This window comes from Advenella sp. EE-W14 (genome assembly GCF_012923605.1).
Taxonomy (GTDB): domain Bacteria; phylum Pseudomonadota; class Gammaproteobacteria; order Burkholderiales; family Burkholderiaceae_B; genus Advenella; species Advenella alkanexedens.
Genome location: NZ_JAAVNG010000009.1, coordinates 343,892 through 440,948, shown reverse-complemented (window position 1 = coordinate 440,948; position 97,057 = coordinate 343,892). Strand labels below are relative to the sequence as shown.

Sequence of the window (97,057 nt, the reverse complement as noted above, 5' to 3'; positions counted from 1 at the left end):
GGAGCAACTTAAAGCAGAAAGAGGCCTGCCTAAAATGATTCGCGTGGATAATGGTAGTGAAATGACGTCGCTTGCTTTTAATTTGTTCTCATCGCTGGATCAGGTGCGAGACCTCAGTTGGGCCTGGATGTTAAGTTATAACGAGGAACGACCCCATGAGTCATTGGGTAACTTACCACCCAGTGAATTTAAACGACAGTTAGCAGCAGAAGTCTCTAGTTATGAACTGTGCGCTTGACGGTAAGCTTACGGATATTTTTTACATTTTTTTCATGTGAGTTTTTTTTTAATGCAACGAAAGAATTTTTTAGCTCAAGCAGAAGTGGCTGGCTTTATTGAATGGTTGGCAAGTAATTTACCCTTATTGCAATTTAACTTAAATTTTAGGCCTAGTAAATTTGTATTGGGTGGATTGCAAGTCAATGTTAACGGTTTTGAGCAGGTCTTGCAGCATTATCGGTGGTCTTCTTCATGGCGTGACAATAATGGTGCTATTGTGATATCAAGTACTTGGCTTGAGACAAAAGAATCATTGGGTAAACTGCGTGCCTGGCTTATTGAGGCTATTGATAATAATGACGAAACGCAAACCTTGGCCGCTTGCCTGCAAATTCTTAAATGGGGTGGGGTACGGGGTGCCATTCCTTTTTTACACAGGTTGGCAAACAACATGGAATTGATTGCTTACTTGCGTTCCGTTGAGCAACTGCTGGTTCTTGATAGTGATCAGACTGATTTGCGCGCGCTGAGTAGCAGCTCAATTTTACGGTTTGATTCTGGCCTGACAAAAATTCACTCACTGTTGGATAAAACAGGAAGTCCGATTTATGACAGCAGGGTGGGGGCGGCCATGGGAATGCTGTACTCTTTGTATCGCCAGCAAAATAACCATGGTCGGCCAATGTCTCAATTTCCCTCAGGTGCAGCCAGAGGGAATCAAATTCGTAATCCTGGAGATATGCCGAATGGTTTGTTATCACCACAATTTTCACGCATAACATACGAAGAGTGGGCTCGTTGGCAAGTACGTTTAGGCTGGATTATACGGGAGTTGCTTGAGCGTACCGACTGGTTTGCAAATCAGGGAGCGTTGCCTGCTCGCTGCCACGCTTTTGAGGCATGTTTGTTTGTTATTGGCTATGATTTGCGTTGTTTTGGTGCAGAATCAGAAGAAGATGCGGTATTGGTAACGCCCCGGTTTGATACACAGAGTGAAACGGAAGTCACTGAGGAAGGCGTTGGGGCAGAGGAAGTTGTTAAGACGGCCGCTAATAGAGTTGCAACCCGGGAGACAGCCGGAAGGAGCGGTAATTGGGTGCCAACAGGACATTCGTTTAGTAAAATAATTCAGTATTATCTGAATTTTCGTAAAGAAGAAAAAACGGATGGTAGAAGAGCTTTCATTGATTGGCTATTGAAAAATACAGATTGTCAATCAGCGACAGCAAATGCTTATTGTTTTCCTTTTTCTATTCGTGAATTTGATTTATTCGGACGGAGCATAAAGGATATAGAACGAATTGTTGCAGGGAAAAAAGACGGGTTATTGGCAGTGTTGTCAGTTGATGAGTTGGAACCTTTTACCTTGGGTGATGAGCGGGAAAAGGTTTGTTTGGTTGATGTGTTCATAACCGGTAAGGCATATGAGTTATTCGCAACAGACCAAGAGCGTCGGGCTTATATTATGCGGTCTGGCTACGCTGGCACGAGTAATGCTGCTGGAACATTAATGTCAGTAGGGCGTGATGTAGGCCGGCATTTTGATTTATTTGAAGCAAAATTTAAGCCAACGGCATTGTTCAAACAGTTTTTTAACGGGTTTTCATTAGAGGGTTAGTTTTTGTCTGATCAATGGGCTGTTGCATGCTTCATGCACTGCCCAGGTATCTGCATTAAATTTTGCGTCTTGTGTCATTGCTGTTTTTATTTATGAAAATGGCTTTCTCAGTGCCTATATATAGGCACTGAACTCACCAAATTAACTAATTTAGGAATGATTATGTACAAGGTTAAACTTGGGGGTGAGATCTTCGTAATGCTTGAGTTGTCAGATATCGTTAGTGTAACTTTGTTGTTACAAATGATGTGTGATTTCATTGGTAAAGAATACACGCATGTATTGGATGATGACAACTTGTTTTTTAACTATGTATGGTCTGCAGAAGAAGCTAAAGATTTGATCAACAAAACATTACAAGCAATATATGACCTGGAGACATCTGGCGAACGTGTTGGTTTTAAATTTTGGATGAGGCATTCAAGGTTTTTTAAAGATACAACAGATGTGGATGGTGTGTTAAATTTAATGTTTAAATCAACGAACATACAATAAATTAATTATTGAGGCTACATCATTGGTAACGCTCCGGTCAGTGCCGTCTTGAATTTCCTCGTAGAAAAACGACAATAGGTTCCAATCTATTTTTAGGTTGGAACTTATAAACAGCACTCACACCTCTACTGACTCGTATCGGCGTCTTTCTCGCCGTCATTTCACCAAGTCTTGTTTTTGGCTGATAAAACATGCAAATCAACCGATTGCGATGCTTTCCAAAGATCATAGTCGGCCTGTTGATGCAACCAGCTTTCCGGGCTGGGGCTGTCCTTGCCCAACCAGGCATGCAGTCGCAAGGCCATCTCGGCACTGATTGCCGCTTTGCCATTCAACAAATTGGATAAAGTAACCCGGTTAACGCCCAATTGTTTGGCGGCGACCGTCACACTCAAGCCCAACTCGGGCAATATATCCTCTTTAATCACTGAAGCAGGATGGGGTGGATTATGCATCCTCATAATATTTCCTTTAATGATAATCTTGATAATCAACTACTTCAGCATGTCCGCTTTCAAAAACGAAAGTGACACGTCAATTTTCATTCACCTTGACACTCCAGTGACTCAGCAAATTACCATGTAAAGAGTGCAGATCCCAGCCTGGAATGTTCATGTCATTAACAGCCTTTGAGCTGTCTAATCTAGCCAATATACGGGCCAGTTTTGCAGCATGCGCCGCCTGGATGCCAGACTTGCTGCCTGTCTTGAAAAAATGCTCAAGACCCTTGTGTTTGAAAGAAAGAATCATTTACTGGCTCTTTTTATGTATAAGTTATTGTAGTGCATAAGGCTACAGATAACAAGTTTTATACATTCTAATCCGTGATTGATTACTTCCCCCTTACAACCTGACGGTTGCCGAACTGGCCCGTCAGGAAGGCATTAGTGAAGCAACCCTTTATAATTGGCGCAAACACGCCAAATAAGTAGGACGCCCTGCGCCAGGATCTAAACCCAAATCAGAACAATGGTCAGCGGACGCTAAGGTGTAGACCAGTGGCGGGTTTGTTTTGTATGGAACAATGGCAATGTCAGTCATGTTGAAATTGTGGACTATCATTAAAGGAAAAAGACAATGGCACGCAGAGAAATCCCCCTTGTTCACCCCGGTGAAATTTTATTTGCTCCTGCGCGGGATGCATATAGATATTTAGCGTAGAAATACATATGGAGCCCAAGCACTGGTGCCAATCGCAGCCTCCAGCCTTAAGGCCATTTCAGGCGATATGTCAGTCGCACCATTCAGTATTCGGGAAAGTGCGGTTCGGGTTACCCAAGATGTTTGGCTGCTGCTGTTACGGTAAAGCATTCCAGATATTCTTTCAAGACTTCCCCTGGGTGCGGGGGATTGTGTATTTTCATAATGAATTCCACAAGTGATAAAACCATTGCATATTAAATAACGACCAGGAATAAGACTGACATAATTACACTTTTGATTTATGACTTGACGCACAATCTCATTGTGCATAAAATAAATTATAAGCATTTGTTAATCATGGCTGTTAAATTCAGGGACAAGTGGCTTGAAGCTTTTTATGAAGAAGATATAAGGCACAAAAAAATACCAAATTCCATTGAAAATGCACTTTATCGGAAGCTTCAGATTTTAGATGCTGCCACACATGAATTGGACTTGAGAATTCCTCCGGGCAATCATTTTGAGCATTTGCAGGGAAATTTTTCAGGGTGGTGTTCAATTAGGGTAAATAAACAATATCGGCTGATTTTTCGCTGGCATGACAGTTGTGCGCTGGAAACATATCTGGACCCGCATGTGTATTAGCCAATACAGGTAAGAATGATGAGATATACAAAGCGTCGCCCCATAACGGTTGGGCAAATGTTAATGACAGAGTTTCTTGATCCTATGAAAATAGAAATTCGCGAGTTGGCAGAGGCGATGGGGGTGCATAGAAATACCTTAAGCCGTATCGTGCATGATAAGGGTGTGCTGACAGCCCCTATGGCTATCAAGCTGGCTGCCGCGCTGGGTAATACACCCGAGTTTTGGTTAAATATCCAGCATGCGGTTGAAATCTGGGACGTGCGTCATAAGGCCTATGAGCATGCGTCAAAAAATGTCAGGTGTATTAAACCCTATAGCGCCCCTGTATCAGAATAATCGGGGGGCTTCAAGGTGGTTATTGAGCTTGATGTATTTTATTTTATATGATTTAATTAAGAAATAAATAACCATGAAGTTATAAAAATAACAAAAATTTGTTAATTTTAGGTTTTCATTATAAATAAATAGCAAGTTTAATTAAATTTTTTGCATTCAAGGTAAATCTATGTTGCGAAGACTGCGGATTAAGAATTTTTATTCAATAAAAGAAGAGCTGGAGGTTTCTTTGCTGCTGAATGCACAAACGCCTGCAGATTTTCGTTCCATTCCCACGCTGGATCAGAAAAAAGCAAGCAAGATCCTGGCATTTGTTGGCGCTAATGCAAGCGGTAAAACAAATATCCTGAAATCTTTGGCATTTTTAAACTGGTTTGTTGGTGACTCCTTTATGGGGTTGGCCCCAGATGCGGAAATTCCTGTTTCAACGCATTTTTCTAACTCTCATGAACCAGTAGAGTTGGGGGCCGAATTTGAAATAGATGGAAGTATTTGGGAGTATCGTTTGGTATTAACCAAGCATCAGGTTATGCATGAGTCTTTATATAAAAAAGGCTATCGTTTCGTTTATGTTTTTAAACGGGATTGGGATGCGGTTGCTCAAAAGTACCTAATCAAATTAAAAGAAGACTTTGATTTTGATAAAAAAGAAGCAGAAAAGGTAAGAAAGAACGCTTCGTTAATTGCGACAGCCGCACAATATAACCAACCTCTTGCCTTACGGCTTTCCCGGTTAAATATTGAAACTAACCTGACAATGTTGGGTAAATACAATTTTAATGCCTCAACGCAGTTAGTAAATGCGGCTGGTTTGTTTTATCAACAGGATCAAATTAAAGAGCAAATGAGTCGCTTGCTTTCCCAGTGGGATTTGGGTTTGTCAGGTGTGACGATTAAAGAACATAAGGTGACCGATGCCGATGGCAATAAAGAAACCATATATTTGCCATTTGGTGTGCATTATATAGATGGCAAGGACTATGAATTGATACTGTGGGAAGAGTCCGGTGGTACCAAGTCAGCTTTTGTGTTGCTAGGTAAAATTTTGCCAATTCTGCAAAACGGTGGCCTTGCAGTGATAGATGAGCTGGAAAGCGATCTGCATCCACATATGCTGGGCGCTATCCTGGATTTGTTCTTTTCACCTGTTACCAATCCATATAATGCCCAAATTATTTTTTCTACGCATAGTCATGAAATTTTAAATATGTTGCATAAAGAACAAATTATATTGGTTGAAAAAAATAAGGGTTTGAATACTGAAGCGTGGCGTTTGGATGATATTGAGGGCGTGCGCTCTGATGATAACTTTTATGCCAAGTATATGGCGGGTACTTATGGTGGCGTGCCGGAGATATAACAATGAGAAAAAAAATCCAGCAGAGAAAGACCTTGTTGATTGTAGGAGAGGGGGATACTGAATGGGCATTTTTAACTTATCTGAAACGAGTCTATTGCCAGGGTAAAAATACCGTTAAGGTGACTGTGAGAAATGCACATGGCAAAGGGCCGGAGCATGTTTTTGATTATGCGAAACGCTGTTGCAGAACTGCTGATTATGATAAGGTCGCTGTATTTATGGATACGGATATAGCTTGGACAAAAGCACTCTTGGCACAGGCAGAAAAACTGGGGATAGTTTTAATAGGAAATACTCCTTGCGTGGAAGGGTTGTTCCTGACGTTGTTGAATAAATCTGTTCCTGGTCTTTCAGCTGATTGTAAAACCAAAATCAAGCCTCTTTTAAAGAAGAACAATTTATTGAATCCTGATGATTATGGAAACTGGTGCACAGAATCATTGCTTGATGATCCAAAATTCAAGGGGCAGGCTTTTGGGGATTTGATAAAACTATATAAAGGTCAGTAATCAGTCAGATGATTTTGCAGCCAAGCGAACCGTACATGTTCTTGTTCAAAACGCAGGTTTTTTACTGATTGCCCGCTTGGGGTTTGCAACGTATTATCACGCAGTGCACTATACAGTTCTTGCTCGCTGTCGGTCAGCAGTGGCAGTTCGCTGGTGCAGCGTTTATCTTCCGGCTCTTGCCCCCACATTTCATGGTGATGCAGCAGGGTGGCTGTATCCATAAGCAGTGATTGGGTATGGGGCAGGTGGCTGCGCAGACGGTTAAGAATGGCAAAACCGTGGGTGTCAATATCGCCCCAGTAGTAAAGTGGTTGCCGGGCTAGCCAGGGGATCTGGCCCAGCGTATTCAGGGCATAACCCTGGCCGAATAGCAGGATGGCGCCAGGCTGGTCCGGGAAGGCCAGGGCGTTAATTTCATTTTCAGTAACAAATACCTTTTGCACCGGCAGGTGCAGACGGGCAAGTTGCGCTACCGGCAGTTCCAGGTCAGTCAGGCCGGCAATAGCCAGTTTGCTGTCCAGTATTCGCAAACGTACCCGTAGCGGTTTGTCTTGCAAGCCATAACGCCGGGTAAAACCATCGGCACCACGCCATTGTTCATCTATATGCCCGGCCGGTAATACCAAATCAAGCAGTTTGCTCAATAAGCCGCGACGCTGTTCAATGAATTTGGTGTCCACACCGCTAATATCCAGTTGGCGCAGGTACAGGCCACTGTGCGGATGTTTGCGAAACCAGCGCAGCACGGCAAGCACCTTGTGCCAGCTGGCTGCATGTTCCAGGGCAAGCAAGGGGTGTTTTTCCAGCCAGGGCAGCAGCTCGGGGAAATCGTCCAGCGTGTTTGCTACCAGCTGGTCAAACTGTTGTGCAGTACGTTGTTGGCCAAGCAGCCCCAGGGCATCTTCAGGCTGTTCAATCCAGACTTGATCAGGGATGTGATTGCGCCCCAGCTGGCGGTGGTTGATTTCTTTCCACGCCAGCCGGTATCGCTTATCCAGCTGCTGTAATTGGTTAATCCAGTGACGAACCTGCTCGAAGTTGTTGCCCATGTCCTGGCTATTTGGTTTTTTCAGGCGCAGCTGCAAGGGAAATAGTGCTGCGGCATGGGGCAGGCGGGTGCGCAACAACTCACCTTTCTCCCAAAAACGCAGCAGCTGGCTGTGCAAGTCAGTTTGTGTGGTCCAGTTCTGTTTGCTCATGATGCGGCTGTCTTACTGGCTTTTTGCTCGTGATACTCTTCAATGCCAAGGCAGCGCAGCATAGATTCCCGCCCCTGGTCGTTGTGTACAAAGCCGACACTGGCAACATAGGGTTCAATAATATGAATCTTTTGCAACGGGGTGACAATAAGCAGTTGCAGGTTAAGCTTGCGGAATAGTTCCAGACCGTAGCGGGCCGATTCATCCGAACCCCGCCCGAATGCTTCGTCAATCACCACAAAGCGGAATGAACGGGAACGGATGGCGCCCCATTCAAGGCCGAAGCGATAGGCCAGGCTGGCTGCCAGTACGGTATAGGCAAGTTTTTCTTTTTGTCCACCCGATTTGCCACCGGAATCACTATAATGCTCGTATTCACTATTGTCTTCGCGCCAGCGTTCAGAGGCGGAAAACACATACCAGTTGCGCACGTCACAAACCTTGCGTGTCCAGCGTTTGTCGGCTTCGCTCATGCCATCGCGGCCACGGAAACGTTCAATGATTTGGCGGACCTGTAAAAACTTGCTTTCTGCGTATTGCTCGTCCTGGCTGCCGGAAAGGCTGCCTTCAGTGCAAGCCTTAAGGTCGTTACGGAAAGCGTTGATTTCTCCATCACCGCTTGATTGTGCCTCTAGCTGGATGAATCGTCCCGGGGTATAGTCAATTTCGTGTAACGAACGGTTGATTTCGTCGATGCGTTCACGGATATCCTGCTCTTCACGGCGCAAGTGGGTCTGGAAATTGGCAATTTCGTTAATGATGTTTTCATTAAGCATGTCCTTGAAGCGCTGCTCAAATTGCGGCAGGCCATCTTCTTCCAGGCTGGAAAGCATGGCGCGATAGTCGTTGGCGGCATTGACGCTGACATCAACCTCTTGGGTGTCCATGGGGTAGGCGGTACGGTACTCGGTCATGGCCTGGACAATATTCTGGGTTAAGCGTTCCAGGCGCTTGTCTGCGGCATTGATCTTGCTTTGCAGCCAGCTGCGCAGTTCCTGTTCACGATTGTTGCAGGAATCCACTGTTAGGGTATGTTTGCCAAGTGCCTGTTCACGCAACGTTGCCAGCTCGCTGAAATGTGCCTGCAGTTCAGGTGTGGCGGCCTGGTGCTGGGTCCGGGCCTCGTTGGCTGCCTGTTGGGTATCTTCCTGCTTCTGTTCGGTTTTGGCCAGTTCGCGGTTTTTGTTGTCCAGTGCGTCACGCAGGGTATGCAACTCGTTTTCCAGTTGCCGCAGTTGTTCCTGCAAGGCTCGCAGGGTATCAGACTCGGCTTCCAGTTGTTGGCGCTCCTGTTCCAGCTTGTGAATATGCACTTGCAGTGGCTGCCAGTCCAGTTCCTGGAAATTGTCGAATACTGACAGTTGGGCAAGCTGCTCCAGCTGCGTATCAAGTTCGCGCTGGCGCTGTTGCAAGCCGGCCAATTGTGTGGCGTATTGCTGGATGCGTTGTTGCAGGTCGGCAGCCTGTTTTTCCAGTGCGGCAATTTTTTGTTCATTGCTCCAGCCAAGAACATATTGGGTGCGGTCATTCAGCCGGCGACGATCGTCTTTCTCATGGCGTTCCTGGCCGGACTTAACCTGACCGGCTTGTGTAACGGCCTTTTCTTCGCGCCGGAATTGTTCCAGCGAAACGCAGCAGGTATAGTCAAAGCGCCGTGCCAGTTCAGCTTCCAGCCAATTGTAGAAAGGGGTGTCTGGCTTGATTTGCAGCTTCCGTACCAATGAATTGTGTTGGGTTTCCACATTAAGCGGACTGCGACGCTCCCGGATTCTGAAGTACACCAGGCGGCCGCCTAAATGTGTTTGTTCGACCCATTGGGCGACCTGGCCGTAAAGCTCATCGGGCACCAGTAGCGACAAGCCGAAGTTATGCAGCAGGCGTTCTGCGACCCCTTCCCAGTCACGTTCATCTTCACGTACCTGTAATAATTCGCCAACAAAGGGTAATTTGCTTTCTTCAAGTACCAATTCGGTACACAGCCGGGTGCGAATATCCAATATTCGTGCGGGCAGGTTGGAACGCCGTTGGCGCAAAGAAGTCAATTCGGTATCAAGTTGCTCATGCTGCCGGCGCAGGTTGAGCAATGTGACAGCCGTTTCGGTTTGCTCATTCTGGGCTGTGTCGCGCTGTTCGCGACAGCGCTCGTTCAGGTCCGGTAAAGCCTGGCGGGTGGCCAGAAACGGTTCAGCGTTGCCGGCTAATGGCAGCCCCAGCTTTTGTGCCAGTTTGTTATAGCGTTCAACAGCACGCAGGCGACGCTGTTGTTCGTTTTGTACACGACTGATTTCTTCCTTGATGGCCGCCAGCCGGTCACCTCCGTTTTGGGCAATGGCACGGGTCAGTTCATCACGCTGTGACTGGCCCTGTTGTTGCTGTTCTTGCAAGCTGCGTTGTTGTTCTCGCAGGCGGGTAAGGTCCTGGGCCAGGTTGTCAAGGCGTTTTTCCAGCAACCCGGCTTTGAGCCCGGCAAACCAGGGGGCCAGTGCTTCCCGGCAGCCCACTTGTGTTTGACGCTCGGCAGATTCCTGTTGGTGACGTTCACAATTTTGTACCAGCGGCTGCAGCAAGGCAATTTGCTGTTTGGCCTTAAGCACCGCTTCGTGGGCGCGATGCAGGTCATCAAAATGCTGGATTAATGCCTGGATACGTTCTTCAACCGGAAATTCTTCCAGCATGTGCTCACGAACGAAATCGGTCAGGTTGCCCACCGATTTCATTGAGACTGTCTGGCTGAATAATTCCAGAGCCTGATCGTTGTTAATGCCAAAGCGCCGGCGGAAAGCGGCACTATAGGCATTAAAGCTGGTGTTCAGGGTAACATCCTGCATTGCCCGCAGGCGTTTGCGCAAGCTGTTAAGGTCATTGCCGAAGTGGGCAAAATGTTCGGTAATGGTTAAGTGCTTGTCGGCGACCACATAAAAGCGTTCCGGCTGTCCCCGGTTTTCGGTGATGTAAAATACCTGGGCCAGCGTGACGTGCTGGTCGTAACCCTCGTTGTAGAAGTGCCCCAGAATCACCGAATAGCTGTTGTGGTCACGCAGGGCAACCGGCTTGGCGTTTAATCCCGAGTCGCTGCGCTCGGATTTATAGTAGCCCAGCACATAAGAGCGCAGGGTTCGTTCTTTTGCCTCAGCACCGGCAGCCTTGTTGTAGGCAATTTTTTGCGCTGGCACCAGCAAGGTGGTAATGGCATCTACCAGGGTTGATTTGCCGGAACCAATATCACCCGTTAACAGTGCATTGTCGCCATTGGCAGGAAAGCACCACACACGTTGGTTGAATGTTCCCCAGTTGTACACTTCAATGTTGTGCAGGCGAAACCCGGCACGTTCGTCGCTGTCGGCAAAGTCAAGCATGGATGAATGGCTGGAATTTGTCATTGCTGCTCTCCTTCAGCGCCGTGCAATGTGGCATAGTCAGCCAGACGTTGGTCAAATTCATTCAGCCACTGGGCATCGACAAAGGCTTTCAGAATTCGGGGTACTTCGTAAAGTGGCTCTTGCTGGCCCTTTAGCTTGCGCAGAAAACCCAGCTCAACCACTTTGCTGATGTGACTGTCGATGCGGTCAATAAGCCGGGCTTCGTTACTGTTTTCGGGCAGGAACAGGCGTATCAGCTCTACCAGTTGGTCTCGTGAAAGAATAAGACGGGCATCGCTGCTGTTTGCGTCCGACTCGGCCAGACGCTTGCGTAGCAAAGCCAGCAGCAGGCTGACAGGGTAGCTTAATTGACGGCGTGGAATGAGGCGGGGGATGGCGCTTTTACCGTCTTCATCTTCTTGCCGGGATTGGCGCAGATAGGCATAACCTTCGGCTTCGTCAAGAATCAGTTCAAGGCCCAAAAGCTGGATATAGTCGCGTACGGCGGCCTGTTGTTCGATCAGGTTTTGCCAGCCCGGCTGGTCATCATCACGATAAAGTACGCCCTTGAACAGGTTGATTAAAAGGGTTGATAAACTGGTAGAAAAAATAGTGGTCATGGGCAGTTCAATGGCTGAAAATAATCAAAGGCACACTTGCGCGGCGTTGTACACCTTGCTCATTATGCCAGCTGATTAATTGGGTGTGGTGTTCATCAAGGACGCAGCGGCTATGGGTGGTGGCAAGCTCAAGCCAGGTAACCAGTTCGGCCAGACCCTGTTGCAGCGGATAGTGATGCAGCAGGTCGCCCAGGCTGATTTGCGGTTGCTGGCGCAGCGCCAGGCGCAGGTTTTCCTGCAGGCGGGATTTATCAACATGGATCTGGCCAAACAGCGCATCGGCATCGTTATCGCTTGTCCCTTCAAGCAAAAGTTGCGTATCTATGCGTGGTTTCAGCGGCGGGCAGTATAAGGGGCGATCCAGTGGCAGGTTCATTTCTACCCGCACGTCATCCAGGCTGATGATTTCTTTTTCTGGTGGTTGCTGGCGTAGACTTAATGCCTTGGCTTCAATGTCACGCAGCAAATTCATTATGCGCTTGTTTTCCAACCAGGCCTGGTCATCAAGATAGCGGCGTAACTGTTCGGACAGGCGTGCCACCGTGCGTTGGGCCGCTTCACCGGCTTTGAGCCATTCATAATGAATGCGCAGCAGGCGGCGATCCGGCTCCAGGCTTTGTACTGGTGGCATGTTAAAGATTTTTTGCAATAAGCCCGATAACTCATCCTGGCGTGAGGGTGACATCAGGAATTCCCAGAAAGCGCGAAAACTGCGTCCCTGATCTGAATCGGCAATGGCATCGCGTTCTCCAAAAAACTCCTCGAGCAGGGCACCCTTGCCACCTTCCCAGGTGGCTATGCGTTCACGTACTTGACGGTCCAGGTCGCGGAAGTTTTGTTCAATTTCACGGAAATCGGCCAGCAGGCTATCGGCGCTGTCGTTGATCGCCAGAAAACGTTCACGTACCCGGGTTGCATCCATCAGGTCTATCTGGCCGGCCTTGATTCTGGCAATCTCGGTATCAAGTGCCGCTTTGCGTTTTTCCAGTTCGGCAATCCGTGTGTCAGGATCGGTTTCACTGCCTTCCACCACCTGGCGCAGCAAATCAAAAATGCTCATCAAGCGGGACTCGGTTCCCACAAACTGGCGCTTGCCCAGGCTGCTTAGCCATTCAATGGTTTTTTCTGCGGCGGCAGTAAGTTCATAATGGGCCTCGTCGCTACCGGGCGGGTAGAACTTGCGCAACCAGCCATTGCTGTTGTCGGCCCAGTCATCCAAATAGGCATTGGCAGCGCGCGGGAACAGGGTTTGGCCAAGACTCTGTTGCAGATTGTAAATCAGGTCATCCAGTTTTGAGGCCAGGTTTGCTTGCTCAAGGCTGCGCTGGTTGGGGCCAACAAAAGCTTGTTGCAGAAAGCTGATAATCAAGGGGGCGTTGTCGGCCCGCAGCAACCGCCAGGCAGGGTGAAGCTGGCGTAATGAGACAAGTTGCTGGTAATCCATGGGAGCTGTTTATCCTGATGCTATAAAAAATATACTTTATTGTGAGGGATAATCTGGTTAATCAGGATGATTTACCGCAATATAGCATAAATCAGGGGGGGGGAAATACGTTCAATATTGGATGGAATGCAAGCTGGAACAGGTTATCAGGCTAAATGCCCCAGCAACAGTGGCACCGAAGAAACCAACAGTGAAACTCCTGAAGCGGTTAACAGGCCCGGCACGATTTTACCGTTCCCCAACAGAAAAAAAACACAATTTTAAAAAAATCCCTTAGTCTTCCCATTGACGCCTATCATATCACTCGTGAAATGCTGGAGCGTAGCAAAGAAACCGGTAATGCGGTGTTGATTGCCAACAACAGCCCATTATCACCACAGGCGACCAGTACAGCCGCAACACTAGCAATAAGTAAGCATTTTGAAAAATGCCCCATAAATATCCCCATCTCATTTCTCTTGTTAGTTCAAAAGAATCTGGTTTAATGCTTGGTTCACATAGTAATTGCTGCGTCCAACCTTGTGCTTTACCAGAAAACCATCCTGAGTAAGCGCATCCAAGTACCTGGTGGCGGTTATACGCGAAATACCAAGCTCATTTTGCAGGAATTCAATCTTGGTGTAGGGGTGAATAAACAAGTGATTGATTAGGTCTTGGCTGTAGAATTTGTGCGTCTCCCTAATTCGATGTTTGTAATCCATCAAAGCCGCTTTTATGGCCTGTACAGTATGGATTGTTTTTAGCGCTGTTTGTTCCACCGCCTCAAGCATGTACAGTACCCATTCTTCCCATGCATCATCATCGCGCACTGCCTGTAATAATCGATAGTAATCGGCTTTTGTTCGTACAATATGCTGACTCAGGTACAGCACAGGAATATCTAGCAGCCCCTCTTTGACTAGATAAAGTACGTTGACAATTCGACCGGTTCGTCCATTTCCGTCATAAAATGGGTGAATGCTTTCGAACTGGTGGTGGATAAGGGCCATTTTAATAAGCGGATCTACTGGCATCAGGTCAGGATCGTTCATGAAGCGTTCAAGCCCCGCCATCAATGTTACGACTTCCTGTGGGCTCTGGGGTGGCGTATACACAGTACATCCTCTATTATCCTTCAGCGAAGTACCTGGTAGCTTGCGTAAACCAGCATTATTCCGTTCCAGTTCGCACTGTATCTGCACAATGTGGTTAACCGTTAATAACCCTGTTTGCCTTACTTGCTCATAGCCCACACGCAGGGCTTGGCGATAGCGCATAACTTCTTTGGCTGCCGGATTGGCAAATCCGTCAGGGTCGGCGTCGTCCCGAAACAGCTCATCATGAGTGGTTACGATGTTTTCGATCTCGGAGCTGTCTTTTGCCTCTTGTAAACCCAGGGTGTTGATAAGAATGCCTTGGTTTGGGATAGAGGCGACCACGCCTTTCAGTTCAGCAAGATAACGGCTGCTACTTGTGAGCTTCTTTAGGATGAGAGGAGTATCGAATCGTTCTGCATTTAAATGTTCAAGGGGCGTAATCGGTGTCACTATGAACTCCACATATATAAAAAAATGGGTTTTTCTATATATGTTACAGATGATATGTATAGAAAAACGGTTTTTTTATACATGTTGCTGGTAATGTGTATAGAAAATCTGTTTTTTTATACATGTTGCAGGTAATATGTATAGAAAATAGATGCTTTCTATACGGATTTTCGCTCACGGATGAGTAGCTGGACAAAAAGAAACTGGAAGCGTTTGCTCGTGAAGCAGCCAAAGGCTTGAAGACCGAAAAGGACCTGAATGAATTCAGCCAGATACTGACCAAGATTACGATAGAGGCTGCACTCAATGCCGAGCTTGACGCTCACTTGGGCAACACTCTGGTTATTCGGCGGCATCATTTTTTAACGATCTGCGCTTTAAGGTCAGGACTGTAGGATGATATTGAAAAACTCTATCCGCTCCCTCAAATGGATAAAATGTAAAAATCAAAATATCGGACAACTAGTCTGACAGAGGGGGTCCAGGGTGATCCTGGAACCATCGACCGCCAGTACCCGCAAGTCCCAGAAGCGCAGGTAATCACCATCACCGTAATGCGTTTGCACGACGGCGGCCTGGTTAAGCTCGATAAAGGCGGTGTGTTTCAGTTTATACCGCGCCTGCGAATAAGCGCTGGCGGTCACGGGTGGCTGCTCCAACCCCGTCATCGCCTCATTGACGACGTTTTGTAACGATTTCACGCTATTCCTCATGATCAACACCACAACCAACGCGAAGGACAGGCGGCGCTCGCGTGTGAACGCTTTATCGCTCTGACGGTGACGGTGCTTGAAGCCATTCGCTTCAAGCCGCTCTTGGGTAACTTCAATTGCCTGCTTTTTTTAGCCATGTTCAACTGTCAATCAAATCCGCTTATTATCTCAAAAAATGCTTAACTTAATGGCAGTGACGCTGGAGCATGGGAGCCAGTTCCACGGTTGCTTACTTATCATCAGGAATGGGGTCGTTATCATGCACCATATGCAAGAAATGGCGATGACGTTCATATTGATTAATGATATCTACAATAATATCGTCTTTAGTCCATCCCATGATGTCGTAGTCTTGCCCGCCTTCGGCTAAATGCACCTCGGCCCGGTAGTATATTTCCTTATCAGGGCGTTCGGTGTCTACAGGAGTCAGCATAGGACGATTTTCAGCGACAGGAAAAACCTGGTAGCTGAAGTCCTGGTATTCACCGTGATGGGAAACGGTTAGCGCCCAACCTTTGGCATCGCTGTCAGGAAATGATTTTTGCATGACTTCTGCCTCAAAGCCCAGATCCTGCAGTTCTGCGCCAATTGCCTTCATTGCCGGTGCCACGGTAAGATTCATGAAGCGAACAACCTGGTTTTGTTCGGGTAAAGTGACTAAGTTACGTAAACGTTGTTGCCAGTCTTGTCCTTGGGCCAAAGGCGGTGTACGTGCCACTGTTTGGTAACGAATTTGCCGTTTGGTGGCCTCGGTTTTAAGGGCTTTAAATAAACCAAAAATAGCGGTTAATAAAATAATAGAGAAAGGCAAGGCGCTAGCAATAGTTGCCGTTTGCAGTGCTTGCAAGCCATCGGCCAAGAGCAAGGCAATGGCAACCACGCCAGTTAAGGCAGACCAGAATATACGTTGCCATACCGGAGAGTGCATGTTTTCTTTAGAGGCCAGCAAATCAATAACCAAAGCGCCAGAGTCTGCGGAGGTGACAAAGAAAACAACAATCATACATAGCGCTATCATGGAGGTGATGCTGGTTAAAGGCAGTTTTTCCAGGAAAACAAACAGGGCTTGGGCAACGTCATTTTGAACGGTCAGGCCAAAGTTGCTCATACCTTCAACTAAAATATAATAGATGGAGGTATCACCGAAAACGGTCATCCAAAATAAGGTAAAGCCCGATGGCACTAACAACACGCCCAGTACAAATTGGCGGATAGTGCGGCCTCGTGAAATACGGGCAATGAATAAACCGACAAAAGGTGACCAGGCTATCCACCAGCCCCAGTAAAAAAGGGTCCAACCACCAATCCAGTCATTGGGTTGGTAAGCATAGAGGTTAAAGGTCGCCGTCACTATATCTGATAAATAGGACCCCGTATTTTCTACAAAAGTTTGGAGCAGGAAAACAGTAGGGCCTAGTATGAGTACAAATAAAAGTAATAAAAGGGCAAAACCCAGGTTGATTTCTGAAAGAATCTTAATGCCCCGGTCCAGGCCACTGGCTACGGATAGGGTCGCTAAACCACAGGCAATAATAATCAGGACAATTTGTACCTGGAGGGTAACGGGCAGATTAAATAAATAGTTCAGGCCACTATTTATTTGCGCTACCCCAAAGCCCAGCGAGGTGGCCACGCCAAAGACGGTACCAAGAACGGCAAAGGTGTCAACTGCCTGACCGGTGCGGCCATAAATGCGGTCTCCAATAATAGGATAAAGCGCAGAGCTTAGTCTTAGCGGCAGGCCGTGTCTGTAGCAGAAAAATGCAAGAACCAAACCCACAATGGCATAAATAGCCCAGGCATGTAGCCCCCAGTGAAAAAAGGTAATGCTCATGGCGTTACGTGCCGCCAAGACGGTTCCCCCTTCGCCGGTAGGAGGACTAAGAAAATGCATGACCGGTTCGGCTACCCCAAAGAACATAAGACCAATGCCCATGCCAGTAGAAAAAAGCATGGCAAACCAAGTGAAGTTCTTGAAGTCGGGCGTAGAGTGATCTGGCCCCAATTTAATGTCGCCATATCGACTGATAGCTAAAAAGAAGGTGCTAAGTAAAATGATGGCGACAGTTAGAATATAAAACCAACTTACATGGCTGAGAATCCAGGCCTGGGTATCGCTAAATAGTTGTTGGGTAAAATCAGGCGCAAAAGCAGCAAGGCCAACCAGAAGTAGAATAAGAACGGCAGCCGAGAAAAAGACAGGGGGGTTAATGCTCGTTTGTTTAAAAGGCTTCATGGTCTGGCCTTGTTTATAGTTAAACATGGGAAAAGTGTAGCAGAATAGTGTGTCGCGGTCAGGATTTACTTACGGAATGATTGTGGCAAACGTGGCAATGCCTGCGCCCTTGAATAAAACGCGCACTCCCAAGCAGGAGCATGGGAGCGAGTCCAGAAAAAATGCTTAACTTAATGGCAGTGATGCTTCTAGTTCCCACGCTCCCGCGTGGGAATTCATACCAATTTTTTTGGGCTCCCACGCAGGAGCATGGGAGCGAGGATAATCACGTATTATTTATGTTATGTTTTACATCAGAACCGGGTTTGTAAACCCACCCCCACTAAAGATGTACTTAGCTTGGCCTTCGGATGAGCATTACTGTCATTAAATTTCAGTCGACCCGTACCCATAGAGGCGACTGCAAATAATAGGGAACGTTTTGACAGCCTATACTCATAACCAAGGCTGAAGATATGCAGGTTGCCTTTCACACCATCGAATTCGCGATCATTGTTTTTGGTATGGCTGCCTTGGTACGATGCCAGGACTTTACCCGTTTCCCCTGCCGGTATGGTTAAACCAACGGTCCATGCCTGTTGGCGGTAACCGTTGGTTTGTGAATACAGCAAGCCATCAGAACGCATGCCTTGCGTAAATGGGGTGAAAAGATTGTTCAAGCCAATACTGCTTGCTTCCATCTCAACGTTTGCCCTGTCCTTGTTGCCAATGGCACCACGCACTTGGCCATAACCCAAATCCAGTTTCACAATATCAAAGTCATAGGTGCCAAACAGGTTCCAAGTATGGACCGTGCCTTTATGAGTCTTGGCAGGAGTCCCTTTGCTGATGTCGGGGGCAGTTCTGGCATTGGTACGGTAACGGTCATAAGAAACACCGATTGCCAGGGGGCCATTATCGTAGCTGCCGCCAGTACTGATCCAGTTGGAGGCCTGTTTTGTTTCGATCTTATCGATTCCGTTCCATTCAAATTCACTTTTATTGTGATTGCCAGCGTGTGCAATACCGAATTGGAAACCGGAAAAATCCGGACTCATGTATTTAACCGAATTATTCATACGGCCATAAATAGTGCTGCCAAATGCACCAAAAAGTTGGCCTGCCTGAAAGTAGCCAGCATTAAATGGGCCTTTCGGTGCGATTTTTTGAGAGGCGATTGAGTATTGGCGACCCAGTGTTAGCGCACCCCAATTGTCATTACTTAAACCAAAATAAGCCTGGCGGCCAAACAGGCGGTTACCCTGAAGCGATTTGCCAGTACCAGGGTCAAACCCGCTTTCCAGCTGGAAAATGGCCTTGGATCCATTACCCAGGTCTTCACTGCCTTTGAAGCCCCAGCGGCTGCCATTGCGGGCGCCTGTGAATTTTTGCATGCCGAAAATACGGTTTTCGATCCGGTTATCGCCTTGCGTCACTTTGGTTTTATCATATGCAATACCAGCATCAACTAAACCATAAATGGTTACAGAGCTGTTAGCTTGGGCTGCACCGGTAAAACCGGCTACAACTGCAGTAGCAAGCAAAGTCTTTTTCATTTAAAACGTCTCCAGAAATATTGTTTTTAATTTAATATTAATTAGTGTGTTAATCGGAAAAACAACGATAGACAAAGCGCTTAAGAATCAAGCGGATAAAGCTCCAGCGTGCGGGCGTGCAGACGGCTTAGGCCCATCAGGGTTTCAATGTTGGGAACCGGAACATTCACTTGATGGGCGATATCAAGCATGGCGCCTACCAGGGCATCCAGTTCGATGCTTTTGCCGGCCTGAACGTCTTGCAACATGGATGTGCGAAAAGCGCCTAGTTGTTGGGTGACTTGGTGGCGATCCTCGGGGTCCTGGTTAATGTGAAGGCCAATTCGCGCGCCTACTTCAGCAGCCTCTAGCATGCAGCGTGACATAAAGTGACGTACATAATCATCGTCCAGAATACGATCGCCCGTTGCACCGGTGATAGCTGAAATGGGGTTGACCGTCATGTTGCCCCAAAGCTTGTACCAGATATCTGCCTGTATCTGTTGCGAGGGTTCGGTGTCAAAACCTGCCGATTGCAACATGTGCATGATGGTTTGGCTGCGGGCGGTGGCAGTTCCACCACCAGGCTCACCAATAATGATCCGGTTGCCAGCCACATGTCTTACGACGCCGGGGCCCATATTGGCTGCCGACAAATGGGTAACGGTACCCACCACCTGTGAAGACGGGAGCGCCGCAGCCAGTGTGCCATCAGGGTCCAGACTTTTCAGTTGAAGGTGTTCAGGGGTGCCGGGCAAGCCGTGAAAAAACCACCATGGGATCCCATTCATGGCAGACAGTAGGGTGGTGTCAGGACCCAGCAGCGGGGCAATGCGGGCGGCCACATCTGGCAGGGCTGTGGTCTTGACGGAAAGAATGACAACATCCTGCACGCCAAGATCGGCGGGATTGTCGCTGGCGTGCAGATCGTAGCGTTGTTGTTGGGCTTGATCGGGCGGTCCTTCAATAAAACTCAGACCGTGATCGCGTAGTGCCTGCAGGGTTGCTCCCCGTGCGATGGCACTAAGCTGTACTTCACCGCGTGCCGCCAGTCGGGCGGCCAGAAGGCCCCCGATGGCACCCAGACCATAAATACATACTTTCATAGCTGCCTTTAATTTTTGTAAGAAGGATCGCGCCGGTCAATCTGGCGTATCAGTGCTGTAAAAATGTCATCGCCTGCGCCATGGCGCGGATCGAATTGCAGGGCTTCAGCACTGCATTTTTGCTGAATCTGCCTGGAAATGATCCGGGTCGGCCCAAGGGCCGCACCCATGACCTGAATTTCACAGGCACGCTGCAAAGTCCAGAGTGTGGCGAAGGCCATGGGTAGGGTGATGCCCCAACTGAGCAAGCCATGGTTGCGCAGAATAACAGCCGGTTTATTGCCGATAGACTGACCCAGGCGGGGGGCTTCTTCGGCATGCAGCGTGATGCCCTCAAAATCATGGTAGGCCACACGATCATACAGCTGTGCTGAGTAAAAGTTGTCAGGCGACAAACCGCTATCGGCACAGGCAACCGCACAGCCTGCCGTTGTGTGGGTATGCATGATGCAATGCGCATCCGGTATTTGCTTGTGGATGGCCGAATGCAGGGTGAAGCCTGCCGGATTGATGGGGTATTCGCTATCCTGCAGGATATTCCCGTTGATATCAATCTTGACCAGATTTGAGGCAGTGACCTCGTTGAAATACAGGCCAAACGGATTGATCAGGAAATGCTGTTCTGGCCCCGGTATCCGCAGCGTAATGTGGTTATAGATCATTTCGGTCCAGCCCAGCATGTCGAAAATGCGGTAGCAGGCAGCGAGTTGGACACGAAGCGCTTGTTCGGTTTGTGCTTGTGCAGCCTTGGTCATTGTGAATCCGCTCCTTGGTAAGTCAGGCGATATGAGTGCAATGCTCAAAGAGTTTGCTTACCGGCTGGTTAGTGTCTAGCAACATCAATTTTTGGTAAAGCGCTTGCGTTGTTGGTGTGCCAAGTATTGGGTCTGCCAGACTCATGAATTTTTGCTGTACGGCTTCCTGCGTAGGCATATCATCGGGTTCGCCACGCGGTGCATATTGGAAATACCGCAGTGTTTCTCCCGAGTTCAGCTTAATCTCAACCACAGCAGAAAATGCGGTGGGGAAGTTGGCCTCACATTCGGCATCTTCAAACACTTCAATACGCTCCATGAGTTTGAAAATTTCTGGGTCAGCCAACGCCGGTTCATAGTCATCCCAACCCATGCGGCGGTGCTTAAGGGCAATCGCCATGCAAAGGTGGGTTGAAAACTGGCAGTCCACCACGTTTCGGGGTTTTCGGCGGCGTTCCTGAGGCTCGCCAACTACAAACACGCTGCGACGTGCCATGCCTACTCGCACGCTGGCCACATCGGCTGCCGTGAAAGCGTGTTGCTGCTGCAGGGCGGCCAGGGCATCCAGCGGCGCATGAATGCCACGGCAGCAAGGGTAGGGCTTGATACCGGACGCCATAATTTCCCATTTCTGGCCCAAATCCTGTACCGCCAGTGCGGGTTCCGGACGGGGCGAGTAGACATTGAAGAAACCTTCACGGCCTTCAAAGGCTTGTGTGGCACCGGTGTAACCCTGGCTGGCGAAGACGGCACTTGTCAGGCCGCCGGCAGCGGCATAGCCCACATGAAAGCGCTTGGTCCATGCCCCATTAACGGCAAACTGTCCGGTGCCCGCAGACTGGCTGAGTGCGGTACCGAAGGCATGGGCCATTTGGCTGGCATCAAGCCCCAGAATGTTGCCGCAGGCTGCTGCCGCGCCGAACACGCCAACGGTGGCAGAAGGATGAAAACCGCGTTCGGCGTGAGCCTGCGAAACGGCACCCAGAGCTACCCGGATCATTACCTCGTAACCGGCTACAATGCCGGTTAGCAATTTTTGCGTGGAGCAGCCGGCCATTTGTGCCGCAGCGAAAGCGGCCGCGATCACTGGGGCGCCAGGGTGGAGTTGGGCACGCGCATGGGTATCATCAAAGTCCATGCTGTGAGCAGTTGCGCCGGCCAGGTGGGCCGCTGCCTGGGGAGACCATTGTCCCTTGCTGCCCATGACATGGATCGAGCCGCGGTCACCCTCAAGGCAATGCAGGGCTTTTTTCATGCAGAGCGTAGAGTCAAAATCCTGTGAACGGATAATGATCCCGCTTAGGTCCAGCACCAGCACTTTGGTGCGTTCGACAACTTCGCTGGGCAGATCCTGAAACCTCAGGTTGGCCGCGAAGGCAGCAAGTGTATCGGTGACGGCAGGCAGGTTCAGTACGGTTTCAGGCTTATTCATACAGCGGCTCCAGCTAATGTTTCAGTGGTTTTTTCTTGGGCAGGAATGCCACGACGCACGAATTTTGCAAAATCCGGCGACAATTGCATACTGTCAGGCAGGTTGACCCACATACGCAGCAGGTAGCGTTTGCGACCGTCATCGTGGTCAATGTAGTTGGTGCGGGCGTGCAGGGTCATGTAGTTGTTGATGATTTGAATATCACCGGGTTCCAGCATCATGTCGATCCGCATGTCTTCGCGTATTGCCAGTTCGTGTACATATTCAATGGCAGCCTGTTGCAGCTCGGTCAGGGGAACACCGTGTTTGCGGGCACCCGTTTCAATGATTTTCTTGGCAAAGGCGCAGTTGACGCGGCCATTGTTATACTCAAATACAGGGATGCGTGTTTCAGTGACTTCATTAGGGTCACCGCTGGGGCCGTAGCCACGATAGTCATGGTAGAAGCCGTCGTAAAGCACTTCCAGGTATTCAGGATGATTCTCAAGAATTTCGTTATGAATGGCGACTGAACTGGACAGGCTGCTGATCCCGCCTTCCTTTGCTTTTTCAATGCACAGCAACATCACTACATCAGCCAGATCTGTATGGGGGTCCAGAATTTGATTGGTGGTGTTGTTGCGTCGGTTGGGATCGTCGCTTTTCAGGCCCAGGTCAGTGACCGGTGCCATCGTGTCGCCCTTCACGTTGTGTGAAATGATCTGGCCAAGATGGGCGCCCAAACCCCAATAAAGGGTTCGGGTCTGCTCGTCATCGTATTTATTCAAGGGCAAGCCGCGAATGACCACGAAGCCACGACCATGGCGGATCTGCTTGTCAATGTCAGCCAGTTTAGCCGACAAGCGGGGCAGGGGGAATTGTTCTTTGGTGAACTCACCCCAGCGCAGACCTTCACGTTTTACGTGTTCGCAGGCGTTCTGCAAGTCTTCCAGATCGGTGGCGTCCAGGTGGTAGATCCAGGATGTATCGTTTTGCAGGTCGGGGCCTTTCCAGGCAGTGGCATCAGTGACACGTTCACGCAGGATAAGTTTCTTCATTTTTCAACTCCATAATTGGGGTAGGTTGGGCAGGCATGTCAGGAACGACGACATCAACAAGCGGTGCAAATTGTTGGCCGCCAAACAGGTCGGTGTCTTCAGGGGACCCCGAAGTTACCGGACGGGGAATGGTAACTTTGATGGCATTGGCGGGGTCGTAATGAAACAGCTTGACGACCTCAGCGGGCACCTTAAAGGTGTGTGCCATCAATTCAACGGAAAGCACGCCGCTATTGGCGACATGACGGTAGGTTTCGGCATCGGGAAACATAATGTCAACGGTCAGCAGGAAGGGGCCGGCGTTTTTGGTGCGTATAAGTTTGGCGAAATCGCGTAATAGGGCCATGATCAGATCTCCTCGTAGCGGATGCGGTGTAGCTCAAGCGGGTGGTCCAGCTCCACCACATGATTGAGTACGAATTGGTAAGCGGGGTCTAAACTCCAGAAATGCGGGGCAATCGGAAAGGCCAGGTTTGACACCAGACCCTGCCATTCTGGGACAGTGTGGTGCAGTACCATGTGAGCCGCCTGACCCGCGATGGCATAAGCCACCTCCTGGGTTTCGGCCTGGCTGACCATCAACACACCGACCTCGGTGGGTGTCTTGCCCTGGGTGGGTTCACGTGGGCCCAGTACGCCGCTGTGGCCGTATAGTTTGAAATCAATGCGGTATTTGCCCGCCATTGATTCTCCATAAACCGCATCAATATTGTTGCGGATGGAGTCTTGCAAACCACCAAACCAACTGTCGAATTGACCCAGGATCATCGGGTCGCGTACGCCACCTAATACCATGGCGCGATAACCGGTTTTTTTTGCGCCTTCCAGTTTCACGGTATAAGGTTCAGGGTGAAAAGCACTACCCGAAACTCTGACAGTGCGTTCGCTTGATGCTTCGTAACGAGCATGGGTCAGATCCATTACACCGCCGGGTTCGCGCATCATGTAGGGGTCGCCGGTTTCGTACAGGGCGTGCGCGGCAACACTTAGTGGAGAGCAGCTTTGGGTGGGGCTCACCGGTTCAAGCTCAAAGTAATCGTCGGTGATCGTGCAAATCATGCCTTCGGGTTTCTCCATGCTGACCACGGCTGCACCCCCGCACTCCATGATCTTGGCCGCGTGCCAGCACAGTCCGGGCGGGAACCCTTGCGCGACTGGAATGGCGGCGAAAATAGCGGCATCCGTCGAGCGACCGGCCAGGATCACTTGCGCTCCATTGGTCAGGGCTTCCTGATAGGCTTCAGCACCCATCATCGCCACGATATGATCCGTGTCGCGCAGGGTGTCTTCGTCAATTTCCGGCGCTGGATCCAGTGCACGGAATTTTCCTTCCCGGTATTTTTGCAGGAGTAGTTCGCGATCAGGTTCAGATTCAATGATGGCGGTTTTGAAATTCAGGTTCTCCTCGCGTGCAATTTCCTGCACGATCTCCCAAACCCAGTTAAGGTTCCAGTCCCCTCCGCTGCCTCCGCAGGAGCCAATCATGAGTGGGATATCCACTTGGCGGGCGCCTTTGATCAGAATGCGCAAATCGCGTTTGACAGCGCCATGTGAGAAGAAGGGTTTGTTACCCCCCAGATTGGCTGGGCCACCGTCTGTTGAGCCGGCATCACATCCAATGAAAGCCAGATCTGGACTGAGTGCCGCCATGAAGTGGTCTTCTGAAAATCCCACGCCAAGTACACCGGTCGGGGATAGATATTTAATTTTTTTCGTCATGAATTAGGTATCCATTCAATATCTTTTGTTAATGAGAAAATAAAAAAAAGTGCTCACATTACCCGTGAAAGGAACGTGCGCAATCTGTCTGTTTTAGGGTCGGTCAGGGTGCTGCGCGCATCGCCTTGTTCAACGACACGACCGTTTTCCATGAAAATCACCCGGTCGGCCGCTTCGCGGGCAAAGCCGATTTCATGGGTAACTACCACCATTGTTTTCCCGGCTTTAGCCAGGTCGGTTACCACTTTCAGAACCTCACCAACCAGTTCAGGGTCAAGGGCGCTGGTGGGTTCGTCAAATAGCAATACTTTGGGGCGCATGGCCAACGCACGGGCAATTGCAACCCGCTGTTGCTGGCCACCCGATAGCTGGGGTGGGTAAGCATCCATTTTGTGAGATAATCCCACTCGCTCAAGCAGGTGTTCAGCCAGTTTCCGGGCATCAGCAACACTGTCGCCCAGTACCCTTGTAGGGCCTTCCATGATGTTCTCTGCAACGGTCATGTGCGGAAACAGTACGAATTGCTGGAAGACCATGCCCAACTCACGACGCTGGCGTGCCACCGCCTTTGCATTGAGCGCCAGCAGCTGGTTTTTATGACGACGAAAACCCAATAGCTCGTCGTCCAGATAAATGGCCCCGCCTTCAAGAGACTCAAGCTGATGCATGCACCGGATCAAAGTGGATTTTCCCGAACCGGACGGTCCGATGATGGCCACCACTTCGCCTTCGTGCACATCAAGGCTGACATTATCAAGGGCGACATAACGGCCGTAGTATTTCGTGACGTTTTCAGCCCTGAGTATTTTGCGTTTTGGGCTGTGTGAAGACGATACAGTCATGTTCAATGTTTCCTCAGGCAGTGGTTGTTTCGGCAGCGATGACTGCAGTTCGTTGGTGTCCTCTGGAGTAATACTTTTCCAGGCGGAACTGGATGAGGTACAGGCAGGAAATCACGACCAGATACCAGAAAACGGCAACCATGAGCAGCGGCACGATTTCGTAGGTACGGTTATAAATGGTCTGTACGGCAAAGAGTAAGTCGTTCATGGCAATGACGGATACCAGCGCGGTGGCCTTGGCCATGCTGATGACCTGGTTGCCGGTGGGGGGAATGATAAAACGCATGGCCTGAGGTACGATGATGCGAAAAAATGACTGGGCTGGTGTCATGCCGATAGCCTTGGCGGCATCGTGCTGACGTTGATCCACAGAGAGCAGGCCGGCACGCATGATTTCCGCCATATAAGCACCTTCCGCCAGACTTAAACCCAGGACGGCTGCGGTGAAAGGGTTGATCAAGTCAATGGTGCGCCATTCCACCCAGGGTTCGCCAAAGGGCAGGCCGATTGAAACGGTAGGTAGCAGATAGGCCAGGTTGTACCAGAACAGTAATTGGATCATGAGTGGTGTGGCACGAAAAGCCCAAAGATACACGTTGGCGGCTCGTCGACCAGGCCCGTAATCGCTCATGAGCAGTAAGGCGGCAATGGTTCCTACCAGTACGCCCCCCACCATACTGATCACCGTTAATGCCAGCGTAACACCCAGCCCTTCCAGAATGGCGGGCGCAAACAGGTAGTTCAAAACGACGGGCCATTCGAAGCGCGGGTTACTGATTAAAAACCAGATTAACCAGACTGCAATGAGGACTAAGGCGATTGTGCCCAGCCGCCGTGACAGACTGGCAGGGTAAATGGCTTTGGAAACATCATCCACGCAATTTTGTGGTGTGGAGGATGCAGGAGGCACAGTGGATACTGCGCCAGAGGTCATGGATAGGTTAGTCATGATTATGCCTGGCTCATCGTTTATTTGAGTTCGGATTCAACTGGATCACGTCAATACTGGCCGGCGCCAGACCCCAGTTATCAAGAATTTTTTGGTATTCACCGTTATCGACCAGATTTTGCATGGCAGTGACCATTACGGGTGATAGTGGGGAGTTGTTTTTAAGTATCATACCCAGTCGCAGTGTGGTCAGCGTATTGGTTTCGTCTGTTTGTGCCGTATATTCGCCTGGACGGGTTTTAAGCAAGTGGAGCGCTGCGGCATACTGCATGGAAAAGGCGTCGGCACGGCCGGACTGGGCGGCAAGCAGGGTGGAGTTCTGGTCTGGCATGACGATTTGTTGCGTTTTTTTAAGACCTGCTTTTTCGCACATACCATCCATGATTTCTACTTCACGAATGGCGGCAGACCCGGACATGACAGAAATACGACGACCACAGAGATCCAGGATTTTTTCTGTTTTCAATCCGTGTTGAGTGGGTAGAATGAAAGCGGGCTTGCTCAGGAGCCAGGGGATAACGTCATAGCGTTTTTCGCGTTCTGCTGTTGCGAGTGCTGGACCGAAGGAAATATCGTAGCGGCCGGTGTCAACACCTGTGAAAATAGCGGGTCCATTGGCAACAACGGTGGTTTCAAAGGGTACGCCCAGCTGTTTTTGCAGTGCCTGCATCAGTTCCACTTCAAGGCCTTTCATTGTGCGGCCATCTTCAGCGGTAATGCGGTAGGGGGGTAACTGGTCGCCAGCTACGTGTATTTTGCCGGCTTTTTTGACGGCTTCAGGCAGTTCCTTGTATAAAGGGGCTGATGAGTTTGCATGGGTAGTCAGTGCATAGCCAGCGGTTAGCAAGCTGGATGTTGCCAGTACCACTTGTCTTAGCAAGCGCTTTTTCATGAAGGAACGAAGCATGGTTTGTCTCCTGGATAAACAACGGATTGTTTGATATATATCATTTAAATTATTATCAATAACAATTATTATCGATATCTTTTGTTATTGATATAAGTAAAATCCCTAGATGTGAGAAAAGCCTATTTTTTCAGTTACTGGCATTAGCTTTCTCATCGTGATCATGTACTATATAAAATATATGCATATTACGGAGTTTGATTGGGGAGATTACCATGTTCAGATTACAAACAATCATCACCCAATTTTTATAAAAATATTATGGACCAAACCACTAAACTGTCGCACGCTTCGTCACAAATCCGGCCACGAGACGAAGATAAGGCTGTTTCCAAGGCACCTACCACCACTGTCTGGCGTCCTTCATTAACACCCGAAATGGTGGGTTTTCGTTTGCTTAAACTAACCAACCTGCTCACACGGCCGTTTTTCGGCAAGTTTGCCAAGCAGCATGCCCTGACGCTGACCGAGTGGCGAACCATCGTTGTACTGGCCAATCGTCCAGGTATTGCATCGCAAGATATCGCTGCACTGACGGGGCTGCATCCCATGAATATTAGTCGTGCCGTGACAGGTCTGCGTAATGCAGGTCGTGTGCGTGACGAGCGTGATCCCGACAATCATCGGCGATCCCTGCTTTGGTTAACTGATTTCGGGCAACAGACTTTTCGTGAAATTGCTCCTCATTCCGAGCAACAGGCTGCCTTTCTGCTTGAGCCATTCACCGAAGAAGAACTGCAACAACTGGCGACGATGGTTGACAAGCTCGTAAAACGGGCCGAGGAATTCACTGAGGGCGAGTGAGGTGGTAAGTCATTGGTCACATGTATTGATTCAATCACTTTTCGCATGCGTCACGACTGTTTTTAGATTCAATCAATAATTGCTGCTTTTCCATCATTGATTCAATTTTTGAGGAAATATCCTGAAGCGGTTGGATAAACTTTACTTCCGCTTCTTTTTTACTCATGGCTTTGGTCAGATAGACCACATTCAAACAACCCAACACGCGCGTTCTGTGAATAATGGGGACCGCAATGGCACTGATTTTTTGCTGATCGGACCAGTCTCCCCGATTCCACGCAAAACCGGCATTTCTTACGCTTCTTATTAAATTTTTTATATAAGCGCTGTCATTGGCAAGTGCGGCCTGTTCTTCTCCGGCACTTCCCGAACGTAATAGGCTTAAAATATTTTCTTGTTCTGAATCATTAATATTGGCAAAATACGCCCGCCCGGCAGAAGTCAGCAGCATGGGAAGGCGTCGGCCCACCATGGCCCGATGAAACGATAAAGGGCTGTAGCGGTGCGTGGTTTCGCGAATAATCATTTCACTGCCGTCCGAAGTGGTTAAGTCTGACGGCCACACGATGCGCTGCATCAGCTCGCCCATCAGCGGTGCGGCCATAGAGGAAATCCATTCATCATCAGTAAAACCTTCACTTAATTCACGTACTTTTATCGTTAAGCGGTAAGTGTCATCCGAATCGCTGCGCCTGACCAGTCCCTCGGTTATCAGGGTTTCCAGTAAACGCCTTACCGTTGTGCGATGCAGCCCGACCATCTGGCTAAGCTGTTGCGATGAGGCGTGGCCACTTTGCATCTGGTTCAATGCCTTCAGGATGGCAAGTCCGCGCGAAAGTCCACGTACATGGGCATAATTTGTTGTTTTGTCAGTCATTGTTAAATCTTCTTTTAAATACGTGTGTGCACTCCTTGCACATATTGGATATTTTTTTTCTGTAAAGTGGCAATTCCCTTAGACTTGATCCATATCAAACTTAAAACAAATAAGGAGCAAGTCATGACAATGGTCAATCATGTATCACCCGCTGGATATCAAAGTGTTTGGGCTGATTTGTGTGGTGTTTCATTTACGCAGGGCTGGTTGGATGCAAACGGTATTTCTACCCGTTTTTTGCATGCGGGACAAGAGGATAAACCCGCTCTTATCATGTTGCATGGTGTGGGCGGGCATGCCGAAGCCTATGTGCGCAACCTGAAGGCGCATGCTGAGCATTTTAATTTATGGGCCATCGATATGATTGGCCATGGCTGGACCGATAAACCGGAGGGTGCCCGTGAGATTTCACATTATGTGGATCATGTCCTGAAAGTCATGGATAAGCTGGGTATTGAAAAAGCGTCTTTTACGGGTGAATCGCTGGGCGGTTGGGTCGCTGCACGTTTGGCCATTGATTATCCTGAACGGGTGGAGCGCCTGGTGTTAAATACAGCGGGTGGTTCGCAGGCTGATCCGGTGGTGATGGAACGCCTGAGGTCTTTATCGATGCGTGCGGTTGAAGACCCGTCATGGGAATTTATTAAGGCCAGGCTTGAATGGTTAATGGCTGATAAAAGCAAAGTGAACGATGATCTTGTGGCCACACGTCAGGCCATTTACGCACAGCCCGGCATGATTGAGGCCCAGCGTGGCAATATGGCGCTTCAGGAAATGGAGATCCGCCAGCGCAATATTTTACGGGCCGAAGATTATGGCCGTATCAAAGCACCCACATTGGTGCTGTGGACATCAGACGACCCGACCGCGGACGTGACGGAAGGTCGTCGCATGGCCTCCATGATTCCGGGGGCTTTGTTTACCGTGATGGATGGGTGTGGACATTGGCCCCAGTTTGAAGATGCGCAAACCTTTAACCGTATTCATGTGGATTTTCTTTTAGGTAAAGAAGTTCCCGAGGCATCTACCGTCTGATTTAAACAAAAAAACCAAATACAAAAAAGTCTGGAGGAGATATGAATAATGTCATGGACCTGGCAGGGGGATCCGTGTATCCTGAACAATTATCGGCTGACGTTGCTATTATTGGTGCAGGCCCTGTAGGATTGATGATTGCCAATATTTTAGGCACTCAGGGCGTAAGCGTCATCCTTATCGAAAAGCTCGATACGATTATTGATTATCCACGCGCTATCGGTCTGGATGATGAGGCCTTGCGTGTGTTCCAGTCGGTGGGGCTGGCAGATGAACTCATGCCACATATTACCCCTTTTCACTGGATGCGTTTTATAACACCGCGTGGGCGCTGTTTTGCCTCTATTGAGCCTCGTACCGAAGAGTTTGGCTGGTCACGTCGAAATGCTTTTCACCAGCCTTTGGCAGATCGCATTTTATACCAGGGATTAAGCCGTTTTCCTGCTGTCAAGGTCATGTTTGGACAAACGGTTGGCAGTTTTACCCAGGATGAACAAGGCGTTACGCTTAATCTGGAAAGTAATGAAGGCGTAAAAAGTACGGTCAGGGCTTTTTATATGGTGGGCGCCGATGGCGGCAACAGTTTCGTTCGCCGTACCCTGAACCTGCCTTTCGAAGGCAGAACAAAGGCCAATCAATGGATTGTTCTTGATGTTCGTCATGATCCGGTAGGTACGCCAAATATTTATCTGTATTGTGATCCCGAGCGGCCTTATGTATCTGCCGCATTGCCGCATGGTGTGCGCCGTTTCGAGTTCATGGTGATGCCGGGTGAAACCGAAGAGTCCTTTAATGACCCGGTAAAACTGGCCGAGCTGGTTGGCAAAGTGGTTACTGATCCGACTGGCGTGGATTACATCCGTAAACGTGTTTATACGCATAATGCGCGTCTTGCCGCCCATTTCAGGGTGAACCGTATTTTACTGGCGGGTGATGCCGCCCATATTATGCCTGTCTGGCAGGGACAGGGGTATAACAGCGGTATTCGTGATGCCAGCAATTTGGGCTGGAAACTGGCGATGGTGATTAAAGGTACCGCCGCAGATTCATTACTGGATACCTATGGCACAGAGCGCCGCAATCACGCACGTTCAATGATTCATCTGTCTGAAGTGGCAGGTGATATTTTTGCACCTTCAAGTAAGTTTGGGGCCAATTTGCGTGATGGTCTGACGCTTTTGTTAAATGCCATTCCGCCGGTTAAACGCTATGTGGTTGAAATGCGATTTAAACCGATGCCCCGTTATGAATCAGGCGTGGTTTTGCTGCCTGAGCCCAAACCCCACGGTAAATTGGCCCGCTGGCTTGAACGCCGGGGTAACTCCGCGCTTGGAAGAATGCTGGGTTTGATGAGTGAGAAGCGTGACTCCCTAATGGGACGTCTGGTGCATGGCCGGGATCCTCTGGGTAATTCTCCGGTGGGACGCATGTTTATCCAGCCTTTTGTCCGTACTCGGGATGGTCAGCTTGTCCGGTTTGATGATGCTATCGGAAACCGTTTTGCCATTGTTTCCTGGGGTACCGATCCTACGTTTGGTTTGAGCGATGAGGCTCGGGCAGTATGGAAAAAACTGGGTGCCTGTTTTGTTGTGGTCAAGCCCGAGGCTCAAATGGCTTTTACGGATGATGTTACTGAAGACCTGATTGTGCTTGGTGACGCAACGGTGAAAATCAAGGAGTGGTTTGGCAGTCAGTCTGACTCTGTTTTGTTATTACGCCCCGACCGTTTTATTGCCGGTATGTGTTCACCACAGCAGGTATCTGCTTCTATTCTGGCTTTAGGTAAAAAACTGGCCTTGACCAAAATCGTTTGTTCGGCGCAGGAAATTAACAATATCAAGAGGAATGCAGCATAGATTGCGGCAGGAGTTTTATATGACAATTATTTTGGAGTGTTTATCTCACACCCCTTTGCAGGGCTATCATGATCCTGTACCCGAGATTCTGGCCGAGGTGGAAGCATTGCAGGCTGCCATGAAAAAAAGGGTGCAGGCTTTCGATCCCGAGTTGGTCGTTGTGTTTGCACCGGATCATTACAATGGTTTTTTCTATGATCTCATGCCACAGTTTTGTATTGGGGTCGAGGCAACCTCGATTGGTGATTATAAAAGCCTGGCGGGGCCGCTTGATGTCCCCAGAGATATTGCGCTGGCAATGAACGAGGCGGTACTTGCGGCGGATATTGATATTGCGTTGTCATACCGCATGCAGGTTGATCATGGGTTTGCCCAGGCACTTGAGGTCCTTTTGGGTGGTTTGGACAATTACCCGGTGATACCCGTATTCATTAACTCTGTGGCTCCTCCGATGGCGAGTTGTCGGCGTTCGCGCTTATTGGGGGATGCGATTGGCCGTTTCCTTTCCGGTTTGAATAAACGCGTGCTGCTTGTCGGTTCGGGCGGGATTTCTCATGAGCCCCCGGTTCCTGAAATCGCCAATGCTTGCGCCGAGGTTGCCGAGCGCCTGATAGCCGGACGCAATCCCACCCCCCAGGCCCGTGCCGCGCGACAGGAGCGCACGATTTCCGCCGCCAGACAGTTTACGTCTGGTGACAGCAGCCTGCGGCCTCTTAACCCTGAATGGGACAGGAATTTTTTAGATATTCTTGCCCGTGGAGACTGGATGGCCATTGATGACATGAGCAATGACTCAATTACCGAACAGGGTGGCAAGTCTGCCCATGAAATTCGTTCGTGGGTCGCTGCATTTGCCGCTTTAAATGCTCATGGCCCTTATAAAGCATCTCTTGATTATTACCGTCCTATTCCCGAGTGGATTGCCGGTTTTGCAACCATGCAGGCACAGTCTTTGAGATTGGTTGAAAGTGTCGCCGCATAAATCAAATACGAAGGATATTAAATGACTGATTTGAAAGTATTAAAAAATATTGCGGACTGTCTGCTTAACGCAGAAAAAACAGGGGTGGCGGTGAGCCCTGTCAGGGACTTGCTCACGCCGGGAAATGAGGACGATGCTTACGAAATTCAGAAAATCAATGTAGCGGCAGGGCGTGCGCAGGGACGCCGTGTGGTGGGTAGAAAAATAGGCTTGACCTCGCTTGCCGTACAGCATCAGCTTGGGGTGAGTCAACCTGATTTTGGTACCTTGTTTGCTGATATGGTATTTGGCAGTAATGAGCCCATTGCCTATGAAAGGACGATGCAGCCAAAAGTTGAAGCGGAAATTGCCCTGGTTCTTAAGCATGACCTGACGGCAGCAGACGCGACCTTGATTGATGTGATGGGGGCGATTGATTATGCCCTGCCCGCCATTGAAGTGGTGGGCAGTCGAATCAAAAACTGGGATATTTCCTACGTGGATACGGTTGCTGACAATGCTTCCAGTGGCTTGGTGGTGATTGGTGCCGTACCGGTTTCCTTAACGGGCCTGGATCTTGGAGCCGTAAAAATGGAGATGTTTCGGGATGGTACATCTGTCTCGGCAGGGCAGGGATCGGATTGTCTGGGGCATCCGCTCAATGCGGCGGTGTGGCTGGCCCGTAAATTAGTGTCACTGGGAGAACCGTTGCGTGCGGGTGACCTGATCTTAACCGGTGCATTAGGTCCGATGGTTGCGGTTGAACCCGGGCAACGGTATGAGGCAAGAATTAGCGGTGTGGGTACTGTGTGTGCCTGCTTTTCTGATAAATAAAAATACTTTAAGTTTTATTTATAAATAATACGGAGACAACGATGTTTTTTAAAAAACATACCTTACTTGGTGCGCTGTTTATTGCCTGTATGGCCGTTAGTACACCTTCAATAGCACAAACTTATCCTGAGCAACCGATTACCATGGTTCTGCCATTTCCAGCCGGTGGTGTGACCGATGTGGTTGCCCGTTTGGTTGCACAGGAAATGCAGGAAAGCATGAAACAGCCTGTTATTGTTGAAAACAGGCCGGGTGCAGGGGGGCAAATAGCCGCGCATAGGGTCAAAAACGGCAAAGCCGATGGCCATACGGTTTTTGTGGCTGCAACAGAAATGTTTGCCATTAATCCAACGCTTTACCAGGATTTTTCATTTGACCCAATTGCAGATTTCCACCCGGTCACAACGCTGGTAACGTCGCCTCTGGTTTTGGTGGTTCCGCAGGACAGTCCGATTAACTCGGTCAATGAGCTGATCGCCCATTCCAAAAAACAGGAAAAAGGGATTGACTATGCCTCACAGGGCATCGGTTCAATCGGGCATTTGCTGGGTGGATTATTCATAGAAAAAACCGGCGCAAAATTAGTGCATGTTCCCTATCGTGGGTCTTCTCCTGCTTTGCAGGATGTGATGAGTGGTCGTGTGGCCATGATGTTTGATCCCATTATTACGACATCGCCGCTTATAAAGGGAGGCAAGCTAAAACCATTGGCCATTGCATCCGAGAAGCGTTCTGCCTTGTTACCCGATGTGCCTACATTGGCTGAGTTGGGTATTGATGGTGTGGATGCCGGCGTGTGGTTTGGTGCTGTTGTAAAAAAAGGAACGCCTGAGCCTATTGTTGAGCGTTTGAATCAGGAAATTGTAAAAGCCATGGAATCGTCAAAAGTGAGTCAGCGTTTTACAGAGCAGGGGTTGGAGCCGATCCCAATGACATCCAAACAGTTTGGTAATTATCTTGAACGTGAAAATACACAATGGATTCCACTGGTTAAGGCCAGTGGCGCAAGAGTTGAATAAGGTATTTCATGGACCAGCAGTAAAAGGAGAAGCACAATGAGTAAAAAGCTGAAAGCCGCTATTATCGGTTCGGGTAATATCGGTACTGATTTGATGATTAAAATTTTGCGTCATGGCAAACATATAGAAATGGGGGCCATGGTGGGTATTGACAGCGCATCGGATGGTCTTGCCCGTGCGGGCCGTTTAGGTGTGGCTACAACCCATGAGGGCGTGGAGGGGCTGTCCCACCTTCCGGTGTTTGACAGTATTGATATTGTTTTTGATGCCACAAGTGCCGGGGCACACCTGAAAAATGACAAATTCTTACGTGAGTTGCGACCGGATTTAAGAATGATTGATTTGACCCCGGCCGCTATCGGACCCTATTGTGTGCCGGTGGTTAACGGCGAAGCACATCTTGATGCCTTGAATGTGAATATGGTGACATGCGGCGGGCAGGCCACGATTCCGATGGTGGCAGCCGTCTCTCGTATTGTTCCTGTCATGTATGCTGAAATTGTTGCCAGTATTTCAAGTAAAAGCGCCGGTCCGGGCACACGGGCCAATATTGATGAGTTTACCGAAACCACTTCTACCGCGATTAAGGCGGTAGGCGGGGCTCAGCAAGGAAAGGCCATTATTGTTTTAAATCCGGCTGAGCCACCGCTTATCATGAGAGACACCGTTTATTGTTTGAGCGAGCCGGGCGATGAGGACGCCATAGAGGAATCAATAGCTCAAATGGTTGGCGACGTACAGCAATATGTACCTGGCTATCGTTTAAAACAGAAGGTACAGTTTGAACGTATTTCTGAAAAACATCCGTTAAATATACCTGCTGTTGGTCGTGTGAGTGGCTTAAAAACGTCTATTTTCCTGGAGGTTGAGGGGGCGGCCCATTACCTTCCTGCCTACGCGGGAAATCTTGACATTATGACCAGTGCAGCCTTAATAACTGCCGAAAAGATGGCCGCACGGATTATTAATCAATCAGAAGTCAGTATTTGACTGCACGCGCTTAAAAGGAACACTGAGTAATGAAAGATAATAAAAAGCTTTATATTTCTGACGTGACTTTGCGTGACGGCAATCATGCTATCCGTCACCAATATTCGATAGGGCAGGTTAGGCAAATTGTTAAGGCGCTTGATGATGCCAGGGTAGATTCTATTGAGGTTGCACATGGTGACGGTTTGCAAGGATCGTCATTTAACTATGGTTTTGGCGCACATACCGATCTTGAATGGATTGCGGCTGCAGCCGAAACGGCCAAGCATGCAAAAATTGCCACTTTGCTTTTGCCCGGTATAGGGACCATACATGATTTGCGTGCTGCCTATGATGCCGGTGCGCGGGTGGTGCGCGTAGCGACACATTGTACCGAAGCTGATATTTCAAGGCAGCATATTGCCTATGCCCGTGAACTTGGCATGAATGCCGTTGGCTTTTTAATGATGAGTCATCTAACAAGCCCCGGGGAACTGGCTAAACAAGCCAAATTGATGGAATCGTACGGTGCCACTTGTATTTACGTTGTGGATTCAGGTGGCGCTTTGAGTATGGATGGGGTCAGGGACAGGTTTCGGGCCTTTAAGGATACGTTGGATCCAAACACTGAAACGGGTATTCATGCCCATCATAATCTTGGTTTGGGTGTTGCCAATAGTATTGTCGCGGTTGAAGAAGGGTGTGACCGGGTGGATGCCAGTTTAGCCGGTATGGGCGCGGGAGCGGGAAATGCACCACTGGAAGTTTTTATTGCTGCTGCCGATCGTCTGGGGTGGAATCATGGTTGTGATTTATACAAGCTGATGGATGCGGCAGATGATTTGGTTCGTCCTTTGCAGGATCGCCCGGTGCGTGTTGACCGGGAAACACTGGCCTTGGGTTATGCGGGGGTCTATTCCAGCTTTTTACGGCATGCTGAAGCAGCGGCACAACGCTATGGGTTGAAAACGGTTGATATTCTGGTTGAACTGGGTCGTCGTAGAATGGTGGGGGGGCAGGAAGACATGATTGTTGATGTTGCGCTGGATTTGCTGGCAGCTGAAAAGTAATTTTTTTCCTGTTTGATTATTGATTTTCTTCATTTGTTCGCTCCCACGCTCCGTGAACTGACCCTAAAAAGTTGGGTACCCATTTTTGCGCTCCCACGCAGGAGCATGGGAGCCAGAAAAGTATTGGAAATGGAAAACAGGACCAATAAGGCTTATTTGTGGTGAGCAGCGCGTTTCCGGGCGAAGTGAACTGAGCCTCCACCCTGTTCCCATGCTCCAGCGTGGGAAATCATAATTTATGCCGGATATTAATTTAAATTTTTACCATCTCACAAAACAGGATTTACTTGAAGTATAATCCTCTGCTTCGCAGGAGAGAGGGGCTGGCTAAAGCGTGGTTCCCGCCGAAGGCGCAAACTCCCATAATCGCTCAGGCATCGTAACTGCGAAACGTATTCGAATGGTGGCTGTTTTCTTGACAAGGACAACAGCACAATCGTAACGCCAGCTGGAGAGAGGTTGTTTGGCAACCCACCGAAGGGGCAAGCCGTTTATATAACTGCATAAACTCTCAGGTAAAAGGACAGGGGGAGAGGCAGCATAAAACAACAAGGATTCAAGTTTGCTTCTCTATATTTATATCGTGGCGATTACCGCCGAGGCCATGTCGGGTGCGCTTGCCGCCGGCCGACGCAATATGGACATGTTTGGTGTGGCTTTCGTTGCCTTTATTACCGCTTTGGGCGGTGGTACGGTGCGTGACATGTTGCTGGGCAATTACCCGGTTTCCTGGACCCAGCACCCCATGTATATCCACATCACGATTCTTGCCGGCCTTTTTACCATGGTGGTTGCCCGTTACATGCATCGACTGCATTCCATTTTCCTGGTGCTCGACGCAATGGGTTTGATCGCCTTTACCGTTATTGGCTGTAATGTGGCCCTGAAGCTGGAATACAGCACCACCGTTGTTATTATGGCGGGTATTACCACCGGTATCTTTGGGGGCATATTGCGTGACCTGTTGTGTAATCGCACGCCCATGGTGCTACGCAAGGAACTGTATGCCAGTGTTTCGCTGCTGGTTGCCATATTGTATTTATGCCTGCGGCACTGGGGTGTTAGCCATGACATTAATTTGCTGGCTTCATTCAGTTTTGGTCTGGCTTTGCGTCTTGCCGCCATTCGCTGGCGCTGGTCTTTGCCGGTGTTTACCTACGCCCCCGGGCGATGGAGCTAGCCCGGGTTGCCCAGTAAGGATGGAAAATCAACAGCCAGTATCCAGCGGCTCTTTATCTTTTCAATGGGTTGTTCAGGCTGGACGCATAATGGTTCAGCGATAGGGGAAACCATGCCTCTAAGAAGCCGGTTTCCATTGCCATTTCCTGTCAAATGGTACAAAATCACAGGGTTACAGACTCTTAGTGGTTGTTTATGTCGGTTGGTGATTTGCTCACACACGTGTTTTTTCTTTTGCTGCTGATTATTATCAGTGGTTTCTTTTCCATTTCGGAAATTTCCCTGGCCGCTTCACGCAAAATCAAGCTGCGTCTGCTGGCCAATGAGGGTAATGCCAAAGCACAAGAGGTGCTGGCCTTGCAGGAAAACCCCGGCAACTTTTTTACCGTGATCCAGATCGGGCAAAATGCGGTAGCGATTATGGCCGGTATCGTCGGTGAAAGCGCCTTGTCACCTTATGTGGCCACACTTGTTTCGGTTATTTACAACGGGCCTATGCTGGGCACTTGGTCATTTTTGCTGTCCTTTTTACTGGTCACGGCCTCGTTTGTGATGTTTTCAGACCTGATTCCCAAGCGCCTTGCCATGGCCCGGCCTGAAAAACAGGCCATGGCTGTGGTCAAGCCCATGAAGTTTTGCATGCTGGTGTTTGCGCCCCTGGTGTGGTTGTTCAGCAGTATGGCCAATCTCATTCTTCGTCTTATGCGGGTACCGCAAGTGCGCGAAGAGGAAATTACCGGTGATGATATTGTGGCCCTGGCCGAAGCCGGCGCACAGGGCGGTGGAGTCTTGCAGCAGGAACAATACATGATTCGCAACGTGTTCGAGATGGATTCGCGCATTGTGCCTTCTGCCATGACGCCACGTGAAAGCATTGTGTATTTTTCCCTGAATGAAACCGAAGAAAATATCCGCCAGAAAATCGCCGAATTTCCACATGGCAAGTTTCCGGTCTGTCAGGATACGCTGGACCACGTGATTGGTTATGTGGATTCCAAGGATATTTTGCCCCGTATCCTGCAGGGCAAGGATTTATCTCTTAGAACCGCCCCCATTGTCCGCAAGGTGCTGGTGCTGCCCGATACACTCACCCTGTTCGAGGCGCTTGAGCAGTTCCGGGCAGCCAAGGAAGATTTCAGTCTGGTGGTGAATGAGTACGCACTGGTGGTGGGCCTGCTAAGCCTGCAAGATGTCATGAGTACCGTGATGGGGGATTTGGTGGGTTCCCTGCAGGAAGAGTGGATTGTAAAACGCGATGACCATTCCTGGCTGATGGACGGCATGACACCTATCGAGGAGGTGATGGCCGCCCTGACCATTAAGGAATTTGAGGGTTTTGAAAACAATTACGAAACCATGGCCGGGTTCATCATGTACAAGCTGCGTAAAGTGCCACGTCCCACCGACTTCGTCTTGTATGAGGGCTACAAGTTCGAAGTGGTGGATATTGACAATTACCGGATTGACCAGGTACTGGTGACCCGGCATGAGGAAGAAAAATAAAGTTTTAACGGTTGATTGGGTTAATCAAGTGGGAAGCCACCTTGTGCTGGCGCTTTCTTGATATGCCAATCAGCAAGGCGGCTGTGGCCATGATGCCTGCAGTCATGATGAATACGGCCGTCATTCCATACAGGTTTGCCACCATGCCACCGGCAACCGGGCCCAGGACCATGCCAAGATATTGGGCAGACGTTGAGTAACCCAGTACGGTGCCGGCAATATGGCCCGACACATTATGCCGGATCAGGGCGGTAATGGCTGGCATCAGGCCGCTTAAGCCAATCCCCATTAAAAACCTTAATACAATAAATTGCCAGTCAGCCCAGGCAAAGGCCTGTAAAAGCAGGGTCAGGGCGGTAAACAGGAAACAGGCAACCAGCACGCAAAGATGGCCTTTCTGATCACCCAGTCGGCCAATTCTGGCCGATCCCAGCAGGCTGCCAAAGGCAGTGACTGAAATGGCAATACCAGCCAGCAATGGAATGTTTTGCGTGAGGGTGTGCAGGCTGGCCATGTACAGGGTGATGATGGGTTCAACCGAGTAATTGGCAAACATTAACAGGGCGGCACAGCCAAGCATTAACAGGACCAGGTTGCGGCTGGGGGCGTTTTGCCAGAAACCATCGGATTTGTTCACGATTTGGCTGGCAGCCGCCTTCCGTTTGAAACGGGTTTCTTTAATTAAAAAGGCCGTTGCCAGAAAAGCAATAAAAATAACCCCGGCAGCCAGAAAAAAAGTATTTCTAATGCCAATATAACCGGGCAGCAATCCACCCACCAACGGCCCCAGCAGGTTGCCCGCCAACATGCCGGCAGCATGGGTGCCTACGGCCCAGCCGGTATGTGCTTTGGGGGTTTGGGTGGCCACCAGAATCGTGGCCCCAGAGGCATACCCACCTAAAATGCCAATTAACAGACGCAGGCCAAACAGCTCCTGCACATTCCCCACCATGCCCATTAAGGCAATACAAAAGGCCATCCCCAGGCTGGCGCGGATCAAGATGGGCTTGCGGCCAAAATGGTCGGCAAACTTACCCCAGACGGGAGCCATCAGGCCCGCTGTCAGGAAGGTGGCGCTAAAAGCATAACCTGACCAGCGAATAATGGATTCGGGGTCGGTTTCTCCCAGTTGCTCAATGTAGATGGGCAGAAATGGCAGCACCAGCGTCATGGCCATTAAGGTGGTAAATGAACCGAATACGCACACGTACAGGTTGCGTTTCCAATGTTCTTCCTGGCTTTCCTCTTGGATTGTTTGCATTGCTGTGCCTTTGACTGATGAAGTGATTGGATTTTTAAATTGATAAAAGTCAGATTTATTATGATGGGAAATGGGAATGATGAACAAGACCATTTCTTATACTGGTATTGGTTATACCTGATACTGGTAATGATAGGCTGTTATCTGTTTTGCATGACATGGCTGTATGCCGAATAAGGGTGTTTGCTTAATGCCTTGCAATTTGTTGTGCATGTCATGAATTGGCAATAAAGCATCCTTATACTCGGTTCCTCCTTATTCTTATGCAAAAGGCATATTGTGTGCCTTGTTTATTTTCCCAAGGAAGAACAATGAGTTTGAAAAAAGCATGGCTGGCAGTCTGTCTGGCATCGTTGCCATTGGTGGCACAGGCACAATCCGCTGATTTGACTTCGCTTATTGAGGCGGCAAAAAAAGAAGGTCGTGTGGATAGTGTGGGTATGCCTGACTCATGGGCTAACTGGAAAGATACCTGGGCTGACCTGAAAACCAACTACGGGCTGGAACACCAGGATACCGATATGTCTTCGGCACAGGAAATTGCCAAGTTTGCGGCAGAAAAAGAAAACGCAACGGCTGATATTGGCGATGTTGGCCAAAGTTTTGGCCCTATCGCGGTTGACAAGGGAGTGACCCAGGCCTACAAACCCACCACCTGGAATGAAATTCCTGAATGGGCGAAAGACAAGGAAGGTCATTGGGCAGTGGCTTATACCGGCGCAATCGCTTTCATCATCAATAATGACACGGTTAAAAACGCACCCAAAAGCTGGAAAGACCTGACCTCTGGCAAGTATAAGGTTACGTTGGGAGATGTCGGCGTAGCGGCACAGGCCAACAATGCAGTGCTGGCTGCGGCGGTTGCCTTGGGTGGCAATGAAAAAAACGTGACCCCAGCCCTGGAACTGTTTGGTGAACTGGCCAGGCAAAAACGTCTGTCATTAAGCAATCCCACACTGGCCACACTTGAAAAAGGTGAAGTGGAAGTGGGGGTGCTGTGGGACTTCAATGCACTTAACTATCGTGACCAGATTGATCCCAAGCGTTTTACCGTTGTGATTCCTGAAGATGGCTCAATCATGGCGGGTTATGCCACTATTATCAATAAATACGCCAAGCACCCCAATGCGGCCAAACTGGCGCGTGAATACATCTTTAGCGATGCAGGCCAAAACAATCTGGCCAAGGGTTATGCCCGTCCCATTCGCGACAAGGTTGTGTTGACTGAAGAAGCCAAAGCCAGGTTGTTGCCTGCCGAAGCGTACAAAAATGTTCAGCCCATCAAAGACCAGGCCGCCTGGGATGCCTTGTCCAAGAAGCTGCCTGAGCTGATGCAGGAACATGTGCTGATTCATCAATAAGTCCAAAACCATGCATCAACATAAAGTTATACTGATTCTTATCGACGGCTTGGGTTGGCATGTGGCCAGGCACGCCATGGGTTATTTGCATGCGTTATGTGAAAGCCGCCAGGCCTCGGTGTTCAAGCTGCAGTGCGAGCTGCCATCGCTGTCCCGTCCTTTATACGAATGTATTTTAACGGGCAGCAATCCGGTGGTGTCCGGTATCCGGCATAACCAGATTGTGCAACTTTCCAAACAGGAAAGCATTTTTCATCTTGCCCGCAAGGCTAGGCTGAAAACAGCGGCCGCTGCTTACAGCTGGATCAGTGAACTTTATAACCGCGCACCGTATGATGCGGTGCGCGACCGTTTTACCAATGATTCTTCATTGGCTATTCAGCATGGTATCTTCTATCATGAAGATACCTATCCAGACTCCCATTTATTGCTGGATGCCGAGCATTTGCGCACAACCCATGATCCCGATTTTCTTTTCATTCATACCATGAATGTGGATGATATGGGGCATCGTTCGGGTGGGGACAGTGCCGATTACCGTAATGCGGCCCGTAAAGTGGACGTGTTGTTGTCGCACTATTTGCCTGTCTGGCAGGAGCAGGGTTATAAAATTATTGTCACTGCCGATCATGGAATGAATGTCGATCGTAGCCATGGCGGGCATTTGCCCGAGGAAAGGGAAGTGCCGCTTTTCCTGGTGGGGCAGGGGTTTAATCACAAGGCTGCGGGCACTGAAATCAAACAGGTTCAGATACGGGATTTGTGTGCGTTGGCCTTGGGTCTTGCCGTCAACCGGAACGATGAACTGAAATCTTTCCTCTCATGATGCTCGCCAAGCCTTCCAGGGCCCATTTATGGCTCTTTGTTCCTTTTGTGTTGATGCTGGGCGCTTTTTGCCTGGCTCCCACCTATTGGGTGCTGGTTAACAGTTTTATGGCAGACGAGGGTGGTTTTACGCTGGCCAATTATAAAAAAATTTTAAGTAGCAAGTTTTACCTGATTGCCATTGAAAACAGTTTCTGGTTATCACTGTACTCCAGTTTTCTGGGACTGCTGATTGGCCTGCTGGCTACTTCGTCCTTACGATTCGTGCAAGGCAGGGTTCGGCAATGGGTGATTGCCTTTGTGAATATGAGCAATAACTTTGCCGGCGTGCCCCTGGCATTTGCGTTCATTATTATTTTGGGAACCAATGGTGCCATTACGTTGTTGTTGAATAAAACGGGGTTTCTGAACGGGTTTGATTTATACACCCGTGCCGGCTTGACGGTGGTGTATACGTATTTTCAGATTCCCTTGGCTATTTTGCTGCTTTACCCGGCATTTGATGCCCTGAAGGATGACTGGGAGGAAGCATCCCGATTGCTGGGCGCCAGTACTTTTGATTACTGGCGCAAGGTGGTGCTGCCCATTCTTTTCCCTTCCTTACTGGGTACTTTTGTGTTGTTGCTGGCCAATGCACTGGGTGCATATGCCACGGCTTTTGCGCTCACGGCCAGTAATGTTAACCTGATCCCGATTCGTATCGGGGCCCTGGTGGCCGGTGATATTTCCCTGAACCCGAACCTGGCCGCGGCGCTTTCCATTGTTCTGGTTGTACAGCTGGTCATGGTCACCATGATTAACCAGTGGCTGATGCGCAGGAGACGTTATGCATAAACAGGACTCCAGACAGGGCATGCATCTGCTTGTGATTGGCGTGGTTATGTTGATCTTGCTGGTGCCCTTGCTGGCCACTTTTTTGTATTCCATTTCAACTTCCTGGGGCGCAACCATTTTGCCTGATGCCTTAAGCTTGAAGTGGTATGTGCAACTCTGGAGCGATCCTCGCTTTCTGATGGCCTTTGGCCGATCTGTTTTACTTTGCATGGTTTCCATTATCGTTAGCTTACTGGTGATTCTGCCATTGGCTTTTATGATGGAATACCGTTATCGGCAATGGCAGAAAATCATGGATCTGGTGATTCTGCTTCCATTTGCCATGCCGCCAATTGTTGCCACGGCAGGCTTGCTGCAAATTTATGCCGGCTCACCCATGATGGGTACTCCCTGGATTCTGGTGGGCTGCTATTTCACGATTGTGTTGCCCTTTATGTATCGTTCCCTGGTTAATAATCTGCGGGCCCTGAACCTGCATGATTTGATGGATGCCTCCAGTTTGTTGGGCGCCAGCAGTTGTCAGGGGTTTATGCAAGTGGTGCTGCCCAATATCCGCAAGGGCATTGCCTCGGCCTGGTTCATTGCTTTTTCACTGCTGTTTGGTGAATTCGTTTTTGCCAATATGCTGGTGGGAACCCGCTTTGAAACCCTGCAGATTTACCTGTTCAATATGCGCCAGACCAGTGGTCATTTTACCAGTGCTATTGTGATCAGCTATTTTGTGTTCATTCTGCTGTTTACCTTGCTTGCCAACCGTTTCAATAAAGCTTAAATCATGTCTTATTTAACCGTTTCCAATTTGGCCAAGCGATTTGGCGATTCCGTTATTCTTGATGAATTGAGTTTTACCATTGAAAAAGGTGAGTTTGTGACTTTGTTGGGGTCAAGCGGTTGTGGCAAGTCTACCTTGTTACGTTGCATTGCAGGCTTGACCCAGCCTGATAGCGGGTATATTCAGGTGGACAATGAAAACATCACGTTTGCGCCGGCCCAGCATCGGGGTATTGGCATGGTCTTTCAAAGTTATGCCCTGTTTCCCAATATGACCGTGGAAGCCAATATTTCCTTTGGCCTGAATTTGCGCAAAATGGACAAGGGGTTGGTTCAAGAGAAGGTGGGGCAGGCGATTGCGCGGGTCGAATTGCAAGGCAAGGAAAAAAACATGCCACATGAGCTGTCGGGCGGCCAGCGTCAGAGGGTGGCCCTGGCCCGGGCCCTGGTTATGGAGCCTCGTATTTTGTTGCTGGATGAGCCCCTGTCTGCACTGGATGCCCGTATTCGCCGCCATTTGCGACAGCAAATCCGCCAATTGCAGCAAGAGTTGCAGCTAACCACCATCTTTGTCACCCATGATCAGGAAGAAGCCCTGACCATGTCAGACCGGATTTTTTTAATGAACCAGGGCCGTATCGAGCAATCGGGTTCGCCAGAGCAGTTGTATGCACGGCCCAATAGCAATATGGTGGCACAGTTCATGGGCACCTACAATTTTCTGGATGCAGGCAATACGCAGCGCTGGCTTGGCTTGCAAACACCTAATGGTGTGGCTATCAGGGCCGAAGCGATTATCCTGGATCATCCTTCCCTGTCTTTTGGCAAAAAGGTTTCCCAGCCGATTGCATCTATTATTACCGAGAAACATTTGCTGGGTAGTGTGGTGCGCTTCAAGGTGAGGGCAGAAAACACAGTGTTAACCGTAGACAGCCTAAACAACCGGTTTTTGCCCAAGCTGGACATCGGCAGCAAAGTATACCTGCGCATTGATCCTTGTGAGTGTGTGGTTTTGGATAATTAAAGCGGTAAAAAAAACAAATTGCCTCCTTCGCTCAAGTAGCGGCGGGAGGCATTTTTTATGGCCGAATGGCAATTTTAGTAATTACCCTTAAATACAAAATAATTTATGTGTGTGAAAATTAATTCACATATGGGAATTTAATAGAAGAGGGTATTTATGCATAAATGGATTGTTAAAGAAAACGCAATTGAAGGGTATAGTCCAGCCAATCATACGGGTACCGTTAACAAAAGGTTGATCAGTGCTGAAACGGTAGGCGCAAAACACATGGAAGTCCTGATCGGGACAATAGAAAAAAACCAGGGGGCACTGCCACATGCGCATCCAGACCTTGAGCAGGTCTGTTATTTGATTTCCGGTAGCGCCGATGTGGAAATGGATGGAGAGAAAGGCAAACTGGAGCCGGGCGATTGCTGTTATTTTCCTCCTTATAAAAAACACATTTTTACCGTTACCAGCGAAGAGCCTGCCAGAGTACTTATTATTTACTCACCCCCATATGAAGAAAAGCCGGAAAGAGTCATTCGTTAGGCAATGGCTGGATAAAACCAAATTAAAATTTAAAGGAGACATAATGTATAAAACAGATATCAAGAAAAAAATGACTGCTCTGGCCCTGAGTCTTTTCAGCAGTAGCGTATTGGCAGCTTACCCGGAACAGCCTATTACGCTGGTGGTACCCTTTCCAGCTGGCTCCGGCACAGATGCGGTAGGACGTATTTTTGCTTCAGAAATGTCATCCCGTTTAGGACAGCCAGTGATTGTTGAAAACAAACCCGGTGCCAATGCGACAATTGCAGCGCAGCATGTTGCAAAATCCAAACCCGATGGCTATACGATATTAATTTCCACTAATACACCTTTATCTGCCGCACCCTGGCTAATGAAAAATGTATCTTATGATGTGGTTAACGATTTTACGCCTGTAGCACGCGGTGGAAATTTGCCTTTTATTTTAATTACTCATGCCAGCAAACCTTATCAAACGGTCAAGGACTTGGTTGAGTATGCCAAGGCCAATCCTGGCAAGTTAAGTTATGCTTCGGGAAACAGTACCGGAATTGTGGCAGGGGCAACATTGGGTAATACTGCTGATATTGATATTTTGCATGTGCCCTATAAAGGCACGCCTCAGGCAATCACCGATCTGATTGGCGGGCAGGTTGATTTCATGTTTACCGATCTGGCTTCAGGTATTCCTTTCGTGAAGTCCAATAAGGTTAAGGCTTTGGCGGTATCAACGGCCAAGCCCAGTGCCTTGTTGCCAGAGTTACCCTCTATGGAGGCCGCAGGCATTAATAATTTTGATATTAATTCCTGGAATGGTTTTCTTGGACCTGCCGGTTTATCGGATGAGGTCGTTCAAACCTTGAATAAAACCATCAATGAGATTGTGGAAGATAAAGAGATCAAGCAAAAACTGGCCAATCTGGGGTTTGATGCTTTTAGTGGAGCCCAGCAGGAATTTGCTGATTTCGTGAAGCAGCAATATGTGTTGTGGGGCGACTTGATCAAGGCGGCTGGCATTGAGCAAAAATAATATGAATAATCATCATGAACCAAACCCGGGGCCATTGAGCGGCATCAAAGTACTTGATTTAAGCTCGGTGGTTATGGGGCCGTTTGCCACCCAGATGCTGGCTGATTTGGGGGCAGATGTGATTAAGATAGAGCCGCCATCTGGTGACAACATGCGAAAAGTGGGCCCAATGGTTAATGAAGATATGGGGGCACTTTATTTACATTTGAACCGTAATAAGCGTTCCATTGTGCTTGATTTGAAAACAGAGCAGGGTAGGTTGGCTTGCCTGGCGTTGGCAAAAACGGCAGATGTGTTTCTGTACAATGTGCGTCCGCAGGCCATGGCGCGGCTTGGACTATCTTATGAAGACGTTTGCGCGGTTAATCCTGCCATTGTTTATGCCGGTGCCTACGGTTTTGGGACTGACGGCCCCTATGCAGGAAAACCGGCTTATGACGACCTGATCCAGGGCATGACCGGTATCCCCGTCTTGTACGAGAAAAACTCGGGTGATGAGCCCCGCTATGTGCCCCTTACGCTGGCAGATAGAACCATTGGCTTGCAGGCAGCCATTGCCTGTCTGGCCGGTGTCATTCAAAGCAGGGCTTCGGGCAAAGGCCAGTCAATCGAGATTCCCATGTTTGAGGGGATGAGCCAGTTTGTGCTGGGAGATCATCTGGGTGGAAAAACTTTCGTGCCTGAAAAAGGGGATATGGGTTATGCCCGTTTGCTGGCCACGCATCGCAAACCATATAAAACCGCCAATGGCCACATCAGCGTATTGATTTATAACGATAAACACTGGAAAAACTTCCTGCTCCTGATTGGCCGGGAAGATTTGCTGGAGGGATCCATATTTTCCAGTCATTCGGTGCGTGCCGACAATATTGCCGAGGTCTACAGTTTTGTGGCGCAGATTCTTGTTGAAAAAAACAGCGAATACTGGCTGAATTGTTTTGCCCGGGCGGATATTCCGGCGGCTCCTTTATATAGTGTGGAAGATTTGGTGGAAGACCCGCATATCAAAGCGGTTGAGCAGGTTGTGGAAATGGATCATCCGACCGAGGGACGGATTCGTACCCCGGGCACGTTGGGCAAATATTCGGCAACACCTTTAAAAATATACCGCCATGCGCCCAGTCTTGGTGAGCATACCGAAGAAGTTTTAAAAGAAACGGATCTGGATCAGTCGGTGATTGATTCTCTGATTAATAATACAGGAAGAAGTAAACCATGAATTTTGAGCTGAACAACGACCAGCAGATGCTGGTGGAGGCAGTAGAAAACTTATGTGCCGATTTTGATGATGATTACTGGCATGCCAGGGATGCTGATGGCCAATATCCTGAGGCGTTTTACAAGGCACTGGCTGAAGCGGGCTGGCTGGGCATTGCCATGCCTGAAGAGTATGGTGGTGCGGGCCTGGGAATGACCGAAGCCGCCTTGTTGATGAAAACCATCTCCCGTTCCGGGGCCGGTTTTACCGGTGCATCGGCTGTGCATATGAATATTTTTGGCCTGAATCCGGTGGTGGTGTTTGGTTCGGAAGACTTAAAACAGCGTGCCCTGCCACCCCTTATCCAGGGCAAGCAAAAAGCCTGCTTTGCCGTTACTGAACCCGATGCCGGGCTTGACACCACCAAGCTTAAAACCAGAGCCGTTAAACAGGGCAATAAATATATTGTTCATGGCCGTAAAATCTGGATTTCCACTGCCCAGGTGGCAGAGAAAATGCTGTTGCTGGCGCGTACCACACCGCTTGAAGAAGTCAGCAAGCCTACCCAGGGCCTGTCCTTGTTCTATACCGATCTGAACCGGGATTATGTTGAGGTGCGTGAAATTGAAAAAATGGGACGCAAGGCCGTGGATTCAAACATGCTGTTTTTTGACGGACTGGAAATTCCCGAAGAAGACCGGGTGGGTGAAGAAGGGCGGGGTTTTGAATATATTCTTCATGGCTTGAACCCGGAACGGATTCTGATTGCTTCCGAAGCGGTGGGGCTGGGACAGATTGCCCTGCAAAAGGCCAGCCGGTATGCCAAAGAGCGGGTAGTGTTTGGCCGGGCTATAGGAACCAATCAGGGAATTCAACACCCGTTGGCACAGGCCTGGATGCATCTGGAAGCCGCAGACCTGATGGTCAGCAAGGCCGCCAGTTTGTATGACAGCAATAAACCGTGCGGTGAATTTGCCAATACAGCCAAATATCTGGCTGCGGAAGCGGCATTCAATGCGTGCCAAACGGCCATCCAAACCCTGGGGGGCATGGGGTATGCCAAGGAATATCATGTTGAACGTTATTTAAGAGAGAGTTTCATTCCGCGTATTGCCCCGGTCAGTCCGCAGCTGATTATGTGTTTTATTGCGGAAAAGGTACTGGGCCTGCCCAAGTCGTATTAAATACATTAAAGTTAAATGGGTCCGGCTGCTTTTCAGATATGAAAGTGCGCCGGACTTAATGGTTTGTTCGCCTTGTTCATCCTGTTCAGGCGGATTTTTCAATAAACGTACTGATGACTCTTAGTTTTTGGGCGAAGTCTTCCAGATTCGCTTGAATCCGGTACAAGGGTCCGGCAATCGAAATGGCATAGTAGCTGCCAGAAAGCTTGACTGGCCAGGCCAAGGCACCCACATCGGGAATGGACTCACCAAAATTTCCAAACCAGCCCCTTTGCAATGATTGTTCGATGTCTGCCAGAAAAGCCGCTTTGCCAGCAATGGTTTTGGTATTGAAGGCGTGAAAAGGAAGATGGCTTAGCACTTCTTCCTTTTCATCGTTACCCAGGGTTGAAAACAGGGCCTTACCCAATGAGTTTGCATTAATTTCTTTTTGCTCACCGGCCATTGCCACATAATGAATCGGATTGGCGGAAGGCAAAACTTCCAGATAAAGTACTTTTTGGTTGTTATGCAATTTGCCAATCACCACCGTTTCATTCGTGATGTTGCGCAACTCTTCCAGGCTTGGGTAAATACGTTCCAGAATGGGGTCAGCAGCGGATATTTTCTGTGCCATGGCCAGCAGCCGTCCGGTAGGGTAGTAACCGGCCCTGCGATTGGTTTCATACAAATACCCCAAACTGACCAGTGTCCTGATAAGCGCAAGGCAGCTCGACATGGGGGCATTCAGCAATTTCGCCAGTTCAGACAGGGCCAGGGGACGGCATTCCTTGGCGTAAATTTCAATGATTTCAATCACCCGAAGCGCCGTTTTGACATTGGTTTCTTTGGATGCTTGGCGTGGGATGGGTTTATCTGTCATGGCACAGGCAATAATTCAAATGGATGAAGGCAAATTATAGGGGGTGTGCGCTCATTTGCAAAATGGTCCTGTTTGTCCATGATGCTTTTGGCTATTTCGGTTTTTGCGAATTGTTGATCCATGCGGGTGGTAGCAAACTATGCCTGTTGCTTATTTATAAGGAGAACCCCATGAAAAAAGCCCGTTTCAGGCAGCGCGGACAAGGCATGACCGAGTACATTATCATTTTATAATCCATTGATTTATATAAATTATTTTTATAAATTGTCTAAGATTTCTATAACTGTCTAATACTATTGCGCTTTTTTGCGTGGGCCTTGTACCACTTTTGCTGTTTTATCACGGAGATAAATTTGCGTTGTGCGTCTGTCTGTATGCCCAAGAAGTTTCTGTGAATCAATGCCCTGGTTGTCGGCTTCAGTGCCGGACATGGCGCGTAAATCGTGTAATGTGACGTTCTCAACACCAGCCTCGGCAGCAGCTTTCTTGAATGTTTTCCAGACGTTTGAGTGAGCACGAACAACGCCACCGCGGGTTGTGAATAGATGCGTCATGCTGATGGTTTGCTTGCGTGCCGCCTTGGCACGTTCAATAGCGGCAGATAATTCTGGCGTCCAGGCGACAATCAGTTTTTTGCCGGTTTTTTGTTGCTGGAAATATATGCCATCCTCTCTCAAGTCTGACCGCTTGATATGCAGCACATCACCAATCCGTTGGCCAGTCAAAAAACATACATCCATAATGACCTGCATCCAGTCCGGGCAATTTTTGTAAATAGCTTGGTACTCGTTTGTCGTTATAAGTCGGTCGCGCGTTTGCTGCTTATGCCTTTTCACTGAAATCGCAGGATTAAAATTGATAATTCCGCGATCAAGCGCCCACTGAAAAACCAACTTCAAAACTGTCAACATGCGGTTGCCAGTCGCGTAGTTATCTTTATACATATCCATCATTTGGACAATATCACCGTGCCGGACTTGATCTGGCATAAACTCAGCAAAAACCTCTTTGAGCAAAGAGGCTACGTAAGTGTATTGTTGCTGTGTGCTTGGTGATTTTCCATCAATAATGGCTGGCATGGCTTTATCAATAAGATCAGGCATAAAGCCATCAGCAGGGGCAACGATACGCGCATAAGCAATCAGCGCCTCATGTAAGTCAACCCCTAACTTTGTCCATTTGTTTTTCTTAACGTACCAGTAGGCCCCGTGCTTTTGGTAAACGCACGCGGGGAGGTGGCGGTCCTTTGTTCGTGGTCGCATAGCCTAAACTCGCTTCTAGTGCTGCCCGAAGAACAACAATCGTTTTATCGGGCCTTGTTCTAAACGGCACCCCCATGTGCTCCAAAGCCTTTGCTTGTGCTTTACGGGTGCTTTTTTGAGTAACCTCTTTAATTTCATCTTCCGATAAAGTTAGCATAAACACGTCCTTTTTTATATCCTCCATCTGGTTTTCGTTATCTCAGTAAGCAGTTTTGCTCACTCATTCAAAATCCTAAAATAAACAGCATTGTGTCGGTGCCGTGGCGAAAACCTCTCAAAATGAGTAATGCCGAATTTGCGCAAGATTTCGACAGCATCACTTTCCTTTGTACGGCTAATGCCCCGCGCATTGACGCTTACTATCGGCTCTTGCTTATCCAGCTGAATGGCAACCGAATAATTCTTGTTTGAAAACAGCATCGTGCCATCGGGCAGGGTGCCGTGTGCCTTGAAATTCTTGGGCGCTGTGATGATCATTTATTACCCCCAAGTCCGTTATATTCCTTGGCCCTGGTCTGGCCCAAAGACATGGCCTGCTCCCCGTAAAGTTCCGCTGTACGTTCCCAGGGTAACGTCTTGGGTGTGCGGTACTCTTTTGGCCGGGTGAGTTTTGCTGGTATCGGTTTTTTCCTCATTTCATACTCCTTCCAATTTCAGCAGCTGCGCGCACGATGGCGTGGCGTGCTCTTGCGTATTTATCAGCTCCATCACTGACAGCATCACGTCCAAAAAAACGAATCCCCGATGGGGTATCGGCGTAAGCTACGGGGCTGAATCCAATACGTATACCCAGACATACAGCCAGGCGAAAAGCGGCGCCATCATCTTCAAGCGGGGCCCATCCTTTCATCACCATGTCTTCCGGTTGGTTTGGTATGCATGTTTTGCCCAGTGCCGCCTTTGCTGCCAGCTCAAGTAATTCTCTATCTGTCATTTCTGGGCTCCTGTTGCCTTTTCGATTGCTGCCCGCGCCTCTTTTACCCAAATGGCCGTCGGATTTTGTGAAAACACGCAGGCTTTTTAAATTGCTCATTCCTCACCTCGCATGGCTTTTGTGATGGCTTCGCGTGCCGTTTTTCCTGTTTCAATATTATCAATACCAAACCATATCTCATACGAATTGTCCGTAACTGAATGACAAATAAGAGCCTCGTTCTCAATCAGCCAATCAAGCATATCGGTATCAGTTTGCATTTTGCGGTCTTGCGCAATATGGTCCGCTATTTTCTTCTCAAATCGTTCGATTCGCTGGTTCTGATTGACAATAGTATTCAGCAAACCGCGCACCTCTTTTGCGCTGAATATGAGCGTATGCTCTTTGCCTTTTGCGCCAGCAAGCGCTGCTTTGATCTCTTTCATACTACGATCTGAGACAACCATTTTCCCAGCATCGGGAATCTGATCAGGCTGCGGGGCGGCACTAATAGCTGCCAAAATTGCAATTTCCATCTCGCCAAATGGCATGTAAGCATCTTCAGCGGCTTCTGTCATTTCTGGCGTGGGAGCAAACGGCACTAACTGCCAGCCTTTGGGGGCCATATGGAGGATGTCCTCACAATGGTCTGCACGCTCATACTTGATCAGCTCAATAAGCTCTTCTTTGGTGAGTGATTCAAGTGGTCTTATGTTCATTCCTGCTCCTTTGTGCATAGATTTGCCCGTGCTTGCCATGTGTGCCACATCCAGCCCACAACATGGCTCCTATAAAGTCCGTCCTCGGTCGATACGTTTAATCCGAATTCTGATACCCAATGCTCGAATGCTTCGCGTTCTTTTTCGTAGTTCATTTCATCCCTCAATCAAATTTTTTATGTTTTCCGCAAATCTCACATTTGCAGTAATAACGAGTCCAGCTCTGGCCACACTCATCACTGGCCTCGGCCTCATCAATCGTTTTCCACCGGTGTAAATGCCAATCGCCAGTGAGCAGGAATTTAAGTAGTCTTAACATTTCAATCCTTCATAAAAACAATCCAGTGTGTTTTGCTGTGCTTGCCTGAGCGATGCCCGTAAAGCGGCTTTCTATCAGTACAGCCAAGGACTTCACGCACTGGAATTTGGGTTTCATTCCACTTAAAGACCAGGGTGCCGTTTGTTTTCAAAACACGAAAACATTGTTCAAAGCCGCGCCTTAAATCGTCTTTCCAGTCCAGACCCAAAACACCATATTTGTTTGCAAGCCAGCTTTTGTTGCCAGCCCGCACAAGATGAGGTGGATCAAAAACAACATGCCAAAATGATTCATCCGGAAACGGAATATTCCGGTAATCAAAAATGCAATCCGGCGTTATTTGAATTGTCCTGGTGCCGTCTTGCTTGTGAGTTCTATCAGTGACTGTGATAGTTTCGCTTCTGATGTCACCGAATAAGCAGCGGGAATCTTTGGTATCAAACCACATACCCTTTGGACCACAGCAGGGATCAAGAATTAGTGGCAATTGGGTCATGACCAATCCCTGCCGATTTCATCGATAATGTCCGAGATTGAAGTGGCTTTTGCTTTCGCTCTTATCGAATTGGGCGGAAGAGGCGCTCTTTTATTAACGTCAAAGCCGCCAGCCATGGCCAGGGCGAAAATGATTGTCGAAAGGATGTTGATATCAGCTAACACATCCTTTTTTTGATGATTTAACAACGCTTCAGCAGCTGCATAAACATACGGTTTCAGGTCGGTTTCACCGGGCTTTATTTCAAAGCCGGCATCAAGGAATATTTCCCTAATTTGATCTTGATTCACAAATCCTCCGGCATCAAAAGAACGACATCACCGCCCCAGGTGTCGTCGTAAATCCTCACACGGGCAATGGCATAAATATAACCATCCGGTGCTGGCCGGAATTCAGCATCTTCATCCAGTTGTGTTGCTGAGAAATAAAGATCATATGTATATGCCCTGATTTCGTACCCATTAAGCTGAGGGAAAGTCTGTTTCAGCCATTCATTGGCTTTATCAAAGTTCATTTCAAAACCTCCTTCCCATCGCCCCGAAAATCAACATCCCGCACAATTGTTTGCGGCTTGAACACAACCCTGTAGTGATAAACACTCACATCAGCGCCATCCAGCTGCTCGGCAAAATAGGTCACGTTATCCGACAGACCAAGGAAATGCTTCTTAAATTCGTTTGGGCCAGTCTTGCAGGTGACATGAAATGATGTGTTTGTAGCATTCGTATCAATAGAGCAACGGCCTTCAATTGTTAAAATGTACTGATCTGTTATGCCGTTGTAGAACACAATGCGGCGGTCAATTTCAAACATATCAGCCGCTTTGCTCAAATTTCTTGATGCAACTTTTGAGTCTGTGTCGCACGCTGATAATGCTATTGCAGCCATTAAAACTAAAGTTATTTTCTTCATTTCGATTCCCTTTTTCGCGCCTGGCCAAGTGCCTTCAATACGTTTTCATTACGCAAGTTAACCGGCTTGTCTGTCACGTTACTGGCACACATGGCCATTCTCTGATCACCGTAAAATTCGGCAGCTCTTTCCCATGAGGCAGTTTTTGGGGTTCTGTATTCTCTGTTCTTGGTCAATTTATTAACTATTAGTTTTTTTCGCATTATCAACCTCTATTTTTTCCATAGCCAACGCTACCGCGGTTCGCTCAGCATTAAATAAAAAAGCCACATCAACTCTGGGCAGCATGTCGTCAATCGTATTGATGCCGATTCTGATCGGCTCAAGCAGTCGTTGCGGCAGCTTCACTTGGTTGGCAATCAGCTCCCGAGCTTGAATCAATGCCCTGGCAGCACCGCCTAGGAACACTTTTTCAGGCTCAAACCGTTTGTCGTTTTCGGCAATAATCGCCATCGTGTTAAAAATATCAATCAGATCGTCGTACTTTTCGACATTCGGTTGCAGGCACAAAACTTGATATGCCAGCCTGGCATCAAGAGCCACGCGGCTGCGCAAGCCGGTGACGGGTATCTTGATGGGGCGGGGCTTTCGGTTAGAACGCTTCTTCATTAACAGAATCCTCGTAAATCGCCATAACGCTGCAGGTCAATGAAAACAGATCCCGGTTATTGATGATCGTTTTATCAATGCTGCTAATGCTATTAATCTGCTCAGACCGGTGCCTGGCCGGCTTGCTGTCGGCCGCGTCACGCTGAATCAGCCATACATTGCCATTCATTCTCTTGATCAGCTGCGCCTCATCCTCAAACCGGACATCCGTCACAACAAATTTACGGGTACCACATTTGATTTGCTCATGAATGAACAGCGACAGCTTATCTATCCAGTAATCACTAATCTGATTGCGTCGGTATTCGGTACCCCAAAGTTGCATAATTTCACGCGGTGTTCTGGGTGTAATCAGATTGTGGCCAAGGGCAGTCATTCGGTCGATAAACTCAATGTCACCGCAGCGAATGATAGCCAGCGCGGGATCTTTTCTTTCCTTCAGGTCATCATTGTTGAATACATCACTGCCAACCTTGAAAGCATCGATTACCTCAATGCGCAAAGCATCCGCAAAAGCGCACTGACAAAATCCAGGCTCGATGGACTCCAGAATCTCAGCAACCGTGTTCTTGCCGGCCCTGGCGCGTCCAGCCAGCCCAATGACTATGAATTTATCGTTCTTGCTCATTACAAATCGATCCTTCGTACTTGCATTGTTTTGATTTCAGTACCTTTTTCAATCAGATCAAGGGCGTCATTAACTGCATCGTCAACAGTCAAATCTGGACGGATTAATTCATACCACAATGCCAATTTTCCGCTTTGATTGCGATAGCGAAGCCGGGCATTTAGAACATAGCCCTGGGCCTTCCAAAACACCGGAATGCCGATACTGAATTTATCGAAAACAGACATGCGCTCAACTGTGGCCGCATCATCGTTATCGACAAAATCCAGATTTGAGCCACCAGACTGCAGCCGGATAGTTGACTTAAGCCGCTTTTCGCTGTTCACTTCAAATTTGATGGCCATTTCCAGCATCTGGGCACCGCTGGGCATTGTGGCCTGGCCAGATTCAGCAGGTGGTTGGTAAATATCTTTGAGGTTTTCTTCAACGAATACAGCAAAATCGAATTGAGACATTGGCTTGCGATCATTCTTTGTCCATGTCTCCCATTCAAATGCGGTTTTTGGCACAAAGGCGGCGGTAAAATCACACCAGCCTGGCAACGCTTGGGCAGGCTGGTGTTCGTTGAAAACAGCCTTAACTACCAGCGGGGAATTTTCTGAAGAAACGGCATAAATACGTGTTTCTTCCGTTTTATGCAAGTTCACATAATCGACAAACGATTCCGATGTTGTGAATGTAATATTTCCTTTTTTGCGAAATGGGCGCTCTTGTAAACGCTCCATTTCAGCGTCCGTTTTCAGGCTCCATCCATCTGGTATGGCCAGCAGCGTTCCGGTTTGCAGGCTATGCCGCAATTCCAGTGGCTCCCGGGCTTTATCAAAGATGGTTTGAGCAATGTTTTCGTTCAATTCATTCATTGTTACTGACCTTTTTGTGATTGATAGAAATAACGTCACTGGATCCAGTGACAGGAACGGTTTTCAGATCCAGCTTGCTTTGCCGGGGGTCTTCGGTTAATAGATTGCCCTCGGGTGATACAAACATCATGGTAGTGATGGGCTGCTCTTTTGGCACCTTGCTAGTGACTTTGTCGCTGATATCAAGTGCCCCAGATCGGCCCAGCCGTTTAATGGTGATCTTGATGTTTAACTCACCCGGCTTTCCGGTTTCTTCAACAGCTTTGACGACTTGCGCAAGCTGTTCCGTGGCCTCCAGGCACAACATGCCAGAGCGGATTCGCTGAATGGTTTGTTCAAATGGAATTTGAGCCATAAAATTTCCTAAAGAATAAAAATAAGGTCAGACCACACGCTGGCCAAATACAAGACGCAGGCCGCAAAAATGGCAATCAGCATGAGCCAGAGACCAGCGGATGATTGTTCGCTTTCTTGGTGCGTCCAGGCACCGGTCAGTGGATCGTATTCGTGATCAACCGGGTAGCAAAATTCAGTTAATGAGTTGTATATTTCAGGATTCATGGGGGCCTCATTCAGAATCGCCAGCAGCCAGTTTCTTAAAATCTGGCCTGGCTGGTTGGGTTGATAATCTTTTTTTTGCAACGGTAATTGCGGTTTGGTTTAAGCAGTAGGCCAGGGCAGGTATTGACAGGGCCACATCAATGGGGATAGTCAGCTTGGCCAGTCGTGCCGCTTCCAAAAGATCAACGCGGGATGGCTTCATTGCAGGTTGCTCCGCGAAAAGTATCAGAGTTAGGCAGTCAGACCGTCACCAGGGCTTAACCACAAGCCGTATAAACGGATTTGATGAGTGGCTTTCATAGAAAATGGCAATAGCTTGACTTACAGAATCTGCCAGGATAGGCAGTCCGTTCACGTTGAATTTGCACATGATTATTCCTTGGTTTTTTTGCGGGAAGGGAGTGGCAACTACTGTTGAATGCCGGACTTTCCCGGCGGTCACCACGTTTATTACTTGGTCAGTAAATGTGATAGGATGTAATTTCCACAAAACAACCCATCATCATGAGGTACATATGAGCGATAAAACGAAGGGTGGCGCGCAGCCTAATCAATTGCCCAAGGCGCCAGATAGAGTTGAGAAGGCGCATTATTACAAAACGCCAGCCCCTAAACCGGTTACTCCTCCTGCCACAACGGGAGGCCAGAAAAAATAAGGAACTACCATGCCAGAATTAGCTCTTTCAATGCTATATGAAAAAATGATGTACAAGTTTTATCTTCGTTTAGATAAATTATGCTCATTTTTATTGTTATTTCTGGCCTTGCTGGTTGTTAACCAGGGCGGGGTAGTGGTTGCTGCATTCATTGCGGCTGTTACAGCTTTTCAGCTGGTATATTCACCAGGGCAGAAAGGGCAGTCTGCAAAATCACAATATTGCAAATATTTGAAGCTATATCATCGGCAAGAACAGGGCTTGATTACTGAAGAAGAAATTAAGAATAAGCTGATAAAGCTCTCCAAAACCGACTCAGATACCGTTGATTCCTTATATCATCCTGCCCGTCTTGCCTCTTTGGCAATCCAAGGGATCCATAATGAAAGTCTGGACGAGAATGAAAAAGAAAGACCACTCAAATGGAATGAAAAGCTTGCCGTTTGGTTTGCTGGTGAGTATCCGGAATTCCGGTTTTAGTAACCCTTAAGAAAAAGAGCGATCCCCTCAGCTAGTATAACGACCCTGGGAAGGTCAATTAAAGTTACCTGTAGGTGCATTTTTTCACGCCCGCGCTCTTTCTTAAGGGTGCAGGTTTATCTCGGAAAACCAGCAAAAACCGTATTGCAAGGAGTCAGAAATCAGGCGCTGGTGCCTTACATCACAGATCACTATCTGCTACCGTTCTCGCTTATGTGCCCACCGTTGCGAACCGGCCTTTAACCCTATATGCTGGGCTGGGCGAGGCTATAACACGAAGCTGTCAGACTTCGGTAACCGGGCTGGTGAATAAATCAAGAGCCAAACCGGTTACCGAAATCTATTAAGCAGGATTCTGTTTTAATTCGTTCATCAATTTTCTGTGCAATTGGTTAATTGGTGCCGGGTGAATAACGGCAGGCAAGAACCTGCTCAATAGATGGCACTCTTTCGAATGCCTTTGCCAAGCCTCTCGACAACACCCTGATATTCAGGCTTCGGGCAGGCTTGGTTGGATGAGGAATATTTGCGCGTTCCTTCTTCCTTTCGCGCCCGTTACCGGCTCCTGATAGATAGATACGGCAAACCCATTATTGCCAAACTTCCTCTGTTATCAGGATTCCATGCCTTTTACTCCTGCCGGCATGTGGTCGGGCAGGCTGGCTTCTCGACCCTTTCAGGTAGCCAGCTATTTATCGTCCAGTTTTTTAAAGAAGCTTCTTGTGAAGCGTGCGCTCCGTTGAGTGCATGAGTTAACTTTAGCAAAAGCGAAAACAAAAGTAAAGCAAAAGCGAAACATATTTTAGCAAATGCGAAAATTTATAGAAACAAAATGTAAGTTTGATGTTTTTATGTTGGTTGTGCGCCCATCAACAATGGCTAAAATTACCCACCTTGACCGGGTTCAGGCCAGCCGCCGGTTTAAGATTTGCTCATGAATACTTTTAAATTACTGCCGGACGGCAATCTTTTACACGACAGCGGTTTTGTTCTCATTACCGAAAATGAGCACTTACGACTGGACTTATTGACGATGGATGAATTTATCGCCTGGATGCGGGAGGGGGATGATGAGGAGCTGGAGAAAAGGGTGGGGCGGATGCTTTGGGAAGCCTTGGGGTTTTTGTGGGGGTTGAATTGAAAACCCGCCGGAGCGGGTGGGTTATATTTGCGTAAAAATTTTATTGCAAAGTTGATGGAATTCGAGTGATTTGCAACAAAGGCTAAAATTGCCTACTTTTACCTAATAAAAATGAGAAAAATAGCTGGTAAAAATAATAAGCCACCGGCTGGGAGACGGTGGCTTGGTGACGGATTTGGAGTTGGAGGTTAATCAGGATCCTTAATTTTTCTTATTTCAAATTCTGAAATTTCATTTTCAGGGTTTACATATAGATGTCTTATATCGTTAGCGTGATCATTTTCGTCTGAATTTGATTTGATCGTATTTGCTAAGGCAATAGTAAGATATAGGCTATAGATTGAAATAAAACTTAAAGCAGTAAGAATTGATAAAGATAATGATCTTCCAATTTCTTTGTATTCTAAAACCCATGGGATAGATTTTAGAATGCTTCCTATTAATATAGATAAAAATGAAAAAATAATTACTATTGTAGAATATATTAATGGCTTAAAAAAACGCCCGATTTCTATGTTTTCATTATTATTAATTTGCTTATTAATTTTATTTGTGATTTTTAATTTATCTGGGAATACAATGGCTATCCAAATACCTATAATTGTAAGTATTATAGAAGAAATTGTTAATAATGAGTTGTAAATTTCTTTTTGTGAATTGAAAGAAAGATTCTTTCCATATATTAAAGACAGTATGGTTAATGCCAGTGGTGTAAATAAGAATAATGGGATAAAGAATCTTTTTTTCATGGGGTTTATAAAAAATTATGTTTTTTATATTTGATTTAAATTAAGTTGATTTTTTATTGAGTTTTTCATAACTTATTTGTGGTTTTTCTTCAATTTTTTTCTGCGATTCTTTTATTTTAAATTCTTTAGGTACTATTTCTAAAATATGTTTTTTGTGTGTGTCCAATGCGTGTAATAAATGATTTGCATTTAAATTAGAAAAGTCTTTAACAGGAAAATTAAGATTGAAGCTAGTTTTTAAAAAAGACTCACCAAGCCATAATTTTTTTCCGAGATTTTTTTTAAATTCAAAGCCATAGTCTTTACCTGAGTCAATACCGCCATCTTCCTCCCATCCCTGAATTATTTCTCTAACTGCTTTTTCTGTAAGATTAACTTCAAAGCTTGATTCGAATCTCACCTTTTCTTTTGTTGGAATTGAATAGTTTTTAACTTCAAAAAAATCAGTGACTTTTTGCCAAAGAGCTTTTGTGTTTTTTGTTAATGCGTTTAATTCTGCTTTTGTCGTTATTCTTGCTATTTCATTAGCTGAGTTAATTATTTTTTCATGATTACCAAGTATGCGAATTGGAGATATTTTTAAATTTGATTTTAATTTTAGTAACTCATTGTTTGAGGGTGTAAGATAAGCAACAACATTCTTTTTTAATGAATCTTCGCTTTTTGTATGTTTTGCATAAGGAGTATGATATTTAATAAAATCATAGATATATTTATTCATACCAGATTTTCCACCATATGAATGATTCATATTTATGGTGGCAATTAAATTTGAATCGGAAATAAACCAAAAAAAAGTAGGGAAGCCAGGTATGTCATCAGGCCCTACGCTAGATAAATTAAGAGTTGCGTTACCTACTTTTTTTAATCCTGGTAATGACATTACATTACCATCGGAAGTTGGTACTTCATTCCATAATACCACAACCCAATCGTTATGTTCGTTATTTTTTAAATCTGCTAAATAAATTGGATGTTGATAAGATCCTTGTTCGGGTTCAAATAGTTTAGTATCTTTGGTATTTCTACTACTGGACCATTCTTTTAAATCACTCAAGAATAAATTTATATCACCATAGACGTGATCGTTACTTCTAAATTTATAATATCCACATTCTTCAATTTTATAAAATATGATTTTTGCTTCTTGATCCATTGTTATCCTTATTGCCGTTTCAAATAACTCTTCTTCCCAGAGTCAGTGCAACGCACTCATTCACGCATCCACTGCACTCCGTTCATCTGCTGCCGATACCATTCCCAAATTGCCGGATCGGTAATATTCTTCCTTAGCCACTCGTCCAGGCTGAGCGTGTGGTAGTTCATGATTTACTGTTCAAGATTTAAATCTTTTTCTAAACTAAGATAATATAAAAAATATCCAGAAGTATCAGATATCATTGAGATTTTTTGCAGACAACTGTCAACTTTTTTATAACCATACGATCCAAATTTATCAACACATTTATTTACCTCAATTTTGCATTCTGCAGCTTTTGAAAAATCATTAGTTTTTTTGTAATTATTAAATTTATAAGAGTCATCACAAGCTTTATGTCCATATGAGCGTAATTTCCTATTTCTAGGGTCTTTTCTATTTGTTTGCTCAATTTCTTTTTTTTGAGCGTCTTCATCATCCTTTTTTTGTATTAGATATAACATGCACTCATGGCTTGAGGATTTTTCCCTATTTGTAACGCATTGCGCATAAGAAACACAGAAAAATTGATATTCTTGAGGATTGTCTTTAGCTAGGTAGGCAATTTTGTTATGGATAGCAAAAGGTTCTTTTCCTGTGTATGCTCCCATTGAATTCTTAGCATTAACAGAGCCACAAATGACTCCTTCTCCAAAATCTTTTACATCATGAAATTTTGCAGTATAAGGATCTTTAAGTAGATTTTTAACTGGATCTACATTTGGCTCAAAAATACCAAAAAAAGCCTGAGCCGGTAATGAAATTGACATAATCACCAGTGTTGTTGTAAATTTTTTAATCAAGTCACGCATTCTATTGCCTTTGTATTGAATTTTTATTTTTCTATAAAATTAAAAATACTCAGATTGGGCATGAACGACCCTGCCAACTATAAACGTACTCTCATCACACAAAACCCTTGGATAGCTTGCCTTATCCGGGTTGTCTGAGGAAAGGTACCACCCACCAAAATCTTTTATTAGTCTTTTGATTACTGGCTCGCCATGGTAGTTGAAAACATACAGCCCTTCGTTCTTCTTGCTTGTATCTTGGGTGTTAACAATAACGATTGACCCATCCGTGAGCGTAGGCTCCATGCTTTTGCCGTTTACAGAAATTGCATACAGGGCATCCGGATTGTAGTTTCTTCGCTGAAACCATGACTTCTTGAAATAAATTGGCTCATATTCATTCTCGTCCAGGTAGTTAACGGCAAACCCACTGATCCCGGCGGTTACTTTGATACAGACAAATTTAACAAAATCAAACTCATCGTTGTCAGCAAAAACAATTTCTTCTTTTTCATCCAAATCCAAAGACCCAAACCCAACCCCACAGGCTGCTTCTATTTTTCTGGCCGACCTTTCTGTCATGTTCCTTGAGTTCGGATTATCAGGATTGGCCAGCCACTGACCGATTTGAGAAAGAGATATTCCGGTCCTCTCAGAAAACAACTGCTGAGAGCCGTTATATTTTTCGTTAATTAAGGCCAGGAGGTTCTTATTTCGAATTGAGCGCATGTCTTTTTTCATGTCCATAATTTTAGCGTCTGCTAATTTCGCATTTGCTTGTAATTAATTTTCGCATGTGCTAAAGTTAAGTTATGAGAAATAGCACACCAACCCCAATTAAAAAACTCAGATGTTTTGCAAAAAGCAGGAAAGGCCTATTCAGTGAATTGGCCGGACATTTGCAAGTTTCTGAGTCGTATTTATCCCAGATGATCTCAGGATACCGTCCGGTCCCTCATGAGTTGGCGGTAATGATCGAGGTATTCTCAAAAGGCGAGGTCACAAGAATTGATTGCAGGCCGCACGATGGAACAAAGGTCTGGCCTGAACTCGCCAGCATACAAATCAATGAATAACCATGTCCTCACCTCCCTTCAGCAGTCGGTAAAAATGAGGCCTTCAATGAATAGTGCCTGCTTTGGCAATACATTCCCCATGCCAGTATCCATAAACCAGGCGATCAAAAAGCCCGGCTATATGCGCCTGCACTGGATCCTCAAAGATCTCATGCGCAATGCACATGGCCAGCTCCATCAGCTCTTCTGTTTTTTCAGCAGTAAGGGTTTTCATAATTTTCACTCCAAGAAAATTTCATTAACTACATTCTGCACCGATGCTCATTCATCGGCACGCAGATAATTTTGAACGAGGTTGAATATGTCCCTACAACATAAACACAACACCGTTGAACAGATCATAAGAAGCCGGCTGGGCAATCCAGCCACGCGTGACGAAATTGCTAATGCCGTGGGTTGGAAAGACCCCAGCAGTAGCAGTTCCCGCGTATTGTCAGGCCAGCAGGGCATCCAGCTGCGTGACATGAATTCATTGCTGGCAGCTTGCGGTCTTGTTCTGGTAGACCCTAAATATCTTGACTGGCTGAAATATGGCGCTCAACTGGGCGCTAATTGCTGGTGCGAGCGAAACAACATGGCGGGCGCATGCTCAGGAGGTATTGAGTGTTAAAAAAACAGCCAGGCCGTCCGCTGGGGCCAATAGCAGAGTCGATACTTGAACTATTGGCTTCTCAGTATCCTTTAAGTGCAAGAGAAATTGCATATCAATTGCAGTTGAATGTAAATGCAGCAGAAATAACCTGCACCCGTCTGGTGTCTAGAGGCCGACTTCGTGTAGTAAAAAAAACACGAATTAAAGGTGCGAATAAGCCTGTTTCTAAATACGCACTTGTCCGTCAAATTTCAAACCAAACAACATTCTCTACTACTTATTTCAGGATCTAACAATGCAACGCTATGATTTCAAAGAAGTGGCTCAAATAGCCCTTGGGCAGTCTTTATCCCTTGTTTCAGCCTGGCTTCCCGCTGGCCGGAAAATAAATAGTGAATGGCAGTGCGGCAGCCTGAATGGGGAAGAAGGCAGTTCATTCAGTGTCAATCTGAAAACAGGAATCTGGTCTGATTTCGCTACCGGTGAAAAGGGCGGCGATCTGGTCAGCCTGTATGCCGCTATATACACGAATAACAATCAGGGCAAGGCCGTAAAGGAGCTGGCAGAGCAATTGCGTATTAATCCCGTTTTTACCAATGCAATTGAAAAAACATCCAATATAGAGCCCAGCAAAAGCCCATGGGTACCCGTTCTTCCGGTACCAGAAAACGCTTCCCCTGCGCCAGTGGCGCATATTAAACGGGGCAGGCCAGATGTGGCCTGGGCATACAAAGATCAGCAGGGCCGTCTTTTGGGTTACGTACACAGGTTTACAAAATCAGACGGCAGTAAAGAAATTGCCCCTTTAGTGTATGCCCGTGATTCCAGTAGCACCAGCGGAGACCGGTTTGCATGGCGTTGGATGCATTTTCCAGCGCCACGCCCACTCTATGCCTTGGAACACCTTGGCAATGAAAAGCCTGTACTGATTGTTGAGGGTGAAAAATGCGTGGATGCTGCCCGAAGTCAGCCTGAAATAATTGAACGCTTTGATGTGGTTAGCTGGTCTGGTGGCAGTAATGCAGTGGCTAAGGCCGATTGGGCGCCAATTAATGGCCGTAATGTGTTGATTTGGCCAGACACTGATTCAATCCAGAATCGGGAAAAAACGGGTTACTTGCCGTTTGAAAAACAGCCAGGCATTAAAGCAGCGCTTCAGATTGAAGAAATACTTTCAGCCCAGGGGTGCAATGTGGTCTTTGTCAAGATTGAACAGCCAGGTGTTGTTAAGCCTGGCTGGGATATCGCCGATGCTATTGATGAAGGCTTAATTGCCCAATCGCTTATTGATTGGATTAATGAAAGAAAAACCGATAAAAACGGCTTGATTGGCCAGCCTGGAAATACTGAGGGCGCTCAACCAGCGCAAAATGATACTGCACCCGCGAAAGCCGCAAAAGGGGGGAAGACCCCTTCCAGAGCTCCCGCAGAAGGGTGGTATAACTTGCTGTTGCAAGATGAACGGTATCGTTATGAGGATTGCCGGGAAAACGTTGCTATTTGCATTGAAAATCATCCGGCGCTTAAAGGTTGCCTGGCATTCAATGATTTCACGGCAAGGGTAATGCGTGTAAAGCCAACGCCATGGAATGCCGAACTGGGTGAATGGACTGATAATGATGATCTTGAACTATCCAATTTTTTAGCACAGCATGGTCCAGTTATTTTTAAATCACTGGCTAATATTGGTCACGCGGTCCAAATGGTGGCCTATAGAAACAAATTCCACCCCTTGCAGAATTATTTGAACTCGCTTGAATGGGATGGCATGGACAGGACATCAACCTGGCTGACAGATCTATTGGGGGTGCCTGATAGTGACTATTCAAGGTTAGTGGGCAAGTTATGGCTTAGGCAGGCGGTTAGCAGGGCCATGAAGCCCGGCAGCAAGGCTGATTACGTACTGATTCTTGAGGGCTTGCAGGGAATTCAAAAATCCAGTGCATTGCGCGCGTTGGGTGGTGAGTATTTTTCAGATGCGCCACTAGACTTGAACAGTAAAGATGTATACCAGGCCATTAATGGCGTCTGGATTTATGAGATTGCCGAGCTGGATGCTTTCAACAGAACTGAGGCTACACGGATTAAAGCATTCATTACTCAGCCAGTTGACCGGTACCGCCTTCCCTATGAAAAACGAATGATCGACCAGCGCAGGCATGTTGTTTTTGCCGGCACCACCAATAATTACGAATATCACAAGGACACAACGGGGAACCGACGGTTCTGGTCTGTGCGGTGCTCAAAAATACAGCTGGACGCCCTTAGGGAGGTAAGGGGCCAACTTTTTGCGCAAGCCTTGCATGAGGTAAGGGCAGGCGAACCAATCTATCCAACACGAGAACAGGAACTGAACTTAATCCAGCCAGAACAGGAAATGAGAGAGATTGTCGATGCCTGGCAGCAGATCATTGAAAGATGGCTGGAAGAGCCTGATAACCGCCGCAAGGAGCGCGTAACGGTTAGTGAAATACTGCACAATGCAATAGGCATGGATTCAGCCAGAATTAACCCTACGCGTCAATCTGAGACCAAGGTTGGATCCATCATGCATAAGCTGGGCTGGATTAAGAAACGGGAAACCAGTGGTAAGCAGCGGTCGTATTACTACCAGCGGCCAGCCAGGCAAGAGAGGACCGCATGACATAAATTTCCCTTAACCCCTCTTATATACCCGTGATTACACCGTATTTAATACGGTGCGGGATACTTTGTGCTTTAAATTTTTTTAATGATAACCAACCAGCAAATCAGGTAAGACATGATAAAAACCTTAAAAATCAATAGCATGGCTAACGTCCAACCTTGTCGAGCCATTTTCTCACATGCGCACGTATGCGTGTGTGTGCGTGAGCGTGCACCCGCCTGCGCACCCGCGCATATGCGGGCATGTGTACATGACGTCAGACATGTAGGTCATGCTGTTTAAATTATTGATTATTAAACGTATTTTTTTGTCTTACAGTTGTCCAGTTTTTTTAAGGTAGGTCTCAATGAACAGAAATCAATATATCGATGCAAGACTGCAGGATTGGGCACAATGGAAATGCAGTGGAGGCATAGGTGCGTATCGCGGCATTGATTTTTCAAAAGAATATAACAATGGCGCTTTTATTGACTACACGGCAGACCAGGAGGATGCCTGCCTTGAAATGGATATGGCCATTGCCTGCCTGCCCCTTGATCTTAAGCGCACAGTGGTGGCAGTGTACACCTGGGACGGTGGCCTGGATGTTGTGGTGGCTAAGCTGAGGATTACCCGGCAAACCATTCACAGGCGTCTTTGTCATGCTGATCTGCGTATTGATGACTTCTTAATTTCCAGACGTGAGCGTGAAAAACAAATCCTCGCCAACTGCTGATAAACAATTTTGCAAGTTATACATGATCGGGTATATTGTGATACGTTCAGGCGGTTGTTGCGACAGCCTGGGCAGCAGTAGGGACAGGCCCGGATCATTTGGAGTGATTCGGGCCATTTTTGTGTCCACATGAAGCCAGTTCTTAAACGGGTGGGTTTGTTGCGAAAAGGAATGGGTATGTTAAAGAAAGTGAGTGGCTATACCGGGCCAAGTGAGTTTAATCCCAGTGATACGCAAAAAATTGTAATTACGGTACCAGGTGTACTCCGTAGGAACGAATACGAAACACTGCGAGAACGTCTGGACGTTGTATTCCCTGATCAAAAAGTCTTAGTTTTTGAGGGAGGCATGAGTATTGCGACTCTGCCGGAAATTCATGCGCTTGATCGTGTTTCAGATAAGTTAGACAGATTGATTGAAGCAATCAATCTCAGTAAAGGATTTGAAAGTAGCAAAGTTGAACCTGGACTCTCTTCAAAAACAACAGAAGAATGAAGCTACAAACAAAGAAACCTCGTATTGCCAGGCATAAACCAACCGTTACATTTGCACCGGCAGAAAAGAAGCGTCTAACTGGTCGTAGGTTGCAAGACAGGCGGTTGAGGATCTGGACAAAAGATGGCCAATGCGCCATGTGTGGCAGGTTTACTTTGTTCCCGAATGGATTTGAGCTGGATCACCGGGTACCGCTGCATCAAGGCGGTGAGGATGTTGAGGAAAATTGTCAGATTTTGTGCAATGGACCTGATGGATGCCACGATAAAAAAACAAGAATGGATGGCGGATACAAACCCAGGCGATATTGAGCGCAATGGGGGGGTGGTCAAAATATTGAGATCGCGCTCCACTGGAAACCAGCTGTATTCCCACGCGTAGAAAATATCCTCTTTAACGGATTTTGTTAAGTTTGTTTGTTAAGTAACTATGAGTTGAATTTATGTCGTTAACCAATCAGCAACGATTATATGCCGAAGCCAGATTTGCAGGCTTCAGTAAAAAAGACGCTGCGTTGGCTGCCGGCTGCCCAGATAAAACAGCCTCGCAGGCTGGGTCTCGGTTAGAGAAACATCCAAATGTTGTTGCTCACCTGGCAAGATTGAAGTCAATTGAATCTGATTCCAATCCAGCTGCCGGCCGTGATGCTTTACCAGCTGGCGTCAATCCTTCAGATGCGTTTTATGATGATCCAATGGATCTGTTGAAATCTGAGATGAATAATCCAGCTTTGGATCCAAAAACACGAATTCAGGCAGCTACCGCGCTGTTGCCTTATCTTCATCAGAAAATGGGTGAAAGCGGCAAAAAGGATAAGGTAGAAGATGCCGCGCGCGATGTTGTCAATGGCAGGTTCAAAATGGCTGCACCTCCTCAGCTGGCATTGATTAAATGAACGTTGAATGGACAACCACTTGCGTTGATTGGGAGTCACGCCTTAAAAGCCGTCTTCCAATTATTCCGAAGCCGATATTTCCAGAGAAAGCCCAAGAGGCCCTGGATGTATTCAAGGCGCTTCGTGTGGTGGATTTACCAGGCAAACCCACCTTTGGCGAATGTTCGGATCAGTGGGTTTTTGATTTTGTGGGTGCTATCTTTGGCGGTTGCGATCCGGAAACCGGCAATCAGATGATCCGTGAATACGGGCTGTTGATTTCCAAAAAAAATACAAAATCAACTATCGCTGCTGGAATAATGTTGACAGCAGTTATTTTGTGCTGGCGCGAAGATGAAGAGCACCTGATTCTGGCCCCAACAAAGGAAGTTGCTGACAACAGCTTCCGGCCTGCGGCTGGCATGGTAAGGGCTGATCCAGAGTTGTCGGCTTTATTCCATGTGCAGGATCATATTCGGACCATCACGCACCGCGTTTCAAAATCCAGCTTAAAGGTGGTGGCCGCAGAAACAGATACTGTTGGTGGTAAAAAATCTGGTCGGATATTGGTTGATGAGTTATGGCTTTTTGGCAAACAACCCAGAGCACAGGCCATGTTTATGGAGGCCACCGGCGGGTTGGCATCGAGGCCTGAAGGCTGGGTTATTTATCTGACTACGCAATCAGATGAACCGCCTGCAGGCGTTTTCAAGGAAAAGCTGAACTATTGGCGTGAAGTTCGTGACGGTAATGTGCACGACTCGCGGACACTGGGCATTTTGTATGAATTTCCGCAGGACATGATTGCCAGTAAGGCATATCTTAAGCCAGAAAATTTTTATATCACAAACCCAAATCTGGGTAGATCGGTAAGCCAGGCGTGGTTGAAAGACCAGCTTAACCGGTTCAAAGGCAATACTGATGGATCATTCCAGCAGTTTTTGGCCAAGCATCTGAATATTGAGATTGGTTTGAGTCTACGTTCAGACCGTTGGCCAGGCGCTGATTTCTGGGAGCAGCAGGGCTCAAGAAAAGGGCTTACGCTGGATGCGTTGATTGAGCGCTCGGAAGTAGTCACCGTAGGTATTGATGGTGGCGGTTTGGATGACTTGCTTGGCCTAGCGATAATAGGTCGTGACAAGGAAACCCGTGAATGGATGCTATGGACGCATGCCTGGGCCCATCCATCTGTTTTGGAGCGAAGGAAGGCGGAAGCACCACGTTTTCATGATTTTGCCAGGGATGGTGATTTAACAATTGTTGATCATATTGGGCAAGATGCCCAGGCGGTTGGCAGGATTGTGGCTCAAGTTTATCGAAGCGGTCTTTTAGATAAAGTGGGTGTAGACCCGGTTGGTATTGCCGCATTTATTGACTCCATTATTGCAGAGGATGTGCCTCAGGATGTCATTGTGGCTATTTCGCAGGGCTATAAACTGGGTGGGGCAATCAAGGCTATGGAGCGAAAACTGGCTGAAGGCGGGATTGTTCATGGTGGCCAGGCAATGATGGCCTGGTGTGTGGGTAATGCGAAGGTGGAACCAAGGGGAAATTCAATTCTTATTACAAAACAGGCCAGTGGCTCAGCAAAGATTGACCCTTTGATGGCCGCTTTTAACGCTGTGGAATTGATGGCAGATAATCCAGCTGCAAAAGGTGGCATGAACGATTATTTGGAACATGGTTTTTTTGGATTGATTGGATAACACATGGCATTTCGTTGGTATAACCCTTTATCGTGGCGGATGTTTGGCTATAACGATCCGGTAAGCGGAAATTATGTTGAGCTGTCAGTTGGCGGAAAGGGCACTAATGCGGGTGTCACAATTACACCAGATAATGCTATTACGATCCCAATGGTTTGGTCGTGCATTAAGATTTTGAGTGAAACGGTATCAGGGCTGCCTCTTAAGCTGTATGAAGATGTGGGTGGAGACCGTTCACTGGTAAGCAAAGAAAAGCCAGCTGACAGGAGGCAGTTACGGTTATTAGGCAAGCCCAATCCCGTGATTACACGGTTGAATTTTCTTAAAGCTATGGTTGTGAATATGGCTTTATGTGGCAATGGATTTGCCATGATCCAGCGTAATTCATCGGGTGAATGGATTGGTACTATACCGGTATCAGTTGAGTCCGTAGATGTTGACCAGAGTGATGAGGGTATCGGACTTATTTACTATGTGAATATTCAGGGTGCCCGCATACCGGTCTCACCTGAAAACATGCTGCATTTCAAGCTTTTCAGTAAAGACGGGATTATTGGGCTGTCTCCGGTTGAAGCAATGGCTGAAACCATGGGGTCAGCTAAGGCCGCACAAGACTGGTCATCACGATTCATGCGTAAAGGCGGCTTTACCGGTGGATACGTGGTTTACAAAGACTTCCTGACCAAAGAACAACAAAAACAAATTATGGCCAAGTTTCCTGACGTAAGGGCGGGTGATACGGAAAGTATCGGGAAAATGGGCATCCTGCAGGGAGGGCCAACCATTATCCCTGCTGGTCTTAGCCAAAAAGACAGCCAGTTTATTGAGTCTCGGCAGTTTTCAGAAGAGGAACTGGCCGGCATCTGGGGGGTACCCCTTTTTCTGGCCAATCGTGCCAGTAAGACATCCATTATGGGATCCAACCTTGAACAACAGGTAGGTGGATTCGTCAAGTTTGGTGTCAAGCCATACCTGGATGCTATTGAGGACGAATTCAACGAAAAAATTTTTGGTGGAACGAACCGTTTTGTGGAATTTGTCGTTGAGGGTATTTTGCGTGGGGATTCAGCAGCGCGGGCATCCTATTATCAGTCTGCCTTGGGCGGTTCAGGTGGTTCTGGCTGGATGTCTATTGATGAAGTTCGGGAAAAAGAAAATTTACCACCGTTGGGTGGCGATTATGGCCGCGTGACGCGGTGGGAGATGCAATCCAATGTTGACTAAATACGAAGCACCTTTTGAGGTGAAATCAGTTGATGAAACAGGCAGTTTTGAGGGCTATGTTTCAGTTTTTAATAATATTGACCTTGGTGATGACGTAATTATTCCCGGGGCATTCACAAGAATAAAAACCACAAGGGCCGGCAAATTAAAGCTGGCCCTTTTTCATGACTTGACAAAGTTGATTGGCGCTGCCGATTTTCAACAAGATGATCATGGCCTATACCTGAAGGGAAAGATCAACCTGAACGTTAGCTATGCTCGCGACGCTTATGAATTGATGAAAGATGGCACATTGGACTCCATGTCAATTGGATTCAACCTAATCGACTATGACATGGAAACCAGAAATGGCAGGAAAATCCGTGTCATCAAGGAAGCGGAACTTTGGGAAGGGTCTATTGTGCCATTTGGCATGAACCCGGAAGCACAGGTACTAAGTGTCAAGTCAGATATACGAATTTTTGAAAGTGCCTTGCGTGAGCGCATGGGCCTATCACAAAAAGAGGCAGCGGCAGTTGCTTCAATCGGCTATCCAGCATTGCACCGCGATGGTGTCAAGATGGACACGGAGACCGTGGAAGAGCTGAAGAATCTTGAAAATATCATCAAATCTATTTTTGGAGAGTCTAAATGACTGATCAAATCAAAGCAATGCGAGAGAGCATTGAAGCCGAGCTTAAAAAAGGCTTTACCGACCTGCAACAAAAGTACGATAACGTATCAGAAGCCTTGGCCAAGGGTGAAGCAATCACAGCGGAAATGAAGGGCACCATTGAAAACCAGAAAGGTGAACTTCAAAAAGCCATTGACAAGGTTCAGGAGCTGGAAGAAAAAGGGATCCGTTTACAAATGCCAGGTGGCGTTAAAAAAGGTTTTATTGATCTGGTGAAATCCAATGCCGATTATCAGTCTATGACCTCACGTAAACAGGACAAGGCTGAAATTGAAATTACCAAGTCCGATATGCTTTCCATGATGGAAACCAAGGTCACCAGCGCTGGCATTGTGGCACCTGTTTATGATCCGGTAATCCAGGACAAGCCACGTGAAGAGCTTAAAATTAGGGACTTGATTCCATCGATCCCGGTTAACCAAGGAAACAGTTTCAGTTTCTTTGCCGAGTTATTGCATACCCATGGTGCAGCGCCTGTTGCTGAGGGTGCCGCAAAACCAAGCAGCAGTGTAACCTTTGAACAAAAAACGGATACGGTCAAGAAACTGGCTGTCTGGATGCCTATCACAGAAGAAGCAGAACAGGATGTGCCTCAATTGTGGGGTTATATTCAGGAATTGTTACGATATGACCTTAAATTGGAAGAAGAAACCCAGATTCTGAAGGGTGTGGGTACCGGCAATAACCTGAATGGCGTCATGACCCAGGCAACCACATATGATTCTGGATTGGCCAAGTCCGGTGATACTGATATTGATACGGTCCGTCGTGCAATTTATCAGGTCCGTAAACAGTCTAAACGTTCGGCCGATGCGGTCGTGATGCCTGAGCTGAACTGGATGAATATTGAGCTGCAGAAAGACACCACGAACCGATACTTGTTTGCCAATCTTCAAGGTCTCGTTACCCCAATCCTGTGGGGCCGTCCCGTTGTTACATCTGACTCCATGGATGAGGGAGATGGTACTACCACCGGCGGAGAGTTTCTGGTTGGTTCTTTTGCCCAGGGTGCACGAATTTATGACCGAATGGCGTTTACCGTTAAGGTTGGCATGATTAATGATGACTTTATTAAAAATCAACGTGTTCTGCTAGTGGAAGAGCGTCTGGGTCTGGCCGTTCGTCGTCCTTATGCTTTTGTGAAGGGTACTTTCTCGGTATAAAAAAAGGGGCTTTTGCCCCTTTTTGAGACATATCATCATATTTTGGAGAAATCATGAAAGTTAAGGTAATTTGGGGTTTCGTTGATCAGGCTGCTCATCATCGTGCAGGTGATGTGCTGGAGGTAAGCCAGCAAGCCGGGCATGATTTGATTGGTCGTGGTTTGGCTGTTGAACTTGTTGATGAGGCACAGGAAATCCCTAAGTCGACCAAGCCAGCAGTTCCTAAAGAGACGAAATGATTGATCTTGCATTAGTCAAACAGCAACTTAGGGTGCAGCATGACATTGAAGATGACTTATTGAGCAGTTATCTGCAGTCAGCTATTGCGCACGTTGAGCAGCATTGTGACCGAAAAATAGTTGAGACCCCGGCCAGTGAAGCTGAAATGGCTATGACGCCGGACGTTACACAGGCCATTCTATTACTGGTCGGCCATTGGTATGCCAATCGTGAAGCGGTGGTCATAGGTGCTGTACCTTCTGCTATTCAGCTGGGTGTTGATCGACTTTTGTGGTATAGGAAGCGTTTCTGATGCGTGCCGGGTCTTTGGATACACTTATTGAATTGTGGCATTCAACGTTGATTGCTGACAGTTTCGGGCAGCCGGTTGCCCACTGGCTCAAACTGGCTGATTTGTGGGCAAATGTCCGGTTTTTGAATGGCCGTGAATTTATTACGGCTGATAAAGAAACTGCTGAGACGAAAGTAAGTTTCAGGATTCGCGATTACCCGGTAACCCAGCAAATGCAGATTAGGTTGGATGGCAAGATTTATGAAATTTCTGCCGTCCTTCCTGCTGTTCGAAAAGGCTATATGGATTTGGCGGCTAAGGAAATTGTATGAGCACCCTTAAGATTGAATTGGCCGGTGACCTGAAAAAGCAGTTGGAACAGTTTGCAAAAGACCTGCAGGGTGAGGTGTTGACCAGTGCGGTTGCTGCCGGCGCAAAGGTTTTATATGACGAGTTGCAGGTAAGAGTACCGGTTGATGATGGGCAGCTGAAAAGTGCTGTTTATCGTTATATGGACCGGGAAACTGAGAAGCAGCCAAATAGGACGTATTTTGTGGGCGTCAACATGGCAAAGGCACCGCATTGGTGGCTGGTTGAATATGGCCATATGCAATCTTTTCAGGTGATTAAAACAAAAAATAAAGGCTGGATAACACTAAAAAAAAGACCATTGCCTGTCCCTCGTTTTGTTCCTGGCAAACCATACTTACGTCCTACTGCTGATGCAAAACTGGCTGAAGCACTGGACGTTATAAAAAAACGTTTTGGGCAGAAAATTCAGGAGGTTTCTAAATGATTGAGCCGCAAATCGTTTCGATAATTTCTTCTTTGGTAGCGGGTCGTGTTTATCCAGATACTGCCCCTTCTAAAGCCGAACTACCTTATGTTTTATATCTACAGGTTGGGGGGAAGGCTGTTAATGTACTTGAGGCCAAACCAATGAATAAGAAAAATGCCCGGTTTCAGATCATGGTTTGGGCAAAAACGCGTTCTGAATCAACCACTCTGATCCGTTCTATAGAAGACAGGTTGGTTACCGAATTACGTGCTTATGTTGAAGGAGCATCAGTTTCGGAATATGACTTTGACTCTGGTCTGTATGGATCCAGACAGGATTTCAGTTTTTGGTTTTAAGTGGTTGTTTCCGCTTTAAAAGCGGTTTTTTTTTATATTTGCGTCCTGGTGGGCGCTTTTTTTTCGTCCATTAAAAGGAAAATGATATGGCAGTTTCGCTTCCTAACGGCGCATTAATCGCCGTAGCGTCAGGTTATGACGCAGTGCAAGAAATTACAGCATTAACTAACGCAAGCCCCAGTGCTTTCACGACTTCTGCGGCCCATAATTTGGCTGATGGAGATATTGTTGAGGTTACATCGGGTTGGTCTCGGCTGACCAACAAGGTTGTCCGTGTAGATAATGTCAGCGCCAGCTCCGGTGACTTGGAAAACATTGATACGACTAAAACGGGTATCTATCCGGCGGGTGGTGGTGCTGGCTCATTGCGCAAGATCACCGGCTGGACGCAACTGTCTCAAATTTTATCGTCCACATCAACGGGCGGTGAACAGCAGTTTTTGGAATACCAGTTTTTGGAAGCTGATGCACAAAAACGGATTCCAACCTTCAAAACCGCGGCTGGCCTGACGTTTTCAGTCGCTGACGATGACACTTTGCCGGGTTACCAACTGATTTCACAGGCTAACGATGATCGTTTGCCCAGGGCTGTTCGTATCACACTGCCGTCTGGCGCCATCTTGCTGTACAACGCCTATATTTCATTAAATAAAACGCCTTCCTTGACCATTAACGAATTGATGGCCAATGAAGTGACGCTTTCACTGCTGGCAGAGCCCGTTCGTTACGGTTCTTAATTTCATCTTGGCCGTTTCATTACGGCCATTTTTATTGGATTGATATGTCAAAAATCAAATTTAAGCTGGTTCCTGATCCTACCTTTGAGTGGCCTGTACCTATTCCGGTGGCAGGAGCAAAGCCGGTGCCAGTGACGTTTGTTTTCAAGCATCGTGACCGTGCCGCTTACAAGGCTTTCATTGAAAGCCTAAGTGAAATGGACGATGAAGCCATTTTTAAATCATTGGTGGTGGGATGGGAGCTTGATGACGAGTTCAATGATGAAAACATCACCAAACTGCTTCAAAACTACCATGGTGCAGCCCGTGCCATTCTTGATGAATATATCAAGGAGCAAGGCGCATTAAGGGATCTTCAGCTGGGAAAGTAGGTGCAGAGCTGTATAAGTCTGGCCCTGATCCACAGGAGTTGGCCGCGTTTGGTTTGACGCCAGACGATATGCTGGTAGAGGTTGAAATTTGGCCGGATTTTGTGGCTTCGGTCAATTTGTTTTACTCATTGCGAACGCAGTGGCGAATGGGCTCTGCGGGTGCTATTGGGCTGGATTACAACGTCCTGTACATGAAAATGGATCGTATGAACTTGACGCAGGAACAGTATGAGCAGCTTGAATATGACATCAGGGTGCTGGAAATAGCGGCATTAAAAGAGATTAACAAAAAGGATTGAAATGACAGGAACTATTGCCAGTGGATCGATACGCATTGATGGTGATGTATCAGACGTCAGCGCCAAGATCAATACTGTTAATAAATCTATTGATAATCTGGGCAAGACCGCAAAAAAAGCAGGTGCTGAGGCCAGTGCCGGTTTGAATAAAATAGGAGCTGGCGGTAGCCTGGCCAGGGCTGAACGTCAAACCAATTCCTTAAAGAATGCCATTGAGCGAGCCACTGCAGCAGCTAAGGCTGGGGGTAAGGGAACTGCCGATTATTACCGCGCTCTGGCCAATGCCCGGGGTGTGGACAGTGCTGCCTTAGAACCATATATACGTAATTTGGAGTTGGCGCAGAAAAAAGCATCTGGATTGACGAATGCCTTCAGTACTGCCGGTGTAGCGATAAAAGGCTACATAGCGGCATTAGGTGTTCGCGATATCATCAGAATGTCTGATGGTTATACGCAATTTACCGCCCAGCTTAAGCTGGCAACACGTGGTACCCAGGAGTATGCAACAGCGTATAAAGATGTTAAGCGAATTGCGACTGAGGCCCAGGCTGATTTGAGTGCGGTGGGTATTTTATATGCACGTATTGCTACCGGTACCAGGGAATTGGGTATTAGTCAACAAAGGGTTGCTGATATTAATGAGGTTGTAAACCTGTCCCTGAAAGTGTCTGGGGCGACAGCTGAAGAGTCGGCCAGTGCCACATTGCAATTGTCTCAGGCGTTTGCTTCCGGTGCCTTAAGGGGGGAAGAATTTAATGCTGTTAATGAGGCAGCCCCCCGGTTGATGAAAGCGTTGGCTGATGGAATGGGGGTTGCTCAGGGATCTTTAAAAGATTTGGCATCGAATGGGCAAATTACATCCGAAGTGATGGCCAATGTATTGCCTAAAGCCCTTGAGCAACTGCGAAAAGAAGCAAAGTCTATTGAAACCATTGGTGGCTCCTTTGTTCTTTTGAAAAATGAAATCTTTGAACTGGTTGGTGCTGGGGCAGAGGTTAGTGGATTCTCAAGGGCAGTTAGCGGTGGTCTAAAACTGATTGCAAATAATTTAACAACGGTGGCCAGCATTATTGGTACGTTGGCTTTGGCTAAATTTGTTTCGTCGTTGGCTACCATGGCTACAGGGCTAAGAGCGGTAGCGGCTGGAGCAAAGGCAGCTGGGATTGCGTTGCATGCCTCATTGGGTCCTATTGGATTAATCACGTCAGGTTTAGGTTTGGCCACTGTTGCTGTGATGGCTTATGCCCGGTCATCAAAAACCGCAGCAGATCAAAATGTGATTGACCTGTCCAAAATGAAAATGGGTGTGGAGGAACTGGTTGAAGAATACCGTAAATTGAATGAGCTGCAACGGGAACAGTTTATAAATGTAAAGATTGAGGATTTGGATAGCGCAAAGCAAGATGTTCAAAAGTCTGTTCAAGACATGGTTGATGCATTTGAACCGTCGATGGCCAAAGGAGCAAAGGGAGCTGCCAAATTTCGGGCAGAGTTCTCAAAAGAGCTTTCCGGTATTGTGGCTGATACAGGTAAAACCCAGCAGGATCTTGTTCAGGCCATTGGTGATTTGGTGAATAAATATGCACCTTTGGGTAAGGTGTCAGCAGACTACAGGGCCGAAATGGTCGCCTTGGCTGGAAAGATTGTAGAAAATAAAGGTAATGTAAACACCCTGTCAAATGAACTAGAGTCGCTTAAAAAAGTAACCCAAGAAGTAACTGCGGCGTCTTCTGAATTGGCCAATATCCAGCCGCCAGCAGGCATGGAGAAATGGGATGAGTATCTTGCCAGCCTGACAGCCGCACGGGACATGATCGGCATGAATGCCCGTGAGCTTGGGGAGTTTAAGGCAGCTCAGGCGGGGGCCAATGATATTCAAAAAGAAATGGCCGGTATTGTTTCAGCTGAGGCTGTTGAATATACGAATTTACAGAATGCCATAAAAGATAAACAGAAAGATGCGGCCAATGCAGCCATTGAAAACATTCGTAACCTTGATCTGGAAAGGCAGCGGGTAGCCTTGCTGGCCCAGCAAATGGCAAGTGTCATGGCGGCTGCCAGGGCTTTTGCGCAAGGCAATGTTTCTGCTGATGTACAGGCCGGTGTGTATGCCAGCATTAATGAGGCATATGCCACATATTCAGCCACTGGTTTGTCGGTATCTCCTGAAACCGAAAAGCAGATTGCCCGGATTCAGAAAAACACGGTACCTGGAGTAAAAAACAGCAAAAAAAGCGGTGGTGGTGGGACTAAATCAGATCCAGCGGGCGACTACATCAAGCAGCTGAATGAACAGATTGCCCTGATCGGTAAACAGACTGAATACGAAAAGGCCTTGGCCAACATTCAACTTGGCAAATATGGCTCGTTAAATCAATACCAGCGTGATGATATTCTGGGTAAGGCGCAGGCGCTGGATTTGATTAAAGAAGCGTATGAAGAAACTGAAAAATACCAGGCGTTTATTGAAGAGATCACCGGTGAGGCCCGATTAAAAGAGCATGAACAGCAGATCCAGTGGCTTACAAAGGCCTGGAATGAGGGTCGTATTGGTGCCGAGGATTATAAGAAGTACGTTGATGAGCTGACGGCCGAGTACAACGAGTCGTTTATTGAAATGTCCGAGTTTGCCAAAGAGGCAAGCGCGAATATTCAAAATCAGTTGGGCGATACGCTTGAAAAGGCCTTGTCCGGAAACATGGACAGCATTCTTGATGACTGGCTCAAGCTGTTGCAAAAAATGGTGGCCCAGGCTATTGCCACGGATTTAAATCAGGCTTTATTCGGTAAAGGTGTTACTGGTAGCGGTGATTTGCTGGGCGGGTTGCTTGGTGGCATCGGCAGCCTGTTCGGCGGCTCTGCACTGGGCGGGGCATCAGCATCCAGCCCATACATGCCGGCCGGCGGCTGGGGCACATTTACCGGTGCAGGTTCATTTTTCGCTGATGGTGGTTACACAGGACCAGGCGGAAAGTATGATCCTGCCGGCATTGTTCACCGGGGCGAAGTAGTTTGGTCACAAGATGATGTGCGCAGGCATGGGGGGGTTTCAAGGGTCGAAGCAATGCGGTTACGCGGCTATTCATCGGGTGGCGTTGTGGGTGGTGGTCCGGCTGCTCCGGCCAAACAACAACCGGTGATCCAGCAAACATTCAACATCACAACTCCCGACGCGGATTCATTCCGCAAATCCCAGTCTCAAATTGAGCGGAGCATGATGATTTCCGCTAACCGACAGATGGCCAGAGCATGAGTGATTTTCATAATGTACGTTTGCCTGCGTGTGTGCTGACGGGCGCCACGGGTGGGCCCGGCTTTAAAACCACGATTATCACGGCTTCCTCTGGCCAAGAGTACCGGAATCAGGACTGGCAAAAAGCACGTGGCAAGTGGGATGTCGGGTACCGGAACCGGCATGAAGAAGTGCGGGCCATTATTGATTTCTTCTACGCAAGACGGGGCAGGGCCTATGGTTTCCGGTTCAAGGACTGGTCCGATTACCAGGTGGACAACGTGATCGGCATGACGGATGGTGTTCAGCGGGCATACCAGGCTATCAAGATTTATCAGTCAGGTTCACATCAATACCATCGCAAACTAACCCGTCTAGTTGCCGGTTTTAAAGTTTTTGTGGGTGATGTTTCAGTGGCCGAAGCGGTCAATCTGGATACCGGTGTTATCACCTTGCCAGCCTGGCCAGCACCCGAGGATCCACCGGTGCCACACGTACCGCAGCCGATACGGATTGTGGGTGAGTTTGATGTACCGGTGCGCTTTGATGTAGATGAACTGCCGCTTTTGATGCACACCCGTGATGTGTCGGAAATCGGTAGCGTTCCAGTGGTGGAGATTCGAGATGGTAACTAGGCAGCAATTGGTTGATGAAGCCAGAACATGGCTGGACGTGCCCTGGCGGCACCTTGGCCGTAATCGTGCCGGCATTGATTGTGTTGGGCTGGGGGTTGAAGTGCTGAAGTCGCTGGACCTGCCCTGGCATGATGTGCCTTCTTACAGTAGCACGCCTCATGCCGGACTGATTGCGCATATCAAGCAGGTTTGTGACCCGATCAAGATTACCGATATCCAGCCGGGTGATGTGCTGGTTTTCCGTACCGCGCATTATCCGTTTCATGTAGGCATGGTCAGTGAGAAATACGGCAAGTTGCATGTGATTCACGCTACAGCAGCCCGCCGGAAAGTGGTTGAAGAGCCTTTTGCACATGAGCTGGTGGGCAACGTGACACACGCATTCCGGATCCGGGGGATTGAATGAAAGCGATCAGTACAAAAATGAAGCAGCATATTGGCCAACAGGTCAGTACGCTGGCCACCTGTTGGCTGATCGTCCGCAGGGATGGTACCCGACACACGATTACCGACAGTGATGAGTCGATTGTGTTTGGTGGGGAAACGTATGTATCCCGGCTTGGCTTTAACAGGTCTGCATTGGAATCCAAAAACAACCTTGAGGTTTCAAATCTGGAAGTTTTTGGGGTGATTGATGATGCCATCATCTCGGTCGAGGATATCGAGGCTGGACGGCTGGATTACGCTGAGATGGAAGTCTTTCTGGTGAACTGGGCAGATCCTGATGGCTATGGAAAAATACCGGTTCGCAGCGGTACGTTCGGTGAGGTGCGATTGACGGATTCAGGCATGTTTGTAGCCGAATTGCGTGGAAATACACAGCCGTACAGCCAGGTGCTGGGTGAAATTTATACACCAGAGTGCCGGGCCACATTTGGGGATCACCGTTGCAAGGTGGATGTTACCCAGCACCAGATGACGGGTACTGTGGTATCTGCGGCATCGAGAGCACAATTTGAAGTGGATGTCGTGGTGCCAGCCGAGTTTAACGAGGGAATTTGTGTTTTTCAGACAGGCAGGAATGCCGGCAAGACGTGTGAGATTTCCCGCATGCAAGATATGGTCATGACGCTGAAGTTTGCTGCTCCGCTGCCGATTGAGGCGGGTGATACGTTTTTGCTGACCAAGGGCTGTGACAAAAGGACAGAAACGTGCAAGGGCCGGTATTCCAATATTATCAATTTCAGGGGTGAGCCGTTCTTGCCTGGGCAAAAAGTGTTTTCACCGGTGAGGGTTGACTAATGGCTGCAGTTGGACGGTTAGCGCTGGCCGTTGTCGGCTATGCGGTGGGTGGGCCGCTGGGTGGTATGGTTGGTTCGGTCCTGGGTGGCCTGCTGTTCCCGCAAGAAATACCAGATCAGCATGGCCCCAAGCTTAGCGACACATCAATCACGAATTCAAGCTACGGCATTGGCATCCCCAAAGTTTGGGGCACCTACAAGGTTTCTGGCAACGTGATCTGGGCAGGACCGGTTACCGAGCATAAGGAATCTACTGAAATCGGCAAAGGCGGTGGGCCAGAGTACCACGAGTACACCTATACCCAGTCGTTTGCGCTGGCGCTTTGTGAGGGGCCTATCAAGCGGGTAACGAAAATCCTGTTTGATAACAAGCTGGTTTACGATGCGACCGGTGATACGGTTAATGCGGGGGTTCATTTCCGGTTTTATAAGGGAGATGAAGACCAGTTGCCAGACAGTTTGATTGAGCAACATGAAGGTGCTGGCAATGTGCCGGCATTCCGTGGCCTGGCTTATCTGGTGTTTGATGAACTGGATATTACCAATTATGGCCGGATACCCACGATTGAAGTGCATGTTCAGGATGCGGGTGAGGATGCGTCGATTATCAAGCCGGTTGTCGATACGTACTACTATTTTCGTAACAACATGATTGTTGATATGCACAGGGGTGTTGCTTATGCGGATATGGCTGATTCTGTGCGGATTTACGATGTTGATACCCGGGAGTTACGGGCGGAGATTAATAAGTCTAGTGTCGGTATCAAGGGTGAGATTGTTGCAGCAGGAAATGGGCTTGTTGTTGAGTATTGGTATATTACTTACGCACTAGGCAAGTGTTATCTTGTCTTGCGGGATGGCAGTACGATGATGCCTGTACCTCGTACAGAGCAAATTTATATCGGAAACATGAGCAAAGGAATGTTTCCCGACAACATTGAGTTTTTTTATTGGCTGGATCCAGAAACTGGCATAGATCATATGATTTGTGCATTTTCTGGCGGCGCTTTAGTCAGTAGTTCGTGGAGCTCTTTTTATAATTTTATTGATCAGGAACGAAGCTGGGATGTGAATGACCTAAGCAATGGGCCTTTAATTACTTGCTATGCTGGAAGTGGCCAGTTATACATCGCTTACGGTGCTAAATATGAAGATCATACTTTATGCATACAGCGCATGAGTTGGAATCACAAGCGGGCGCATGATCAATATCCGATAAAAATAGATGTACGAGAAATTGACCCCTTGTTGCCACCATTAGTTCGAAGTCAAGGCGGTAATGCTGGTGTAGATACGGTTATCAATGAAATCTACGCAGACCCGAATGACGGCAACGCTATTATTGTGCTGGGTCGGTCGTACATGATTAAAGTGGATGTCGAATCCGGTGATATCATTTGGTCATTCAAAGGACGCAAAAATCCAAGCTACAGCATGGGCCGAATCGGAAAGGGCAGTGATTTGTCGGCTGGCAGAGTGCTAATGCTGGGCGACAAGCAATACGTATTGGATACCCGAACCGGGGCTGTAGTTTATGAAGCAGCCAGTGGTGTGACCTCCGCTGTCTATAACAGCAAAACCAACGGATCCTTTATTACCGATGCTCTGTTGGGTAGCCAAAGAAAAAACCAGGCTGAATACTACCAGCGGGCACCGGATGTATTAATACCCATTGAAAGAGTACTGGAAACCCTGCGGACAGACTCCAAGGCCAAGCCGTTTGATTATACCGATGTCAAAGACTGCCAGATCCGAGGCTACATGCGGGCCAGCCCGACAACAGGGCGTTCCATGATTGACCCGCTGGCTACGATGTTCAGCATTGATTTTGTGGACGAGAGCAACAAAATCAGGCTTAAAAGACGTGGCTCTGCAGCGGTTAAAACGGTTGAAAAACCGGAAATGGTGGTTGTTGATAATGAGACGGGTGCAGTTCTGCAAACCACCAGAACGCAGGAAATTGAGCTGCCCTATGTCGTATCGGTCACCTATGCGGACTATGGCCGTGATCTTGAACAGTCAACCTATCACGCGGCCCGTTATGCAGGCAATGTCGAATACTCGGCGACCGACAGCAGAAACAGGGTCACGCTTGAAGCAGCCATGGCGATTGACGGCAATATTGTCAAACAACGGGCAGACACGATGCTACGTGAGTACTGGAATGGCCGTGATCTGCATACATTGAAATTGCCACGGCCAATGCTGGATCTGGAAACTGGCGATGTCATTACCCTTTCAATTCCCGGGCGAGTGCCGCAGGATGTCAGGATTGAAGAAATTAGCATCGGTGCCGATATCTCAATCGAAGTCAAGGCAATTAGCCAGGATTCCAGCCAGTATACCAGCATCGTGCCGGCCGAAGCTGGCAGCGGCTTTATCAAACAAACCATACCATCACCCAACGAACTGTTGGAACGGCTGTATCTGCTGCCAGTGCCATTGCTGCTGGATTCAAACGATACCGGCCGTGATCGTTCAATGCTGTATTACGCGGTTGGTGCTTATCACGAGCGTTGGCGCATTGGCATTTTGGAGTACAGCAGAGACGGGATATACGAGAAAGTAGCCGATATTGGCGGCGCTACGACTCACGGGGCAATCGTTTCCGAAATTCCCGCGGCTAGTGCTGATACATGCTTTGCGACTGATGATGTGCTGAAAATTAAGGTTCGGTTGATTCTCGGTATCCTCAACAGCGTTACCCAGGAGCAGATGCTTAACGGTGCCAATGCGGCCGTAGTCGTGCATAGCGACAACCGGGCAGAAGTGCTGCAATTCAGGGATGCCGAACTGGGGGAGGATGGTATATACACACTGTCCGGCATTTTACGAGGGCGCAGGGGTACAGATCACTGGGCTCGCAATTATGTTGCTCCAGCCGGTGCCAGCTTTGTACTGCTGAACACAAAAACAGCAGGTGGTGTATTTGTACCACTGGCTGATCTGGGCAAAACACGGGTATACCGGGCATCAGAAGCCAAGCAGGACAGAGCGACTGGCGATGTTCGTTCTATCGTAGCCGCTGGCTATGATTTGATGCCGTATGCTCCGGTACATGTTCGTGCTGAGGGAGAGCAGGACGCAGATTGGGTGTTTACCTGGGTTAGGCGTACCCGGCTTGGCGGAGAGCTGGCCAGTGGAACAGGGGCTGTACCGTTGCATGAGGATGTCGAAAAATATGCAGTCGATATTTACCTGAATGGTGTTTTAACCAGAACGCTGGAATCTGACGCTCCAAATGCTGCTTACACGGTTGCCATGCAAATTGAGGACGGATATCAGCATACCGACATCGGGGAAATTCTTGTCTATCAACTATCAGCACAGGTTGGTCGCGGCTTTGCGTCAGATCGTCTGAAATTTAGTGGCATTGCGCTTGATGTTTCAAAGCTGGATGTAATCAGCATAATGCCTACGGATCCACAGCAGGAAGTGGCACAGCTTAGTGTTGTGGCAATGCACAGCCTGGAGCCAGCATTGGATTTTGCCCAGCTGGGTGTGATTGTGCTGCATGAAGAGCAGCCTAAGCCGAATATGGATATTTCACAATTGGGCGGCGTGGTGCTGGGCGGTGGCGGAACGGCAACGATGGATATTTCACAATTGGGCGGCGTGGTGCTGCATGAAACGGAGTTTTAATTATGGCGCTTTTGTATATTGATGAGTTTGAGAATGGTGCTGTCGGTGTGAATTTGAATGCAGGGCCGAATGCAAGTCTTTTTCAAGTGAGAGTGATTATTGGGCAGGGGGAATTCGTTAGAATAGTGAATGGAACTCTGTCAGATAAGCAGGTTGTTATAAGGTCAAGGGGGGGTGCCGCTCACCAGCAAAATGGTTTTGTACTTTTAGATGGTGTGCATACAGATGAAAAAATAACGGTAGGTTTTGCTTTATCTGTTTCAGGTAATATTAACAATACGTCGTCAGGTATAAGCGTCGGCAATACAAAACCTCTTTCTTTTTCAAACCATGTGAGTAGCATTCTGGTTATTAATTCAGATGGATCATGTACGATTGGCGACCTGACCTCAGCCCCAGGTCTTTTTCTTGATTCCGTTTATTCGTATGTTGAAGTGACTGTTGATTATGGTACAGGTTCTTTTGATCTATGGGTGAATAATGTACACCAAGGCTCTGGGTCGATGTCTTTTTCTGGAGAAAAGAAAGTACAGTTCGGTGCTACTGGAGTGACATCATCTAGCTTGTATGAATTCTACGATGACATCTACATCCTTGACGACGCGGGCACCACTCACAACCAACGACTTGGCCCTGTGCGCGCTGTCCGTGTGCCGTTTAACGCAACTACGGAAGCCAATTTCACGCCCTTTGGTGCTGCAGACAACATCACAGCAATCAACAAAGACGCCCCGAATACCAGCACATTCAACCGATCTCCAGCAGCAAACAATGTCGGTGATTACTTCAAGCTGGACACCTCCGTCCTGCCTGAAGATAGGCCAATCATTGCCGTTCAGCAGTCTGCCATGTATCGGAAAACGGACATCGGTGAGCGCGCGTTGAAATTGGTAGCCAAAGAGGGCGTAGACCGTAAAGAACACCCGCTTCCTGACCGGCTCGTTACTTTCTCCGGTGGCCCTGCTCAGATACTTGAAGCGGCAGCTGATGGGTCCGCTTGGGATTTAACTAATTTGGCCGCCACCGACTTTGGATACGAGGTAACAGAATGAGCAATAACCTATCATTACCGCAAGTAGCCCCAAATCAAAACCAGAAAGAAGTCACGATCAATGATCAAGCCTTTGCGCTTGATGCAGCAATGACCGAAGTGCTGCAGGTTGACCTAAGCAGCGGATCCGAAATACTCACCAATGCCGAATTTACTCGGCATTTTTTATTTGTTGGTGCTGGCCAAACGGCCGCAGCGACATTAACTGTGCCGGCGATTAAACGGTTCTTTGCGGTACAGAATGCGGGTGATTTTGATTTGTCTGTGTCGGTCGGATCATCAAGCGTCACTGTTGTGCCTGGTGCTTGCTCACTGCTTTATAACACCGGTGCTGATTTGATCAGGATTGGTTAATCTTACATTGTTAAACCACTGACGCCCCTTCGGGGGCTTTTTTATGGGTGGAGGAAATGTTGAGTAACGACTCATATTCAACGATTGAAAAATTTGTGCCTGGCGTTATCGGCAGCATTGGTGCTCTTTTGTGGATCAAAGGCACGCTAATCCGAAAAGTATCGATGGTCATTCTGGGTGCGGCAGCCAGCTACTATGGCGCGCCGTATGTAATCAGTCAATTCGGACTGCAGGAAAATTTGGCTGGCTTTCTTGTTGGGCTATTCGGTATGTCCGTAGTCGATTGGATATTCACCAGCTGGGACGGTATTTTGAACGATTATCTGCGTGCCAGGCTGGGTTTGCCACCGGATCGAAGGAAAGGGGAGTAAGACATGGACGTGAGCACAATTTACATGCTTGTTTTATATTTTTTTGTACTAATTAGCTCAATTTTGGGTGCATTTAACGTTCTGTATGGCGCAAACCTGCTACAGCGACTTGCTTTGTTTTTGCTTTCGATCTGGTCAATGTGGTGGATGCAGGTGATTTACGAGGAAGGCTACAACGGTAACCACGAAGTTCTTGAAGTGACTGCATTGGCCATGTTTGCAGCCGGAACCATCCAGAAAACCTTGAAATGGAGAAAACGATGATTTTGATTTCAGCAGGCCATTCAAATTCAGATCCCGGTGCAGTTGGTAACGGTTACACCGAAGCCCAAATAGTCACGGAATTCCGTAACCTGGTTGCGTTTTATCTTAAGCGCGCAGGGGTGGATTTTATAACCGATGGAGCTGGGGATGATAACAAGCCGCTACGTGATGCTATCGAGCTGGCCAAAACAGCCGATTTGGCAGTGGAATTTCACTGCAATGCTTTTTCCAGCCATGCGGCTACTGGGGTGGAAACGCTAAGCGACTTTAAGCATCGCAAACTTGGTGGGCAAATTTGCCAGGCAATATCCGGTGTCCTGGGGATCACGAATCGTGGGGCAAAAGGAGAATCCTCTGGCCAACATTCACGGCTGGGCTTTGTGCGGGCGGGTGGGATCATTGTTGAGCTGTTTTTTATCAGCAATCCGAATGACGTTGCCGTGTACCAGGCCAAGAAATGGCTTGTAGCCCAGGCCGTAGCTGAACTACTGATGGAGCACGGAAAATGATTGACTGGAAAGTGTATGCGGGAATCGGCCTGTTGGTTGCAGGCTTTGCTTATGGCCAGCTGCAATATCAGAGAGGTCATAGCGCAGCAGAGCATGAACAGATGGTTGCTGATTTAACTGAATACAAGAAAGCAGCTGACACACTCTTGCTGGCCAGTCAGTCCGCCCAGGTGGCGATCGATGGAATAGGGCAGGTAAGAAATGATTTTGTGAGGGAATACAACGATGCGATGCTTAATTCTTTTGATTGTTACGCTGATGACGGCCGGATGCGTCTCATCAGAGACTTATACCCGGCCCCCGTTACCGGGCAACCTGATTGAGTGCATTGAGCCGGCACCGCCCAAGGGCAACCATTTTGATGACGTTGCCCTGGCCCTGGGCGATGCAATTACTCGGTTTTATGAGTGCAAGACTAAGCATGATGCCGTTGTGGCCGCGTGGGGGAAATAATGCTGGCGCTCACAAATGCTTAAACAGGAATTCAAGAAAAAGTGACCCATAAGCCCATATTAGTGTTCCGACAACCATAAAAGCAATGCCATATTTTTCATCAGATATGAAATCGTCAACTTTTGCTTCTTGTTCATGGGTCAATTCTGCAGTACCAAAAGCGCCAGCCCCAGATATTATATTGAATAGGTTTAATTTAGGAAGACCTAAATGAAAGTAAAAATTATGTTTAATATTAAGAAACAAACCAGCCAGCGTGAATATTGCCCCAGAACAAGAAAATATTGTTGGCGTCTTTGCGCAGAGCTCAATAAAAAGAGACAATAATGAAATCATTAAGCAAAAAATTAAGGCTCTTTTTCTGTCAAAAAATAAAAATTCTATCGTAGAAAAGAATTTTGATTTATTAGTTTTTGGTTGACTCATGAATCTTCCTTGTGCGTAACGTAAATTTTAAATAATTACAATTCAAATTATATGGCACATATTAGATTTGTTACCCACATTAACTGTGGATAACTTTGCGGAAAAGGGCGGGGCAAGTATGCTAACCACTTGATTGCGCCAAGACTGTTGCTGTTTTGATCACCTATTGACCACCAGCAGATCAATCACATTTTCAATGTCGTAATCCGTGATCTTGCTCACAAACGTCTTGTTTCTGCATGCGTAGAGTAACTGCCTGCCCAGATCGGTCAATCCGGCTGGCTCCAGCCATTCACTCACCAGGTCCGCTGTAAGTTGCAAATTGACAAGCCCATACGCATCAATGTCTTTTAGCCACCCCTGGACTGTAGGATACGCATATTCACGCGCATCTTTTCTGTCGATGCTGTGAAGTAAATCTATGTATTTTTCAAATAAGTCTTGATCTATTGATGTCGTGTCTTTGCTCATGATGGCATCTTTAAAATTAATTGACGCCAGGTTAGGGTAGGGGAATTATAACTGATTATTTATACAGTGTTATGGGCAATAAAAAACCCGCCGAAGCGGGTTATTTTTTGGCTGAAAAAATGACTATTGGCAGAACAAAAAACTGTCTAAAACAGAAATTAAAAATCAATTAAATCAATGGCATAAACAATTCAATAAGTTGGTTTTTATTAGACATTAAGCATATGAAAATACTTATAAATCAATATCTTGCGTGTTATTTGCAATGAATTGACCGAGTATATTATTATCGTTGCCCTGGTGGCCATTTCCGCAATTGCCGTGTATCAATTGTTTGGTCAGGTCATTCGCTCGCAAACCGCGGCCATGGCCAGTGAATTGGCGGGTGAAGACGGTACCGAGTATTCCGCTTCGGCGCAAAATGCCGCACAGGCCGCTTCGGCGCAAACCACGGCCAAATCCCTTAAAAGCTTTACCGGCAATGCAGGTTCGGGCGGGCAATAATGGCAATGCTCCCCAGCCATGCAGCAAGGCAAACTCATGGGCAGTCCGGTCAGGCGCTTGTGCTGGGGATACTGTTGCTGGGGGTTATTGCCATTGCCATTAATGCCCTGTTCAGCACTGGCAGGCTCATTGGTGTCAAGGCGCGTCAGCTTAATACGGTCGATGCTGCCGCGTATTCGGGGGCGCTTATTCAGGCCCGTGCCCTGAACATGCAGGCTTATATCAATATTGCCCAAATTGGTCATCAAATGGCCATGGCGCATTTGGTTACCCTGGGGTCTTGGGCAAAATTCAGTGCCACGCAGGGTCAGCAGGCCAGTGCCGGAAATCCACCTGCCTATTTAATCGGCATGATGTTTGGTAGTGGGCATCTACAGGCCTATCAATCTGCCCGCAAGGCACGGGCCATTACCACCATTGCCAGTCCAGGCAATGAGTTGTTTCAGGCTTTTGAAGCGCACGACAAAGCGGTACACCAGGTGCTGCAGGCAGCCAGTCTGGCGATTGACAAAACACTAGAGTCCGCCCGTAACCGGGCTATCGAGAAAGTGATTCTGGCCAATTATCCAGAATCCCATATTCGTGAGAATCTGTCCTGGGAAGTCCAGCATGACAATTTGCAAGGGTTTTCTGCGGTTTTTGAGCCCACGGGCAATTATCGCTCATTAATCGGGCAGGTGGCCGGTGTGTATCGTTTTCTGGATGAGCGCAATCATGTTCGCAAAAATGCATGGATGGTGAATGATAAATGTCCCTGGAAACGTCATGAATTAAGGCGCAGGGGGCAAACCGTCCTGGATGAAAAAGGAAATTGGCAGTCTATCGACACCGAGTCTTATCATGCCTTGCGTTCGAATCGCTGGATTGGCTGTTATTTCAGGGAGTATCCCATGGGATGGGGATGGGTGCCTGGCAATGCCAACAGCATGGCCATGGATTTGCCTCACACGCAGACACCGCCCGATAATTTTTCCGGGATGGATTTCTGGCGTTGGGTAAGGCAAGCCACCCAATGGAATATTTATGGTGGCAACCAGAACCCGCTGGCCAATTCACGTGCAGTGGCGGCTCGCCAGCGCTGGCAAGGTGGTGGTCTGGCCAATTATGTGGATATTGCCAATGCCGGTCGTCAGTCTTCGGTGGCATTCACGCTTTCCTTGACTCGCAAGAACGCATGGGGGCATGACTTTACGGTTAACAGTCGGGCACAAACTTTTTTTGAAAGGCCTCAGGCACGCACTGACAGGCGGATTGAAAAGGCCAATTTTTGGCACCCATTCTGGCAAGCGCGTTTGGTTGATACAGAACTAAAGGTGGTTGAATGAAACGGACATTGCAAAGTGGTCAGGCCCTGGCCGAAGGTTTGGTGATCATGCTGGTTTTGTTGCTGTTCTTTGTGGGAATGGGTTGGCTGGGGCGTTTGCTGGATATGGGGTTGCAGGCTTCGCATGCAAGTCATTATGGGGCTTTCCAGCTGAGTCGGGAAATTCCCGATATTAACAAAGCTGAACTGGCCTCCCGTTTTTTGCTGGGTCCGGAAAAAAACTGGCGAGACCGCCGAGGAAATTTATTGCTGAGCAATAATGCCATTGCCGTGACCGTAGATCATAGCGAAAAACTGAGTGCCTTTATGCAGCCAGGCGCAAATCATGAACAGGCCTCATTGCTGCGTAAAGACTGGGAAATTGAGGATCCAGGTCTGGCCAGGCTGGCGTTAAGTGTAACACCCATGTTTGCTGCGGCACGCAAACAGCCCGAGGCCAATGCAGTGCTTGGTTTGGGACTTGATTTTTTCGATCATTTTTCGCTTTCCATCAAGCGGCATACCAGCATTCTGACAGGTGCCGGGCATGCTGCCAGTGATCAGGCCGCGCATACCCGGTCTTCAGTTAGTCAAGAAGGTTGGCAAAACGCAGCTGGCCTGTCCTATGCAAGTGGCCGAAAAATTCAATCGTTTGCACAAAGCGTAGATGCTCCCTGGGATCGACCCCAGCCCGTATTGGACTGGCTGCAACCCTGGCAAGGCATGTTGCCGATCCATCACCTGGAGCAATAAATGATCAGGCCACTAATACGGATTTTGGTTTTAACGGTTGGCATGACATTGGCCATGCCGGTTTGGGCAAAAGAAGGTTTGCCACAAATATCCAGTCGTCTGTTGCGCTCATTAAAAATTGAACAGTTTGACTTGGCGCAGGAAATGAAACTGTTTGGGGAACCGGCCATGACCGTTGTATTTACCCGGGACCAGTCACTGGATAGCTTTATGCGGCAAATTCAGGAAGAGCAGACGGTTTTCCGTTATGCAGACGTGATCGCTGATCAGGTTTTTTTGCATGCAAGTCTGACACAGGTGCATGTCATGTTGCGTCTGTTTGCCACTGCTGAAAACAGTTTCAGGGGTGAATTAAGTCTCATTGAAAATCAGTCATCAGCCACTTTAAGCCAGTCATCTTTCAATGAACGGGTGGCGGCCAGGTTTTTACCGTGGATACCGGCAGGTGCACAATTGTTGATGGATATCGAATTACCCGGCAGGGAAAAAGTGCTGCAACAGCTTTATTGGCTAAACCAAAGTGCCGGACAAACGCGGCATGAGTTGAAGGCCCGTTTGCTGGCCAGGCAATGGGTGCCAGACAGTGAAGATTTACTGGAGCAGGGTGTTTGGCATAAAGGCAATCAATCACTTTATGTCTTTGTACATGCAATCAAGGCAGGGACAGGTGTTTATCTGATGAAAAAAAACAAACAGGCGGAGTAATGAAAAAGCGTAAATGGCTGAATAAAACGACCGTGATGGTAGGAGTGGCTGTATTGGCGGGCTTGTTTGCCGCTTGGGCGGCCAGGGAGTACTTGCAGGACAAGATCAGGCAGATCGAACAGGAAGCCCAGGTCAAAACCATTCAAAGAGTGGTGGCGGCTTATGACTTGCCTGAGGGTACCCGTATAGAAGCGGTACACGTGGCAGTGCGTGACGTTCCGGAGCCATGGGTGGTTAGCGGTAGCCTGGCACCGGAAGAGTTCATTCAGATAGAGGGGCAGATTATTACCACAGCGTTAAAAGTCGGAGACCCGGTTTTATGGGCCAATGTGGCAAAGGCTAAAAATGCACCGTTTTCCGCCAAAATCAACCCGGGAAGAAGGGCAGTCACCATGCCGGTGGATGCGATCAACTCAGTATCGGGCATGCTGGTGCCCGGTGATCTGATCGACCTTTACGTCTCTTTCGAGTATCGCAAGCGACAAATTACCGCACCATTGCTGCAAGGGGTACTCGTTATGGCAACCGGCCGGCAAAGCAAAAGCGGGTATGCCGAAGGCCTTGAAGACAGTGGCGCTGACCAGGGTTATTCAACCGTCACGCTGGATACGGCCCCAGAGGAGGCGGCCAAACTGGTGGCTGCCCGTCAGGCGGGCATGATTACGGCCTTGCTTAGAAATCCGGAAGATAACAAGGCAACCCAAAAAGCGGTGCGGGGAGATCTGGCCAGTATTCTGGGCATTGCCACGCCACAACCGCCTGTCAGGAAAAAACCGGCCGTTATTTATGGTGATGATGCCTTAAGGAAGTTGCCCGGTCTGGCTCTGCCGCCCAATCCTGAAACGGCCGGTAAACGGGATGAGCGTGGCGTATTTGAGTTGCCCGTGCAAGACGATATTGTCAGTGCCTGGATTAATACATTGCCTGATTCAATGCAGACGGCAAGCGGTGCACAGGCGGATTTTGTAGTTGAGCAGTAACCAGGATGGATGAGGAGTGAAGTTGATGTTGGCAAGAAAAACAAAAGCGGTCATATTGAGAATGATCGTCGGGTGGTTAGTGATCATGCTTGCCGGGCCGGCTTGGTCGGCGGATGACCCGGTTCATTTGCGCTTGAATATTGGTGATATACGGGTTTTGCCCATACCTGATATTGCCCGTATCGCGGTAGGAGATAGCAAGGTGGTTAATGCGGTCAGCGATGATGACCGCGAAGTGATTGTGTTTGCCAAAGACCAGGGGCAAACCACGTTGCAAATCTGGGACGTGCACGGAGAGCGTCAGATTTTTCAGATTGTTGTGCAGGCGGCGGAAGAGCAAAAATTGATGCAGGATATCCGGCGCATTCTGGTGCGGATTCCCAAAGTACGTGCCAGTATTGTTGGTGACAAAGTGATTGTCGAGGGTGACAGCCTGACTGATGCCGATCGTGAGCGGGTTGGTATTTTGGCCAAACACTATCCGCAAATCATTGATATGACCAGCCAGGTGGGGTGGGACCAAATGGTGTTGCTGGATGTGCAAATACTGGAGTTGCCGCGCAATTATCTGCAGGAGCTTGGCGTGCGCTGGAATCCGGCGTCAGCAGGCGGGTTCAATGCAGGCATGACCTGGGATGCCGCTTCTTCAAAATTGTTTGAACGGGTCGGTGAGCAGGTCATGAATGTATCGTTTCCCATGAATAATCCAGCCGGTTATTTTGGTGTCAGTGCCGTGCTTTCATCCACCATTCAGGCTATGGCAACCCAGGGTGAGGCAGTGGTTCTGGCGCAACCTCAGCTGATGGCGCGCAGCGGGTCTACCGCAGAGTTCCTGGCGGGTGGCGAGGTACCGTATTCAGTGACTGACAATAATGGCAATACCCAGACTATTTTCAAACCCTATGGCGTGAGTCTGTTCATTACACCCCGGATAGAAAAAAACGGTACGGTGCGCTCAAAAATCAATGTCGAGGTCCGTTCAGTCGATGCCTCGCTGAACCTGGCTGGTGGACCAGCCCTTAAAACCCGCCGTACATCCACCGAATTTAATGTCCAGTCCGGAGAGACATTGGTGCTGGCCGGGTTCATTTCGCGTGATCAGGTCCAAAACAATGACAAGGTGCCGGGTTTTGGGGATACCCCCATTTTGGGAGCTTTGTTCAAGTCCCGTAAATTCCAGAACAATGAATCGGAACTGGCGATTTTTGTCCGGCCTGTGGTGGTGTCTGCCGATAACAAGGATTTGCAAAAACGTGTCAAGCGTTCAAAGCTGATTCTGGATAGTACTTTTGAGGCAGGCCCCGTGCTTAATGTACATGTAAAAAGCGAAGCACAGGAAGATGAAAGTATGGCTCCCGATACAAAAACAGCGAATGAGAGCAAGCCACGACAGCGTAAATGGCAGGGCAACAAGTTGCAAGGTTCAGTATGGAATCCGGTTCTTGATGCCCCGGTAACCGGTATTCGGTTCAGGAAAGCAAGGTAATTCATGATGAGTGGAAAAGGAGCGCGCCATGCTGAGAATTGAAATGCAGTTTGAAGATGGTAAAAAGGAAATCAGGGAAATACCATTGCCATTTGATATTGGTCGTTTGGCCGGATGTGGGTTGCGATTGCGCAGCTGGCGTGTAGCCAGGAAACATGCCCGGATGGAGGTCAGGGATGCGGGAGTATTTATTGAAGATCTGGGAGCGATTACCGGTACTGTCTTGAATGGTCAGCGAATAAGCTGTCACGGGCCTTTGCAGGAAGGCGATGAGATTATTATTGGCCCTTGCATGATGAAAATAAGGCAAATCAGTCGTTTGAGTAATCATCAAGGCTTGCAAGGTGGATCAGAGCGTATCGCCAGTGCAATGAAAAGTCAGCTTTCAGATGGGGTCGTCTCAGAGGAAGAATGGGCGGCAAAGTCTCAGGCATTCACGGTACAGATGCCCCAATCATCTGGGTCTGTCCGGGAAAAACCACGGCAAGATCTGGCACAAGACTTGTATATCCGTCGGCGGCTCCACGGAGCCTTGCTAGAGGCGTTGGATTTGCGTCGCCGGGATGTTTCCATGATGAGTGACGAGGCGCTCAGGAGCGAAGCGGGGGGATTACTGGACGAAATTATCCGGACCGATGAAGAGATCCCTCCCGACGCAGACAGACAACGACTGATGCAGGCGGTGCTCGATGAAGCGGTGGGCCTGGGGCCCCTTGAGCCTTTGCTGCAAGATGCCAATATTACCGAGATTATGGTAAATCGTCATGATGAGATTTATGTCGAGGAAAATGGCCGTTTGCAACGGCATCATGCCGCATTCAGTTCGGAGCAGGCGGTAGTGGGCGTTATAGACCGGATTGTGGCGCCTATTGGCCGGCGTATTGATGAGAGTTCTCCCATGGTGGATGCCCGGTTGGCCGATGGTTCCCGGGTCAATGCGATTATTCCACCGATTGCCCTGAAGGGGGCAAGCATGACGATCAGGAAGTTTCCCCAGCGCCGTCCCGGCATGCAGGACTTGTTGAAACTGGGTTCACTGGACCCCTGTATGAGTCGTTTTCTGGAATTGTGTGTCCGGCAGCGTAAAAACATAATTGTTTCGGGGGGAACCGGTTCTGGCAAAACCACTTTGTTGAATATTTTGTCCAATTGCATTCCGGCAGATGAAAGGATTGTCACGATTGAAGATGCCGCGGAATTGCGGCTTAATCATGAGCATCTGGTCGCACTGGAGGCGCGTCCAGCCAACCTCGAGGGAAGGGGGCAAGTCATGATTCGTGATTTGGTGCGCAACGCCCTTCGCATGCGTCCAGACCGGATTGTGGTGGGCGAATGTCGTGGGGCGGAAGCCTTCGATATGCTGTCGGCCATGAATACCGGGCACGAGGGCTCATTAACCACCTTGCATGCCAATACCCCGCGTGATGCCCTGTCACGGCTTGAGACCATGATTTTAATGGCGGGAATGGACTTGCCACTGCTTGCGGTGCGTGAGCATATTGCTGCCAGTATT

110 protein-coding genes, 3 pseudogenes and 2 riboswitches are annotated in these 97,057 nt (G+C 47.9%); of the genes and pseudogenes, 69 read left to right on the top strand and 44 right to left on the bottom strand.

What is annotated here, in order from left to right; genetic code table 11:
* From HCX92_RS09465 to HCX92_RS09455, 3 genes are all read left to right on the top strand, one after another.
* On the top strand, nucleotides 1–238 hold a 238-nt coding region (locus tag HCX92_RS09465), incomplete at its 5' end, for an integrase core domain-containing protein (protein ID WP_169294688.1).
* A 51-nt stretch (nucleotides 239–289) separates the two neighbouring features.
* Nucleotides 290–1,837, top strand: coding sequence for a hypothetical protein (locus HCX92_RS09460; protein ID WP_169294687.1), 1,548 nt, complete (start codon nucleotides 290–292; stop codon nucleotides 1,835–1,837).
* Nucleotides 1,838–1,999: 162 nt separating this feature from the next.
* Entirely contained in the window at nucleotides 2,000–2,332 is a 333-nt protein-coding gene (locus HCX92_RS09455) for a hypothetical protein (protein ID WP_169294686.1), read from the top strand.
* Between the two features lie 161 nt (nucleotides 2,333–2,493).
* On the opposite strand, the gene HCX92_RS09450 is transcribed toward HCX92_RS09455, so the two are convergent.
* Both HCX92_RS09450 and HCX92_RS09445 read right to left on the bottom strand, forming a co-directional pair.
* A complete protein-coding gene (locus HCX92_RS09450) occupies nucleotides 2,494–2,793 on the bottom strand; it encodes a HigA family addiction module antitoxin (protein ID WP_169294685.1) in 300 nt (99 codons plus the stop codon).
* Between the two features lie 73 nt (nucleotides 2,794–2,866).
* Nucleotides 2,867–3,082, bottom strand: a complete 216-nt coding sequence (locus HCX92_RS09445; RefSeq protein WP_371808403.1) for a type II toxin-antitoxin system RelE/ParE family toxin — start codon at nucleotides 3,080–3,082, stop codon at nucleotides 2,867–2,869.
* Nucleotides 3,083–3,164: 82 nt separating this feature from the next.
* Between HCX92_RS09445 and HCX92_RS14890 the strand changes: the two are divergent.
* Nucleotides 3,165–3,320 (top strand): annotated as a pseudogene (locus HCX92_RS14890) (transposase); the annotation flags it as partial.
* 200 nt (nucleotides 3,321–3,520) lie between these two features.
* On the opposite strand, the pseudogene HCX92_RS09435 reads toward HCX92_RS14890, so the two are convergent.
* Nucleotides 3,521–3,696, bottom strand: a pseudogene (locus tag HCX92_RS09435) (HigA family addiction module antitoxin); the annotation flags it as partial.
* Nucleotides 3,697–3,832: 136 nt separating this feature from the next.
* Between HCX92_RS09435 and HCX92_RS09430 the strand changes: the two are divergent.
* The 4 genes from HCX92_RS09430 (at nucleotide 3,833) to HCX92_RS09415 (ending at nucleotide 6,328) form a co-directional block, all read left to right on the top strand.
* On the top strand, nucleotides 3,833–4,120 hold the full coding sequence (locus HCX92_RS09430; RefSeq protein ID WP_169294684.1) for a type II toxin-antitoxin system RelE/ParE family toxin: 288 nt from the start codon (nucleotides 3,833–3,835) through the stop codon (nucleotides 4,118–4,120).
* A 15-nt stretch (nucleotides 4,121–4,135) separates the two neighbouring features.
* Nucleotides 4,136–4,459, top strand: coding sequence for a HigA family addiction module antitoxin (locus HCX92_RS09425; protein ID WP_211182334.1), 324 nt, complete (start codon nucleotides 4,136–4,138; stop codon nucleotides 4,457–4,459).
* A 169-nt stretch (nucleotides 4,460–4,628) separates the two neighbouring features.
* Nucleotides 4,629–5,819, top strand: coding sequence for an ATP/GTP-binding protein (locus HCX92_RS09420; RefSeq protein WP_169294683.1), 1,191 nt, complete (start codon nucleotides 4,629–4,631; stop codon nucleotides 5,817–5,819).
* Nucleotides 5,820–5,821: 2 nt separating this feature from the next.
* The gene (locus tag HCX92_RS09415; RefSeq protein WP_169294682.1) at nucleotides 5,822–6,328 is read left to right on the top strand and encodes an RloB domain-containing protein; all 507 of its coding nucleotides are present in this window, start codon (nucleotides 5,822–5,824) and stop codon (nucleotides 6,326–6,328) included.
* On the opposite strand, the gene HCX92_RS09410 is transcribed toward HCX92_RS09415, so the two are convergent.
* The 5 genes from HCX92_RS09410 to HCX92_RS09390 form a co-directional block, all read right to left on the bottom strand.
* A complete protein-coding gene (locus tag HCX92_RS09410) occupies nucleotides 6,322–7,527 on the bottom strand; it encodes a DUF3322 domain-containing protein (protein WP_169294681.1) in 1,206 nt (401 codons plus the stop codon). The two genes, HCX92_RS09415 and HCX92_RS09410, sit on opposite strands and share 7 nt — an antisense overlap.
* Nucleotides 7,524–10,907: an ATP-binding protein gene (locus HCX92_RS09405; protein WP_169294680.1), complete on the bottom strand. Its 3,384-nt coding sequence runs from the start codon at nucleotides 10,905–10,907 to the stop codon at nucleotides 7,524–7,526. Before HCX92_RS09405 ends, HCX92_RS09410 begins: the two co-directional genes overlap by 4 nt.
* Nucleotides 10,904–11,506 (bottom strand): DUF4194 domain-containing protein, encoded by a 603-nt coding sequence (locus tag HCX92_RS09400; RefSeq protein ID WP_169294679.1) that lies wholly within the window; start codon nucleotides 11,504–11,506, stop codon nucleotides 10,904–10,906. Before HCX92_RS09400 ends, HCX92_RS09405 begins: the two co-directional genes overlap by 4 nt.
* Nucleotides 11,507–11,513: 7 nt before the next feature.
* Nucleotides 11,514–12,950 carry a DUF3375 domain-containing protein gene (locus HCX92_RS09395; RefSeq protein WP_169294678.1) on the bottom strand — a complete coding sequence of 479 codons (1,437 nt, stop codon included), beginning with the start codon at nucleotides 12,948–12,950 and terminating at the stop codon, nucleotides 11,514–11,516.
* 461 nt (nucleotides 12,951–13,411) lie between these two features.
* Nucleotides 13,412–14,476, bottom strand: a complete 1,065-nt coding sequence (locus HCX92_RS09390; protein ID WP_169294677.1) for a Fic family protein — start codon at nucleotides 14,474–14,476, stop codon at nucleotides 13,412–13,414.
* Between the two features lie 188 nt (nucleotides 14,477–14,664).
* Between HCX92_RS09390 and HCX92_RS14885 the strand changes: the two are divergent.
* A pseudogene (locus tag HCX92_RS14885) lies at nucleotides 14,665–14,811 on the top strand (IS256 family transposase); the annotation flags it as partial.
* Between the two features lie 111 nt (nucleotides 14,812–14,922).
* Here HCX92_RS14885 and HCX92_RS09380 read toward each other — a convergent pair.
* The 12 genes from HCX92_RS09380 to HCX92_RS09325 all read right to left on the bottom strand — a co-directional run bounded on the left by HCX92_RS09380 (nucleotide 14,923) and on the right by HCX92_RS09325 (nucleotide 27,686).
* Nucleotides 14,923–15,144, bottom strand: coding sequence for a hypothetical protein (locus tag HCX92_RS09380; RefSeq protein ID WP_169294676.1), 222 nt, complete (start codon nucleotides 15,142–15,144; stop codon nucleotides 14,923–14,925).
* Nucleotides 15,145–15,418: 274 nt separating this feature from the next.
* Nucleotides 15,419–17,425 (bottom strand): choline BCCT transporter BetT, encoded by a 2,007-nt coding sequence (locus HCX92_RS09375; protein ID WP_169294675.1) that lies wholly within the window; start codon nucleotides 17,423–17,425, stop codon nucleotides 15,419–15,421.
* A gap of 293 nt (nucleotides 17,426–17,718) precedes the next feature.
* Nucleotides 17,719–18,960 (bottom strand): porin, encoded by a 1,242-nt coding sequence (locus HCX92_RS09370; protein WP_169294674.1) that lies wholly within the window; start codon nucleotides 18,958–18,960, stop codon nucleotides 17,719–17,721.
* Nucleotides 18,961–19,040: 80 nt separating this feature from the next.
* Nucleotides 19,041–20,045: a 2-dehydropantoate 2-reductase gene (locus HCX92_RS09365; RefSeq protein WP_169294673.1), complete on the bottom strand. Its 1,005-nt coding sequence runs from the start codon at nucleotides 20,043–20,045 to the stop codon at nucleotides 19,041–19,043.
* An 8-nt stretch (nucleotides 20,046–20,053) separates the two neighbouring features.
* Nucleotides 20,054–20,800 carry a class II aldolase/adducin family protein gene (locus tag HCX92_RS09360; protein WP_169294672.1) on the bottom strand — a complete coding sequence of 249 codons (747 nt, stop codon included), beginning with the start codon at nucleotides 20,798–20,800 and terminating at the stop codon, nucleotides 20,054–20,056.
* A 22-nt stretch (nucleotides 20,801–20,822) separates the two neighbouring features.
* Nucleotides 20,823–22,232 carry an MmgE/PrpD family protein gene (locus tag HCX92_RS09355; RefSeq protein ID WP_169294671.1) on the bottom strand — a complete coding sequence of 470 codons (1,410 nt, stop codon included), beginning with the start codon at nucleotides 22,230–22,232 and terminating at the stop codon, nucleotides 20,823–20,825.
* Nucleotides 22,229–23,269, bottom strand: coding sequence for a TauD/TfdA family dioxygenase (locus HCX92_RS09350; RefSeq protein WP_169294670.1), 1,041 nt, complete (start codon nucleotides 23,267–23,269; stop codon nucleotides 22,229–22,231). Before HCX92_RS09350 ends, HCX92_RS09355 begins: the two co-directional genes overlap by 4 nt.
* Nucleotides 23,247–23,615 carry a DUF4387 domain-containing protein gene (locus tag HCX92_RS09345; protein WP_169294669.1) on the bottom strand — a complete coding sequence of 123 codons (369 nt, stop codon included), beginning with the start codon at nucleotides 23,613–23,615 and terminating at the stop codon, nucleotides 23,247–23,249. Before HCX92_RS09345 ends, HCX92_RS09350 begins: the two co-directional genes overlap by 23 nt.
* Nucleotides 23,616–23,617: 2 nt before the next feature.
* Nucleotides 23,618–24,988 (bottom strand): acyclic terpene utilization AtuA family protein, encoded by a 1,371-nt coding sequence (locus tag HCX92_RS09340; protein ID WP_169294668.1) that lies wholly within the window; start codon nucleotides 24,986–24,988, stop codon nucleotides 23,618–23,620.
* A gap of 53 nt (nucleotides 24,989–25,041) precedes the next feature.
* On the bottom strand, nucleotides 25,042–25,830 hold the full coding sequence (locus tag HCX92_RS09335) for an amino acid ABC transporter ATP-binding protein (RefSeq protein WP_211182333.1): 789 nt from the start codon (nucleotides 25,828–25,830) through the stop codon (nucleotides 25,042–25,044).
* Between the two features lie 13 nt (nucleotides 25,831–25,843).
* Entirely contained in the window at nucleotides 25,844–26,779 is a 936-nt protein-coding gene (locus tag HCX92_RS09330; protein ID WP_248290033.1) for an amino acid ABC transporter permease, read from the bottom strand.
* A gap of 13 nt (nucleotides 26,780–26,792) precedes the next feature.
* Nucleotides 26,793–27,686 (bottom strand): transporter substrate-binding domain-containing protein, encoded by an 894-nt coding sequence (locus HCX92_RS09325; RefSeq protein ID WP_169294667.1) that lies wholly within the window; start codon nucleotides 27,684–27,686, stop codon nucleotides 26,793–26,795.
* Between the two features lie 261 nt (nucleotides 27,687–27,947).
* Here HCX92_RS09325 and HCX92_RS09320 point away from each other — a divergent pair, with 261 nt between their 5' ends.
* Entirely contained in the window at nucleotides 27,948–28,490 is a 543-nt protein-coding gene (locus HCX92_RS09320; RefSeq protein ID WP_169294666.1) for a MarR family winged helix-turn-helix transcriptional regulator, read from the top strand.
* Between the two features lie 34 nt (nucleotides 28,491–28,524).
* Here HCX92_RS09320 and HCX92_RS09315 read toward each other — a convergent pair whose 3' ends face one another.
* Nucleotides 28,525–29,367 (bottom strand): DNA-binding transcriptional regulator, encoded by an 843-nt coding sequence (locus tag HCX92_RS09315; RefSeq protein ID WP_169294665.1) that lies wholly within the window; start codon nucleotides 29,365–29,367, stop codon nucleotides 28,525–28,527.
* A gap of 123 nt (nucleotides 29,368–29,490) precedes the next feature.
* On the opposite strand from HCX92_RS09315, the gene HCX92_RS09310 reads away from it, so the two are divergent.
* The 9 genes from HCX92_RS09310 to HCX92_RS09270 all read left to right on the top strand — a co-directional run bounded on the left by HCX92_RS09310 (nucleotide 29,491) and on the right by HCX92_RS09270 (nucleotide 39,793).
* The gene (locus tag HCX92_RS09310) at nucleotides 29,491–30,402 is read left to right on the top strand and encodes an alpha/beta fold hydrolase (RefSeq protein WP_248290032.1); all 912 of its coding nucleotides are present in this window, start codon (nucleotides 29,491–29,493) and stop codon (nucleotides 30,400–30,402) included.
* Between the two features lie 41 nt (nucleotides 30,403–30,443).
* Complete coding sequence (locus HCX92_RS09305) at nucleotides 30,444–32,258, top strand: bifunctional 3-(3-hydroxy-phenyl)propionate/3-hydroxycinnamic acid hydroxylase (RefSeq protein ID WP_169294664.1); 1,815 nt, start codon at nucleotides 30,444–30,446, stop codon at nucleotides 32,256–32,258.
* A gap of 19 nt (nucleotides 32,259–32,277) precedes the next feature.
* A complete protein-coding gene (locus HCX92_RS09300; RefSeq protein WP_169294663.1) occupies nucleotides 32,278–33,240 on the top strand; it encodes a 3-carboxyethylcatechol 2,3-dioxygenase in 963 nt (320 codons plus the stop codon).
* A gap of 21 nt (nucleotides 33,241–33,261) precedes the next feature.
* Nucleotides 33,262–34,053: a 2-keto-4-pentenoate hydratase gene (mhpD, locus tag HCX92_RS09295; protein WP_169294662.1), complete on the top strand. Its 792-nt coding sequence runs from the start codon at nucleotides 33,262–33,264 to the stop codon at nucleotides 34,051–34,053.
* Between the two features lie 41 nt (nucleotides 34,054–34,094).
* Entirely contained in the window at nucleotides 34,095–35,072 is a 978-nt protein-coding gene (locus HCX92_RS09290; RefSeq protein ID WP_248290031.1) for a tripartite tricarboxylate transporter substrate binding protein, read from the top strand.
* Between the two features lie 36 nt (nucleotides 35,073–35,108).
* Nucleotides 35,109–36,062 (top strand): acetaldehyde dehydrogenase (acetylating), encoded by a 954-nt coding sequence (locus HCX92_RS09285; protein ID WP_169294661.1) that lies wholly within the window; start codon nucleotides 35,109–35,111, stop codon nucleotides 36,060–36,062.
* A 29-nt stretch (nucleotides 36,063–36,091) separates the two neighbouring features.
* Nucleotides 36,092–37,111 (top strand): 4-hydroxy-2-oxovalerate aldolase, encoded by a 1,020-nt coding sequence (dmpG, locus tag HCX92_RS09280; RefSeq protein ID WP_169294660.1) that lies wholly within the window; start codon nucleotides 36,092–36,094, stop codon nucleotides 37,109–37,111.
* 300 nt (nucleotides 37,112–37,411) lie between these two features.
* A riboswitch (glycine riboswitch) is annotated at nucleotides 37,412–37,507 on the top strand.
* 42 nt (nucleotides 37,508–37,549) lie between these two features.
* A riboswitch (glycine riboswitch) is annotated at nucleotides 37,550–37,648 on the top strand.
* Nucleotides 37,649–37,673: 25 nt separating this feature from the next.
* Nucleotides 37,674–38,291, top strand: a complete 618-nt coding sequence (locus tag HCX92_RS09275; protein ID WP_169294659.1) for a trimeric intracellular cation channel family protein — start codon at nucleotides 37,674–37,676, stop codon at nucleotides 38,289–38,291.
* Nucleotides 38,292–38,485: 194 nt separating this feature from the next.
* Nucleotides 38,486–39,793, top strand: a complete 1,308-nt coding sequence (locus tag HCX92_RS09270) for a hemolysin family protein (protein WP_169294658.1) — start codon at nucleotides 38,486–38,488, stop codon at nucleotides 39,791–39,793.
* A 4-nt stretch (nucleotides 39,794–39,797) separates the two neighbouring features.
* Here HCX92_RS09270 and HCX92_RS09265 read toward each other — a convergent pair whose 3' ends face one another.
* A complete protein-coding gene (locus HCX92_RS09265) occupies nucleotides 39,798–41,054 on the bottom strand; it encodes an MFS transporter (protein WP_169294657.1) in 1,257 nt (418 codons plus the stop codon).
* Between the two features lie 311 nt (nucleotides 41,055–41,365).
* Between HCX92_RS09265 and HCX92_RS09260 the strand changes: the two genes are divergently transcribed.
* From HCX92_RS09260 to HCX92_RS09220, 9 genes are all read left to right on the top strand, one after another.
* A complete protein-coding gene (locus HCX92_RS09260) occupies nucleotides 41,366–42,415 on the top strand; it encodes an ABC transporter substrate-binding protein (protein WP_169294656.1) in 1,050 nt (349 codons plus the stop codon).
* Between the two features lie 10 nt (nucleotides 42,416–42,425).
* Entirely contained in the window at nucleotides 42,426–43,241 is an 816-nt protein-coding gene (locus tag HCX92_RS09255) for an alkaline phosphatase family protein (RefSeq protein ID WP_169294655.1), read from the top strand.
* The gene (locus tag HCX92_RS09250) at nucleotides 43,238–44,074 is read left to right on the top strand and encodes an ABC transporter permease subunit (RefSeq protein ID WP_248290030.1); all 837 of its coding nucleotides are present in this window, start codon (nucleotides 43,238–43,240) and stop codon (nucleotides 44,072–44,074) included. Before HCX92_RS09255 ends, HCX92_RS09250 begins: the two co-directional genes overlap by 4 nt.
* Entirely contained in the window at nucleotides 44,067–44,846 is a 780-nt protein-coding gene (locus HCX92_RS09245) for an ABC transporter permease (RefSeq protein ID WP_169294654.1), read from the top strand. The genes HCX92_RS09250 and HCX92_RS09245 overlap by 8 nt, the downstream gene beginning before the upstream one ends.
* A 3-nt stretch (nucleotides 44,847–44,849) precedes the next feature.
* Nucleotides 44,850–45,869: an ABC transporter ATP-binding protein gene (locus HCX92_RS09240; RefSeq protein WP_169294653.1), complete on the top strand. Its 1,020-nt coding sequence runs from the start codon at nucleotides 44,850–44,852 to the stop codon at nucleotides 45,867–45,869.
* Between the two features lie 156 nt (nucleotides 45,870–46,025).
* Entirely contained in the window at nucleotides 46,026–46,400 is a 375-nt protein-coding gene (locus HCX92_RS09235; RefSeq protein WP_169294652.1) for a cupin domain-containing protein, read from the top strand.
* A 70-nt stretch (nucleotides 46,401–46,470) separates the two neighbouring features.
* Nucleotides 46,471–47,409 carry a tripartite tricarboxylate transporter substrate binding protein gene (locus tag HCX92_RS09230; protein WP_169294713.1) on the top strand — a complete coding sequence of 313 codons (939 nt, stop codon included), beginning with the start codon at nucleotides 46,471–46,473 and terminating at the stop codon, nucleotides 47,407–47,409.
* A 1-nt stretch (nucleotide 47,410) separates the two neighbouring features.
* Nucleotides 47,411–48,628 (top strand): CaiB/BaiF CoA-transferase family protein, encoded by a 1,218-nt coding sequence (locus tag HCX92_RS09225; RefSeq protein WP_169294651.1) that lies wholly within the window; start codon nucleotides 47,411–47,413, stop codon nucleotides 48,626–48,628.
* Nucleotides 48,625–49,791, top strand: coding sequence for an acyl-CoA dehydrogenase family protein (locus HCX92_RS09220; protein ID WP_169294650.1), 1,167 nt, complete (start codon nucleotides 48,625–48,627; stop codon nucleotides 49,789–49,791). The genes HCX92_RS09225 and HCX92_RS09220 overlap by 4 nt, the downstream gene beginning before the upstream one ends.
* An 85-nt stretch (nucleotides 49,792–49,876) precedes the next feature.
* On the opposite strand, the gene HCX92_RS09215 is transcribed toward HCX92_RS09220, so the two are convergent.
* The 15 genes from HCX92_RS09215 to HCX92_RS09145 form a co-directional block, all read right to left on the bottom strand.
* A complete protein-coding gene (locus HCX92_RS09215; RefSeq protein WP_169294649.1) occupies nucleotides 49,877–50,653 on the bottom strand; it encodes an IclR family transcriptional regulator in 777 nt (258 codons plus the stop codon).
* Between the two features lie 293 nt (nucleotides 50,654–50,946).
* Complete coding sequence (locus tag HCX92_RS09210; protein ID WP_248290029.1) at nucleotides 50,947–51,756, bottom strand: tyrosine-type recombinase/integrase; 810 nt, start codon at nucleotides 51,754–51,756, stop codon at nucleotides 50,947–50,949.
* Between the two features lie 85 nt (nucleotides 51,757–51,841).
* Entirely contained in the window at nucleotides 51,842–52,072 is a 231-nt protein-coding gene (locus tag HCX92_RS09205) for a DUF4224 domain-containing protein (protein ID WP_211182331.1), read from the bottom strand.
* A 59-nt stretch (nucleotides 52,073–52,131) separates the two neighbouring features.
* Nucleotides 52,132–52,392, bottom strand: a complete 261-nt coding sequence (locus HCX92_RS09200) for a hypothetical protein (RefSeq protein WP_169294646.1) — start codon at nucleotides 52,390–52,392, stop codon at nucleotides 52,132–52,134.
* A gap of 154 nt (nucleotides 52,393–52,546) precedes the next feature.
* On the bottom strand, nucleotides 52,547–52,948 hold the full coding sequence (locus HCX92_RS09195; protein WP_169294645.1) for a hypothetical protein: 402 nt from the start codon (nucleotides 52,946–52,948) through the stop codon (nucleotides 52,547–52,549).
* A complete protein-coding gene (locus tag HCX92_RS09190; protein ID WP_169294644.1) occupies nucleotides 52,945–53,586 on the bottom strand; it encodes a hypothetical protein in 642 nt (213 codons plus the stop codon). Before HCX92_RS09190 ends, HCX92_RS09195 begins: the two co-directional genes overlap by 4 nt.
* A gap of 281 nt (nucleotides 53,587–53,867) precedes the next feature.
* Nucleotides 53,868–54,362 carry an SAM-dependent methyltransferase gene (locus tag HCX92_RS09185; protein ID WP_169294643.1) on the bottom strand — a complete coding sequence of 165 codons (495 nt, stop codon included), beginning with the start codon at nucleotides 54,360–54,362 and terminating at the stop codon, nucleotides 53,868–53,870.
* Nucleotides 54,359–54,652, bottom strand: a complete 294-nt coding sequence (locus HCX92_RS09180; protein WP_169294642.1) for a hypothetical protein — start codon at nucleotides 54,650–54,652, stop codon at nucleotides 54,359–54,361. The genes HCX92_RS09185 and HCX92_RS09180 overlap by 4 nt, the downstream gene beginning before the upstream one ends.
* A complete protein-coding gene (locus HCX92_RS09175; protein ID WP_169294641.1) occupies nucleotides 54,649–54,876 on the bottom strand; it encodes a hypothetical protein in 228 nt (75 codons plus the stop codon). Before HCX92_RS09175 ends, HCX92_RS09180 begins: the two co-directional genes overlap by 4 nt.
* Nucleotides 54,873–55,274: a hypothetical protein gene (locus HCX92_RS09170; protein WP_211182330.1), complete on the bottom strand. Its 402-nt coding sequence runs from the start codon at nucleotides 55,272–55,274 to the stop codon at nucleotides 54,873–54,875. Before HCX92_RS09170 ends, HCX92_RS09175 begins: the two co-directional genes overlap by 4 nt.
* A gap of 180 nt (nucleotides 55,275–55,454) precedes the next feature.
* Nucleotides 55,455–55,883: a hypothetical protein gene (locus HCX92_RS09165; RefSeq protein ID WP_169294640.1), complete on the bottom strand. Its 429-nt coding sequence runs from the start codon at nucleotides 55,881–55,883 to the stop codon at nucleotides 55,455–55,457.
* Nucleotides 55,867–56,511 carry a hypothetical protein gene (locus HCX92_RS09160; RefSeq protein WP_169294639.1) on the bottom strand — a complete coding sequence of 215 codons (645 nt, stop codon included), beginning with the start codon at nucleotides 56,509–56,511 and terminating at the stop codon, nucleotides 55,867–55,869. The genes HCX92_RS09165 and HCX92_RS09160 overlap by 17 nt, the downstream gene beginning before the upstream one ends.
* Nucleotides 56,511–57,371: a DUF2303 family protein gene (locus HCX92_RS09155; RefSeq protein WP_169294638.1), complete on the bottom strand. Its 861-nt coding sequence runs from the start codon at nucleotides 57,369–57,371 to the stop codon at nucleotides 56,511–56,513. The genes HCX92_RS09160 and HCX92_RS09155 overlap by 1 nt, the downstream gene beginning before the upstream one ends.
* Nucleotides 57,364–57,726, bottom strand: a complete 363-nt coding sequence (locus HCX92_RS09150; protein ID WP_169294637.1) for a hypothetical protein — start codon at nucleotides 57,724–57,726, stop codon at nucleotides 57,364–57,366. The genes HCX92_RS09155 and HCX92_RS09150 overlap by 8 nt, the downstream gene beginning before the upstream one ends.
* Before the next feature lie 8 nt (nucleotides 57,727–57,734).
* On the bottom strand, nucleotides 57,735–58,013 hold the full coding sequence (locus HCX92_RS09145; RefSeq protein ID WP_169294636.1) for a hypothetical protein: 279 nt from the start codon (nucleotides 58,011–58,013) through the stop codon (nucleotides 57,735–57,737).
* A gap of 434 nt (nucleotides 58,014–58,447) precedes the next feature.
* Between HCX92_RS09145 and HCX92_RS09140 the strand changes: the two genes are divergently transcribed.
* From HCX92_RS09140 to HCX92_RS09130, 3 genes are all read left to right on the top strand, one after another.
* The gene (locus HCX92_RS09140) at nucleotides 58,448–58,588 is read left to right on the top strand and encodes a hypothetical protein (RefSeq protein WP_169294635.1); all 141 of its coding nucleotides are present in this window, start codon (nucleotides 58,448–58,450) and stop codon (nucleotides 58,586–58,588) included.
* Nucleotides 58,589–58,597: 9 nt separating this feature from the next.
* Nucleotides 58,598–59,068 carry a hypothetical protein gene (locus tag HCX92_RS09135; RefSeq protein ID WP_169294634.1) on the top strand — a complete coding sequence of 157 codons (471 nt, stop codon included), beginning with the start codon at nucleotides 58,598–58,600 and terminating at the stop codon, nucleotides 59,066–59,068.
* Nucleotides 59,069–60,002: 934 nt separating this feature from the next.
* A complete protein-coding gene (locus HCX92_RS09130) occupies nucleotides 60,003–60,209 on the top strand; it encodes a hypothetical protein (protein ID WP_169294633.1) in 207 nt (68 codons plus the stop codon).
* Between the two features lie 188 nt (nucleotides 60,210–60,397).
* Here the strand turns inward: HCX92_RS09130 and HCX92_RS09125 are convergent, their stop codons facing one another.
* The 4 genes from HCX92_RS09125 to HCX92_RS09110 all read right to left on the bottom strand — a co-directional run bounded on the left by HCX92_RS09125 (nucleotide 60,398) and on the right by HCX92_RS09110 (nucleotide 63,694).
* A complete protein-coding gene (locus tag HCX92_RS09125) occupies nucleotides 60,398–60,958 on the bottom strand; it encodes a hypothetical protein (protein ID WP_169294632.1) in 561 nt (186 codons plus the stop codon).
* 40 nt (nucleotides 60,959–60,998) lie between these two features.
* Nucleotides 60,999–62,114, bottom strand: a complete 1,116-nt coding sequence (locus HCX92_RS09120; protein WP_169294631.1) for a hypothetical protein — start codon at nucleotides 62,112–62,114, stop codon at nucleotides 60,999–61,001.
* A gap of 173 nt (nucleotides 62,115–62,287) precedes the next feature.
* A complete protein-coding gene (locus HCX92_RS09115) occupies nucleotides 62,288–62,968 on the bottom strand; it encodes a hypothetical protein (RefSeq protein WP_169294630.1) in 681 nt (226 codons plus the stop codon).
* 39 nt (nucleotides 62,969–63,007) lie between these two features.
* On the bottom strand, nucleotides 63,008–63,694 hold the full coding sequence (locus tag HCX92_RS09110; RefSeq protein ID WP_169294629.1) for a helix-turn-helix transcriptional regulator: 687 nt from the start codon (nucleotides 63,692–63,694) through the stop codon (nucleotides 63,008–63,010).
* Nucleotides 63,695–63,759: 65 nt separating this feature from the next.
* Here HCX92_RS09110 and HCX92_RS15055 point away from each other — a divergent pair, with 65 nt between their 5' ends.
* On the top strand, nucleotides 63,760–64,023 hold the full coding sequence (locus tag HCX92_RS15055) for a YdaS family helix-turn-helix protein (protein WP_169294628.1): 264 nt from the start codon (nucleotides 63,760–63,762) through the stop codon (nucleotides 64,021–64,023).
* A 43-nt stretch (nucleotides 64,024–64,066) separates the two neighbouring features.
* On the opposite strand, the gene HCX92_RS09100 is transcribed toward HCX92_RS15055, so the two are convergent.
* Nucleotides 64,067–64,237, bottom strand: coding sequence for a hypothetical protein (locus tag HCX92_RS09100; protein ID WP_169294627.1), 171 nt, complete (start codon nucleotides 64,235–64,237; stop codon nucleotides 64,067–64,069).
* A gap of 87 nt (nucleotides 64,238–64,324) precedes the next feature.
* Here HCX92_RS09100 and HCX92_RS09095 point away from each other — a divergent pair, with 87 nt between their 5' ends.
* The 30 genes from HCX92_RS09095 to HCX92_RS08950 all read left to right on the top strand — a co-directional run bounded on the left by HCX92_RS09095 (nucleotide 64,325) and on the right by HCX92_RS08950 (nucleotide 88,786).
* Nucleotides 64,325–64,633, top strand: coding sequence for a hypothetical protein (locus tag HCX92_RS09095; RefSeq protein ID WP_169294626.1), 309 nt, complete (start codon nucleotides 64,325–64,327; stop codon nucleotides 64,631–64,633).
* Nucleotides 64,627–64,908: a hypothetical protein gene (locus HCX92_RS09090; RefSeq protein WP_169294625.1), complete on the top strand. Its 282-nt coding sequence runs from the start codon at nucleotides 64,627–64,629 to the stop codon at nucleotides 64,906–64,908. Before HCX92_RS09095 ends, HCX92_RS09090 begins: the two co-directional genes overlap by 7 nt.
* A 2-nt stretch (nucleotides 64,909–64,910) precedes the next feature.
* A complete protein-coding gene (locus HCX92_RS09085) occupies nucleotides 64,911–67,259 on the top strand; it encodes a VapE domain-containing protein (protein WP_169294624.1) in 2,349 nt (782 codons plus the stop codon).
* A gap of 349 nt (nucleotides 67,260–67,608) precedes the next feature.
* Nucleotides 67,609–67,977 carry a hypothetical protein gene (locus tag HCX92_RS09080; protein ID WP_169294623.1) on the top strand — a complete coding sequence of 123 codons (369 nt, stop codon included), beginning with the start codon at nucleotides 67,609–67,611 and terminating at the stop codon, nucleotides 67,975–67,977.
* A 177-nt stretch (nucleotides 67,978–68,154) separates the two neighbouring features.
* Nucleotides 68,155–68,472, top strand: a complete 318-nt coding sequence (locus tag HCX92_RS09075) for a hypothetical protein (protein ID WP_169294622.1) — start codon at nucleotides 68,155–68,157, stop codon at nucleotides 68,470–68,472.
* A complete protein-coding gene (locus HCX92_RS15050; protein ID WP_169294621.1) occupies nucleotides 68,469–68,783 on the top strand; it encodes an HNH endonuclease signature motif containing protein in 315 nt (104 codons plus the stop codon). Before HCX92_RS09075 ends, HCX92_RS15050 begins: the two co-directional genes overlap by 4 nt.
* Nucleotides 68,784–68,914: 131 nt before the next feature.
* Entirely contained in the window at nucleotides 68,915–69,367 is a 453-nt protein-coding gene (locus HCX92_RS09065) for a terminase small subunit (protein ID WP_169294620.1), read from the top strand.
* On the top strand, nucleotides 69,364–71,052 hold the full coding sequence (locus HCX92_RS09060; protein ID WP_169294619.1) for a terminase large subunit: 1,689 nt from the start codon (nucleotides 69,364–69,366) through the stop codon (nucleotides 71,050–71,052). Before HCX92_RS09065 ends, HCX92_RS09060 begins: the two co-directional genes overlap by 4 nt.
* A 3-nt stretch (nucleotides 71,053–71,055) precedes the next feature.
* Nucleotides 71,056–72,276, top strand: coding sequence for a phage portal protein (locus HCX92_RS09055; RefSeq protein WP_169294618.1), 1,221 nt, complete (start codon nucleotides 71,056–71,058; stop codon nucleotides 72,274–72,276).
* Nucleotides 72,266–72,910, top strand: coding sequence for an HK97 family phage prohead protease (locus tag HCX92_RS09050; RefSeq protein WP_169294617.1), 645 nt, complete (start codon nucleotides 72,266–72,268; stop codon nucleotides 72,908–72,910). The genes HCX92_RS09055 and HCX92_RS09050 overlap by 11 nt, the downstream gene beginning before the upstream one ends.
* Nucleotides 72,907–74,112, top strand: coding sequence for a phage major capsid protein (locus HCX92_RS09045; protein WP_169294616.1), 1,206 nt, complete (start codon nucleotides 72,907–72,909; stop codon nucleotides 74,110–74,112). Before HCX92_RS09050 ends, HCX92_RS09045 begins: the two co-directional genes overlap by 4 nt.
* 53 nt (nucleotides 74,113–74,165) lie before the next feature.
* Nucleotides 74,166–74,351 (top strand): hypothetical protein, encoded by a 186-nt coding sequence (locus tag HCX92_RS09040; RefSeq protein WP_169294615.1) that lies wholly within the window; start codon nucleotides 74,166–74,168, stop codon nucleotides 74,349–74,351.
* Nucleotides 74,348–74,644 carry a head-tail connector protein gene (locus HCX92_RS09035; RefSeq protein ID WP_169294614.1) on the top strand — a complete coding sequence of 99 codons (297 nt, stop codon included), beginning with the start codon at nucleotides 74,348–74,350 and terminating at the stop codon, nucleotides 74,642–74,644. Before HCX92_RS09040 ends, HCX92_RS09035 begins: the two co-directional genes overlap by 4 nt.
* A gap of 14 nt (nucleotides 74,645–74,658) precedes the next feature.
* A complete protein-coding gene (locus HCX92_RS09030; protein WP_211182329.1) occupies nucleotides 74,659–74,955 on the top strand; it encodes a phage head closure protein in 297 nt (98 codons plus the stop codon).
* Between the two features lie 17 nt (nucleotides 74,956–74,972).
* Nucleotides 74,973–75,419 carry an HK97 gp10 family phage protein gene (locus HCX92_RS09025; RefSeq protein WP_169294612.1) on the top strand — a complete coding sequence of 149 codons (447 nt, stop codon included), beginning with the start codon at nucleotides 74,973–74,975 and terminating at the stop codon, nucleotides 75,417–75,419.
* Entirely contained in the window at nucleotides 75,416–75,757 is a 342-nt protein-coding gene (locus HCX92_RS09020; RefSeq protein WP_169294611.1) for a DUF3168 domain-containing protein, read from the top strand. Before HCX92_RS09025 ends, HCX92_RS09020 begins: the two co-directional genes overlap by 4 nt.
* Nucleotides 75,758–75,843: 86 nt before the next feature.
* Nucleotides 75,844–76,494: a phage tail protein gene (locus tag HCX92_RS09015; protein WP_169294610.1), complete on the top strand. Its 651-nt coding sequence runs from the start codon at nucleotides 75,844–75,846 to the stop codon at nucleotides 76,492–76,494.
* A 44-nt stretch (nucleotides 76,495–76,538) separates the two neighbouring features.
* On the top strand, nucleotides 76,539–76,865 hold the full coding sequence (locus tag HCX92_RS09010) for a phage tail assembly chaperone (protein ID WP_169294609.1): 327 nt from the start codon (nucleotides 76,539–76,541) through the stop codon (nucleotides 76,863–76,865).
* A 53-nt stretch (nucleotides 76,866–76,918) separates the two neighbouring features.
* Nucleotides 76,919–77,164, top strand: coding sequence for a DUF1799 domain-containing protein (locus HCX92_RS09005; protein WP_169294608.1), 246 nt, complete (start codon nucleotides 76,919–76,921; stop codon nucleotides 77,162–77,164).
* A 1-nt stretch (nucleotide 77,165) separates the two neighbouring features.
* A complete protein-coding gene (locus tag HCX92_RS09000; protein ID WP_169294607.1) occupies nucleotides 77,166–80,417 on the top strand; it encodes a tape measure protein in 3,252 nt (1,083 codons plus the stop codon).
* Nucleotides 80,414–81,031, top strand: a complete 618-nt coding sequence (locus HCX92_RS08995; RefSeq protein ID WP_169294606.1) for a DUF2460 domain-containing protein — start codon at nucleotides 80,414–80,416, stop codon at nucleotides 81,029–81,031. Before HCX92_RS09000 ends, HCX92_RS08995 begins: the two co-directional genes overlap by 4 nt.
* Nucleotides 81,021–81,437, top strand: coding sequence for a C40 family peptidase (locus HCX92_RS08990; RefSeq protein WP_169294605.1), 417 nt, complete (start codon nucleotides 81,021–81,023; stop codon nucleotides 81,435–81,437). Before HCX92_RS08995 ends, HCX92_RS08990 begins: the two co-directional genes overlap by 11 nt.
* Nucleotides 81,434–82,273 (top strand): DUF2163 domain-containing protein, encoded by an 840-nt coding sequence (locus HCX92_RS08985; protein WP_169294604.1) that lies wholly within the window; start codon nucleotides 81,434–81,436, stop codon nucleotides 82,271–82,273. The genes HCX92_RS08990 and HCX92_RS08985 overlap by 4 nt, the downstream gene beginning before the upstream one ends.
* The gene (locus HCX92_RS08980) at nucleotides 82,273–85,914 is read left to right on the top strand and encodes a phage tail protein (protein ID WP_169294603.1); all 3,642 of its coding nucleotides are present in this window, start codon (nucleotides 82,273–82,275) and stop codon (nucleotides 85,912–85,914) included. The genes HCX92_RS08985 and HCX92_RS08980 overlap by 1 nt, the downstream gene beginning before the upstream one ends.
* A 2-nt stretch (nucleotides 85,915–85,916) precedes the next feature.
* Nucleotides 85,917–86,966, top strand: a complete 1,050-nt coding sequence (locus HCX92_RS08975) for a hypothetical protein (protein WP_169294602.1) — start codon at nucleotides 85,917–85,919, stop codon at nucleotides 86,964–86,966.
* Nucleotides 86,963–87,319 (top strand): hypothetical protein, encoded by a 357-nt coding sequence (locus HCX92_RS08970; RefSeq protein ID WP_169294601.1) that lies wholly within the window; start codon nucleotides 86,963–86,965, stop codon nucleotides 87,317–87,319. The genes HCX92_RS08975 and HCX92_RS08970 overlap by 4 nt, the downstream gene beginning before the upstream one ends.
* Nucleotides 87,320–87,375: 56 nt before the next feature.
* Nucleotides 87,376–87,690, top strand: a complete 315-nt coding sequence (locus HCX92_RS08965) for a hypothetical protein (protein ID WP_169294600.1) — start codon at nucleotides 87,376–87,378, stop codon at nucleotides 87,688–87,690.
* A 24-nt stretch (nucleotides 87,691–87,714) separates the two neighbouring features.
* On the top strand, nucleotides 87,715–87,954 hold the full coding sequence (locus HCX92_RS08960; RefSeq protein ID WP_169294599.1) for a hypothetical protein: 240 nt from the start codon (nucleotides 87,715–87,717) through the stop codon (nucleotides 87,952–87,954).
* Nucleotides 87,951–88,463: an N-acetylmuramoyl-L-alanine amidase gene (locus HCX92_RS08955; RefSeq protein WP_211182328.1), complete on the top strand. Its 513-nt coding sequence runs from the start codon at nucleotides 87,951–87,953 to the stop codon at nucleotides 88,461–88,463. The genes HCX92_RS08960 and HCX92_RS08955 overlap by 4 nt, the downstream gene beginning before the upstream one ends.
* Entirely contained in the window at nucleotides 88,460–88,786 is a 327-nt protein-coding gene (locus HCX92_RS08950) for a hypothetical protein (protein WP_169294597.1), read from the top strand. The genes HCX92_RS08955 and HCX92_RS08950 overlap by 4 nt, the downstream gene beginning before the upstream one ends.
* A 139-nt stretch (nucleotides 88,787–88,925) precedes the next feature.
* On the opposite strand, the gene HCX92_RS08945 is transcribed toward HCX92_RS08950, so the two are convergent.
* A complete protein-coding gene (locus HCX92_RS08945) occupies nucleotides 88,926–89,342 on the bottom strand; it encodes a hypothetical protein (RefSeq protein WP_169294596.1) in 417 nt (138 codons plus the stop codon).
* A 159-nt stretch (nucleotides 89,343–89,501) separates the two neighbouring features.
* Nucleotides 89,502–89,813, bottom strand: coding sequence for a hypothetical protein (locus HCX92_RS08940; RefSeq protein WP_169294595.1), 312 nt, complete (start codon nucleotides 89,811–89,813; stop codon nucleotides 89,502–89,504).
* Nucleotides 89,814–90,053: 240 nt separating this feature from the next.
* On the opposite strand from HCX92_RS08940, the gene HCX92_RS08935 reads away from it, so the two are divergent.
* The 7 genes from HCX92_RS08935 to HCX92_RS08905 form a co-directional block, all read left to right on the top strand.
* Nucleotides 90,054–90,317: a hypothetical protein gene (locus tag HCX92_RS08935; protein ID WP_371808407.1), complete on the top strand. Its 264-nt coding sequence runs from the start codon at nucleotides 90,054–90,056 to the stop codon at nucleotides 90,315–90,317.
* Nucleotides 90,317–91,642, top strand: coding sequence for a hypothetical protein (locus tag HCX92_RS08930; protein WP_246587379.1), 1,326 nt, complete (start codon nucleotides 90,317–90,319; stop codon nucleotides 91,640–91,642). The genes HCX92_RS08935 and HCX92_RS08930 overlap by 1 nt, the downstream gene beginning before the upstream one ends.
* Nucleotides 91,639–92,373, top strand: a complete 735-nt coding sequence (locus tag HCX92_RS08925; protein ID WP_169294593.1) for a pilus assembly protein — start codon at nucleotides 91,639–91,641, stop codon at nucleotides 92,371–92,373. Before HCX92_RS08930 ends, HCX92_RS08925 begins: the two co-directional genes overlap by 4 nt.
* Nucleotides 92,374–93,078 carry a hypothetical protein gene (locus HCX92_RS08920; protein ID WP_169294592.1) on the top strand — a complete coding sequence of 235 codons (705 nt, stop codon included), beginning with the start codon at nucleotides 92,374–92,376 and terminating at the stop codon, nucleotides 93,076–93,078.
* The gene (gene cpaB, locus HCX92_RS08915) at nucleotides 93,078–94,058 is read left to right on the top strand and encodes a Flp pilus assembly protein CpaB (protein WP_169294591.1); all 981 of its coding nucleotides are present in this window, start codon (nucleotides 93,078–93,080) and stop codon (nucleotides 94,056–94,058) included. Before HCX92_RS08920 ends, cpaB begins: the two co-directional genes overlap by 1 nt.
* A gap of 25 nt (nucleotides 94,059–94,083) precedes the next feature.
* Nucleotides 94,084–95,544, top strand: a complete 1,461-nt coding sequence (locus HCX92_RS08910; protein WP_248290027.1) for a type II and III secretion system protein family protein — start codon at nucleotides 94,084–94,086, stop codon at nucleotides 95,542–95,544.
* Between the two features lie 28 nt (nucleotides 95,545–95,572).
* Nucleotides 95,573–97,057: ATPase, T2SS/T4P/T4SS family (locus tag HCX92_RS08905; RefSeq protein ID WP_169294590.1), on the top strand; the 1,485-nt coding region annotated here is incomplete at its 3' end.

Excerpts from the sequence above, each read along its gene's own strand:
- HCX92_RS09095 (WP_169294626.1), top strand. The coding sequence starts at position 64,325 with ATGTCCCTACAACATAAACACAACACCGTTGAACAGATCATAAGAAGC.
- HCX92_RS09285 (WP_169294661.1), top strand. The coding sequence starts at position 35,109 with ATGAGTAAAAAGCTGAAAGCCGCTATTATCGGTTCGGGTAATATCGGT.
- HCX92_RS08920 (WP_169294592.1), top strand. The coding sequence starts at position 92,374 with ATGATCAGGCCACTAATACGGATTTTGGTTTTAACGGTTGGCATGACA.
- HCX92_RS09045 (WP_169294616.1), top strand. The coding sequence starts at position 72,907 with ATGACTGATCAAATCAAAGCAATGCGAGAGAGCATTGAAGCCGAGCTT.
- HCX92_RS09230 (WP_169294713.1), top strand. The coding sequence starts at position 46,471 with ATGACTGCTCTGGCCCTGAGTCTTTTCAGCAGTAGCGTATTGGCAGCT.
- HCX92_RS09405 (WP_169294680.1), bottom strand. The coding sequence starts at position 10,907 with ATGACAAATTCCAGCCATTCATCCATGCTTGACTTTGCCGACAGCGAC.
- HCX92_RS09250 (WP_248290030.1), top strand. The coding sequence starts at position 43,238 with ATGATGCTCGCCAAGCCTTCCAGGGCCCATTTATGGCTCTTTGTTCCT.
- HCX92_RS09020 (WP_169294611.1), top strand. The coding sequence starts at position 75,416 with ATGATTGAGCCGCAAATCGTTTCGATAATTTCTTCTTTGGTAGCGGGT.
- HCX92_RS08975 (WP_169294602.1), top strand. The coding sequence starts at position 85,917 with ATGGCGCTTTTGTATATTGATGAGTTTGAGAATGGTGCTGTCGGTGTG.
- HCX92_RS09330 (WP_248290033.1), bottom strand. The coding sequence starts at position 26,779 with ATGACTAACCTATCCATGACCTCTGGCGCAGTATCCACTGTGCCTCCT.
- HCX92_RS09365 (WP_169294673.1), bottom strand. The coding sequence starts at position 20,045 with ATGAAAGTATGTATTTATGGTCTGGGTGCCATCGGGGGCCTTCTGGCC.
- HCX92_RS09265 (WP_169294657.1), bottom strand. The coding sequence starts at position 41,054 with ATGCAAACAATCCAAGAGGAAAGCCAGGAAGAACATTGGAAACGCAAC.
- HCX92_RS15050 (WP_169294621.1), top strand. The coding sequence starts at position 68,469 with ATGAAGCTACAAACAAAGAAACCTCGTATTGCCAGGCATAAACCAACC.
- HCX92_RS09305 (WP_169294664.1), top strand. The coding sequence starts at position 30,444 with ATGAATAATGTCATGGACCTGGCAGGGGGATCCGTGTATCCTGAACAA.
- HCX92_RS09080 (WP_169294623.1), top strand. The coding sequence starts at position 67,609 with ATGAACAGAAATCAATATATCGATGCAAGACTGCAGGATTGGGCACAA.
- HCX92_RS09360 (WP_169294672.1), bottom strand. The coding sequence starts at position 20,800 with ATGACCAAGGCTGCACAAGCACAAACCGAACAAGCGCTTCGTGTCCAA.
- HCX92_RS08955 (WP_211182328.1), top strand. The coding sequence starts at position 87,951 with ATGATTTTGATTTCAGCAGGCCATTCAAATTCAGATCCCGGTGCAGTT.
- HCX92_RS09420 (WP_169294683.1), top strand. The coding sequence starts at position 4,629 with ATGTTGCGAAGACTGCGGATTAAGAATTTTTATTCAATAAAAGAAGAG.
- HCX92_RS09450 (WP_169294685.1), bottom strand. The coding sequence starts at position 2,793 with ATGAGGATGCATAATCCACCCCATCCTGCTTCAGTGATTAAAGAGGAT.
- HCX92_RS09055 (WP_169294618.1), top strand. The coding sequence starts at position 71,056 with ATGGCATTTCGTTGGTATAACCCTTTATCGTGGCGGATGTTTGGCTAT.
- HCX92_RS08960 (WP_169294599.1), top strand. The coding sequence starts at position 87,715 with ATGCTTGTTTTATATTTTTTTGTACTAATTAGCTCAATTTTGGGTGCA.
- HCX92_RS09035 (WP_169294614.1), top strand. The coding sequence starts at position 74,348 with ATGATTGATCTTGCATTAGTCAAACAGCAACTTAGGGTGCAGCATGAC.
- HCX92_RS09195 (WP_169294645.1), bottom strand. The coding sequence starts at position 52,948 with ATGAGCAATTTAAAAAGCCTGCGTGTTTTCACAAAATCCGACGGCCAT.
- HCX92_RS09185 (WP_169294643.1), bottom strand. The coding sequence starts at position 54,362 with ATGACCCAATTGCCACTAATTCTTGATCCCTGCTGTGGTCCAAAGGGT.
- HCX92_RS08980 (WP_169294603.1), top strand. The coding sequence starts at position 82,273 with ATGGCTGCAGTTGGACGGTTAGCGCTGGCCGTTGTCGGCTATGCGGTG.
- HCX92_RS09325 (WP_169294667.1), bottom strand. The coding sequence starts at position 27,686 with ATGCTTCGTTCCTTCATGAAAAAGCGCTTGCTAAGACAAGTGGTACTG.
- HCX92_RS09125 (WP_169294632.1), bottom strand. The coding sequence starts at position 60,958 with ATGAAAAAAAGATTCTTTATCCCATTATTCTTATTTACACCACTGGCA.
- HCX92_RS09170 (WP_211182330.1), bottom strand. The coding sequence starts at position 55,274 with ATGAAGAAAATAACTTTAGTTTTAATGGCTGCAATAGCATTATCAGCG.
- HCX92_RS09040 (WP_169294615.1), top strand. The coding sequence starts at position 74,166 with ATGAAAGTTAAGGTAATTTGGGGTTTCGTTGATCAGGCTGCTCATCAT.
- HCX92_RS09010 (WP_169294609.1), top strand. The coding sequence starts at position 76,539 with ATGTCAAAAATCAAATTTAAGCTGGTTCCTGATCCTACCTTTGAGTGG.
- HCX92_RS08995 (WP_169294606.1), top strand. The coding sequence starts at position 80,414 with ATGAGTGATTTTCATAATGTACGTTTGCCTGCGTGTGTGCTGACGGGC.
- HCX92_RS09260 (WP_169294656.1), top strand. The coding sequence starts at position 41,366 with ATGAGTTTGAAAAAAGCATGGCTGGCAGTCTGTCTGGCATCGTTGCCA.
- HCX92_RS08985 (WP_169294604.1), top strand. The coding sequence starts at position 81,434 with ATGAAAGCGATCAGTACAAAAATGAAGCAGCATATTGGCCAACAGGTC.
- HCX92_RS09380 (WP_169294676.1), bottom strand. The coding sequence starts at position 15,144 with ATGACGGGGTTGGAGCAGCCACCCGTGACCGCCAGCGCTTATTCGCAG.
- HCX92_RS09395 (WP_169294678.1), bottom strand. The coding sequence starts at position 12,950 with ATGGATTACCAGCAACTTGTCTCATTACGCCAGCTTCACCCTGCCTGG.
- HCX92_RS09160 (WP_169294639.1), bottom strand. The coding sequence starts at position 56,511 with ATGAGCAAGAACGATAAATTCATAGTCATTGGGCTGGCTGGACGCGCC.
- HCX92_RS09225 (WP_169294651.1), top strand. The coding sequence starts at position 47,411 with ATGAATAATCATCATGAACCAAACCCGGGGCCATTGAGCGGCATCAAA.
- HCX92_RS09350 (WP_169294670.1), bottom strand. The coding sequence starts at position 23,269 with ATGAAGAAACTTATCCTGCGTGAACGTGTCACTGATGCCACTGCCTGG.
- HCX92_RS09050 (WP_169294617.1), top strand. The coding sequence starts at position 72,266 with ATGTTGACTAAATACGAAGCACCTTTTGAGGTGAAATCAGTTGATGAA.
- HCX92_RS09345 (WP_169294669.1), bottom strand. The coding sequence starts at position 23,615 with ATGGCCCTATTACGCGATTTCGCCAAACTTATACGCACCAAAAACGCC.
- HCX92_RS08970 (WP_169294601.1), top strand. The coding sequence starts at position 86,963 with ATGAGCAATAACCTATCATTACCGCAAGTAGCCCCAAATCAAAACCAG.
- mhpD (WP_169294662.1), top strand. The coding sequence starts at position 33,262 with ATGACTGATTTGAAAGTATTAAAAAATATTGCGGACTGTCTGCTTAAC.
- HCX92_RS09455 (WP_169294686.1), top strand. The coding sequence starts at position 2,000 with ATGTACAAGGTTAAACTTGGGGGTGAGATCTTCGTAATGCTTGAGTTG.
- HCX92_RS09445 (WP_371808403.1), bottom strand. The coding sequence starts at position 3,082 with ATGATTCTTTCTTTCAAACACAAGGGTCTTGAGCATTTTTTCAAGACA.
- HCX92_RS09215 (WP_169294649.1), bottom strand. The coding sequence starts at position 50,653 with ATGACAGATAAACCCATCCCACGCCAAGCATCCAAAGAAACCAATGTC.
- HCX92_RS09130 (WP_169294633.1), top strand. The coding sequence starts at position 60,003 with ATGAATACTTTTAAATTACTGCCGGACGGCAATCTTTTACACGACAGC.
- HCX92_RS09425 (WP_211182334.1), top strand. The coding sequence starts at position 4,136 with ATGATGAGATATACAAAGCGTCGCCCCATAACGGTTGGGCAAATGTTA.
- HCX92_RS09205 (WP_211182331.1), bottom strand. The coding sequence starts at position 52,072 with ATGCTAACTTTATCGGAAGATGAAATTAAAGAGGTTACTCAAAAAAGC.
- HCX92_RS09060 (WP_169294619.1), top strand. The coding sequence starts at position 69,364 with ATGAACGTTGAATGGACAACCACTTGCGTTGATTGGGAGTCACGCCTT.
- HCX92_RS09075 (WP_169294622.1), top strand. The coding sequence starts at position 68,155 with ATGTTAAAGAAAGTGAGTGGCTATACCGGGCCAAGTGAGTTTAATCCC.
- HCX92_RS09320 (WP_169294666.1), top strand. The coding sequence starts at position 27,948 with ATGGACCAAACCACTAAACTGTCGCACGCTTCGTCACAAATCCGGCCA.
- HCX92_RS09085 (WP_169294624.1), top strand. The coding sequence starts at position 64,911 with ATGCAACGCTATGATTTCAAAGAAGTGGCTCAAATAGCCCTTGGGCAG.
- HCX92_RS09460 (WP_169294687.1), top strand. The coding sequence starts at position 290 with ATGCAACGAAAGAATTTTTTAGCTCAAGCAGAAGTGGCTGGCTTTATT.
- HCX92_RS08925 (WP_169294593.1), top strand. The coding sequence starts at position 91,639 with ATGAAACGGACATTGCAAAGTGGTCAGGCCCTGGCCGAAGGTTTGGTG.
- dmpG (WP_169294660.1), top strand. The coding sequence starts at position 36,092 with ATGAAAGATAATAAAAAGCTTTATATTTCTGACGTGACTTTGCGTGAC.
- HCX92_RS09410 (WP_169294681.1), bottom strand. The coding sequence starts at position 7,527 with ATGAGCAAACAGAACTGGACCACACAAACTGACTTGCACAGCCAGCTG.
- HCX92_RS09190 (WP_169294644.1), bottom strand. The coding sequence starts at position 53,586 with ATGGCAAGCACGGGCAAATCTATGCACAAAGGAGCAGGAATGAACATA.
- HCX92_RS09375 (WP_169294675.1), bottom strand. The coding sequence starts at position 17,425 with ATGAAGCCTTTTAAACAAACGAGCATTAACCCCCCTGTCTTTTTCTCG.
- HCX92_RS09340 (WP_169294668.1), bottom strand. The coding sequence starts at position 24,988 with ATGACGAAAAAAATTAAATATCTATCCCCGACCGGTGTACTTGGCGTG.
- HCX92_RS09245 (WP_169294654.1), top strand. The coding sequence starts at position 44,067 with ATGCATAAACAGGACTCCAGACAGGGCATGCATCTGCTTGTGATTGGC.
- HCX92_RS09290 (WP_248290031.1), top strand. The coding sequence starts at position 34,095 with ATGTTTTTTAAAAAACATACCTTACTTGGTGCGCTGTTTATTGCCTGT.
- HCX92_RS09270 (WP_169294658.1), top strand. The coding sequence starts at position 38,486 with ATGTCGGTTGGTGATTTGCTCACACACGTGTTTTTTCTTTTGCTGCTG.
- HCX92_RS09135 (WP_169294634.1), top strand. The coding sequence starts at position 58,598 with ATGCCAGAATTAGCTCTTTCAATGCTATATGAAAAAATGATGTACAAG.
- HCX92_RS09200 (WP_169294646.1), bottom strand. The coding sequence starts at position 52,392 with ATGATCATCACAGCGCCCAAGAATTTCAAGGCACACGGCACCCTGCCC.
- HCX92_RS09355 (WP_169294671.1), bottom strand. The coding sequence starts at position 22,232 with ATGAATAAGCCTGAAACCGTACTGAACCTGCCTGCCGTCACCGATACA.
- HCX92_RS09235 (WP_169294652.1), top strand. The coding sequence starts at position 46,026 with ATGCATAAATGGATTGTTAAAGAAAACGCAATTGAAGGGTATAGTCCA.
- HCX92_RS09015 (WP_169294610.1), top strand. The coding sequence starts at position 75,844 with ATGGCAGTTTCGCTTCCTAACGGCGCATTAATCGCCGTAGCGTCAGGT.
- HCX92_RS08945 (WP_169294596.1), bottom strand. The coding sequence starts at position 89,342 with ATGAGTCAACCAAAAACTAATAAATCAAAATTCTTTTCTACGATAGAA.
- HCX92_RS09120 (WP_169294631.1), bottom strand. The coding sequence starts at position 62,114 with ATGGATCAAGAAGCAAAAATCATATTTTATAAAATTGAAGAATGTGGA.
- HCX92_RS09155 (WP_169294638.1), bottom strand. The coding sequence starts at position 57,371 with ATGAATGAATTGAACGAAAACATTGCTCAAACCATCTTTGATAAAGCC.
- HCX92_RS09065 (WP_169294620.1), top strand. The coding sequence starts at position 68,915 with ATGTCGTTAACCAATCAGCAACGATTATATGCCGAAGCCAGATTTGCA.
- HCX92_RS08940 (WP_169294595.1), bottom strand. The coding sequence starts at position 89,813 with ATGAGCAAAGACACGACATCAATAGATCAAGACTTATTTGAAAAATAC.
- HCX92_RS09150 (WP_169294637.1), bottom strand. The coding sequence starts at position 57,726 with ATGGCTCAAATTCCATTTGAACAAACCATTCAGCGAATCCGCTCTGGC.
- HCX92_RS09300 (WP_169294663.1), top strand. The coding sequence starts at position 32,278 with ATGACAATTATTTTGGAGTGTTTATCTCACACCCCTTTGCAGGGCTAT.
- HCX92_RS08965 (WP_169294600.1), top strand. The coding sequence starts at position 87,376 with ATGTTGAGTAACGACTCATATTCAACGATTGAAAAATTTGTGCCTGGC.
- HCX92_RS08930 (WP_246587379.1), top strand. The coding sequence starts at position 90,317 with ATGGCAATGCTCCCCAGCCATGCAGCAAGGCAAACTCATGGGCAGTCC.
- HCX92_RS09430 (WP_169294684.1), top strand. The coding sequence starts at position 3,833 with ATGGCTGTTAAATTCAGGGACAAGTGGCTTGAAGCTTTTTATGAAGAA.
- HCX92_RS09370 (WP_169294674.1), bottom strand. The coding sequence starts at position 18,960 with ATGAAAAAGACTTTGCTTGCTACTGCAGTTGTAGCCGGTTTTACCGGT.
- HCX92_RS09240 (WP_169294653.1), top strand. The coding sequence starts at position 44,850 with ATGTCTTATTTAACCGTTTCCAATTTGGCCAAGCGATTTGGCGATTCC.
- HCX92_RS09310 (WP_248290032.1), top strand. The coding sequence starts at position 29,491 with ATGACAATGGTCAATCATGTATCACCCGCTGGATATCAAAGTGTTTGG.
- HCX92_RS09210 (WP_248290029.1), bottom strand. The coding sequence starts at position 51,756 with ATGCCTGATCTTATTGATAAAGCCATGCCAGCCATTATTGATGGAAAA.
- HCX92_RS09400 (WP_169294679.1), bottom strand. The coding sequence starts at position 11,506 with ATGACCACTATTTTTTCTACCAGTTTATCAACCCTTTTAATCAACCTG.
- HCX92_RS09115 (WP_169294630.1), bottom strand. The coding sequence starts at position 62,968 with ATGCGTGACTTGATTAAAAAATTTACAACAACACTGGTGATTATGTCA.
- HCX92_RS09335 (WP_211182333.1), bottom strand. The coding sequence starts at position 25,830 with ATGACTGTATCGTCTTCACACAGCCCAAAACGCAAAATACTCAGGGCT.
- HCX92_RS09165 (WP_169294640.1), bottom strand. The coding sequence starts at position 55,883 with ATGAAGAAGCGTTCTAACCGAAAGCCCCGCCCCATCAAGATACCCGTC.
- HCX92_RS09255 (WP_169294655.1), top strand. The coding sequence starts at position 42,426 with ATGCATCAACATAAAGTTATACTGATTCTTATCGACGGCTTGGGTTGG.
- HCX92_RS09175 (WP_169294641.1), bottom strand. The coding sequence starts at position 54,876 with ATGAACTTTGATAAAGCCAATGAATGGCTGAAACAGACTTTCCCTCAG.
- HCX92_RS09100 (WP_169294627.1), bottom strand. The coding sequence starts at position 64,237 with ATGAAAACCCTTACTGCTGAAAAAACAGAAGAGCTGATGGAGCTGGCC.
- HCX92_RS15055 (WP_169294628.1), top strand. The coding sequence starts at position 63,760 with ATGAGAAATAGCACACCAACCCCAATTAAAAAACTCAGATGTTTTGCA.
- HCX92_RS08990 (WP_169294605.1), top strand. The coding sequence starts at position 81,021 with ATGGTAACTAGGCAGCAATTGGTTGATGAAGCCAGAACATGGCTGGAC.
- cpaB (WP_169294591.1), top strand. The coding sequence starts at position 93,078 with ATGAAAAAGCGTAAATGGCTGAATAAAACGACCGTGATGGTAGGAGTG.
- HCX92_RS09315 (WP_169294665.1), bottom strand. The coding sequence starts at position 29,367 with ATGACTGACAAAACAACAAATTATGCCCATGTACGTGGACTTTCGCGC.
- HCX92_RS08910 (WP_248290027.1), top strand. The coding sequence starts at position 94,084 with ATGTTGGCAAGAAAAACAAAAGCGGTCATATTGAGAATGATCGTCGGG.
- HCX92_RS09415 (WP_169294682.1), top strand. The coding sequence starts at position 5,822 with ATGAGAAAAAAAATCCAGCAGAGAAAGACCTTGTTGATTGTAGGAGAG.
- HCX92_RS09220 (WP_169294650.1), top strand. The coding sequence starts at position 48,625 with ATGAATTTTGAGCTGAACAACGACCAGCAGATGCTGGTGGAGGCAGTA.
- HCX92_RS08950 (WP_169294597.1), top strand. The coding sequence starts at position 88,460 with ATGATTGACTGGAAAGTGTATGCGGGAATCGGCCTGTTGGTTGCAGGC.
- HCX92_RS09110 (WP_169294629.1), bottom strand. The coding sequence starts at position 63,694 with ATGGACATGAAAAAAGACATGCGCTCAATTCGAAATAAGAACCTCCTG.
- HCX92_RS09140 (WP_169294635.1), top strand. The coding sequence starts at position 58,448 with ATGAGCGATAAAACGAAGGGTGGCGCGCAGCCTAATCAATTGCCCAAG.
- HCX92_RS09000 (WP_169294607.1), top strand. The coding sequence starts at position 77,166 with ATGACAGGAACTATTGCCAGTGGATCGATACGCATTGATGGTGATGTA.